This window comes from Comamonas sp. C24C (assembly GCF_053345995.1).
In genome coordinates, this window is the sequence record NZ_JBKFBC010000001.1 from 209,017 (window position 1) to 320,236 (window position 111,220).

General features: G+C 62.4%; 111 protein-coding genes (1 of these 111 cut by a window edge). 61 read left to right on the forward strand and 50 right to left on the reverse strand.

The genetic code is table 11. The features are described from left to right. The 8 genes from gspN to gspG all read right to left on the reverse strand — a co-directional run. Nucleotides 1-427: the 5' portion of a type II secretion system protein N gene (gspN, locus tag ACLBXN_RS00855; RefSeq protein ID WP_447610830.1), read on the reverse strand. The gene continues 404 nt to the left of window position 1, outside the view; 427 of the gene's 831 nt are visible here — the first part of the coding sequence; the start codon lies at nt 425-427; its stop codon lies beyond the left edge, outside the window. A gap of 9 nt (nt 428-436) precedes the next feature. Beyond that, nucleotides 437-979 (reverse strand): type II secretion system protein GspM, encoded by a 543-nt coding sequence (gspM, locus tag ACLBXN_RS00860; protein ID WP_447610831.1) that lies wholly within the window; start codon nt 977-979, stop codon nt 437-439. Beyond that, nucleotides 976-2,202 carry a type II secretion system protein GspL gene (gspL, locus tag ACLBXN_RS00865; protein WP_447610832.1) on the reverse strand — a complete coding sequence of 409 codons (1,227 nt, stop codon included), beginning with the start codon at nt 2,200-2,202 and terminating at the stop codon, nt 976-978. The genes gspM and gspL overlap by 4 nt, the downstream gene beginning before the upstream one ends. 45 nt (nt 2,203-2,247) lie before the next feature. Next, the gene (gene gspK / locus ACLBXN_RS00870) at nt 2,248-3,318 is read right to left on the reverse strand and encodes a type II secretion system minor pseudopilin GspK (RefSeq protein ID WP_447610833.1); all 1,071 of its coding nucleotides are present in this window, start codon (nt 3,316-3,318) and stop codon (nt 2,248-2,250) included. After that, nucleotides 3,315-4,007 carry a PulJ/GspJ family protein gene (locus ACLBXN_RS00875; protein ID WP_447610834.1) on the reverse strand — a complete coding sequence of 231 codons (693 nt, stop codon included), beginning with the start codon at nt 4,005-4,007 and terminating at the stop codon, nt 3,315-3,317. Before ACLBXN_RS00875 ends, gspK begins: the two co-directional genes overlap by 4 nt. A 3-nt stretch (nt 4,008-4,010) precedes the next feature. Then, entirely contained in the window at nt 4,011-4,376 is a 366-nt protein-coding gene (gspI, locus tag ACLBXN_RS00880) for a type II secretion system minor pseudopilin GspI (protein ID WP_447610835.1), read from the reverse strand. Further along, the gene (locus ACLBXN_RS00885; protein ID WP_211457800.1) at nt 4,373-4,780 is read right to left on the reverse strand and encodes a type II secretion system protein GspH; all 408 of its coding nucleotides are present in this window, start codon (nt 4,778-4,780) and stop codon (nt 4,373-4,375) included. Before ACLBXN_RS00885 ends, gspI begins: the two co-directional genes overlap by 4 nt. 232 nt (nt 4,781-5,012) lie before the next feature. Continuing rightward, nucleotides 5,013-5,465, reverse strand: coding sequence for a type II secretion system major pseudopilin GspG (gspG, locus tag ACLBXN_RS00890; RefSeq protein WP_043003586.1), 453 nt, complete (start codon nt 5,463-5,465; stop codon nt 5,013-5,015). Between the two features lie 46 nt (nt 5,466-5,511). Between gspG and ACLBXN_RS00895 the strand changes: the two genes are divergently transcribed. Continuing rightward, a complete protein-coding gene (locus ACLBXN_RS00895) occupies nt 5,512-5,982 on the forward strand; it encodes a general secretion pathway protein C (RefSeq protein WP_211457799.1) in 471 nt (156 codons plus the stop codon). Here ACLBXN_RS00895 and ACLBXN_RS00900 read toward each other — a convergent pair. The 3 genes from ACLBXN_RS00900 to ilvA form a co-directional block, all read right to left on the reverse strand. Next, nucleotides 5,975-6,538 (reverse strand): histidine phosphatase family protein, encoded by a 564-nt coding sequence (locus ACLBXN_RS00900; RefSeq protein WP_447610836.1) that lies wholly within the window; start codon nt 6,536-6,538, stop codon nt 5,975-5,977. The genes ACLBXN_RS00895 and ACLBXN_RS00900 overlap by 8 nt on opposite strands. Further along, nucleotides 6,535-7,368: an adenosylcobinamide-GDP ribazoletransferase gene (locus ACLBXN_RS00905; RefSeq protein WP_447610837.1), complete on the reverse strand. Its 834-nt coding sequence runs from the start codon at nt 7,366-7,368 to the stop codon at nt 6,535-6,537. The genes ACLBXN_RS00900 and ACLBXN_RS00905 overlap by 4 nt, the downstream gene beginning before the upstream one ends. Nucleotides 7,369-7,472: 104 nt before the next feature. Then, the gene (ilvA, locus tag ACLBXN_RS00910) at nt 7,473-9,026 is read right to left on the reverse strand and encodes a threonine ammonia-lyase, biosynthetic (protein WP_447610838.1); all 1,554 of its coding nucleotides are present in this window, start codon (nt 9,024-9,026) and stop codon (nt 7,473-7,475) included. A 383-nt stretch (nt 9,027-9,409) separates the two neighbouring features. Between ilvA and ACLBXN_RS00915 the strand changes: the two genes are divergently transcribed. Then, complete coding sequence (locus tag ACLBXN_RS00915) at nt 9,410-9,862, forward strand: OsmC family protein (RefSeq protein WP_167006541.1); 453 nt, start codon at nt 9,410-9,412, stop codon at nt 9,860-9,862. Between the two features lie 77 nt (nt 9,863-9,939). Here the strand turns inward: ACLBXN_RS00915 and coq7 are convergent, their stop codons facing one another. After that, the gene (coq7, locus tag ACLBXN_RS00920) at nt 9,940-10,557 is read right to left on the reverse strand and encodes a 2-polyprenyl-3-methyl-6-methoxy-1,4-benzoquinone monooxygenase (protein WP_167006538.1); all 618 of its coding nucleotides are present in this window, start codon (nt 10,555-10,557) and stop codon (nt 9,940-9,942) included. A 329-nt stretch (nt 10,558-10,886) separates the two neighbouring features. Between coq7 and ACLBXN_RS00925 the strand changes: the two genes are divergently transcribed. Both ACLBXN_RS00925 and ACLBXN_RS00930 read left to right on the forward strand, forming a co-directional pair. Next, on the forward strand, nt 10,887-11,939 hold the full coding sequence (locus ACLBXN_RS00925; RefSeq protein ID WP_447610839.1) for a porin: 1,053 nt from the start codon (nt 10,887-10,889) through the stop codon (nt 11,937-11,939). Between the two features lie 228 nt (nt 11,940-12,167). Then, nucleotides 12,168-13,337, forward strand: coding sequence for a porin (locus tag ACLBXN_RS00930; protein ID WP_043003580.1), 1,170 nt, complete (start codon nt 12,168-12,170; stop codon nt 13,335-13,337). A 161-nt stretch (nt 13,338-13,498) separates the two neighbouring features. Here the strand turns inward: ACLBXN_RS00930 and groL are convergent, their stop codons facing one another. Together groL and groES are read right to left on the reverse strand one after the other, a co-directional pair. After that, on the reverse strand, nt 13,499-15,142 hold the full coding sequence (gene groL / locus ACLBXN_RS00935; RefSeq protein WP_019043013.1) for a chaperonin GroEL: 1,644 nt from the start codon (nt 15,140-15,142) through the stop codon (nt 13,499-13,501). A 92-nt stretch (nt 15,143-15,234) separates the two neighbouring features. Then, on the reverse strand, nt 15,235-15,525 hold the full coding sequence (gene groES / locus ACLBXN_RS00940; protein ID WP_003058782.1) for a co-chaperone GroES: 291 nt from the start codon (nt 15,523-15,525) through the stop codon (nt 15,235-15,237). Between the two features lie 261 nt (nt 15,526-15,786). On the opposite strand from groES, the gene ACLBXN_RS00945 reads away from it, so the two are divergent. Beyond that, nucleotides 15,787-18,414, forward strand: a complete 2,628-nt coding sequence (locus tag ACLBXN_RS00945; protein WP_447610841.1) for a chemotaxis protein CheW — start codon at nt 15,787-15,789, stop codon at nt 18,412-18,414. 14 nt (nt 18,415-18,428) lie between these two features. Here ACLBXN_RS00945 and ACLBXN_RS00950 read toward each other — a convergent pair whose 3' ends face one another. The 6 genes from ACLBXN_RS00950 to ACLBXN_RS00975 all read right to left on the reverse strand — a co-directional run bounded on the left by ACLBXN_RS00950 (nt 18,429) and on the right by ACLBXN_RS00975 (nt 24,685). Then, nucleotides 18,429-18,767: an H-NS histone family protein gene (locus tag ACLBXN_RS00950; protein WP_043003578.1), complete on the reverse strand. Its 339-nt coding sequence runs from the start codon at nt 18,765-18,767 to the stop codon at nt 18,429-18,431. Between the two features lie 194 nt (nt 18,768-18,961). Further along, nucleotides 18,962-19,450: a GNAT family N-acetyltransferase gene (locus tag ACLBXN_RS00955; RefSeq protein ID WP_211457793.1), complete on the reverse strand. Its 489-nt coding sequence runs from the start codon at nt 19,448-19,450 to the stop codon at nt 18,962-18,964. Nucleotides 19,451-19,515: 65 nt separating this feature from the next. Beyond that, nucleotides 19,516-20,676 (reverse strand): bifunctional nicotinamide-nucleotide adenylyltransferase/Nudix hydroxylase, encoded by a 1,161-nt coding sequence (locus ACLBXN_RS00960; RefSeq protein WP_447610842.1) that lies wholly within the window; start codon nt 20,674-20,676, stop codon nt 19,516-19,518. 218 nt (nt 20,677-20,894) lie between these two features. Next, nucleotides 20,895-22,547 (reverse strand): NAD+ synthase, encoded by a 1,653-nt coding sequence (locus ACLBXN_RS00965; protein WP_447610843.1) that lies wholly within the window; start codon nt 22,545-22,547, stop codon nt 20,895-20,897. A 16-nt stretch (nt 22,548-22,563) separates the two neighbouring features. After that, nucleotides 22,564-23,769 (reverse strand): nicotinate phosphoribosyltransferase, encoded by a 1,206-nt coding sequence (pncB, locus tag ACLBXN_RS00970; RefSeq protein WP_447610844.1) that lies wholly within the window; start codon nt 23,767-23,769, stop codon nt 22,564-22,566. 67 nt (nt 23,770-23,836) lie between these two features. Continuing rightward, nucleotides 23,837-24,685, reverse strand: a complete 849-nt coding sequence (locus tag ACLBXN_RS00975; protein ID WP_447610845.1) for a cysteine hydrolase — start codon at nt 24,683-24,685, stop codon at nt 23,837-23,839. A gap of 122 nt (nt 24,686-24,807) precedes the next feature. Between ACLBXN_RS00975 and ACLBXN_RS00980 the strand changes: the two genes are divergently transcribed. Further along, on the forward strand, nt 24,808-25,491 hold the full coding sequence (locus ACLBXN_RS00980; RefSeq protein ID WP_447610846.1) for an NUDIX hydrolase: 684 nt from the start codon (nt 24,808-24,810) through the stop codon (nt 25,489-25,491). A 72-nt stretch (nt 25,492-25,563) separates the two neighbouring features. On the opposite strand, the gene ACLBXN_RS00985 is transcribed toward ACLBXN_RS00980, so the two are convergent. Next, the gene (locus ACLBXN_RS00985) at nt 25,564-25,737 is read right to left on the reverse strand and encodes a DUF1328 domain-containing protein (RefSeq protein ID WP_003058756.1); all 174 of its coding nucleotides are present in this window, start codon (nt 25,735-25,737) and stop codon (nt 25,564-25,566) included. A 190-nt stretch (nt 25,738-25,927) separates the two neighbouring features. Then, entirely contained in the window at nt 25,928-27,115 is a 1,188-nt protein-coding gene (gene metK / locus ACLBXN_RS00990) for a methionine adenosyltransferase (protein ID WP_003061970.1), read from the reverse strand. Between the two features lie 126 nt (nt 27,116-27,241). Between metK and ACLBXN_RS00995 the strand changes: the two genes are divergently transcribed. Further along, nucleotides 27,242-28,093 carry a lysophospholipid acyltransferase family protein gene (locus tag ACLBXN_RS00995; protein WP_447610847.1) on the forward strand — a complete coding sequence of 284 codons (852 nt, stop codon included), beginning with the start codon at nt 27,242-27,244 and terminating at the stop codon, nt 28,091-28,093. Continuing rightward, nucleotides 28,090-28,971, forward strand: coding sequence for a lysophospholipid acyltransferase family protein (locus ACLBXN_RS01000; RefSeq protein WP_447610848.1), 882 nt, complete (start codon nt 28,090-28,092; stop codon nt 28,969-28,971). The genes ACLBXN_RS00995 and ACLBXN_RS01000 overlap by 4 nt, the downstream gene beginning before the upstream one ends. 51 nt (nt 28,972-29,022) lie before the next feature. Here the strand turns inward: ACLBXN_RS01000 and ACLBXN_RS01005 are convergent, their stop codons facing one another. After that, nucleotides 29,023-29,940, reverse strand: a complete 918-nt coding sequence (locus tag ACLBXN_RS01005) for an alpha/beta fold hydrolase (protein WP_447610849.1) — start codon at nt 29,938-29,940, stop codon at nt 29,023-29,025. A 44-nt stretch (nt 29,941-29,984) separates the two neighbouring features. After that, nucleotides 29,985-30,755 carry a ribosome biogenesis GTP-binding protein YihA/YsxC gene (gene yihA / locus ACLBXN_RS01010; RefSeq protein WP_447610850.1) on the reverse strand — a complete coding sequence of 257 codons (771 nt, stop codon included), beginning with the start codon at nt 30,753-30,755 and terminating at the stop codon, nt 29,985-29,987. A gap of 77 nt (nt 30,756-30,832) precedes the next feature. Between yihA and ACLBXN_RS01015 the strand changes: the two genes are divergently transcribed. The 5 genes from ACLBXN_RS01015 to ACLBXN_RS01035 all read left to right on the forward strand — a co-directional run bounded on the left by ACLBXN_RS01015 (nt 30,833) and on the right by ACLBXN_RS01035 (nt 36,902). Further along, nucleotides 30,833-31,456, forward strand: a complete 624-nt coding sequence (locus tag ACLBXN_RS01015) for a c-type cytochrome (protein WP_019043027.1) — start codon at nt 30,833-30,835, stop codon at nt 31,454-31,456. Between the two features lie 130 nt (nt 31,457-31,586). Beyond that, nucleotides 31,587-33,764 (forward strand): cytochrome c biogenesis protein ResB, encoded by a 2,178-nt coding sequence (locus ACLBXN_RS01020; RefSeq protein ID WP_447610851.1) that lies wholly within the window; start codon nt 31,587-31,589, stop codon nt 33,762-33,764. Beyond that, the gene (gene ccsB / locus ACLBXN_RS01025) at nt 33,761-35,095 is read left to right on the forward strand and encodes a c-type cytochrome biogenesis protein CcsB (protein ID WP_447610852.1); all 1,335 of its coding nucleotides are present in this window, start codon (nt 33,761-33,763) and stop codon (nt 35,093-35,095) included. Before ACLBXN_RS01020 ends, ccsB begins: the two co-directional genes overlap by 4 nt. Before the next feature lie 194 nt (nt 35,096-35,289). Continuing rightward, nucleotides 35,290-36,282 carry a protein-methionine-sulfoxide reductase catalytic subunit MsrP gene (msrP, locus tag ACLBXN_RS01030; RefSeq protein ID WP_447610854.1) on the forward strand — a complete coding sequence of 331 codons (993 nt, stop codon included), beginning with the start codon at nt 35,290-35,292 and terminating at the stop codon, nt 36,280-36,282. After that, complete coding sequence (locus ACLBXN_RS01035) at nt 36,282-36,902, forward strand: sulfite oxidase heme-binding subunit YedZ (protein ID WP_447610855.1); 621 nt, start codon at nt 36,282-36,284, stop codon at nt 36,900-36,902. The genes msrP and ACLBXN_RS01035 overlap by 1 nt, the downstream gene beginning before the upstream one ends. On the opposite strand, the gene ACLBXN_RS01040 is transcribed toward ACLBXN_RS01035, so the two are convergent. Further along, on the reverse strand, nt 36,878-37,693 hold the full coding sequence (locus ACLBXN_RS01040) for an MBL fold metallo-hydrolase (RefSeq protein WP_447610856.1): 816 nt from the start codon (nt 37,691-37,693) through the stop codon (nt 36,878-36,880). The genes ACLBXN_RS01035 and ACLBXN_RS01040 overlap by 25 nt on opposite strands. A 74-nt stretch (nt 37,694-37,767) precedes the next feature. Next, nucleotides 37,768-38,019: an LPS translocon maturation chaperone LptM gene (gene lptM, locus ACLBXN_RS01045; RefSeq protein ID WP_343675942.1), complete on the reverse strand. Its 252-nt coding sequence runs from the start codon at nt 38,017-38,019 to the stop codon at nt 37,768-37,770. A 12-nt stretch (nt 38,020-38,031) separates the two neighbouring features. Between lptM and cyaY the strand changes: the two genes are divergently transcribed. Continuing rightward, nucleotides 38,032-38,373, forward strand: coding sequence for an iron donor protein CyaY (gene cyaY, locus ACLBXN_RS01050; protein WP_003058729.1), 342 nt, complete (start codon nt 38,032-38,034; stop codon nt 38,371-38,373). A gap of 67 nt (nt 38,374-38,440) precedes the next feature. Here cyaY and ACLBXN_RS01055 read toward each other — a convergent pair whose 3' ends face one another. Beyond that, the gene (locus ACLBXN_RS01055) at nt 38,441-40,780 is read right to left on the reverse strand and encodes a penicillin-binding protein 1A (protein ID WP_343675946.1); all 2,340 of its coding nucleotides are present in this window, start codon (nt 40,778-40,780) and stop codon (nt 38,441-38,443) included. 349 nt (nt 40,781-41,129) lie between these two features. Here ACLBXN_RS01055 and ACLBXN_RS01060 point away from each other — a divergent pair, with 349 nt between their 5' ends. From ACLBXN_RS01060 to ACLBXN_RS01105, 10 genes are all read left to right on the forward strand, one after another. Further along, nucleotides 41,130-42,212 (forward strand): pilus assembly protein PilM, encoded by a 1,083-nt coding sequence (locus ACLBXN_RS01060; protein ID WP_370527729.1) that lies wholly within the window; start codon nt 41,130-41,132, stop codon nt 42,210-42,212. Continuing rightward, nucleotides 42,209-42,820 carry a PilN domain-containing protein gene (locus ACLBXN_RS01065; RefSeq protein ID WP_447610857.1) on the forward strand — a complete coding sequence of 204 codons (612 nt, stop codon included), beginning with the start codon at nt 42,209-42,211 and terminating at the stop codon, nt 42,818-42,820. Before ACLBXN_RS01060 ends, ACLBXN_RS01065 begins: the two co-directional genes overlap by 4 nt. Next, entirely contained in the window at nt 42,820-43,500 is a 681-nt protein-coding gene (locus ACLBXN_RS01070; RefSeq protein WP_447610858.1) for a type 4a pilus biogenesis protein PilO, read from the forward strand. The genes ACLBXN_RS01065 and ACLBXN_RS01070 overlap by 1 nt, the downstream gene beginning before the upstream one ends. Then, nucleotides 43,497-44,048, forward strand: a complete 552-nt coding sequence (locus tag ACLBXN_RS01075; protein WP_211457775.1) for a pilus assembly protein PilP — start codon at nt 43,497-43,499, stop codon at nt 44,046-44,048. Before ACLBXN_RS01070 ends, ACLBXN_RS01075 begins: the two co-directional genes overlap by 4 nt. After that, nucleotides 44,045-46,159, forward strand: a complete 2,115-nt coding sequence (gene pilQ, locus ACLBXN_RS01080; protein ID WP_447610859.1) for a type IV pilus secretin PilQ — start codon at nt 44,045-44,047, stop codon at nt 46,157-46,159. Before ACLBXN_RS01075 ends, pilQ begins: the two co-directional genes overlap by 4 nt. A 114-nt stretch (nt 46,160-46,273) precedes the next feature. Next, nucleotides 46,274-46,810: a shikimate kinase gene (locus ACLBXN_RS01085; RefSeq protein ID WP_447610860.1), complete on the forward strand. Its 537-nt coding sequence runs from the start codon at nt 46,274-46,276 to the stop codon at nt 46,808-46,810. 64 nt (nt 46,811-46,874) lie between these two features. Continuing rightward, a complete protein-coding gene (gene aroB / locus ACLBXN_RS01090; RefSeq protein ID WP_447610861.1) occupies nt 46,875-47,972 on the forward strand; it encodes a 3-dehydroquinate synthase in 1,098 nt (365 codons plus the stop codon). 67 nt (nt 47,973-48,039) lie between these two features. After that, nucleotides 48,040-49,218 (forward strand): deoxyguanosinetriphosphate triphosphohydrolase, encoded by a 1,179-nt coding sequence (locus ACLBXN_RS01095; RefSeq protein WP_447610862.1) that lies wholly within the window; start codon nt 48,040-48,042, stop codon nt 49,216-49,218. Nucleotides 49,219-49,373: 155 nt separating this feature from the next. Further along, a complete protein-coding gene (locus ACLBXN_RS01100) occupies nt 49,374-49,991 on the forward strand; it encodes a DUF1415 domain-containing protein (RefSeq protein WP_447610863.1) in 618 nt (205 codons plus the stop codon). Continuing rightward, nucleotides 49,991-50,896 carry a class I SAM-dependent methyltransferase gene (locus ACLBXN_RS01105; RefSeq protein WP_447610864.1) on the forward strand — a complete coding sequence of 302 codons (906 nt, stop codon included), beginning with the start codon at nt 49,991-49,993 and terminating at the stop codon, nt 50,894-50,896. The genes ACLBXN_RS01100 and ACLBXN_RS01105 overlap by 1 nt, the downstream gene beginning before the upstream one ends. Nucleotides 50,897-50,939: 43 nt before the next feature. Here the strand turns inward: ACLBXN_RS01105 and pgi are convergent, their stop codons facing one another. Next, nucleotides 50,940-52,544, reverse strand: a complete 1,605-nt coding sequence (gene pgi, locus ACLBXN_RS01110; RefSeq protein ID WP_447610865.1) for a glucose-6-phosphate isomerase — start codon at nt 52,542-52,544, stop codon at nt 50,940-50,942. A gap of 12 nt (nt 52,545-52,556) precedes the next feature. Further along, nucleotides 52,557-53,522, reverse strand: a complete 966-nt coding sequence (gene tal / locus ACLBXN_RS01115) for a transaldolase (RefSeq protein ID WP_034409255.1) — start codon at nt 53,520-53,522, stop codon at nt 52,557-52,559. 233 nt (nt 53,523-53,755) lie between these two features. Between tal and ACLBXN_RS01120 the strand changes: the two genes are divergently transcribed. Further along, nucleotides 53,756-54,601 carry an SIS domain-containing protein gene (locus tag ACLBXN_RS01120; RefSeq protein WP_003058703.1) on the forward strand — a complete coding sequence of 282 codons (846 nt, stop codon included), beginning with the start codon at nt 53,756-53,758 and terminating at the stop codon, nt 54,599-54,601. Between the two features lie 214 nt (nt 54,602-54,815). Here the strand turns inward: ACLBXN_RS01120 and catC are convergent, their stop codons facing one another. The 10 genes from catC to ACLBXN_RS01170 form a co-directional block, all read right to left on the reverse strand. Next, nucleotides 54,816-55,100 (reverse strand): muconolactone Delta-isomerase, encoded by a 285-nt coding sequence (catC, locus tag ACLBXN_RS01125; RefSeq protein ID WP_003058701.1) that lies wholly within the window; start codon nt 55,098-55,100, stop codon nt 54,816-54,818. A 57-nt stretch (nt 55,101-55,157) separates the two neighbouring features. Then, nucleotides 55,158-56,495 carry a short-chain fatty acid transporter gene (locus tag ACLBXN_RS01130; RefSeq protein ID WP_167006440.1) on the reverse strand — a complete coding sequence of 446 codons (1,338 nt, stop codon included), beginning with the start codon at nt 56,493-56,495 and terminating at the stop codon, nt 55,158-55,160. A gap of 119 nt (nt 56,496-56,614) precedes the next feature. Then, on the reverse strand, nt 56,615-57,352 hold the full coding sequence (locus ACLBXN_RS01135) for an SDR family oxidoreductase (protein ID WP_447610866.1): 738 nt from the start codon (nt 57,350-57,352) through the stop codon (nt 56,615-56,617). 51 nt (nt 57,353-57,403) lie between these two features. Continuing rightward, on the reverse strand, nt 57,404-57,712 hold the full coding sequence (locus tag ACLBXN_RS01140) for a YciI family protein (protein WP_447610867.1): 309 nt from the start codon (nt 57,710-57,712) through the stop codon (nt 57,404-57,406). Nucleotides 57,713-57,731: 19 nt separating this feature from the next. Continuing rightward, nucleotides 57,732-58,793 (reverse strand): cyclase family protein, encoded by a 1,062-nt coding sequence (locus tag ACLBXN_RS01145; RefSeq protein WP_447610868.1) that lies wholly within the window; start codon nt 58,791-58,793, stop codon nt 57,732-57,734. A 68-nt stretch (nt 58,794-58,861) separates the two neighbouring features. Next, nucleotides 58,862-59,659: a 3-oxoadipate enol-lactonase gene (gene pcaD, locus ACLBXN_RS01150; RefSeq protein ID WP_447610869.1), complete on the reverse strand. Its 798-nt coding sequence runs from the start codon at nt 59,657-59,659 to the stop codon at nt 58,862-58,864. Nucleotides 59,660-59,834: 175 nt separating this feature from the next. Further along, a complete protein-coding gene (locus ACLBXN_RS01155; protein ID WP_447610870.1) occupies nt 59,835-60,830 on the reverse strand; it encodes a Bug family tripartite tricarboxylate transporter substrate binding protein in 996 nt (331 codons plus the stop codon). A gap of 166 nt (nt 60,831-60,996) precedes the next feature. Continuing rightward, on the reverse strand, nt 60,997-62,208 hold the full coding sequence (pcaF, locus tag ACLBXN_RS01160) for a 3-oxoadipyl-CoA thiolase (protein WP_447610871.1): 1,212 nt from the start codon (nt 62,206-62,208) through the stop codon (nt 60,997-60,999). A gap of 56 nt (nt 62,209-62,264) precedes the next feature. After that, a complete protein-coding gene (locus ACLBXN_RS01165) occupies nt 62,265-62,906 on the reverse strand; it encodes a 3-oxoacid CoA-transferase subunit B (protein WP_003058693.1) in 642 nt (213 codons plus the stop codon). Nucleotides 62,907-62,937: 31 nt separating this feature from the next. Next, nucleotides 62,938-63,639, reverse strand: coding sequence for a 3-oxoacid CoA-transferase subunit A (locus tag ACLBXN_RS01170; RefSeq protein ID WP_003058692.1), 702 nt, complete (start codon nt 63,637-63,639; stop codon nt 62,938-62,940). Between the two features lie 103 nt (nt 63,640-63,742). Between ACLBXN_RS01170 and ACLBXN_RS01175 the strand changes: the two genes are divergently transcribed. The 4 genes from ACLBXN_RS01175 to ACLBXN_RS01190 all read left to right on the forward strand — a co-directional run bounded on the left by ACLBXN_RS01175 (nt 63,743) and on the right by ACLBXN_RS01190 (nt 71,833). Beyond that, a complete protein-coding gene (locus ACLBXN_RS01175) occupies nt 63,743-64,579 on the forward strand; it encodes an IclR family transcriptional regulator (RefSeq protein ID WP_043003545.1) in 837 nt (278 codons plus the stop codon). Between the two features lie 78 nt (nt 64,580-64,657). Then, nucleotides 64,658-65,365 (forward strand): transposase, encoded by a 708-nt coding sequence (locus ACLBXN_RS01180; RefSeq protein WP_211457759.1) that lies wholly within the window; start codon nt 64,658-64,660, stop codon nt 65,363-65,365. Nucleotides 65,366-65,547: 182 nt separating this feature from the next. After that, nucleotides 65,548-70,284 carry a glutamate synthase-related protein gene (locus ACLBXN_RS01185; protein ID WP_211457758.1) on the forward strand — a complete coding sequence of 1,579 codons (4,737 nt, stop codon included), beginning with the start codon at nt 65,548-65,550 and terminating at the stop codon, nt 70,282-70,284. 73 nt (nt 70,285-70,357) lie between these two features. Continuing rightward, nucleotides 70,358-71,833 (forward strand): glutamate synthase subunit beta, encoded by a 1,476-nt coding sequence (locus ACLBXN_RS01190; RefSeq protein ID WP_407715121.1) that lies wholly within the window; start codon nt 70,358-70,360, stop codon nt 71,831-71,833. A gap of 144 nt (nt 71,834-71,977) precedes the next feature. On the opposite strand, the gene ACLBXN_RS01195 is transcribed toward ACLBXN_RS01190, so the two are convergent. Further along, complete coding sequence (locus tag ACLBXN_RS01195; protein ID WP_447610872.1) at nt 71,978-72,427, reverse strand: DUF3293 domain-containing protein; 450 nt, start codon at nt 72,425-72,427, stop codon at nt 71,978-71,980. 267 nt (nt 72,428-72,694) lie between these two features. Between ACLBXN_RS01195 and ACLBXN_RS01200 the strand changes: the two genes are divergently transcribed. The 16 genes from ACLBXN_RS01200 (at nt 72,695) to ACLBXN_RS01275 (ending at nt 85,715) form a co-directional block, all read left to right on the forward strand. Continuing rightward, a complete protein-coding gene (locus ACLBXN_RS01200; RefSeq protein ID WP_003058680.1) occupies nt 72,695-73,504 on the forward strand; it encodes an amino acid ABC transporter substrate-binding protein in 810 nt (269 codons plus the stop codon). 143 nt (nt 73,505-73,647) lie between these two features. Next, nucleotides 73,648-74,301, forward strand: a complete 654-nt coding sequence (locus ACLBXN_RS01205) for an amino acid ABC transporter permease (protein ID WP_003058677.1) — start codon at nt 73,648-73,650, stop codon at nt 74,299-74,301. Then, the gene (locus ACLBXN_RS01210) at nt 74,282-75,058 is read left to right on the forward strand and encodes an amino acid ABC transporter ATP-binding protein (protein ID WP_283245778.1); all 777 of its coding nucleotides are present in this window, start codon (nt 74,282-74,284) and stop codon (nt 75,056-75,058) included. The genes ACLBXN_RS01205 and ACLBXN_RS01210 overlap by 20 nt, the downstream gene beginning before the upstream one ends. Nucleotides 75,059-75,279: 221 nt before the next feature. Next, on the forward strand, nt 75,280-76,092 hold the full coding sequence (locus ACLBXN_RS01215) for an ABC transporter ATP-binding protein (RefSeq protein WP_043003542.1): 813 nt from the start codon (nt 75,280-75,282) through the stop codon (nt 76,090-76,092). Further along, nucleotides 76,089-76,865, forward strand: a complete 777-nt coding sequence (mlaE, locus tag ACLBXN_RS01220) for a lipid asymmetry maintenance ABC transporter permease subunit MlaE (RefSeq protein WP_003058669.1) — start codon at nt 76,089-76,091, stop codon at nt 76,863-76,865. Before ACLBXN_RS01215 ends, mlaE begins: the two co-directional genes overlap by 4 nt. Before the next feature lie 29 nt (nt 76,866-76,894). Then, a complete protein-coding gene (mlaD, locus tag ACLBXN_RS01225) occupies nt 76,895-77,404 on the forward strand; it encodes an outer membrane lipid asymmetry maintenance protein MlaD (RefSeq protein ID WP_003058666.1) in 510 nt (169 codons plus the stop codon). Further along, nucleotides 77,401-78,198, forward strand: coding sequence for an MlaA family lipoprotein (locus ACLBXN_RS01230; RefSeq protein WP_447610874.1), 798 nt, complete (start codon nt 77,401-77,403; stop codon nt 78,196-78,198). The genes mlaD and ACLBXN_RS01230 overlap by 4 nt, the downstream gene beginning before the upstream one ends. Before the next feature lie 79 nt (nt 78,199-78,277). Beyond that, on the forward strand, nt 78,278-78,907 hold the full coding sequence (locus tag ACLBXN_RS01235; protein WP_211457752.1) for an MlaC/ttg2D family ABC transporter substrate-binding protein: 630 nt from the start codon (nt 78,278-78,280) through the stop codon (nt 78,905-78,907). 19 nt (nt 78,908-78,926) lie between these two features. Then, nucleotides 78,927-79,253, forward strand: coding sequence for an STAS domain-containing protein (locus tag ACLBXN_RS01240; protein WP_447610875.1), 327 nt, complete (start codon nt 78,927-78,929; stop codon nt 79,251-79,253). A gap of 74 nt (nt 79,254-79,327) precedes the next feature. Then, nucleotides 79,328-80,263: an ABC transporter ATP-binding protein gene (locus tag ACLBXN_RS01245; RefSeq protein WP_447610876.1), complete on the forward strand. Its 936-nt coding sequence runs from the start codon at nt 79,328-79,330 to the stop codon at nt 80,261-80,263. Continuing rightward, entirely contained in the window at nt 80,260-81,015 is a 756-nt protein-coding gene (locus ACLBXN_RS01250) for an ABC transporter permease (RefSeq protein WP_003058656.1), read from the forward strand. Before ACLBXN_RS01245 ends, ACLBXN_RS01250 begins: the two co-directional genes overlap by 4 nt. Before the next feature lie 75 nt (nt 81,016-81,090). Then, nucleotides 81,091-81,333: a BolA family protein gene (locus tag ACLBXN_RS01255; protein WP_003058653.1), complete on the forward strand. Its 243-nt coding sequence runs from the start codon at nt 81,091-81,093 to the stop codon at nt 81,331-81,333. A 92-nt stretch (nt 81,334-81,425) separates the two neighbouring features. Beyond that, nucleotides 81,426-82,697, forward strand: coding sequence for a UDP-N-acetylglucosamine 1-carboxyvinyltransferase (gene murA, locus ACLBXN_RS01260; RefSeq protein ID WP_447610877.1), 1,272 nt, complete (start codon nt 81,426-81,428; stop codon nt 82,695-82,697). Then, on the forward strand, nt 82,694-83,356 hold the full coding sequence (hisG, locus tag ACLBXN_RS01265) for an ATP phosphoribosyltransferase (RefSeq protein WP_003058649.1): 663 nt from the start codon (nt 82,694-82,696) through the stop codon (nt 83,354-83,356). The genes murA and hisG overlap by 4 nt, the downstream gene beginning before the upstream one ends. A 21-nt stretch (nt 83,357-83,377) precedes the next feature. After that, nucleotides 83,378-84,694, forward strand: coding sequence for a histidinol dehydrogenase (hisD, locus tag ACLBXN_RS01270; protein ID WP_447610879.1), 1,317 nt, complete (start codon nt 83,378-83,380; stop codon nt 84,692-84,694). A gap of 199 nt (nt 84,695-84,893) precedes the next feature. Then, nucleotides 84,894-85,715 carry a hypothetical protein gene (locus ACLBXN_RS01275; RefSeq protein WP_447610881.1) on the forward strand — a complete coding sequence of 274 codons (822 nt, stop codon included), beginning with the start codon at nt 84,894-84,896 and terminating at the stop codon, nt 85,713-85,715. A 35-nt stretch (nt 85,716-85,750) separates the two neighbouring features. On the opposite strand, the gene ACLBXN_RS01280 is transcribed toward ACLBXN_RS01275, so the two are convergent. Further along, nucleotides 85,751-87,316, reverse strand: coding sequence for a serine hydrolase (locus ACLBXN_RS01280; RefSeq protein WP_447610882.1), 1,566 nt, complete (start codon nt 87,314-87,316; stop codon nt 85,751-85,753). Nucleotides 87,317-87,472: 156 nt separating this feature from the next. Between ACLBXN_RS01280 and ACLBXN_RS01285 the strand changes: the two genes are divergently transcribed. The 7 genes from ACLBXN_RS01285 to ACLBXN_RS01315 all read left to right on the forward strand — a co-directional run bounded on the left by ACLBXN_RS01285 (nt 87,473) and on the right by ACLBXN_RS01315 (nt 92,401). Beyond that, nucleotides 87,473-87,745 carry a hypothetical protein gene (locus ACLBXN_RS01285; RefSeq protein ID WP_255439189.1) on the forward strand — a complete coding sequence of 91 codons (273 nt, stop codon included), beginning with the start codon at nt 87,473-87,475 and terminating at the stop codon, nt 87,743-87,745. 5 nt (nt 87,746-87,750) lie between these two features. Then, nucleotides 87,751-88,182 carry a PIN domain-containing protein gene (locus ACLBXN_RS01290; RefSeq protein WP_232538123.1) on the forward strand — a complete coding sequence of 144 codons (432 nt, stop codon included), beginning with the start codon at nt 87,751-87,753 and terminating at the stop codon, nt 88,180-88,182. Between the two features lie 69 nt (nt 88,183-88,251). After that, nucleotides 88,252-89,370 (forward strand): histidinol-phosphate transaminase, encoded by a 1,119-nt coding sequence (gene hisC / locus ACLBXN_RS01295; RefSeq protein WP_447610883.1) that lies wholly within the window; start codon nt 88,252-88,254, stop codon nt 89,368-89,370. Next, nucleotides 89,367-89,990, forward strand: coding sequence for an imidazoleglycerol-phosphate dehydratase HisB (gene hisB, locus ACLBXN_RS01300; protein ID WP_003058637.1), 624 nt, complete (start codon nt 89,367-89,369; stop codon nt 89,988-89,990). Before hisC ends, hisB begins: the two co-directional genes overlap by 4 nt. Nucleotides 89,991-90,071: 81 nt before the next feature. Then, nucleotides 90,072-90,740, forward strand: coding sequence for an imidazole glycerol phosphate synthase subunit HisH (hisH, locus tag ACLBXN_RS01305; protein WP_447610885.1), 669 nt, complete (start codon nt 90,072-90,074; stop codon nt 90,738-90,740). Nucleotides 90,741-90,798: 58 nt separating this feature from the next. After that, nucleotides 90,799-91,542: a 1-(5-phosphoribosyl)-5-[(5-phosphoribosylamino)methylideneamino]imidazole-4-carboxamide isomerase gene (hisA, locus tag ACLBXN_RS01310; protein ID WP_003058631.1), complete on the forward strand. Its 744-nt coding sequence runs from the start codon at nt 90,799-90,801 to the stop codon at nt 91,540-91,542. Beyond that, nucleotides 91,535-92,401, forward strand: coding sequence for a D-hexose-6-phosphate mutarotase (locus ACLBXN_RS01315; RefSeq protein ID WP_447610887.1), 867 nt, complete (start codon nt 91,535-91,537; stop codon nt 92,399-92,401). The genes hisA and ACLBXN_RS01315 overlap by 8 nt, the downstream gene beginning before the upstream one ends. Nucleotides 92,402-92,535: 134 nt before the next feature. Here the strand turns inward: ACLBXN_RS01315 and ACLBXN_RS01320 are convergent, their stop codons facing one another. The 8 genes from ACLBXN_RS01320 to ACLBXN_RS01355 all read right to left on the reverse strand — a co-directional run bounded on the left by ACLBXN_RS01320 (nt 92,536) and on the right by ACLBXN_RS01355 (nt 103,860). Next, entirely contained in the window at nt 92,536-93,405 is an 870-nt protein-coding gene (locus ACLBXN_RS01320) for a hypothetical protein (RefSeq protein WP_447610888.1), read from the reverse strand. Between the two features lie 47 nt (nt 93,406-93,452). Then, complete coding sequence (locus ACLBXN_RS01325) at nt 93,453-95,087, reverse strand: DUF2334 domain-containing protein (protein ID WP_447610889.1); 1,635 nt, start codon at nt 95,085-95,087, stop codon at nt 93,453-93,455. A gap of 31 nt (nt 95,088-95,118) precedes the next feature. Beyond that, nucleotides 95,119-95,442 (reverse strand): hypothetical protein, encoded by a 324-nt coding sequence (locus ACLBXN_RS01330; protein ID WP_343676004.1) that lies wholly within the window; start codon nt 95,440-95,442, stop codon nt 95,119-95,121. A gap of 101 nt (nt 95,443-95,543) precedes the next feature. Next, the gene (locus tag ACLBXN_RS01335; RefSeq protein ID WP_447610890.1) at nt 95,544-98,294 is read right to left on the reverse strand and encodes an NfrA family protein; all 2,751 of its coding nucleotides are present in this window, start codon (nt 98,292-98,294) and stop codon (nt 95,544-95,546) included. A 10-nt stretch (nt 98,295-98,304) separates the two neighbouring features. Continuing rightward, a complete protein-coding gene (gene nfrB / locus ACLBXN_RS01340) occupies nt 98,305-100,527 on the reverse strand; it encodes a cyclic di-3',5'-guanylate-activated glycosyltransferase NfrB (protein ID WP_447610891.1) in 2,223 nt (740 codons plus the stop codon). After that, nucleotides 100,514-101,695, reverse strand: coding sequence for a non-hydrolyzing UDP-N-acetylglucosamine 2-epimerase (gene wecB / locus ACLBXN_RS01345; RefSeq protein ID WP_343676008.1), 1,182 nt, complete (start codon nt 101,693-101,695; stop codon nt 100,514-100,516). The genes nfrB and wecB overlap by 14 nt, the downstream gene beginning before the upstream one ends. 163 nt (nt 101,696-101,858) lie before the next feature. Beyond that, a complete protein-coding gene (gene glmM / locus ACLBXN_RS01350; RefSeq protein ID WP_343676528.1) occupies nt 101,859-103,193 on the reverse strand; it encodes a phosphoglucosamine mutase in 1,335 nt (444 codons plus the stop codon). Between the two features lie 226 nt (nt 103,194-103,419). Further along, on the reverse strand, nt 103,420-103,860 hold the full coding sequence (locus tag ACLBXN_RS01355) for a hypothetical protein (RefSeq protein WP_447610892.1): 441 nt from the start codon (nt 103,858-103,860) through the stop codon (nt 103,420-103,422). Nucleotides 103,861-103,937: 77 nt separating this feature from the next. On the opposite strand from ACLBXN_RS01355, the gene hisF reads away from it, so the two are divergent. From hisF to tatC, 9 genes are all read left to right on the forward strand, one after another. Then, nucleotides 103,938-104,738 carry an imidazole glycerol phosphate synthase subunit HisF gene (gene hisF, locus ACLBXN_RS01360; protein ID WP_003058607.1) on the forward strand — a complete coding sequence of 267 codons (801 nt, stop codon included), beginning with the start codon at nt 103,938-103,940 and terminating at the stop codon, nt 104,736-104,738. 69 nt (nt 104,739-104,807) lie between these two features. Beyond that, nucleotides 104,808-105,236 (forward strand): phosphoribosyl-AMP cyclohydrolase, encoded by a 429-nt coding sequence (gene hisI / locus ACLBXN_RS01365; protein WP_255538961.1) that lies wholly within the window; start codon nt 104,808-104,810, stop codon nt 105,234-105,236. A 4-nt stretch (nt 105,237-105,240) separates the two neighbouring features. Next, on the forward strand, nt 105,241-105,636 hold the full coding sequence (locus ACLBXN_RS01370; protein WP_043003521.1) for a phosphoribosyl-ATP diphosphatase: 396 nt from the start codon (nt 105,241-105,243) through the stop codon (nt 105,634-105,636). A 13-nt stretch (nt 105,637-105,649) separates the two neighbouring features. Further along, complete coding sequence (locus ACLBXN_RS01375; protein WP_309468769.1) at nt 105,650-106,048, forward strand: DUF4870 family protein; 399 nt, start codon at nt 105,650-105,652, stop codon at nt 106,046-106,048. Nucleotides 106,049-106,292: 244 nt separating this feature from the next. Then, nucleotides 106,293-107,336 carry a patatin-like phospholipase family protein gene (locus ACLBXN_RS01380; protein ID WP_447610893.1) on the forward strand — a complete coding sequence of 348 codons (1,044 nt, stop codon included), beginning with the start codon at nt 106,293-106,295 and terminating at the stop codon, nt 107,334-107,336. A gap of 98 nt (nt 107,337-107,434) precedes the next feature. Next, nucleotides 107,435-107,803, forward strand: coding sequence for a histidine triad nucleotide-binding protein (locus ACLBXN_RS01385; protein WP_343676010.1), 369 nt, complete (start codon nt 107,435-107,437; stop codon nt 107,801-107,803). 121 nt (nt 107,804-107,924) lie between these two features. Continuing rightward, on the forward strand, nt 107,925-108,161 hold the full coding sequence (tatA, locus tag ACLBXN_RS01390) for a Sec-independent protein translocase subunit TatA (protein ID WP_003058595.1): 237 nt from the start codon (nt 107,925-107,927) through the stop codon (nt 108,159-108,161). Between the two features lie 22 nt (nt 108,162-108,183). Next, nucleotides 108,184-108,705, forward strand: coding sequence for a Sec-independent protein translocase protein TatB (gene tatB, locus ACLBXN_RS01395; protein WP_003062149.1), 522 nt, complete (start codon nt 108,184-108,186; stop codon nt 108,703-108,705). 156 nt (nt 108,706-108,861) lie between these two features. Then, nucleotides 108,862-109,674, forward strand: coding sequence for a twin-arginine translocase subunit TatC (tatC, locus tag ACLBXN_RS01400; protein WP_034348270.1), 813 nt, complete (start codon nt 108,862-108,864; stop codon nt 109,672-109,674). A gap of 196 nt (nt 109,675-109,870) precedes the next feature. Here tatC and ACLBXN_RS01405 read toward each other — a convergent pair whose 3' ends face one another. After that, nucleotides 109,871-111,031 carry a trypsin-like peptidase domain-containing protein gene (locus tag ACLBXN_RS01405; protein WP_167006326.1) on the reverse strand — a complete coding sequence of 387 codons (1,161 nt, stop codon included), beginning with the start codon at nt 111,029-111,031 and terminating at the stop codon, nt 109,871-109,873. Nucleotides 111,032-111,220: the final 189 nt, after the last annotated feature.

The following is a 111,220-nucleotide window of genomic DNA, read 5'->3' on the forward strand; positions in this document are numbered from 1 at the left end:
GTTGCAGCACGCTGTCCTTGAAGCGCACCGTCATGGCGTTCCAGCCCGGCTGCAGCTGCGCCAGCATCGGGGTGCTGGTGCAGCAATCGCTTTGCAGGCTGATGCTGGCGCCGCTCAGGCTGGGGCGCAGTGTCCAGTTCAGGCGTGTGGGCAAGCTGCTCTGGTCCTGGCTGTCCTTGCCGCCGGTCAGCACCAGTCGGGCCGAGCCACGCCAGAGCGTGCCGCGCGGCTCCTGCAGCAGTACCTGGTTGGCCGTGACCGATTGCACGCCGGCCGCCAGCCAGGCCGCCGGAGCCTGGACCAGCACCGTCAGCAGAACACCCAGCAAGGCACCGCCCACTGCCCAGCGGCGCGGCGAATGCGGATCGTCCGCCTCGCGCGGTCTGCGCAGGGCTTGGCTGGCGGGGCGTGACCGGGACAGTTTCATGGCCTGGGTTCAGTTCTGCCCGCCCGCGTTGCCGGGCAGGTCGAGCAGCAGGGTGCCGCTCCAGCGGGTGATGGCCGCGTCGTCGGCGGTTTCACCGAGGATGCGGTTGAGCTTCATCTCTGCCACCGAAGCATGGCTGTTGTCGCGCACCTGGGCCAGCCATCGGGCCAGGGCCGGAGCGGCGGTCTGGGTCAGGCTGACCTGGGCGCGGTTGCCCAGCCACTGCAGCCGGGCGCTGTTGCCCAGCTCGGTCTTGAGCGACTGCTCCATCTGCGAGCGTGCATCGGCGCTATTGCCTTGCGGCTGCTGACGCAGCAGCTCGGCCTGGGCCTGCATCTGCAGCATGTTCTGCAGCTCGAGCTCCGCTGCTGCATGGCGTGCCGGGGCGGTGCGCAGGCTATGCAGCGCCGGTGCCAGCGCCACCCACCAGAGCAGGGCCAGCAGCACCACGCTGGCGGCGAGCAGCAACAGATTCTGTTCGCGCTGAGCCAGGGCGCTCCAGCGCTGGCGCAGCGGCGCCAACGCGGTTTTCAGGGCATTTTTCTGCTTCATGGCTGAGCCTTTGCAGTGAGAACCAGCTCCGCCTCTTCGCGTTGCAGCAGATAGCCGTTGGCCTGCAGACTTTGCTGCGCGTCGCTCAGCGCTTCGGGGCTCAGGTCCAGCCCTGAAATGCGCAGCTGCTTGTCCTGGTATTGCAGGCTCTTGGCGTTCTGAACGCCCTGGATGCCGGCACTGGCGGCCAGCAGTGCTTCGAGATCGCCTGCGGACAGGGCGCCGGAGTTGCTGCGCAGCAGATCCAGTTCGCGCTGCATCTGTACCGGCGCATCGATGACCACGGGCACATGCGGGAAGGCGGTCTGCAGCACCTGCTTGGCCTGCTGCTGGCGCAGTGCGATGGCGCGGTTTTCCTTGAAGGCCCAGGCGTTGAGCCCGACCAGCTGCGCGACGACTGCAATGCCTGCAGCCCAGCGGGCGGCGCGCCATTGCGGGGCTTTGGCAAAGCCGTGCCAGGCATCGAGCAGGCGCCGCTTGGCGCGGGTGCTGCCGCCCAGGTCCAGATCGAATTGGGCCAGGTCGCCGGCATAGCCATGGCTTTGCAGCAGTCGCTGGGCGGCGGTGAAGATGCTGACCGGGCGCTGTAGCGCTTCGGCATTGCGGGCCAGATGGGGCTCGGCCAGCACCGGCAGCTGCTCGGGCAGGCGCGCCAGCAGGGACTGCAGCAGGATGGGATCTGCGTGCTGAGGAAGGATTACGAGCCCCGTCTGCGCATCCAGTCCGGTGGCGCTGAGCTGGGGCTGCAGGCTGTCGCCCGACAGCAGCAGCTGCGGATTGCTGCTGGGCCACTGCTCCGGCACCAGGCGGCTGACGGCATGGCCCTGGTGTTCCAGCGCCTGCAGATGGGATTGCAGCCAGCCCTTGTCGCAGGCCGCCACCCAGCAGGTCTGGCCTGCGGCGGAGCCGGCGTCCAGTGCCAGATGCATGGTGGACGGCTCGTCGAGCAGCTTTTCCTCCAGCAGACCTTCAAGCACGGCGCGCAGGCGCTGCTGGCGCCGGCCTTGCACGTTCAGGCCCGGGGGCAGGGTGACGCTGAGCCAGGACAGCTGAGCGGCCGGGATGACGGCGGTGACCTGGGTGGTGCGGCCCGTGGCCGGCAGCAGAGACGCCGCAGCCTGGCCGCTGCGCTGAACGCTTTGACCATCATCGCTGAGGACGTAGAGATATTCCGTGGCGAAGTTGGCGGGCTTCGCCGACAGCTGTATTAGCAATGTGCTCATGAGGGAAGATGCAACATTCTATGGGGTCAGTGTGACATCGGGGTGTCAGTGTCTGGCAACTGAGGGCATCCCCCAGTCGGCATGCTCCTGCCACAAGGTGTTGACGCTCATGTCCTTGCGCTGAATCAGTGAGCGCTGGCTCAGGACGTTGTCCCCGAGGCGCAGGCGGCCACGGGCTTCGAAATAGCTGGTGGTCACGGAGTGCGTGGCACTGTTGAAGATGCCGGTCAGTCCTATGGCAGCAGCTGCAGCACTCAGGGACTTGAAAGGTGAGGCGTCGCGCAGCTGCACCAGCTGGTTGGCGCGAGCCCAGTCCAGATCCTCGGTGCTGGCCCAGATGACCTCGGCGCTGGCTGTGTTGATATTGACCAGGGTGCGCTCGGGCAGCAGCGACACATAGGGCTCGATGCGCGCGATGATGCGCGGATCGATGCCCAGCCAGCCCAGCTGCCCGACCGTGCGCGGCATCAGCGGCGCAGCCTGGCTCTTGCCGCGCATGGCTTGCTGCAGGGCCGTGGCGATCTGCATCGCGGAGCTGCCGGGCAGGCCCAGGCGCTCGAACAGGCGCAGAAAAGGCTTGAGGTTTTCCTCCTTCACGCCTGAATCGGCCCCGCTGAGCAGATTGCGCAGATTAAGGCGCGACTGCAGATCCACGATCTCGCCCGAAAGAAAGGCGTCCTGCATGTCGGCAAGACCGTCGTCCACCTGGCTGACATTGTTCTTTGCGGCCAGGAATGTGGACAGGCGCGCTTCCTGCAGCGGCACGGCCCAGGGCTCGCCAAGGTGATCGACCGGGTTGCTGCGGTTGGCACGCGAGTCCTCCTGCAGCACCACGCGCGACCAGTCCAGCGCGCCCAGCAGCAACCAGTTGGCCTGCACGCGATTGCGTTCGGCGGTCTCGATTTCCACATCGCGCCATTGCTGCCAGAGAGCGGCCGAGGCCAGGGTGGCGACCAGCACCACCGTCAGCATGGCCGCCAGCAGCGCTGCACCGCGCTGGCGTGTGCGCCTGAAACCGGCGTGCCCCAAGCCGGAAACCCCGGGCAAGGGTCGCCCCGCAGCGTGGGGGTTGTCCCCCAGGGGGGAAGGCGCAAAGCGACTCAGGGGGGATTTCATGATCGTGAGTTGGAGCGCAGCGGGTTGACCCAGTCCACGGTCATCACGCCGTTGAGCGCGCGGCCGGGCGGCAGGGTCAGCTCGATGCGTATGCCGTCGGGCACCGTGGGCAGCACGGGATTGCCGTCGCTGCCGGCGCTGCTGCCGTCATCGCCGCCCTGATCGCTGGACTGCGGGTTGGTCCAGGCGTTGCTGCGGTAGTAGTAGACACGCCAGAGATCGAGCGGTATCAGCACGGTTTCGCGGCGCATCTGGTCGCTGGAGGGGTTGCGGCCCCATTGACCAGCCTGGTTCCAGGCATCGTTCCATTCGCTGACCGTGCGTGCGGGCAGCGATTGCCAGCGCACCCATTGGGAGCGGCCGTCCACATTGCGCCGGCTCCAGGCCACGACGAGCGCCCCGTTGTCGACGGCTGCGCTGGTCTTGCGCGTCAGGCGCAGTACCTGGCCATCCCAGTCCAGCACCTGGCGTCCCTGCAGCGGCATCAGCGCGTTGAGATCGGCATTCCACTGGGCAAGCACGGTCTGCATGACGGCGTGCTGCTCGCCCTGCTCACGCGTCACCTCTTGCGCGCGCAGCATGCCGTCGATGCCGCGCCAGCTCATGATGGACAGCAGGGCCATGGCGGCCAGGGCGACCAGCAGCTCGATCAGCGTGAAACCATGGTCTTTGTTGCGCATGCTGCTCATGATTCAGTAGCGACCGACGATGGTGGAGACGCGCAGCACCGCAGCAGCCTCGGAAAACACCTGGGCATCCACGCGCCTGAAGCTGGGATTGGGCGTGGGGCGCACGCTGAGCTGTACCTGCATCTGTCGGCCGGCCTGCTGGCAGTTGAGGGTGGAGTCGCCGACTGCCGGCATCTGATTGAACAGCCGCAGTCGCACCAGCTCGTTCTGCGCGCAGAGCTGGGCCAGGATGACGTCGGACTGGCGTTGGGCGTTGCGCGTCAGTGCGCTGCTGGCCTGAAGGCCGGCCAGCAGGGTGACGCCGACAATGCCGACCGCGACCAGCACCTCGATCAGCGTGAAGCCGCGTTGTTGCAGGGCGGACTTCATGGCGCCACCTGCAGGCTTTGAATGCTGAACGGGCGCAGCCCGTCGGTGGCCAGTTGCAGCGGCGCCGAGTTGCTGCCGGGCAGCGACAGCGTGATGCTTTGCCTTGGAATCAACGGCTCCGGCCCCAGCACCACGGGCGTGGCGGGTTGCACCAGCACGGCGGTCTGCAGCCATTGCGTGGGCATCTTGACGTTGGCCGGCAGGCCTTCGAAGCGAAAGCCTTGCGGCAGCGGGCGCCAGACCACCAGCGTGCCGTTGGTGCGGGCCTGGGCGCGTGCCGACTCCAGCAATGTGGCCAGGCGCTGGGCCTCGCGCTCGAGCTGCTGCTCTCCGCTGTCGCGTATGGCCAGGCTCACGCCGGCCGTTGCCAGCGCCATGATGGAAATCACCACCAGCAACTCCAAGAGTGTGAATCCCCCCTGAAGCGCTGCGCGCCTTCCCCCCCGGGGGACGACAGCCTGTGCTGCGGGGCGGCCCTTGCTGGCTGTCCCTGTGGCTGAGCGCGCCGGCTTTACAGGCATTTGATGCATGCGGGGTTGCCGCCGGGCCGCCCCAAGGCAAACCCCGGCACCAGCCGGTCAGGGCCCCCTCTGGGGGCAGCGACCACACGCTGTGAGGGAGCGTGGGGGCTCATTGCTATTGCCAGGAGCCGATATCCGCATCCTTGCCTTCGCCGCCGGCCTTGCCGTCAGCGCCCAGGGACATGATGTCGATGGGGCCCTTCACGCCGGGGTTCAGGTATTGATAGGGATTGCCCCAGGGATCGTTGGGCAGCTTTTCCAGATAGGGCTTCCAGTTCTGCGGAGCCGGGCCTGTGGTGGGCTTGACCACCAGCGCCTGCAGACCCTGTTCGGCCGTGGGGTAGCGCTGGTTGTCCAGACGGTAGAGCTTGAGCGCCTGGTTGATATTGGCGATATCGGTCTTGGCGGCGGTTACGCGGGCATCGTCGGCACGGTCCAGCACATTGGGCACGATGAGGGCAGCCAGCACGCCAATGATGACCAGCACCACCATCAATTCGATCAGGGTAAAGCCGCGCGATGCGGCGTGGCGAATAGCAGACAGCGGATGGCGGCAGTTGGTGCTCATTGGGAACTGTAGGAAAAATGCAGTATTGCACCATCATAATCGTCGAATGCGAACGCAATCTTTCAATCCAGGTCAAGGCATCCCCATGCAGGTCAAGCTCACCACCCTGCTGCTGTGGGCGATTGCCGCTGCGGTGGTGGTGTTCTGGACACTCCGGTTCGTCGGTAGCGCCAGTGAGCAGTTACCCTCGGTCCTGCCTGCGCAGCCGGTGCAGGCCAATGCCCAGGCCATGGCCAAGGCTTTGGGGGCGGTCGCCGCGCCTGTCGCCGCCGTGGCTGCACCAGTGGCCAGCCGCTATGCGCTGCTCGGGGTTCTGGCCGGGCATGAAACCGGTGGCGGTGCCGCCGTGATTGCCGTGGAAGGCAAGGGCAGCAAGGCCGTGCGCGTGGGTGAAGCCGTGGAGGAGGGCGTGATTCTGCAATCGCTGGCGGCGCGCGAAGCGCGACTGGGTCCTGCCAACGGGCCGACCAGCACGGTGCTGCAATTGCCCAGGCCGCCCATGGCGTCATTCAACTGAGTTCAAGCCGCAGCCACTGCCCATAGGCGGGCGCCGGCAAGGTCCATTCATGGCTTTGCGGCAGCTGGCGGCCATGCTGCAGCAGCCATTGCGCGCAGCGCGCCACGCCTGCGTGGCAGATCCACACCATATGTGCGCCGTCGCCGGCGGCTGCGTCTTGCAGCGCTTCGTGGACGCGCTGCAGCATGTCTGCCAGGGATTCGCCGTCGCCGGGCGCGTGCAGCGCCAGATCCTGCGCCCAGGCGCTGATGGCGGCTTCGCCGATGTCATTCCAGCGCATGCCTTCCCAATGGCCGAAATCCATCTCCAGCAACCTGCCGTCGGGGGTGGAGACGAAATCAGGCTCCAGTGCCTGCAGATCCAACGCCAGCTGCCTGCATCTCTTTAGAGGCGAATGGCGGATCTGCAACTGGCCATGCAGGGGCTGCAGAGATGGCAGCAAGTCCTGTGTGGCCTGCCGGGTGGCTTGTGCATCGGCAGCGATATCGAGGCGGCCATAACAGCGCTCGGTGTCGATCAAGGGGCGCGCGTGGCGCACCAGCCATAGTGTTGTCATGCCTGAAGCAACTGGCGCAGGTAGATGCAGCTGGTCAGCAGCAGCGCCAGTTCATTGAGTTGCTGGCAGGCGCCCAGGCAGTCGCCCGTCATGCCGCCCAGACGCCTGCGCAGCCAGCGCTGCAGCAGCCAGGTGGTAACCAGCATGGCCGCCAGCAGGCTGGGCACAAAGCTCCAGACGCCGAGCCAGCCCAGCAGGCCCAGTGCAGGCAGGCACCAGAGGCTGCCGGTAAGCAGCCCTGGCCAGCCCAGTTGCCTGCCCGCGATATGCAGGGTCTTGCTGCTCGCGGCCAGGCCGACATGGGGCAGGCTGTGCATCAGCACCAGCGGCGCAAAGCGTGACAGTACATGAATGCAGCACACGAGTATGAGCACCGGCACCGGTCCCCAGAACGGCTGCATGACGGACAGCAGCAGGGCGATCAGCACGACCTTGGTCAGCAGGGCCATGAGCAGGGCCATCACGCCATAGGCGCCGATGCGCGAATCCTTCATGATCTCCAGCGCACGCTCGGCTGGCACCAGGCCGCCGAGCCCGTCGGCAACGTCAGCCAGGCCGTCCTCATGGAAACCGCCGGTCAGCCAGAGCGTGCCGGCGGTGCTGATGAGCGCCGCCGCCAGCGGCGACCAGGGGCTTGTCGGCAGCAGCCATAGCAGGGCGCCCAGCAGCAGCGTAGCCCACAGGCCCACCAGCCAGCCCACTCCCGGCAGATGCGCGGCGCTGGCGCGCTGCATCTCGGGGCTCCAGCCCACCCAGGCCGCCAGACGTCCAGCCACGGGGATGCGGCTGAAGAACTGGACGGCCAGCAGATAGTGGCGCAGGGCTTGCATGGTGTTTTGAATAAAAAAGGAGCTGGTTCCGCTTTTTGTTCCTTGGTTTCAGATGCATTTCTATCTGAAATCCATGTTGGAAAAGCGGTAGCAGCTCCTGTTTTTTACTTCAGGAACAACTGGTACGCAGGATTACCGGTTTCCTCGACCCAGGGATAGCCAAGGTTCTTGAGGAAGCTGTCGAACTTCTTGTGGTCCTTGGCCGGCACCTGCATGCCGACCAGGATGCGGCCGTAGTCGGCGCCCTGGTTGCGGTAGTGGAACAGCGAGATATTCCAGGTCGGCGCCATCAGGCTCAGGAACTTGAACAGCGCGCCGGGACGCTCGGGGAAGACAAAGCGCAGCAGGCGCTCGTCCTGGGCCAGCGGCGAGTGGCCGCCCACCATATGGCGCAGATGCTCCTTGGCCATCTCGTCGAAGGTCAGGTCCAGCGCCTCGAAGCCGTTCTTCTGGAAGTTCTTGCAGATCTTCTCGGACTCACCCTTGGTCGGCGTGGTCAGGCCCACAAACACATGGGCCTTGCTGTCGTGGCTGATGCGGTAGTTGAACTCGGTCACGCTGCGCGGGCCGCCGGGCAGCTTGCCCACCACCTCGCAGAAATGCTTGAAGCTGCCGCGCTCCTCGGGGATGGTGACGGCGAACAGGGCTTCGCGCTCTTCGCCGACCTCGGCACGCTCGGCCACAAAGCGCAGGCGGTCGAAGTTCATATTGGCGCCGCTCAGTATGGCGGCGTAGGTCTCGCCCTTGGTCTTGTGCCTGGCCGCGTACTGCTTGATGGCCGCCACGCCCAGGGCGCCCGATGGCTCCACGATGGAGCGGGTGTCGGTGAAGATGTCCTTGATGGCGGCGCAGACAGCATCGGTGTCCACGGTCACATAGTCATCCACCAGGCCCTGGGTGACGCGGAAGGTTTCCGCACCCACCAGCTTCACGGCCGTGCCGTCGGCGAACAGGCCCACATCGGCCAGCTCCACGCGCTCGCCCGCCTGCACGGACTGCATCATGGCGTTCGAGTCCTTGGTGTGCACGCCGATCACCTTCACCTCGGGGCGCACGGCCTTGATGTAGTTGGCAATGCCGGCAATCAGGCCGCCGCCGCCGATGGGCACGAAGATGGCATCCAGACGCTGGCTGCCCAGCTTTTGCAGCTGGCGCAGCATTTCCATGGCGATGGTGCCCTGGCCGGCAATCACATCGGGATCGTCAAAGGGGTGGACAAAGGTCAGGCCTTCGGACTTTTGCAGCTTGACGGCGTGCTTGTAGGCGTCGGAGTAACTTTCTCCGGCCAGCACCGCCTCGCCGCCCAGGGCGATCACGGCATCGATCTTCACCTGGGGCGTGGTGGTGGGCATCACGATCACGGCGCGGCAGCCCAGCTTCTTGGCGCTCATCGCCGTGCCCTGGGCATGGTTGCCCGCGCTGGCGCAGATCACGCCCTTTTGCAGCTGCTCGGCCGTCAGATTGGCCATCTTGTTATAGGCGCCGCGCAACTTGAAGCTGAACACGGGCTGCTGGTCCTCGCGCTTCAGAAGCACTTTGTTGTGCAGGCGGCGGCTGAGATTCTTGGCAATGTCCAGATCCGACTCCACGGCTACGTCATAGACGCGTGCATTGAGGATGCGAGTCAGATAATCGGCAGGGGTCAGGGCTTGGGTCATGGTGCAAATCGAAAGCAGAGCACCAGAGCCAGGGTAATCAGCCTGCCGGGTGCATGGAAGCCGACCATGATAGGCGCTTGCTTGCTGCGCTGCAGTACTCGCTCAAGAGGTGCATGCTGTTGCTCTGAGAAACCCGGGGAGCAGGCACGAAAAAAAGCCCCTAGCTCAAGAGCTAGGGGCTGAATCCACCATTAGAGGAGGTGGAGGAGACAAAGGGTGCGATACAGATCGGGATTAACCAGTAATCTGCAGTCTGCCTGCGGGTTTGACCTCACAGGTAACGCTTGGGTTGTATTGTATGAGGCTTGTGTTTTCTGTGCATCAAAAGATTCGGGTTTTTATGTATTTGATGCAAAATTGCAACAGTTTCGAGAGGAAAAACAATGGAATGCACGGTTAGTTGGACAGGCGCGGCCACTGGAACGCGCTCGGGCATGGGTTTTGTGGCAGAGACCGGCAGCGGCCATGTAGTCAATATGGATGGCGCGCCGGACGAGAAGAACCCGGCCAACGGCGGTCGCAATCAGGCTCCGCGCCCCATGGAGATGCTGCTGGCCGGCGCCGGCGGCTGCACGGCCTACGACGTGGTGCTCATCCTCAAGCGTGGCCGCCACGATGTGAAGGGGTGCAGCGTGCAGTTGACTTCCGAGCGCGCCGATGTCGACCCCAAGGTGTTCACCAAGATCCATATGCAGTTCACGGTCAGCGGCAAGAACCTGCCTGCCGGCGCCGTCGAGCGTGCCATCGCCATGAGCCACGACAAATACTGCTCGGCCACCATCATGCTGGGCAAGACCGCCGAAATCACGACGGGTTTCGACATCGTCGAAGCCTGAGCGCACTCACGATCACAAAAAACGGGCCGCTAGGGTCCGTTTTTTGTTGAACAAAGTGTCCGTCTCCGTGTGATGCGTCAGATACGGTGCGCTGTAATAGTCATGACCTTGGCCGCCACACGCATCAGCCCCTGGGCAATCGGGGGCAGTTGCATCGCACCTTCATCGATCGCTGCAGCGGCATGACGTTCCTCGTCATCCTTCATGCGCTCGACTACGGCACGCGACGCCTCGTCCTCCTCGGGCAGGCGGCCCAGATGGCTGCCCAGGTGGGCGGAGACCTGGTTTTCGGTCTCGACCACAAAACCCAGGCTGGTGGCATCGCTGATCTTGGCGGCAATCGTGCCAATGGCAAAAGCGCCCGCAAACCACAGCGGGTTCAGCAGCGAAGGCCTGCCACCCAGGGCATGCAGGCGTTCCCGGGTCCAGGCCAGGTGGTCCATTTCCTCGCGCGCGGCGTGCAGCAGATGCTCGCGCAGCTCCATGTCCTTGGTGACCATGGCCTGGGCGTTGTACAGGGCCTGGGCACAGACCTCGCCCACATGATTGACGCGCATCAAGGCTGCAGAGAGTCTGCGCTGCTCATCGCTCAAATCGGCTTCGGCAATTCCTGTAGCGGGCGAACGCTCGGAGGCAACCGGGTCGGCAAAGAGAGTGCGAAGGGCTGCATCGGCAGCGGTCAGAAACTTGTCCATGGTGAAAAGAGCTCGGTGCGGCGCCCGTGTGGCGTCAATGCACATAAGGTACACCAGAGTGATTCATCCGCAACTTGCGCTGGGGCAATGCTAGGCTGAAACCCCTAAGGGTGTGCCCGCTAGTACGGTCCGGAGTTTGTTGCGGTGGTGCAACGAAAACGCGCCGAATCGAGCAGTTTTGGGTGAATTCCTTTGCGCTGGGCTCGGGGGTCTGGTGCAATAGACCCAACTTCCCCACCAGGAGGTTGGCGCGGGAAACCGGTGGAGCTCGAGGCTCAAGTCTCTCTCCCATAGAACCGGCGCCCTTCTAAACCTTGGAGTAACTCGTAATGAAAAAATCTCTGATCGCCCTGGCAGTGCTGGCCGCTTCCGGCGCCGCAATGGCTCAATCTTCCGTGACTCTGTTCGGTATCGTTGACACTGGCGTTTCCTATGTGGACAACGCTTCCGGCAACGACGCCAAGTACGGCGTGCACAGCAGCGGTAACGCTACCAGCCGTCTGGGCCTGCGCGGTACTGAAGACCTGGGTGGCGGTCTGAAGGCTGGCTTCTGGCTGGAAGGCGAAATCTTCGGTGACGACGGCAATGCTTCCGGCTTCAACTTCAAGCGCGAATCCACAGTGCGTCTGTCCGGCAACTTCGGTGAAGTTCGCCTGGGTCGTGAAACTACCCCCACTTTCCGTGCTGGTCTGAAGTATGACCTGTTCGGCGCTACCGGTATCGGCCAAAACCTGGGCTTCAAGGCCTGGTCGACTGCTGGCGGTGCTTTCGGTGCTGACGCCAACACCATCCGTGCTAACAACATGGTGTCGTACTCTTCGCCCAACTTCAGCGGCTTCACTGCTAACGTGAGCTACGCTTTCGACGAAAAGCAAGGCGTGGGCAAGACCGGCCGTTATGCTGGTGGTAACGTTGGCTATGACAACGGCCCCCTGAGCGTGACTGCTGCTTACGGCACTCTGAACGGTGGCACTGGCGACCGTGACGAAATGTCCATCGGCGCTTCTTACAACTTCGGCGTGGCCAAGGTTGTGGGTAACGTTCAGCAAATCAAGTACAAGCCCGATGCTGGTTCCAGCGCCAAGTTCCGTAACTACCTGCTGGGCGTGTCCGCTCCCGTGGGTGGCGTGGGCGAAGTGAAGGCTCAGTACGCTTACTACGACCAACAAGGTCCTGCTAAGGCTCACCAACTGTCGCTGGGCTATGTGCACAACCTGTCCAAGCGCACTGCTCTGTACGGCACTGTTGCTTACCTGAAGAACCAAGACGGTTCCGCTATCGCTCTGGCTGCCAAGGGCGTGAGCGACACCGTGGGCCTGAAGGCTGACGGTTCCGGCCGCAACCAAGCTGGCGTGCAAGTTGGTATCCGCCACGCTTTCTAATCAATTGCTGGTGTAAGCCAGTAACTGCTTAAAAGCCAAAGGCCTGTCGAAAGACAGGCCTTTTTTGTTTTCCGGGTTAGACCTTAAAGGGTGATTGCTGAGAGGTTTGCCCCCAGAGGGAAAGGCCTGTGTTGCGCTTGTGCCAATGCTCGCGCGGTTGAGGAAAGCATTTCTAGAATGAATTTTCCACCAACTGTTTGCGAATTGAATTAAGAGAGAGGCAACACAATGGCAGCTTCATTTGTGAAAAAAACATTGGCCTTGGCTGTGCTGGGAACCATGGGAACTCTGGCATATGCACAAAGCAGCGTTCAGCTATATGGCATTGTGGATGCGGCAATTCGCCATACCAATAATGAGGGAGCGAATAAAAGCGGTCTGACCAAAATGATTGGCGGCGGCATGTCCGAAAGCCGCTGGGGTATCAATATCAAGGAAGACCTGGGCGGTGGCCTGTCGGCGATTGCCAATCTGGAAAATCGTTTCTGGACGGATTCCGGTACTCCCAGCACCGCACAGCCTTATTTCGCCCAGTCCTGGGTGGGCTTGCGCAGCACCAGCTTTGGCCAACTGACCATGGGTCGCCAGTACAACGTATTGTTCGATCTGGTCACCTCTACCTACGCATCGTTCCCATATTCCCCTTATATGGATGCCTACAAGCCTGAAATCGGCATGTCTCTGGGCGCGCGTGCAAACAATATGCTGAAGTACGTGGCCGAGTTCGGCCCTGTTCGTGCGGGCTTGCAGTACTCGTTTGACGAGAGCAACACCTTTGCGAAGAAAGGGGCTGGAGTGGATATGACTCCGGGCGGACTGGCATTGAAGACCGCAGGCGGCTATCTGCGCTATTCTGCCAACGGCATTTCTGTGGGGGGCGCTTTCCAGCGTTCGACCTTGCCGGCCGGCACCGATGTGGATGCTTGGACATTGGGCGGCTCCTATCGCACCGGACCTCTTTATCTGATGGCTGGTTATGGCCAGAACAAGGTCAAGGATAGTCTGGCGGCTGCGGGCGCAGGTGCTGCTTTTGATGCCGGCTTGCTCAACGCATATTGGACAGGTTCGTCCAATGGTGGCTTTATCGCGGGCAATGCTCCTGGCAATTTTGCCAACAAGCGTGAGATGTTCAAGGTGGGCTTTGGCTACCAAGTCACTCCGCAGCTCAATGCCGGCATGCACTACTACCATGCCAAGCAATCGGGGTCGGCGACTGGCGCCTTCAATGGCAAGGCTGACTTTATCGTTGCCGTGGCCGACTATGCCTTCTCCAAGCGTACCGATGCCTATTTCGCGGTGGACCACACCAAGACCAAGGGCGGTGCGGGCGTGATGCTTGATGCCAATGGCGCGAAAAAGCGTACCGGCATCACCATCGGTCTGCGTCATCGCTTCTGAGGCAAATCCTTGGATGCAAAAGCCAGCCGATATCGGCTGGCTTTTTTCTGCCCGGAGCCGAGCAGCTCGTGAAGCGGGACGCAAAAAGAAAAGGTCGCAGATGCGGCCTTTTCTTTTGTGCAAAACCGGATGGTGCAGACCACCCGGTAGCAGCAGAGCAATTACATGCCCATGCCGCCCATGCCACCCATGCCGCCCATGTCGGGCATGGCAGGAGCTGCATCAGCCTTGGGGGCTTCTGCGATCATGCACTCGGTGGTCAGCAGCAGGGAAGCCACGGAAGCGGCATTCTGCAGAGCAGTGCGAGTCACCTTGGTGGGATCCAGGATACCCATTTCCAGCATGTCGCCGTAGCTGTCGTTGGCAGCGTTGAAGCCGTAGTTGCCGGAGCCGTTCAGCACGGCGTTCACGACCACCGAAGGCTCGCCACCGGCGTTGGCCACGATTTCGCGCAGAGGGGCTTCGATAGCCTTGAGCACCAGCTTGATGCCGGCGTCTTGTTCGGCATTGCCGGTAGCCAGGGCGCCAACGGCTTGCTTGGCGCGCAGCAGGGCCACGCCACCGCCGGCCACGATGCCTTCTTCCACAGCAGCGCGGGTAGCGTGCAGGGCGTCTTCCACGCGGGCCTTCTTTTCCTTCATTTCGACTTCGGTGGCAGCGCCAACCTTGATCACGGCAACACCGCCGGCCAGCTTGGCCACGCGCTCTTGCAGCTTTTCACGGTCATAGTCGCTGGTCGCTTCTTCGATCTGAGCGCGGATTTGCTTGACGCGGGCTTCGATTTCAGCGGCTTGGCCAGCACCGTCGATGATGGTGGTGTTTTCCTTGCCGATTTCGACGCGTTGGGCTTGGCCCAGGTCTTCCAGGGTCACCTTTTCCAGCGACAGGCCCACTTCTTCAGCGATGACCTTGCCGCCAGTCAGGATGGCGATGTCTTCCAGCATGGCCTTGCGGCGGTCGCCGAAGCCAGGTGCCTTCACAGCCACAACCTTCAGGATGCCGCGGATGGTGTTGACCACCAGAGTCGCCAGGGCTTCGCCTTCAACGTCTTCGGCAATGATCAGCAGAGGACGGCCGGCCTTGGCCACAGCTTCCAGTGTGGGCAGCAGGTCACGGATGTTGCTGATCTTCTTGTCGAACAGCAGCACGAAGGGGTTGTCCAGAACAGCGGCTTGCTTTTCGGGATTGTTGATGAAGTAGGGCGACAGGTAACCACGGTCGAACTGCATGCCTTCGACGACGTCGAGTTCGTTGTCCAGCGACTTGCCTTCTTCAACCGTGATCACGCCTTCCTTGCCGACCTTGTCCATCGCGTCGGCAATAATCTTGCCCACGGATTCGTCGGAGTTGGCAGAGATCGAGCCGACTTGGGCGATTTCCTTGGAGGTGGTGGTGGCCTTGGATTGCTTCTTCAGCTCTTCCACCAGGGCGGCGACAGCCTTGTCGATGCCGCGCTTCAGGTCCATGGGGTTCAGGCCGGAAGCCACGTACTTGGAGCCTTCGCGCACGATGGCCTGGGCCAGCACGGTAGCGGTGGTCGTACCGTCACCAGCGATGTCGTTGGTCTTGGAGGCCACTTCCTTCACGAGCTGGGCGCCCATGTTCTGCAGCTTGTCCTTGAGCTCGATTTCCTTGGCCACGGACACGCCGTCCTTGGTCACAGTGGGGGCGCCGAAGGAGCGCTCCAGCACCACATTGCGACCCTTGGGGCCCAGGGTAACCTTGACTGCGTTAGCCAGGATGTTCACGCCTTCAACCATGCGTGCACGTGCTTCACCGCCGAAAACTACGTCTTTTGCTGCCATTTTTGGCTCCTAAAGAATGGGGTTCAAATGTTCTGCCAGCGCTTATCAATCAATCGCCAGCAGCTATGAATAGGGGAGGTGTTCGGGAAGGATTACTTCTCGACGACTGCGAACAGGTCGTCTTCCTTCATGACCAGCAGCTCGTCGCCGTGGATCTTCACGGTTTGGCCAGAGTACTTGCCGAACAGAACGCGGTCGCCGACCTTCACGTTCAGGGCGATCAGTTCGCCCTTGTCATTGCGCTTGCCGGGACCCACAGCCAGCACTTCGCCCTGGTCAGGCTTCTCGGTGGCAGCATCAGGGAGCACGATGCCCGAGGCTGTCTTGGTTTCGTTTTCGAGGCGCTTGACAATCACGCGATCGTGCAGGGGACGCAGGTTCATACCAACTCCTAAATACATCAACAAAGTTGAAACAAGACTTGCCAGCCATCCTGGCCGACATTCGGAATATCTAGGGTCAAGCTGTTAGCACTCAACCCCATCGAGTGCTAATAATAAGGCAATTTCCCGAGCTTTCAAGACCTCCCCCCAGCCGATCAGAGGGCAAATTGCTCAACGAGCAGGGTTTGTTCTGGGTCATGTGTAACGTGTTTTTACAAATAGGCCTGGCTTTTGCTCTGCCAGAACATGCCTCTAGAAACCATGACTGCCCCGGCGCAGCGCGCCCAGGATCTGCTGCAGACAGACGTCTTCATTCCTCATATGCGCCAAGTCGGGCGCTGCGAGAGTTCGCTCAGAGAGCTGAATCTGATGTGGCGGCTCATAGAGTCCTCCGCCAAGATGAATTGCCCTCAGGAAGCTCAGGCCTTGTTGCCCATGATGGCCGCCACGCGTGGCGGCTTCGAGCGGCTGGAGCAGGATCTGGTGCGCTCCATGGTCATGCAGGCGGTGGCTGGAGTGACGGCAGGGCTGTCCAGTCAGGCACAGCATCTGATCGATACCCTGGTGCGCAATCTCTACGAGCGCACGGCCGATGTGGGGTTTCTGGCGACCGATGCCGTGCTGTGCGGTTTCATGGCTGGGCTGGATGGCGATGAGGCAGCCATTACCCAGCGTCTGCAGGCGTACCGGAGTAAATACACGGTCTATGCGGACATTCTGCTGCTGGATGCCGAAGGCCGGGTGCGAGCGAGTGCGCGCGAGAGGAGTCAGGCCACAGATCAGCCATGCCGGGATGCGCTGATTGCCCGTGCGCTGCAAAGCCCGGGCTTTGTGCAGAGCTTTGGTGCCACCGACCTGCTGCCGGGCCATGACAGCGGCCTGATCTATGCGCATCGCATGCTGGACCCCATCAACCGGCAAGCCATGGGCGTGCTGTGCCTGTGCTTCGACTTCGACGGTGAGATGCAAGGCATCTGGAGCGGACGCGACCAGGTCGACGGCAGTGGCGCACCAGAGGCGCAGACCAGCATCGCCCTGCTGCTGGATGAGCAGGGTCAGGTGCTGGCCAGCAGCGATCTGCACTGGATTGGTGTGGGCGCGAATGTGCAGCCTCACCGTGATGGTGCGAGCGTGCTGCATGTGCATGGGGGGCGCACCTATCTGGTGCAGTCTGCGGCATCGGCAGGCTATCAAGGCTATATGGGCCCCAAGGGCTGGCGAGCGCAGATCATGACACCGCTGGAGCTGGCCTTCGGTCTTCAATCGCAAGCGGGTCTGGATGGGCTGGATGCCGCGGTGGCTCAGGGTCTGCTGACACATGCACACCGTTTCTGCCCGCCCCTGCACGCCATCCACAGCGCGGCGGACACCATACGCCGTGTGGTCTGGAACGGGCGGGTGATGACTGCAGGCAAGCAGATGGACAACACGCGGCTGCAAGCCGTGCTGGAGCAGATTGGCGAGACGGGGGCGCGGACGAACGAGGTCTTCTCCCAATCCATTGATGCGCTCTATGGCACGGTGCTCAATACCGCACTGCGGGACAACAGCCTGCTGACGAGTCTGCTGGTGGAACTGCTGGATCGCAATCTCTACGAGCGCGCCAACGACTGCCGCTGGTGGGCATTGACGCCGCAGCTGTCCGATTTGCTGGAAGCCCTGGCCCAGGGGGAGAAGGCGGGGGATCTGGTGAGCGAGGTGTGCGGGTTGCTCACCGGCATTCACGATCTCTATACCGTCTACCAGCAAATCATGGTCTATGACGCCCGCGGCAAAGTCGTGGCCGTCAGCCATAGAGGGCAGGCAGAGAGCCACGAGCTGCTGGGCAGCCATATAGAGGCGGACAGCCTGCATCAGGTCCTGGCGCTGGCAGGGACCCAGGCCTATCACGTGTCTCCATGGAGGCCCTGTGTGCAGCACGAGGATGATGGCCCGACCTATATCTATCACGCGGCCATACGCAACGTCGACGGGATGGTGCTGGGCGGGATTGGCCTGGTGTTTCATGCACAGCGTGAGTTCAAGGCCATGCTGGAAGGCGTGACTGGCGTGCAGGCAGGAGGCGCAACCAGCAGGCAGGTGGCTTACCTGAACCGATCGGGCATGGTCATGTCCTCCTCGGATGTGCAGCTGCAGCCGGGCATGCGGCTGGATCTGCCACCGCAGATGCTGGCCTTGGCCCCAGGCCAGAGCTTGGCCCGTGCCATGGTGTACCAAGGTCAGTACTGCGTGGTGGCGATCACGGCGGGCAGCGGCTACCGGGAGTTCAAACGCAGCGACGGCTATCGCGAAGAGGTGCTTGCGCTGTCCGTGCAGGCTTTTGGTGCCGTGCAGGACGATGCCCAGGCGGCTGTCGGTCGCCGCAATACCAGGGTGCAAGGCCTGGCTGCGGCCAGTCAGGGCAGCGCATTGGGCATGGAGATGGCGACTTTTTTTGTGGGGCGCAGCGTGCTTGCCGTCGATGCGGCCTGCGTGCTCGAGGCCCAGAGTGCCTCGGCCATCGCCCCCGTTTCAGCCGGTCGCTTGCCGCACTGCGTGGGAACGCTGGCGCGGCGCAGCCAGGGAGTCGTGGCCGGCTATGTCTGGGTCTTTGATCTGGGAGCACTGCTCTTTGGCCAGCCCGTGACCAGGACGGCGCAAAGCCAGGTGATCGTGCTGGAGCACCAGGGGCTCAAGCTGGGCGTGCTGGTCAGCGATCTCGAAGGCGTGGTGCGCTTCGAGAGCGGGCAGTTGCGACTGGCTCCTGCAATGGCGGGTGCGGCAGATCAGCTGGTGGATCGCTTGATCCGTGCCAATGACGGAGATCTGCTCATCCAGTGCCTGAACGTGACAGCCTTGGTGCGCATGCTCAAGGCGCCGCTGCCGACGGAGCAGGCTGCTGGGGGCTGAACGGGCCAGGCCGCTTACTGAACCGGGAACGGGTTCTTTTCGTCGCGAGGGGCGCTGAAGTCCACGGTAGGCGTGGTCTTGATTTCGTACTGGCTGCGGTCCTTGCCTTCGATCCACTTCGGAGGCTTGCCGCGGCCGGTCCAGGTCGCGCCGCTTTCGGGGTCGTAGTACCTGGCCTCGACCTTTTTCTTTTCTTCAGGCTTCCAGGGGAAGACTTGCTGAGAGGTAAAGCCGAAGGTGGCGATCAGTTGCTTGACGGTGGCCAGGGCTTCCTTGGCTTCGGTGCTGCGCGCTTCTTCGATGCGCTTGTCCAGCGCACTTTTCTGAGCGATGAGTTCTTGATAGCTTGGCATTCTGGATTCCAGAGATAGTGTGAAAGGTCAGCACTGATTGCCGCCTTTGTTATTGTTTTGCAAAACCATTCATTTTGGCGCAAGCGCGAACGCGCCGCATTGTTGATGTTGCGTACACTCAATCTGAAAAGGGGTGCGCATCATTTTGAAGGTCTACACACATCACTCTGGATGATCCGGCCTGCAGCTCAGTCCTATTTGTCGCCAGCAGCCATGGCCTGCAGGGCCGAGCCGCTCATGCGATAGCGGATCCACTCGGTCTGCGGCAGGGCTCCCAGGCTGTCATAGAACTTGATGGAGGGCGTGTTCCAGTCCAGGCAACTCCATTCAAAGCGGCCGCAGTCCTTTTCCATGGCAACTCGGGCCAGATGCTGGAGCAGGGCCTTGCCGGCGCCGTGGCCACGTGCGTCAGGCGTGATGTACAGGTCTTCCAGGTACAGGCCGTGCTGGCCCTGCCAGGTGGAATAGTTGAAGAAGTACACGGCAAAGCCCACGGGCTGGCCGTCAATCTCGCAGATCAGGCCGAAGACGGCTGGGTTGGCGCAGAACAGCGTGCGACGCACATGGTCGGGCGTGGCCTTGACCTCATGCTCGGCCTTTTCATAAATGGCGAGTTCGCGCACAAAGTGCAAGATCAGGTCGATGTCTTGCTCGGTGGCGGGGCGGATATGGAGCTGGCTCATTAAATATCAGGGAAAAGTGGCTCCAGCGCTTGATGGTAAAGCGCTTGCAGCTATGGTTTTGTGTATCAGGCGACCTGGAGCTCGGGCTCGCTCTGAGCCAGAGTCACGGGCAGGAACTGGCACAGGATCTGGAAATGATCCTCGAAGAACTCGGCCTCCATGCGGGGCAGATCGGCAATCGGCACCCAGCGGGCCAGGGCGGCGTCGTCCGCGCCCTGTACCGGAGGCAGGCTGGGCTGCACGCCCAGATCCAGATAGTGCACATGGGTAATGGTACGCCCGCGCAGGCTGCGGTCCGGGTGATCGAAGACCTGCACGGCCTGCAGGGCCGCCAGCAGGTCGGCCTCGCTGATGGAGGAGCAGGTTTCTTCACGCAGCTCGCGCATGCAGGATTGCCAGAGGCTGTCACGTTGCTCCAGAAAGCCGCCGGGCAGCGCCCACAGGCCCTGGCCCGGAGCATGGCCGCGCTGGATCAGCAGCACCTGATCCTGGCCTTTGGCACGGCAGCGCAGCAGCGCATCCACGGTGACGAACACCGGTGCATAAGGCGCCTTGGCCCAGGCCCGCTTGTAGTCCTGCAACATATGCCATTCTTTTTGCAGGCGCAGATACAGCGGTGTCTGGGCCCAGCGGCGCAAAAAGTCCAGCGTGCTCTCGGGCATCTGGGAGGAAAGCCTGGCGAGAGCCGCATCCATGGTTTCGGGCGAGGCGTCGCCTTCACCGAAGAAGATTTCGCGCAGCGGCGTGGCGTCAAACTGGCCCAGGCGCGGCAGGCTGATCAGCTCCCAGCCCGGAAAGCGCGCCAGATAGCTGCTGCTGGAGTCCTTGAAATGTCCGACCAGTGCCACGCTCGCGCCTTCGGGCACATGGGCTTGCACGGCTTCGCGCACGGCATGCACCCACAGCGGCTCGTTGTAATAGTCGCGCACGGGAACGCAGCGTACGCGCTCGGCATCCTCTTTCGATAGCGCATTGCGCAGCATCTGCGCGCGCTCCTGCCAGCTGAACGGGTTTTTGGGGTTGGGTGCCTGCCAGGCGCTGCCCAGCACCACCACGACCTGGCGAGCCCGCTCCAGTGCGGCGTGCAGCAAGGCCATATGGCCGTTGTGCAGAGGCTGGAAGCGGCCGATCAGCACGGCAGTATGCAGGGGCACCGAGGTGGGCAGGGTCTCGGGTGCGGCGGCGATGACACGCTTGCTGGAGGTGTTGGGACTGGCTTGAGGCATGAGAGCGAAACCCGTACAGAAATCGGCGCCCGCAAGGGCAAATATAGATAAAAAAGCGCCAAACGCTTACTGGGTAAGCGAAGTTAGCTCACATTTTTAATGTTTAATCAGGCCCGGTACGGCCAAAGTCGGCATTCGAGACAGGCCGCCAAGCGCTTGGCCGCACCCAAGGTGCTGCAAGGCGTTGTCAGCTTGTCTCAAGCAGATGCCGGGCATTGCTATTCGTAGTGTGCCGCAATCGGCATCTGCCGGCCCGTGCCAAAGGCCCGTGGGCGTACTCTAAGCATGGGCGGAGCCTGGCGGCGCTTGTATTCGCTGCGGAACACCAGCTTCTGCACGCGGGCAATGGTCTCGGGGCCGCCGGCTTCTGTGCGCAGCCTGTCCACAAAGGCTGCAGCCTGCGCATATTCCTTGCTGGACAGGTGCTGGCCCTCGATATGCCATTTGAGAATCTCGTCGAGCACGGCATAGGGCGGCAGGCTGTCCTCGTCCTTCTGGCCGGGAGCCAGTTCGGCCGAAGGCGGCTTGTCGATGATGGCCTGCGGGATCAGCTCGCGGCCCGCATGGCGGTTGATATGGCGTGACAGCTCGAAGACCTCGGTCTTGTACAGATCTCCGAGCAAGCCCAGACCGCCGTTGGTGTCGCCATACAGGGTGCAGTAGCCCACCGAGACTTCGGATTTGTTGCCCGTGGTCAGCAGCAGATGGCCGAAGGCATTGGAAAACTCCATCAGCGTGGTGCCGCGAGCGCGGGCCTGCAGATTCTCCAGCGCCAGGCCCTTGAGCGGTTCGCCAAAGCTGGCCTCGAACTGGCGTGCATAGGTGGTGACCAGCTCCTTGATCGGATGCTCGTAGAGTCTGATGCCCAGATTGCGGCACAGCAGCACGGAGTCGTCGACCGAGCCGGCAGAGGAGTAGCTCGACGGCATGGTGATGCCGACCACATTCTCCGCTCCCAGGGCATCGACGGCCAGGGCCAGCGTCAATGCCGAATCGATGCCGCCCGAGCTGCCCACCACCACCTGCTGGAAGCCGCAGCGGCGCGCATAGTCGCGCAGGCCCAGCACGATCTGCTGGCGGTAGAACTCCATGGTGGCCAGGCCTTGCGCATTCAGCTCCAGCGTGTAGACATCTTCCTCGAAGCGCCTGGCTTCGAAGACCAGTCCTGCCTCGGGCTCCACGGCAAACGATGCGCCGTCAAACACGATCTGATCCTGGCCGCCGATCTGGTTGATGTAGAGGATGGCCAGCTTGTGGCGTGCCGCCGCCTGGGTGAAGACCTCGTGGCGCTGCTCGCGCTTGCCCAGGTGGCTGGGGCTGGCGTTGATGCTGATGACCAGATCGGGGGCCGCATCGCCCATGCGTACAAAGGGGTTGGTGGCGTAGTCGGCACCCTGGTCGTTCCAGCCGTCCTCGCAGACCAGAAAGCCCACCTGGCAGTTGCCCACGCGCAGCACCTTGGCCGTGTCGGCTCCGGGCTCGAAGTGGCGGCGCTCGTCGAAGATGTTGTAGGTGGGCAGCAGTTGCTTGTCGTACTGCAGGCGAATCTGTCCGTTCTTGAGCACCAGCAGGCTGTTGTGCAGCGGTTTGCCGGGGCCATCGTGGCGCGTGGGTGCGCCCACGACCCAGTGCAGATCGGGAAACTGGCGCGTGGCCTGCAGCAGCTCCTGCAGACCAGCGTCCAGCCTTTGCAGAAAGCTGGGCTCGTCCAGCAGGTCGCCTGGGTAGTAGCCGCACAGCGACAGCTCGGAAAACACCACCAGGTCGGCCTGCTCGGCCGCGGCCCTGGTTGCGGCCTCTCTCATGCGGCGGATATTGCCGCTGATGTCGCCCACCATGTAGTTAAGCTGGGCGAGGGTGACTTTCAGCATGGTTGCCTCCGAAGATTCAGGCTGCCTTGGCAGCAGGCTCAGGGATGTTGAAGACCTGGCGCAGATAGGCCAGATAGGTCTCGTCGTTGCACAGCGTCTTGCCGGGCGAGTCCGAAATCTTGGCCACGGGCTGGCCGTTGGCATGGGTCAGCTTCATCACGATGTTGATCGTGGTCAGTCCCATGTCATTGGTCAATCGCGTGCCTATGCCGAAGCCGCACTGGATGCGATCGGCAAAGCGGTGATAGAGCGCCAGGGCCGTGTCCAGATCCAGTCCGTCCGAGAACACCAGACGCTTGCTCTGCGGGGGAATGCGCAGCTGGTCATAGTGGGCAATGGCCTTCTCGCCCCATTCGAACGGATCGCCGGAGTCGTGACGCAGGCCGTCGAACAGCTTGGCGAAGTACATGTCGAAGTCGGCCAGAAAGGCGTCCATGCCCACGGTATCGGTCAGGGCGATACCGAGGTCGCCGCGGTATTCCTGCACCCAGTCCTCGAGAGCGGCTACCTGGAAGTCGCGCAGGCGCACGCCCAGAGCCTGATAGGTCTGCAGATACTCATGGGCCATGGTGCCAATGGGCACCAGGTTCAGGTCGCGCGCCAGCAGCACATTGGAGGTGCCCTTGAACCACTGCGCGGTCTCCTTGGCAAAGGCCTGCACCACCTCGCGCTGCCAGGCTCCCGAGAAGCGGCGGCGCACGCCGAAGTCAAACAGCTCGAAGGGGTTGTGCAGCTTGGCCTCGACAGCCAAGTGCTTGAGCTGGGCCAGCTTGACCTGCAGGCGCTTGCGGCCTTCGACCAGGGCGGCCTCGGCATCGAAGCGGCGGAAGTACAGTTCGTTGACGATGGCCAGCACATAGATCTCGAAGCCCATCACATGAACTTGCGGGCCCTTGGCGACGATATGGAGCCGGTCGCCCTCGGCCCAGGCGCGGATGAAGGCACGCTGGAACTGGAAGATGCGCAGAAAGTCGATGAAGTCGCTCTTCATGAAGCGCAGACCTGCCAGATAGTCCAGCTCGCCCTGGTCAAAGCGCAGACTGCACAGGGCGTCCAGCTCGCGCTCCACCTCGGGCAGCAGCTCGGCCAGCGGGAAGGCCGTGGGCGTGCGGCAGACAAATTCGTACTCGGCCTCGGTCTGGGGGTGGCGGTGCAGCATGGCCTGCCACATCGTGAATTTGTAGAGGTCGGTGTCCAGCAGGCTGGTGATGATGGGCTTCATGCCGTTCTTCTTTTCAAAAATATGAGCTGCTAGCGCTTTATCCATGGGCGCTAGAGGCTGATTTGTCTCATAAGCCAAAGCTGGCGCTGGTTTCGCAGCGTACACCGGTTGCACGCATGCGTTGCAGGAAGTCGCGGTGCGCGGCCTCGAATCCGGTGACGGGGCTCATGCAGTCCGTCAGCAGCACGATGCGCGAGTAATCGCTGCTGCCCCAGTTCTCCACGATGTGCTCGGTGGTGGCGCGCACGCAGTGGCTGCTGGCTTCGCCCGCGATCACCAGGGTGCTGCTCTGGCGCAGCTGGGCCAGCAAGGCAGTGTTGAGCCCGGTTTCGCTGTCCTGCGGATCGGGCACCTCGGCGCGAATGGCGCTGTAGTGCTCGGTCCAGGGGTTCATGCCTTTGAAGATATGGCGGATGGCACGGTGCTGCAGCTCCTGCCACTGGCGGCAGGCCGCGAGCACGCAGGCATGCACGCCATGGCCCCAGCTGCCGATCTCGCAGTGCGGCGGCCAGACCATCAGGGTGTAGCTGCCTTGGGCCTCCAGCTGATCCAGGTATTGCAGCGTGCGTTCGCGTTCGGCAGCGTTGCGCGGTGCATAGTCGCCGGTACGGACCTGCGCTGCCGTGATCGGGGTGAATGGCAGGACGGCACGGCCATCGCGCTGCTGCCAGAAGGCGGGATGGGCAATGTCATAAGCCTGGTGCGAGTCCAGAGTGATGGTGACCTGGCCCAGCTTGTCTCCCTGGGCTGCGATCCAGCTGCTCAGGCGCTGCATATCGGCATGAGCACCCGTCACCGGAAGGCTGGGTGCTATCAGCTGATGAGTGTCTGGTGAGCGGGGGCACCAGTCGGCAGGTAGATCGCAGAAGTCGTTTTGCGGGTCAATGATGAGCAGCTGGGTTTGTGGATGACTCATGGTGTTCAGCTTTCCTGCGAGATGCAATGTCTGCAGTCTAGAGTACTTAAAATATTTTTGCAACTAAGTATTTTTGAGCTCGTATGAAATAATCAGACAATAAAAACGAAGTTGGTAAAAAAATGGATCAAAGCGATGAGCGCAGGGAAGCGGTGCAGGTCAGTGTGGATGTGGTGCTGCTGACCCTGGTGGAGCAGCAGCTGCATGCCGTGCTGCTGCGTCGTCAGGCTGCGCCTTTTGCCGGGGTATGGGCCTTGCCAGGCGGCTTCATTCATACCGATGAGGATGCGGACGCCAAGGCCAGTGCGGCGCGCGTGCTCAGAACCAAGGTGGGCATAGAAGGTGCCTATCTTGAGCAGCTGGCTACTTTCAGCGGCCCGGCACGCGATCCGCGCGGCTGGTCGGTGGCAATCGCCTATTGCGCTCTGCTGCCCGTTCAGAACCTGCCGCCCGATCGCGCCGACATCAGCGTGGTGCCGCTCTCGGCCCTGCCGCAGCTGCCGTTCGATCACCGGGCCATTCTGGATGCTGCCCTGGAGCGAGTGCGCAGCAAAAGCCTGTATTCCTCCTTGCCTGTTCACCTGTGCGGCGAAACCTTCACGCTGCCGCAACTGCAGCAGGTCTATGAAAACATTCTGGGCGAGCCGCTGAACAAGGTCAGCTTCAGGCGCAAGATGGATGAGATGGACTGGCTGGAGCCCGTGCCTGGGGCCATGCAGGGTGGCGGAGCGCATCGGCCCGCACAGCTTTACCGGGCCAAGCCCGGCTTCAGCCAGACGCTGGCGCTGACTGCCCGGGGGCTTTGAGTCCGTTCCACATGAAAAAATGCCTGCGCAAGGCAGGCATTCGGGTTGGTGTTTCGGGTCCGGCGGTGTCGACTAGCTGACTGCGCCAATGCCCAGCAGGGCCAGGACCACGAAGATCACGGCAACGGCAATGAAAATAAAGAACAGGATCTTGGCTATGCCGGCTGCACCTGCGGCTACGCCGGTGAAGCCGAAAACACCGGCCACCAGGGAAATGATGGCAAAAATAATGGCCCACTTGAGCATCGGAACTCCTTTGTCTGAAGCGATGTTTCAAGCCTAAGTCGCCAGGCGCATGCTCGCGGTGCTCATTTGGGGGAAATCCTTGTCGGCTTGATCCGACAACAAAAAAGCCACCGCAATGGTTCGCGGTGGCTTCTTGACGAGGCTGGGGGCAGGCCCTCGGATCCTCAGACCCGTTTTGCGGGGGGGCGAATCACTTCAGGCCGGCAGCGGCACGCAGCAAAGCTGCCTTGTCGGTGCGTTCCCAGGTGAACTCGGGCTCTTCGCGGCCGAAGTGACCATAAGCCGCAGTCTTGCTGTAGATGGGGCGCAGCAGATCCAGCATCTGGATGATGCCCTTGGGGCGCAGGTCGAAATGTGCGGCCACCAGCTTGGCGATTTCCGCATCGGGAATCACGCCTGTGCCTTCGGTGTACACGGTGATGTTCATGGGGCGGGCCACGCCGATGGCGTAGGCAACCTGCACCTGGCACTGGCGCGCCAGACCGGCAGCCACCACGTTCTTGGCCACATAGCGGGCGGCATAGGCAGCCGAGCGGTCCACCTTGGTTGGATCCTTGCCGGAGAACGCACCGCCGCCGTGGGGGCAGGCACCGCCGTAGGTGTCCACAATGATCTTGCGACCGGTCAGGCCACAGTCGCCCTGAGGTCCGCCCACGACGAAGCGGCCGGTGGGGTTGATCAGGTACTTGGTGTCCAGCAGCCACTCGGAGGGTAGCACGGGCTTGATGATCTCTTCGATGATGGCTTCGGTGAACGATGCCTTCATTTTGGTTGCCGTTTCCGACTGATCGGGGCTGTGCTGTGTGGACAGCACCACGGTGTCGATGCTGTGGGGCTTGCCGTCCACATAGCGCAGGGTCACCTGGCTCTTGGCGTCCGGGCGCAGGAAAGGCAGACGGCCATCCTTGCGCAGCTGGGCCTGGCGTTCCATCAGACGGTGCGCGTAATAGATGGGCGCGGGCATCAGCTCGGGCGTTTCGTCGCAGGCGTAGCCGAACATCAGGCCCTGGTCGCCAGCACCGGTATTCAGCTCGTCATCGCTGGCCTTGTCCACGCCCTGGGCGATGTCCTGGCTTTGCTTGTCGTAGGCGACGAGCACCGAGCAACCCTTGTAGTCGATGCCGTATTCGGTGTTGTCGTAGCCGATGCGCTTGATGGTGTCGCGTGCGACCTGGATGTAGTCCACATTCGCACCGGTGGTGATTTCACCGGCTAATACCACCAGACCGGTGTTGGTCAGTGTCTCGGCAGCCACGCGGCTGTGCGGGTCTTGGGTGAAAATAGCGTCCAGAATCGCGTCAGAGATCTGGTCGGCAACCTTGTCGGGGTGGCCTTCAGAAACCGATTCCGAGGTAAACAGAAAATCGCTGTTCGCCATTGATATAACTCCTTGTTGCTTGGGCAATTGCGTTGCCCGAGCTTCGAAGTCTGGCGAACGCTTTAGCAGTTTTGTTTTTACGTCGCCCTGCAAGTTGCTCTTTAACTCAGCGACCCCGCTATTCTAATGCCTTCCCTGTTTCGACTGTTTGCTGCACTGCCTTTATGGCTATTGCATGGCCTTGGCGCTGCCATGGGATGGGTGACCTGGGCGCTATCTCCCACCTATCGGCGCCGATTTGCAGCCAATGCCGCACAGGCCGGCTATGCCTTTGCGCAGGTCAGGGCTGCGGTGGGACACGCGGGGCGCATGGTGTTCGAGATGCCGCGCATCTGGCTGGGTCAGTTGCCGGAATGCGACATCGTCAACGAAGCCGTGGTCGAGCAGGCCTATGCGCGTGGCAAGGGCATTGTGTTTCTCACGCCACATCTGGGCTGCTTCGAGATGTCGGTGCAGGCCGCAGCGCGGCGCTGGTCGGACCGGCATGGCGCAATCACCGTGCTCTACCGCCCCGCACGCCAGGGCTGGCTGGCCGAAATTCTGGAAACCGCGCGCAATCGTCCCGGCGTCCAGGCCGTTCCCACCACCTTGGCGGGCGTGCGTCAGATGATCAAGGCCCTGCGCCAGGGCGCTGCCGTGGGTTTGCTGCCCGATCAGGTTCCGCCCAACGGGCTGGGCATCTGGTCGCCTTTTTTCGGCCGCGATGCGTATACGATGACATTGGCAGCGCGACTGGTGCTGCAAACCGGGGCCACGGTCATCGTGGCTCGGTGCGAGCGAAAGTCCTGGGGGCGGGGCTATACGCTGTATCTAGAGGAATTGCCTGTGCCCGAATCTCAATCGCTGGAAGCCACCGTGGCGCTGATCAACCGCGCCATGGAAACCACCATCCGTCAGTCTCCGCATCAATACCTGTGGGGCTACGGCCGCTACAAGCAGCCGCGTGAAGACAAGCAAATCTCGGGGGAGAAGGCATGAGTGCCAGCAAGATCGCCATCGGCTGCATGCATGTGCTGGCCAAGCTGCCGCTGCCCCTGCTGCGCGGGCTGGGCAAGGTTGTGGGTCGTGTGCTGTTTGTGGTGGCGGGCCAGCGTCGGCGCATCGCACTGCGCAACTTCGAACTGTGCTTTCCCGATGTGCCTGAGGCACAGCGCAAAGCCTGGGCGAAGGAGTCTTTTGAAGTCTTTTGCCAGACCTTTCTCGACAGAAGCTGGCTGTGGTTCGGCGCCGAGGAGCTGGTGCGCAGCCGCGTTAAGCTGGTCGGGGCCACGCATGAGCTGGAGGGCGATACGCCCACCATCGTCTTCGCGCCGCATTTCTACAGCATGGATGCCGGTGGCCTGGCCCTGCCGCTCAATACCGAGCGCGAGTTCACCTCCATCTTCGCCACCAATCCCGATCCGGACCTGGATCGCTGGTTCATGAATGGCCGCCAGCGCTTCGGCAATGTGAAGATGCTCAACCGTGCAGATGGCGTCAAACCCATCATCCAGTGCCTGCGCAAGGGCGGGCTGCTGTATCTGCTGCCCGACATGGACTATGGCAAGAACGACTCGGTGTTCGTGCCCTTTTTCGCGGTGCAGGACACGGCCACCATTCCCTCGCTTTCGCGCTTTGCGCGCCTGGGCAAGGCCAAGGTGGTGGCGCTTTACAACCGCATGACGCCTGAGGGCTATGTGGCAGAGCTGACGCCGGCCTGGGAGAATTTCCCGACGGACGACCATGTGGCCGATACCGCCCGCATGAACCGTGAGCTGCAGGCAGCCATCATGACCATGGTCCCGCAGTATTACTGGGTGCACAAACGCTTCAAGACGCGCCCGGACGGCGAGCCATCGCTGTACTCCGGGAAATAGGCGTCAGATCGTTCTCCATGCCATGATGGCTGGGCGCCAGAAGCTTCTTTTTCAGGAGCGCACTGGCGTCTGAAGAAACTCGGTCAGGGCGCGCTGCACAGCCTCGGGCCTCTCATGGACCACCCAGTGGCTGCAGCCCCGGAGGTGCTCTATCTCCAGCTGCGGCACCCATCGCTCCAGCCCATGCAGCAAAGCGGGTTGCAGTGCCAGGTCGTTGTCGCCCCAGAGAATGCGCACCGGCACAGGAATGTGCAGCATTTCATCGGGCAGGCTGAGTTCGCGAATGTCCTGCAGTTCATCGGCGCTGCCGCCGGGGCGGGGCGGCACCAGCGGGCTGGCCGCGTAGAACATGCAGGCTCCGTGCACGCCCAGATCCCAATGCTCGCGGTATTGCTGCTTGCGCTCGGGCGTCAGCCATGCTGGCGTGCTGCCGTCGGGGTTCTGAAAGAATCCCAGCATGCGCTGCCAGCCGTTTTCGGCCAGCAGCTCGGGCGCATCGGGCCGGCGCAGAAAATGCATGTACTGGCTGGCGGACTGCTGCACCGGGTTGGACTGCAGCTCCCGCAAGAAGCTGCCCGGATGCGGGGAGTTGAGTATCAGCAGCCGCTCGAGCTGCTGCGGGTAGCGGTTGGCCAGGCCCCAGGCCACGGCGCCGCCCCAGTCATGGGCAATCACGCAGGCAGCGCGCTTGTCGGCGCTTTCCAGCGCAATCAGGGCGGCCAGATCCTCCACCAGGTATTTGGCGCGGTAGTCGCTGATGGCCGTGGGCTGGCTGGAGCGGCCATAACCGCGCAGATTGGGGGCCACGCAGCGATAGCGGCTGCCGAATTGCGCAAGCAGCGCATCCCAGATGAAGGCGCCTTCGGGAAAGCCGTGCAGAAACAGCAACAGGGGCTGACCCGGTTCGCCGCTGGTACGGCATTCCAGTTCAACCCCTGTGGACAGGGTATGCGTGCAAGTCATGACCATGAAGCTCTCCTTTTTGTAGCTTCTGGCGCTTGCAAGATAAGCGCCTATGGCTGATTTTGCGCAGGCGTCCCGTCAGCGGGCGTCGCTTGGGTGACGGGAGCAGCCTGGGGCATTCCCGCCTGGGGCAAACCTGCCTGGGGCAATCCCTCGGGGTGGCACCAGTGCCACAGCAACTGGGCCACATCGTCCACGCCCTGCTTTTTGAGGGCGGAGAACAGGCGCACCTCGCCACCGCCCGCATTGAGCTTGGTGATGGACAGGATCTTGGCCTGCTCGGCGCGGGTCAGCTTGTCGGCCTTGGTCAGCACGATGAGGAACTTCAGGCCTTGCTCCACGCGCGGACGGATGGCGTCCAGCAGGGCTTCGTCGAGTTCGGTCAGGCCCAGGCGCGGGTCGCACAGCAGCACCACGGCGGAGAGGCTTTCGCGGCTCATCAGATAGTTGAGCATGACGCGCTGCCAGCGCTCCTTGTCGGTGCGGGAGACGGCCGCGTAACCATAGCCGGGCAAGTCGGCCAGCACGGCATCGGTCACGCCCTGCTTGCCCAGCGAAAACAGGTTGATGTGCTGGGTGCGGCCGGGCTTCTTGGAGGCGAAGGCCAACTGCTTTTGCTGGGTCAGGGTATTGATGGCGGTGGACTTGCCAGCATTGGAGCGACCGACGAAGGCGATCTCGGGAACCTCGACCTTGGGCAGCTGATTGAGCTGGGCTGCGGTCGTAAAAAAGCGTGCGGTGTGCATCCAGCCCATCGCAAGCTTGCTGTCGATCAAAGAAAGTGTTTTTCCGGCAGTGGTATCCGGGGAAGCATGGGTCATGACGGTAACTATTTCAGGGAGGCCCATTGTAGAATTTGACGGATTCGCGCTCTCAACAATAGACCCAGCCCCTTGATATGAAGTTGCTTGCCTCTTTGCTGACTGCTGCCATTTTCGCAGCACCTGCCTTCCCCGCATTTTCAGCGGGAGAAACACCTGTCAAGGCGGATGCTGCCAAAGGGCAAGCCAGTTATGGGGCGGTTTGCGTCGCCTGTCATGCCGCAGACGGCAATTCCACCATTCCTCTGCAGCCCAAGCTGGCAGGCCAGCACCCCGAGTATCTGGTCAAGCAGCTGCGCGAGTTCAAGGACGGCAAGCGCAACGACCCGGTGATGAAGGGCTTTGCCTCCACGCTCAGCGATGGCGATATGCAGAATATCGCGGCCTGGCTGCATACCCAGGCGCCCAAGAACGGCTTCTCCAAGGACAAGGACTCCATCGCCCTGGGTGAGCGCATTTTCCGCGGCGGCATTCAGGAGCGCCAGATTGCCGCCTGTGCGGGTTGCCACAGCCCCAATGGCTCCGGCATTCCGGCCCAGTACCCGCGTCTGTCGGGTCAGCATGCTGAATATACCGTGAAGTCGTTGACGGACTTTCGCGACGGCAAGCGCAGCAATAGCATTCCCATGGCCCAGGTTGCTGCCAAGCTTAATGATCGCGAAATCAAGGCCGTGGCAGACTATATAGCTGGCTTGCGTTAAAAATCCTTTTCACCAGATGCGCGGGTGACTCCGGGAACTTTCAGGCATCTGGCACCCCCCAAGTCAGGCGGGCCCATCGGCTAGTTCAGCAGATGGCCCGCCTTTTTGCGTTCGGCTCTATCTCATCCCCATGTCAGACCTTCCACTTCGCGATCGTGACTCCTCTCGCTCACAGGCAGTGCGCGCGACTCTGGAGTTGCTGGCCTCCATGCGCTTTGCGATTTCACTGCTCACGGTGATCTGCATCGCATCGGTCATCGGCACGGTGCTCAAGCAACATGAACCGCTGGTCAACTATGTCAACCAGTTCGGCCCCTTCTGGGCGCAGCTGTTTTTGGCGCTCAAGCTCAATGCGGTCTACAGCGCCTGGTGGTTTTTGCTGATTCTGACGTTTCTGGTCATCAGCACCTCGCTGTGCGTGAGCCGCCATGCCCCCAAATATCTGGCCGATATCCGCAATTACAAGGAAAACCTCCGCGAACAAAGCCTCAAGGCATTCCACCATCGCGCCGAGGCCGATGTGGCGGGCAGCACCGAAGAGGCGGCCAAGCGCCTCGGTCAGCAACTGGTATCTGGCGGCTGGAAGGTCAAGCTGCAGCAGCGCGACACAGCGGCCGGGCCCGGCACCGGCTGGATGCTGGCTGCCAAGGCCGGTGCGGCCAACAAGCTGGGCTATATCGCCGCGCATTGCGCAATCGTGCTGATCTGTATCGGCGGGCTGTTTGACGGCGACCTCATTGTGCGGGCTCAGATGCTGCTGGGCGGCAAAACACCTTACACCGGCGGCGGCATGATCTCGGATGTGGCGCCCGAGCACCGTCTGTCCATCAAGAATCCGACCTTCCGTGGCAACCTCATGGTCTCCGAAGGCACGCAGTCCGGCACGGCCATCCTGAATCAATCGGACGGCATCTTGCTGCAAGATCTGCCATTTTCGGTGGAATTGAAGAAATTCATCGTGGAGTACTACTCCACCGGCATGCCCAAGCTGTTTGCCAGCGAGATCGTGATTCATGACCGCGCCACCGGCGAGAAGCTGGAAAAGCGCGTGGAGGTGAACCATCCGGCCAGCTACAAGGGCATCGAGATCTACCAGAGCAGCTTCGATGACGGCGGCTCCAGCGTCAAGCTGCATGCAGTGCCAATGGATGGCGTCTCCCAGCCCTTCGACGTGGAGGGCGTGATCGGCAACTCCACCGAGTTCGTGCGCAAGCTGGCCGATGGCCAGCAGGACAAGGTGACGCTGGAGTACACGGCGCTGCGCACCATCAATGTGGAGAACTTCGGCGGCCAGGACAAGGGCGCGGGCACCGATGTGCGCAAGGTCGATCTGAGACAGGCCATTGATGAGCGCCTGGGTGCAGCCCACAAGACCACGGACAAGAAGGATTTGCGCAATATCGGCCCCAGCGTGGGCTACAAGCTGCGCGATGCCTCGGGTCAGGCGCGCGAGTTCCAGAATTACATGCTGCCCGTGGACACGGGCGACGGCCAGCCCGTATTCCTGCTTGGCGTGCGTGAGAACCAGGCCGACCAGATGCGCTATCTGCGCGTGCCTGCCGACCCTGAGGGCACGATGAACACCTTCATGCAGCTGCGCCAGGCCATGCAGAGCAAGACCCAGGCCGAGAAGGCGGCGCGCGCCTATGTGCAGCGGGCGGTCGATGTCTCCAAGCCCGAACTGGCCGAGCCGCTGACGCAGTCCGCGCTCAAGGCGCTGGAGCTGTTCGCCGGTCAGGACAGCAAGCTCAAGGCTCCCGACGGCCGTCAGCTCGGTGGCCTGCAGGCGATATCGGGCTTCATGGACAGCAACGTGCCCGAGGCCGAGCGCGAGCGCGCCGGCGAGGTGCTGGTGCGGATTCTGAACGGCGTGCTGTTCGAGCTGGCCCAGCAGGTGCGCCAGCAGGCAGGGCTTAAGCCTTTCGAGAACGACGAGAAGACCCAGGCCTTCATGACGCAATCGGTGTTCTCGCTCAGCGATGCGCAGTTCTACCCGGCGCCCGTGGTCTTCATGCTGCAGGACTTCAAGCAGGTCCAGGCCAGCGTGTTCCAGGTGGCACGCGCTCCTGGTAAAAACATTGTTTACCTGGGTTGCCTCTTCCTGATCATCGGCGTTTTTGCCATGCTGTACGTGCGTGACCGCCGCATCTGGATCTGGCTGACCCCTGCGAATGGTGGCAGCCATGCGAACATGGCCTTGTCCACCAACCGCAAGACCATGGATGGCGACCGCGAGTTCGCCATGCTGGCCGACAAGCTGATCGGGGCCAAGCCCTTACAAAAGAAGACTCCCGGAGGTTCTGTATGAACACCGCAACCACGACATTGACTTTGAATGAAGGCTATTTCGCCCGCCGCAACTGGTTTGACTGGTTGTTTGCGGTCGTGGTGGCCGTGGGCCTGGGCTATGCGCTTCAGCGCTATGCCGCCTATATGGATGTGTATGAGAAGGGCATTTTGCTGGCGACCATCCCTGCCATGATCTGGCTGGGCTGGTTCTGGCGCCCGCTGGCGGTGCTGATGCTGAGCGTGGCGGGCTGCTCGCTCCTGGCCATCGGCCTGTACCAGGGAGCGGATGGCGGCGAGCTGGCGCGCTCGGAGTCTGTCTTCGGCCTGAAGTACTTCCTCTCCAGCCAGTCCGCCATCCTGTGGATGAGCATGGTGTTCTTCATCAGCACGGCTTTCTACTGGATCGGCGTGTTCGCCAAGGGCGAGCGCTCGGTCATGTCGCTGCTGGGTTCGCGCCTGGCCTGGCTGGCCGTTGCGATGGCGCTGATCGGCACCATGGTGCGCTGGTACGAGAGCTATCTGCTGGGCCCGGACATCGGCCATATCCCCGTCAGCAATCTCTACGAAGTGTTCGTCATGTTCTGCTGGATGACGGCCATCTTCTATCTGTACTACGAGCAGCATTACGACACGCGCGCCCTGGGCGGCTTTGTGATGCTGGTGGTCAGCGCGGCCGTGGGCTTTCTGCTCTGGTACACGCTGGTGCGCCAGGCCCATGAGATTCAGCCCCTGGTGCCTGCCCTCAAGAGCTGGTGGATGAAGCTGCATGTGCCCGCCAACTTCATCGGCTACGGCACGTTTGCGCTGTCGGCCATGGTGGCGTTCGCCTATCTGATCAAGCAGCAGGCCACCGAGACCAAGTGGTACAAGCTTGCGCCGCTGTGGCTGTTGGGCGTGGTCCTGTGCTTCGAGCCCATCGTCTTTCGCAAGGGCGCGACCGAGAACGGCGGCAGCTACTGGATGGTGTACTTCGGCATTTCGGCCCTGATCGTGGCCGGCATCCTGCTCTCGCGCAAGCGCATTGCGGCCCGTCTGCCCTCGTTCGAGATTCTGGACGACGTGATGTACAAGGCCATCGCCGTAGGCTTTGCCTTCTTCACCATCGCCACCGTGCTCGGTGCACTCTGGGCGGCCGAGGCCTGGGGCGGCTACTGGAGCTGGGACCCCAAGGAAACCTGGGCGCTGATCGTCTGGCTCAACTATGCGGCCTGGCTGCATATGCGCCTGATGAAGGGCCTGCGCGGCACGGTGTCCGCCTGGTGGGCGCTGGCGGGTCTGGCCGTCACCACCTTTGCCTTCCTGGGCGTGAACATGTTTCTGTCGGGCCTGCACAGCTACGGAGAACTGTAGGCCTCTCATCAGGCACTCCAAAAAACAGGAGCTGCTTGCGCTGATTGAATAAGGATTTCAGGTTGAAAACAGTCTGAAACCATTGAGCATCAAGCGCAAGCAGCTCCTTTTTTATTCAGAAGTTCGGAGGAACTTTGCTGACGCACGGGGCTTCCAAATCGCACTACTCTTGATCGTCGTTTGGGAGCATTCCTATGCTGATACGTCACCGCAACCAAGGCTTTGAACATCCACTGGGCAGCGAGATCACGCCTCGGACCCAATACCTGCAGCGCCGGGACTTTCTGCAGACCCTGGCCATGGGCGCTGCGGGCGCGACCCTGGCAGGCTGGGCCGGCCGTGATGCGCTGGCTGCGGCCGATCGCGTGCATCTACCCGCCCTGAAGGGCGTGGCCAGCAAGGTGGTCGGGGCCATGACCGTGGAGGCGACCACCAGCTATCAGGACGTGACCAGCTACAACAACTACTACGAGTTTGGTCTGGACAAGGACGAGCCGGCACGCAATGCGCACACGCTCAAGACCCGGCCCTGGACGGTACGCATCGAAGGTCTGGTGCAGAAGCCGCAGACCCTGGACATCGACAGCCTGCTCAAGCTCGCGCCCATGGAAGAGCGCATCTACCGCCTGCGCTGCGTGGAGGGCTGGTCCATGGTCATCCCCTGGGTCGGCTACTCGCTGTCCGAGCTGCTCAGGAAAGTGCAGCCGCTCTCCGGCGCCAGGTATGTGGAATTCGTCACCCTGGCCGACAAGGCCCAGATGCCAGGACTCAGAAGCGGTGTGCTGGACTGGCCCTATACCGAAGGCTTGCGGCTGGATGAGGCCATGCACCCGTTGACGCTGCTGGCCTTCGGCATGTACGGCGAGGTCCTGCCCAACCAGAATGGTGCGCCGCTGCGCCTGGTCGTGCCCTGGAAATATGGTTTCAAGAGCGCCAAGTCACTGGTGGCAATCCGCCTGACCGACAAGGAGCCCGGCACAGCCTGGAACAAGGCGGCACGCAACGAGTACGGCTTTTATTCGAATGTGAATCCCGAGGTCGATCATCCGCGCTGGAGCCAGGCCACCGAGCGGCGCATCGGCGAGGGCGGGCTGTTCGCCAAGCGACGCAAGACCTTGCTGTTCAACGGCTATGGCGATCAGGTGGCGTCGCTGTATGCGGGCATGGATCTGAAGAAGTTCTACTGATGCAGGCCTGGTTGCTCAAGCCCTGGGCCAAGCCACTGGTCTTCACGCTGTGCCTGCTGCCTTGCGCATGGCTGTTCTATGCGGCGTTCACCGACGGGCTGGGGGCCAATCCGGCCGAAGCCCTGCTGCGCAGCACGGGCGACTGGACTCTGCGTTTTCTCTGCATCGTGCTGGTGGTGACACCGCTGCGCCAGATCAGCGGCTGGAATCTGCTGGTGCGTTACCGGCGCATGCTGGGTCTGTATGTATTCTTCTACGCCTGTCTGCACCTGCTTTGCTATGCCTGGTTCGACATGGGGCTGGACTGGGGCGATATCGTGGCCGATATCCCCAAGCGCCCGTTTATCCTGGTGGGTTTCAGTACCTGGCTGCTGCTGCTGGTGCTGGCGGTCACCTCGCCAAAGTTCATACTCAGGGCCCTGGGCGGCAAGCGCTGGCAGTGGCTGCACCGCGCAGTCTATGTGGCGGTGCCGCTGGCCTTGCTGCATTTCTTCTGGATGCGTGCCGGCAAGAACAATTTTGCAGAGGTGGCGGTCTATGCCGCCATTCTCGGAGCCTTGCTGGGCTGGCGAGTGGTGCGCGCTCTCAGGAGCCGTCAGCCGGCTGCGGTACGCAGCTGACGGGAGACCGGGTCGATCTGCGCCGAAGGAAGCCGGTAGGCATCCTGCTCGAACAGGTCGATGCCGCATTGCAGGCCTTCGAGCCAATTGAACAGATCGCCGATCGCCTGCTTGCCCATGATGGGAGCGCCATGCTGGGGCACGATCATGTCGATATGGAGCTGGCGCGCCATCTGCACCCACAGCCGCAAAATCTTGTTGGAGACCATGTAGCGACGGTGAAAGCCTTCCATGCGTGCAATATGCGGGCCGAGGTCGGTAACGGGCTTCTGGGCTTCTGCGCCGGTGGTCAGGGATACGCCGAGGTCGCCCGTGAACAGAATCTTGCTGATCGGGTCGTAGAAGTGGAAGTTGCCCTCGGCATGCAGGAAGTGCGCGGGCAGCAGCACCAGTTCGCTATGGCCCAAGGGCAGGCGCCCGCCCGCATCGGGCACGCCGATGACGCGATTTTCAGTCTTGCCCACCTTGGTGAAGTGCGGTGCAAAGCGCTCCCAGATGCGCGAGATGACCAGTTGCGCGCGCGTGCTGCTCATCCAGCGGTCCAGCGAGGCAATGATGTCCGGGTCGGCATGCGAGGCAATCAGATAGGCGAGCTTTTGCGGCGGGAAATGCCGCGACATGCCCATGAACAGCTCGTTGAAAGCCAGGTTGCCGCCGGGATCGATGATGGCTCCCGTGCCGTGGTCCACAATCAGGAACTGATTGGCCTGAATGGCCTGACCGTCCTCCTCGATGAGGTCGGTGAACATCAGGCAGATGTGGTTTTTGTCGCGATAGAGCTCAATGGACATGACGGTTTGTCAAAAGACAAGATGCCGTCACTCTAGAGAGTAAGCCTGGGCGACATGTTGATGTGCATCAAGCCTCAGGGCTTGGCATCGGTCTGGCCCGTCTCGCCGGCCTCGATCGGCGGCTTGGTTGGGTCTGCGGGTGTTGCCGTGGTGGAGGGCTTGCTGGAAATGCCCAGCGTTTCGGGCAGCGTGGCACGGCCCTGGGCGGCAGGATCGGTGGGCAGATAGAGCGGGCCTTTTTGTCCACAGGCCGAAAGTGCTGCGAGGGACGCCGCACAAGCCGCAAGGGCAATGCTCCTGACTAGAATTTGGTTGGCTTTCAACATGGGCAAATTGTAATGACTGACCTTGAATATCTGGACCGCGCCGACCAACTTCTGCTGGCTGTGGAGAAATGCTGCGACCGCATTGATGACGAAACCGATGCCGACCTTGATGCCCAGCGCGTGGGGGGCATGGTGACACTGGTATTTGCCAATCGCAGCCAGATTGTCATCAACCAGCAAAAGCCCCTGCATGAAATCTGGCTGGCGGCCAAGGCTGGCGGCTTTCACTATCGCTTTGACGAAGACAAGAAGGTCTGGCTGGACACCAAGGGTGCTGGCGAGTTCTTTGCCAACCTGACGCAATACGCGAGCGAGCAGTCTGGCATGGCGCTGGAGTTCAAGGCTCTGGCCTGAGCATTCAGGGCGCTGGCATAAAAAAAGCCTGCCTCGATGAGAGGCAGGCTTTTTGCTTTGCGAGTGCTTAGTTTCTGAACAGGTCCAGAATGCGGCTGCGCTCTTCCGCAGCCGGTGGCTGGGTGGCACCCGGGCCGGCATTGCCACCCGCATTCGGGTCGGAGGCGCCTTCCATGCCGAGGCTGGAGACGCCGCCGTTGCGGGCGTTTTCTTCGTAGTACCAGTCGCCGCCCATATTGACCACGCCAGGCGGTGCCTGCACTTCGGCCACAGGCACGCCCTTGAGCGCGTGCTGCATGAAATTGATCCAGATGGGCAGGCTCAGGCCGCCACCGGTTTCACGCGAGCCCAGATTGCGCGGTGTGTCGTAGCCGATCCAGGAGACCGCTGCAAGGCTGGGCTGGTAGCCGGCAAACCAGGCATCCACCGAGTCATTGGTGGTGCCGGTCTTGCCATACAGGTCGGGGCGCTTGAGTGTGGCCTGCGCACGTGCAGCTGTGCCCACGCGTGCCACATCATTGAGCAGGGTGCCGGTGAGGAAGGCGTTGCGCTCGGGAATGGCCTGGGGCAGTTCCTTCACTGCCGGAGGGGTGAACTCGGAGAGGATGCGGCCCTTGTGGTCGGTCACGCGGGCGATCAGCCAGGGGTTGATGCGATGGCCGCCGTTGGCAAACACCGAGTAGGCGCCTGCCATCTGAAGCGGCGTGACCGAGCCGGCGCCCAGGGCCATGGTCAGGTAGGCGGGCTGTTTGGCGGCTTCAAAGCCGAAGCGCGTGGCCCATTCCTGCCCGGTCTTGGGGCCGATGGCCTGCAGCAATCGGATGGAGATCATGTTCTTGGACTTGTTCAAGCCCGTGCGCATGGTCATGGGGCCGTCGTAGCGGCCGTCGTAGTTCTTGGGCTCCCAGGGCTGGCCACCGGTGGTTGCTGCACTGAAGAAGATCGGTGCGTCATTGATCATGGTGGAAGGCGAGAACCCGTGCTCCAGCGCCGCCGAGTAGATGAAGGGCTTGAAGCTGGAGCCAGGCTGGCGCCAGGCCTGGGTCACGTGGTTGAACTTGTTCTTTTCGAAGTCGAATCCACCGATCAGCGCGCGGATGGCGCCGGTTTGCGTGGACATGGCGACAAAAGCACCTTCGACCTCGGGCAACTGGGTGATTTCCCAGGCTCCCTTGGCGTTCTTGACGGCGCGGATCACGGCACCGGGGCGGATCTTGATGTTGGGCGGTGCCTTGGGGCTGAGGCCGGACTCGGCGGGCTTGAGGTTGTCGCCGGTGATTTCGAAATGAGTGCCGTCCGCACGGGCCGCGACAATCTTGCGCGGCGAGGCTTCCAGCACCACGGCCGCAACCACGTCGCCGTTGTCGGGGTGGTTGGCAAGGGCGTCGTCGATGGCGTCTTCCAGCTCCTGCGCATTGCTGGGCAGGGTGATGAACTTCTCGGGGCCGCGGTACTTCTGGCGGCGTTCGTAGTTCATGATGCCTTCGCGCAAAGCCTTGTAGGCGGCCTCTTGTTCGCCGGCATTGAGGGTGGTGTAGACGTTCAGGCCGCGGGTGTAGGCGTCGTTGCCATACTGGGCAAAGATCAACTGGCGGGCCATTTCAGCCACGTACTCCGCGTGTACGCGGGTGGAGTTGGCCGCCGTACGCAGCTTGAGTGGCTCTTCGCGAGCCTGCTTGGCCTGCTCTGCAGTGATGAAGCCGTTTTCCTCCATGCGCTCGATGATGTAGAGCTGACGGATGCGGGCGCGCTTGGGGTTGCTGATCGGGTTGTAGGCCGAGGGGGCCTTGGGCAGGCCGGCCAGCATGGCGGCTTCGGCCACCGTGATGTCCTTGAGCGGATGGCCGAAATAGGCTTCGCAGGCTGCTGCAAAGCCATAGGCTCGGTTGCCCAGGAAAATCTGGTTCATGTAGATCTCGAGGATCTGCTCCTTGGTGAGCAGATGCTCAAGCTTGAAGGTCAGCAGGATTTCGTAGATCTTGCGGGTATAGGTCTTCTCGGAGGAGAGGTAGACATTGCGCGCCACCTGCATGGTGATGGTGGAGGCGCCCTGGCTCTTGACCTTGCCCAGGTTGGCCAGCGCGGCACGCAGCATGCCCTTGTAGTCCACGCCGCCATGCTCGAAGAAGCGGGTGTCCTCGATGGCCAGCACCGCATCCGTCATGACCTTGGGGATCTCGTTGATGGGCGTCAGGGTGCGGCGTTCTTCGCCGAATTCACCCAGCAGAGCCCCTTCGCTGGAATACACCCGCAGCGGTAGCTTGGGGCGGTAGTCTGCGAGCTCGGAGACATCGGGGAGGTTGGGGTAAGCCATGGCCAGCGCCACGGCCACGGCCAGCAAAGCGGCCAGGGCAGCGGCGACGGCAAGTCCGATCAGCCAGAAAATGGAGCGCAGCAGCCAGTGCATGCGTTTCTTGGGAGCTTGGGAGCCAGGAGCTGGGGCCTGGTGGGCAGAATGTTCTGATGGCGGCATTTCGCAGTATTGACAAGGGGTAGGGCATTATAGAAATGCCTCCCGGAAAAGCATCTCGGCGGCTGGTTGGGGGCCGCACTTTGGTCGAATCCTAAATCACAGGGTAAGCACCACTCTGGGCAAGGGGTGGCTTTCCTGCTGTTTGACGTTACACAAGTTTGTCTTTTTTTGGCCACGAAATATGGTGCAAAGCGCTGCAGCAAAGCATGTGCTGCTATAGCTTGCTGCTAGGATTCCAGGGTATTGCTGGCTTTTGTTTCCATTCTTACAAACCTGGGGGGGCATGTTGATTGCTCTGAGTTCTTTATTCAGCCGTCAGCCTGCACCTTTGCTTGGCATTGATGTCAGCTCCTCCAGCGTGAAGCTGGTCGAACTGGCCAAAAGCAAATCCGGCGAGTGGCAATTGGAGCGTTGTGCGATCGAGCCTCTTGAAAAAGGCTGGATCACCGACGGCAATATTGAAAAATTCGATGAAGTGGCAGAGGCGGTACGCCGCCTGGTCAAGAAAAGCGGAACGCGTACCAAGCAGGTTGCCATGGCGCTGCCAGCCGCAGCCGTGATCACCAAGAAGATCACCTTGCCGTCCGGTTTGACCGAGCTGGAGATGGAAGTTCAGGTCGAGTCCGAAGCCAACCAGTACATTCCGTTCTCGCTCGACGAGGTGAGCCTGGATTTCTGCGTCGTTGGTCCTTCGCTGGTATCGCCCGGCGATGTGGATGTGCTGATCGCGGCATCGCGCAAGGAAAAAGTGCAGGACCGCCAGGGCCTGGCCGAGGCGGCCGGTCTCAAGCCCATCGTCATCGATATCGAGCCCTATGCCGCGCGCATGGCGGCAACGCGTCTGGTGTCGCGTCTGCCCAATGCGGGGCGTGACGCCGTTGTCGCACTATTCGAGGTGGGGGCCATGACCACCAGCATGCAGGTGCTTCGCAATGATGAAGTGCTGTATGAGCGTGACCAGGCTTTTGGCGGCGCGCAGCTGACGCAGCTGATTGCACGCCAGTACGGCTTCTCTCCGGAAGAAGCAGAAGCCAAGAAGCGCAGCGGTGAATTGCCTGACGACTATGCGGCAGGTGTGCTCAAGCCCTTTGTGCAAAGCCTGACCCAGGAAGTGGCGCGTGCGCTGCAGTTCTTCTTCACTAGCACTCCCTACAACCGCGTCGACCATATTTTGCTGGCAGGCGGGTCCTCGTCCTTGCCGGGGCTGGTGGAAGCCGTCAGCCAGCAGACGGGTTGTGCATGCAGTCTTGCCAATCCCTTCGATGGCATGGAAATTGGCAGCGGTGTGCGTCTGAAAAAGATGGCGCGTGAAGCGCCGTCCTATCTGACCTCTTGCGGTCTGGCCATGCGGAGGTTTCAAGAGTGATTTTGATTAACCTTTTACCGCACCGCGAGGCAGCCAAGAAGCGCCGCAAAGAGGCGTTCCAGGTCAATATGGTGCTGGCCGCGCTGGCTGGACTGCTGATCACCGCGCTGATCTACTGGTACTTCCAGATGATGATCGAAGGCCAGCAGAACAAGAACAATTTGCTGCGTTCCGAAATCAAGGTTCTGGAGACACAGATCAAGGAGATCGAAGGGCTGGAGGCAGAAATCACGGCTTTGCGTGCACGTCAGAAGGCCGTGGAGGATTTGCAGTCCGACCGCAATCTGCCTGTCTACATGCTCAACGAGCTGGTCAAGCAGCTGCCTGAGGGTGTCTACATCAGCAGTATCAAGCAGGATGGCCTGTCGGTGACCATGCAGGGCACCGCACAGTCGAACGAGCGTATCTCCGAGATGCTGCGCAATCTGACCGATGGCTCGCCCTGGTTCTCCAAGCCAGAACTGATGGAGATCGTGGCCAAGACCGTTGATGTGACCGCCAAGGACAAGCGCCGTGCGGCTGCGTTCACCTTGCGCTTCAATCTGACCCGGGCCAGCGATGCAGAGAAAAATCTGCTTGCTGCAAGCCCCTCCGTGAAGGCGCAGTGATGGCAAAGACCAAGAAATCTCTGGATATCGATTTCGCGGCGCTGCAGGAAAAAATTCAGCGCCAATTCCGGAATCTGGATCCCAACGACCCTTCGGTCTGGCCGGCGCTGCCCAAGGCATTGCTTTTTGTCGCCGTTGCAGTCGCTATGGCAGCCTTGCTGTGGTTTGTCGTCCTGAAAGACTATGAAGCTGAGCTTGATACAGAGCGTGCTACCGAGGTGACCTTGCGTGAGGACTATTCCAAGAAGATGGTCAAGGCGGTGAGTCTCGATGGCCTGAAGAAGCAGCGCGAGCAGGTGCAGCAGTATGTGACGCAGCTGGAGAAGCAATTGCCCAGCAAGGCGGAAATGGCAGCCTTGCTTTCCGATATCAACCAGGCTGGCCTGGGACGCAGCCTGCAGTTTGAAGTATTCCGTCCCGGTGCCATGGTGACCAAGGAGTACTACGCCGAGCTGCCGATTGCCCTGAAAGTCACGGGTCGTTACCACGACATCGGTGCTTTTGCCTCGGATATCGCTTTTCTGTCCCGTATTGTGACTTTGAACAATCTGTCGATCGCTCCTGGCGCCGGCGGCAAGGATACGGATGTGCTGTCCATGGATGCCACGGCGCGTACCTTCCGGTACCTGGATGCGGACGAAGTCAAGGCGCAGCGTGACGCAGCCAAGGGGAAGAAATGAGCAAGGCATTCTTGAGCCCTATCTGCTTGCTCCTGATGGGCAGTGCCTTGCTGGCAGGTTGTACTTCTTCCGAAGAGGATCAACTGCGTGAATGGATGGCGCAGGAGCGCGCCAATGCCAAGCCTCGCGTGACGCCGCTGGAGGAGCCCAAGCCATTCAAGCCACAGGCATATACAGGGGCTGACGGTATGGACCCCTTCAACCCTCTCAAGTTGATTCAGGTTTTGCGCAAGGAATCGGCGCAATCCAATATCAGCACGGCCTTGCTGACACCGGAATTGAGCCGTCGCAAGGAACCGCTGGAGGCTGAGCCGCTGGACACCATGACCATGGTGGGCAGCTTGGACAAGAAGAATGTGCCCACGGCCCTGGTCAGAGTTGGTGGCCTGCTCTATCAGGTACGTGTCGGTAACTATCTGGGGCAGAACTACGGAAAGATCACCCGGATAACGGAAAACTCCATCCAGCTCAGAGAGATTGTCCAGGATGGCGGTGGTGACTGGATTGAAAGAACAAGCACTTTGGAGTTGCAGGAGGTTGGCAAATGATGGGTATTAACCGCAGCACTATGGCGAAGGCCCGTTGGGGTCTGACCCTGAGCAGCCTTTTGCTTTCTTCGGCAGCTTGGGCACAGGCGCGCATCGAGACGGTGACCGGTGCTTTGCAGTCAGGCTCCGAAGTCATCCGTGTCGAGATGTCCGAGCCGCTGGCCGCTGATCCGACCGGATTTGTCGTGCAATCTCCGGCGCGTATTGCGCTGGACTTTCCGGGCGTGAGCAACGGCTCGGGCAAGTCCCTGCTGGAGTTCAACCAGGGCAATCTGCGCTCGGCGAATCTGGTGGAGGCATCGGGCCGCTCGCGTCTGGTACTGAACCTGAAGACGGCCACCACCTACCGCCTGCAGCGCCAGGGAAACTCTCTGCTGATCCTGCTTGATCCCGCCGGTGCTGCGGCAACTGCCACGGCTGCAGCGCCTGCCATGGCTCCGGTATTCGAGAGCAAGACAGCTTCCTCCGATGCCGCACCGATTCGTGGCATCGACTTTCGCCGCGGCAGTGATGGCTCCGGCCGGATTGTGGTCAGCCTTGGCAGCAGCCAGGTTGGGGTGGATCTGCGCCAGGAGGGCAAGGGCCTGACGGTGGACTTCCTGCGTACAGCCCTGCCTGAGAATCTGCGCAAAAAGCTGGATGTGGGAGATTTCGGCACGCCGGTGCAGACGATCTCGACCACCCAGCAAGGCGATCGGGTGCGCATGCGTATCGACCCCGTCGGCGACTGGGAACATAGTGCCTACCAGAGCGACAATCAGTTCGTGGTGGAAGTGCGCCAGAAAAAGGTCGACACCAGCAAGCTGACCCAGGGCCCGGGCTACAGCGGTGAAAAACTGTCACTCAATTTTCAGAATATTGAAGTGCGTTCCCTGCTGCAGGTCATCGCGGATTTCACCAACTTCAATATTGTCACCTCGGATACGGTCACCGGTGCTTTGACGCTACGCCTGAAGGATGTCCCTTGGGACCAGGCGCTGCAGATCATCATGGATGCCAAGGGGCTGGGCATGCGCAAGTCCGGCTCGGTGCTCTGGATCGCTCCCAAGGACGAGATCGACGCACGTACCAAGCGTGACTATGAGGCTGCCATGGAGATTCAGAAGCTGGAGCCTCTGCGCACGCAAGGCTTCCAGCTCAACTATGCAAAAGCCGCAGATATCCTGCAGCAGATCACGACTTCGACAGGTGGTGGTGGTACGGGTGGTACCGGATCCAGCACGCGCTTTCTGTCATCGCGCGGTTCCGCTATTTCCGAGCCCCGTACCAATCAGCTGTTTGTGACCGACACGCCGACCAAGCTCGAGGAGATGAAGGCTTTGCTGGCGACCTTGGATGTGCCCGTGCGTCAGGTCATGATCGAGGCTCGCATTGTCGAGGCGCGCGACACCTTTGGGCGTTCGCTGGGCGTGAAGTTTGGTGGAGGGGCCGTTGGTAGCAATGCTTCCATGACATCGTCCCAGTTTCTGCCGGATAGCAGTTCGGGAACGAGCTCCAAGTTTCCGAGTGGCAATTTTGTCAATTTACCGGCCAGTATCTCAGGGATCAACACTGTAGGGCAGGTCGCATTTTCCGTCTTCAATAGCTCGATGACGCGTTTTCTGTCGCTGGAGCTGTCCGCTCTCGAAGCTGAAGGCGACGGCAAGATCATTTCCAACCCTCGTCTGGTGACGGCGGACCAGAACAAGGCCTTGATCGAGCAAGGCACGGAATATCCATATTCCGTCACTGCACCGAATGGAGCCACGACGATTTCGTTCAAGAAGGCGGTGCTGAAGCTGGAAGTGACTCCACAGATCACTCCTGAAGGCGACATCATTCTGGATCTGGATGTGAACAAGGACAGCCGTGGCGAGACCACGACTCAGGGCGTGGCCATCGATACCAAGCACATCAAGACCCAGGTGCTGGTCGAAAATGGGGGCACCGTGGTGATCGGCGGCATCTTTGAAATGGAGGAGACTAACCAGCTCAACAAGGTGCCGTTGTTCGGCGATCTGCCGGTCTTGGGGCATTTGTTCCGCAGCAACACCAAGGCTTCGAGCAAGCGCGAAATGCTGGTTTTCATCACTCCCAAGATGCTCAACCAGGCGCGCAGCAGCAGCAAATAGCCGTTATCAGTTTTGACATAGGGCCCGCATGAATGAATGCGGGCCTTTTTGTTTGTAATATCTGCGGGCTGCGAGAATCACGGACTGGCCGGATTGGCGGATGACGGTAACGCGATGACTGTTACAAATAAATTTCATATTGCTCTTGTGGGATTGCCGGGCTGCGGCAAATCCACCATCGGACGCTATCTGGCCAAGCGCTGGTCCATGCCTTTTGTGGACGTGGATACGGCCATTGAGGAGCATATCGGCTGCACGATTCGCGAATTCTTTGCCAAGGAAGGCGAGCCCAGGTTCCGGGATGTTGAGCAGGAGGTGCTGGCAGTGCTGCTTGCGCGCCCCGAGAAAACAGTGGTTGCCACAGGTGGAGGTGCCGTGCTGAAGGCTGAGAACCGGCAGGAGCTGGCAGAGCATGCCCAGGTGGTCTATCTGAGCGCGTCGCCGCACGAAATTGCCAAGCGTCTGCAGCGAGACACGCAGCGTCCCCTGTTGCAGGTGGACAATCCCTTGCAGCGCTTGCTGGATCTGCATGCCGTAAGGGACCCGTTCTACAAGGAGGTGGCGGACTTTGTGGTGGCGGGAAGCGGCCTGTCCGCTGCGCAGGTGGCCCAGCGAGTGGCCATGCAGATCGAACTTGGTCAGCATTCGTGATGAGGCTGAAACGCCGGTTGGCCAATACGCTGTATGCCGTGCCTGCCATGCATTTTGAGAGAGGTTGAACGTGGAAATAGTGCGTATTGATCTGGGAGAGCGCAGCTATCCCATCGTGATTGCAGAGGGCCAGCTTGCCCTGAGCTCCACGTGGCAGTCCTTGCCCAAGGCGGCGTCGGCGTTGATCGTGACGAATGATGTGGTGGCTCCGCTGTATCTGTTGGCACTCAAGCAGGCTTTGAGCAGCCAATACGCCCAGGTTCATGAGGTGGTGCTGCCCGATGGCGAAGCGCACAAGGACTGGCAGACGCTGAACCTGATTTTCGACGCCCTGCTGCAACACGGCTGCGACCGCAAGACGGTGCTGTTTGCACTGGGTGGCGGGGTGGTGGGGGATATGACGGGTTTTGCTGCCGCCAGCTACATGCGCGGCGTGCCTTTTGTGCAGGTGCCGACCACGCTGCTGTCCCAGGTCGACTCCTCGGTGGGGGGCAAGACCGCCATCAACCACCCGCTGGGCAAGAACATGATTGGGGCCTTTTACCAGCCGCAGCTGGTGCTTTGCGATCTGGCCACGCTGGATACCCTGGCTGAGCGCGAACTGAGTGCAGGTCTGGGTGAGATCATCAAATATGGCCCGATTGCCGATATGCAGTTCTTTGACTGGCTCGAGCAGAACATGGACGGCCTGCTGCGCCGTGACCGCGGCCTGCTTGCCCATGCCGTCAAGCGCAGCGTGGAGATCAAGGCCTGGGTGGTGGGCCAGGACGAGAAGGAGTCCGGTCTGCGCGCGATTCTCAATTTTGGCCACACCTTCGGTCATGCGATCGAGGCCGGCATGGGCTATGGCAACTGGCTGCACGGAGAGGGCGTGGCAGCCGGCATGGTGATGGCGGCAGAGCTCTCCCAGCGTCTCGGTATGGTGGATGCGGGCTTTGTGACTCGCCTGCGCACCTTGATCGGGCGTGCGGGTTTGCCGGTGCGCGGAGCGGTCATCGATGCCCGCGACAACGCCGGCCGATATCTGGAACTGATGCGGGTCGACAAGAAATCCGAAGCCGGTGAAATCCGCTTTGTGCTGATCGATGGCCCCGGCAAGGCTGTGATGCGCTCTGCTCCAGATGCGCTGGTGCGCGAAGTGATAGACAGCTGCTGCGCTTGACGGGTTAGGGGAGAGGGCTTGGCCCTAGCTGTTAGAGTCGTTGCATCGAGTTGTTGAGGCGATTTGCATGACTGCTCTGGCTCCCTATGCCTGCCATCCCCAGCAAAGCCGTGGACGTCGCTTTGCCGAACCCCATGCCCCCACGCGCAGCGATTTTCAGCGCGACCGGGACCGCATTGTTCACTCCTCGGCCTTCAGGCGACTGGTCTACAAGACTCAGGTCTTTGTCAACCATGAGGGTGATCTGTTTCGCACCCGGCTCACGCATTCTCTGGAGGTGGCTCAACTGGGGCGCTCCATCGCACGTTCTTTGCACCTGGACGAAGACCTGGTTGAAGCCATCTGTCTGGCGCATGACCTGGGGCATACGCCGTTTGGACATGCGGGGCAGGATGCGCTCAACGAGTGCATGAAGCCTCATGGCGGCTTTGAACACAATCTGCAAAGTCTGCGGGTGGTCGACAGGCTGGAGGAGCGCTATCCGGCCTTTGACGGCCTGAACCTGACTTTTGAGACGCGAGAAGGCATTCTCAAGCACTGTTCGCGCGGCAATGCGCAGATATTGAATGCGCGCGAGTCTGGCGGGGTAGCTCAGCGCTTTCTGGACGGAACCCAGCCTTCTCTGGAGGCCCAGCTATGCAATCTGGCCGACGCGATTGCCTATAACGCCCATGATGTCGACGATGGCGTTCGGTCAGGCTTGATCACCATGGCCCAGTTGCGCGATGCCGTGCCTTTGTTTGCTCGCTACCATGCGGCCACTTTGGCGCAGTGGCCCGATCTGGCAGTGCCGGATGCCCAGCGCAAGCTGCTCTATGAAAGCATTCGCCGCATGCTCAGCGATCAGGTCTATGACGTTATCCATCACTCATCGGCCAGCCTCGAGGATGCGGGTGTGCGCTCGGTGCAGCAGGTGCGCCAGCATGGGCAGACGCTGATAGGCTTCAGTCCGGAGATGAAGACACAGTCCCTGGTGCTCAAGCAGTTTCTGTTCCATCAGCTCTATCGGCACCCTCAAGTCATGCAGACCATGAACAGTGCCCAGCAAGTTGTGAAAGAGCTGTTTGCCGCTTATATGCTGGAGCCCGAGCGCATGAAACCGCGCTTTGTCCAGCGCGCCCACCTTGCCGATACCCTGCATGAGCGTGCGCGCGTGGTGGCCGACTTTGTTGCGGGCATGACGGATCGCTATGCGGCGCACCAGCATGAGCGCATCACCGGGATGAGACTGCTGGCAGAGGCCTGAAGGATGCTCGTCAACGGTCTTGCGGTCGTTGGCGAGCATGGCCCAGGCCGGATCGCTAAAATATCGGCTCTGTGTATCTAGAGCCGGAATATTTCCCGCCCAGTGCGCATTCTTTGGGGGCGACAGCCCCCGTTTGCATTTGGAAGGGCCTTGTCATGACCGAAACTTCAACCGTCGCCGATCAGGCCTTCCCGCCAGAGCTTGTGATTGCGGATACCGTGCGCTGGCTGGAAAAGGCGGTCATCGGCCTCAATCTTTGCCCCTTCGCCAAAGGCGTGCATGTCAAAGCCCAGATCCACTATGTCGTCAGCGATGCAAGCGATGCGCAGGGCGTGGCTGATGCCCTGCATCGCGAGCTCGAGGCACTGGCTGAAGCCAATGCGGAAAAACGCGATACCACGCTGCTGATCCTGCCCCATGCCTTGCAGGATTTCCTGGACTTCAATGACTTTCTCGAAGTGGCCGATGCCATGGTCGAGGAGTTGGATCTGGGCGGCATCCTGCAGGTTGCCTCGTTTCATCCGCAGTTCCAGTTTGAGGGCACGGATGTGGATGACGTCACCAACTGCACCAACCGCTCTCCCTACCCCATCCTGCATTTGCTGCGTGAAGACAGCATCGACAAGGCGGTGGAAGTGTTTCCGGAAGCCGAAACGATTTACGAGCGCAATATGGAAACGCTGGAAAAGATCGGCATCGAAGGCTGGCTGGATCTGGATGTCGGGGCTCGCTGCCCGGTGACCGGCCATGGTGAGACAAAGGCTGAGAAGTGATGGTCAAGACCGAAAAAAGGCAGAGCCTGCAAAGGCCCGCCCAAGCAGGGGCACAAGATATTGCCGAGCAACTGGGGCTCAAGCCCGGCCAGAGCATAGAGCTGCTCAAGGCCCTGCATATCCTCACGCGCGAGGGCAAGCTCAACCAGGATTCGCGCCGCAAGCTCAAGCAGGTCTATCACCTCTATCAGTTCATCGAGCCTCTGCTGACGGAACTGTCCGGAAATGGACAGGCTGTGACGCTGGCCGACCATGGCGCAGGCAAGTCCTATCTGGGCTTTATTCTTTACGACCTGTATTTCAAGGCCCTGGATCAGGGACGGATTTACGGTATCGAGACGCGTGCGCCCTTGGTCGAGGCCTCTCAGAAGCTGGCGACGGAGCTGGGCTTTGAGCGCATGGAGTTTCTCAATATGTCGGTGGCAGAGTCCACACGAGCAGACTTCATGCCCGCACAGTTCGATGTGGTCACGGCCTTGCATGCCTGCGATACGGCGACCGATGATGCGATCGCCTTCGGACTGGAAAAGCAGGCCAGGGCCATGGTGCTAGTGCCTTGCTGCCAGGCAGAAGTGGCCGCATGTCTGCGCCAGACCAAGGCCGTGAGCCTGGCGCGCACTCCGCTGGCCGAGCTGTGGCGCCACCCGATTCACACGCGCGAGATGGGCAGCCAGATTACCAATGTGCTGCGCTGTCTGTATCTGGAGGCTTGCGGCTACCAGGTCACGGTCACCGAGCTGGTGGGCTGGGAGCACAGCATGAAGAACGAGCTGATTGTGGCTCGTTACACGGGGCAGAAAAAGCGCAGTGCGGCGCAACGTCTGCGCCAGTTGCTCGCGGAATTCGGGCTGGAAGGTCTGGCCGGCGTGCGCTATCCCCATTTGCCGCAAACCAGCGCAGTCTGAGCAGCCTCAAAGCATGGCCCTGTCGGGCCTCTGCTTTTGAGGCTCAGCGACTTTGCGTCAGGCGCTTCATCAGTTCCTGGGTCGATACGTCCACTCCAGCCCAGTCATTGTGGCTCTGGCGGGCATGCAGCTGCTTGGCCAGATTCTTGCCCAGCTCCACGCCCCACTGGTCGAAGCTGTTGATGTCCCAGATGGCGCCCGAGACAAAAATGCGATGTTCATACAGTGCAATCAAGGCGCCCAGAGAGGCGGGGTCCAGTCTCTCCAGCATCAGAAAGCTGCTGGGGCGATTGCCGTCGCAGTGCTTTTCCTGGCCTTCGCCGCAGCGCCCCACCATCAGCGCCTGGGCCTGGGCAATCGCGTTGACCACCAGGCTTTGATGGTGCTCGCCCAGATATTTGCCGCCGTCGCGCAGGGCGATGAACTCGACCGGTATGACATCCGGTCCCTGATGCAGCATCTGGAAAAAAGCATGCTGCCCATTGGTGCCGGGCTCGCCCCAGATCACCGGTGCTGTGGGAGCTGAGAGCCGAGTGCCATTTTTGCTGATGCTTTTGCCATTGCTCTCCATCTCCAGCTGCTGCAGATAGGCTGTCAGGCGGCGCAGGCCATGGCTGTAAGGCGCAATGCAGCGGCTGGTGAAGTGGCAGAAATTGCGATACCAGACGTCCAGCAGGCCCAGGCGCACCGGGAGATTGTTCTCCAGAGGCTCAGTGAAAAAGTGGGCGTCCATCGCATGCGCACCGCCCAGTAGCGCTCTGAATTGTTCCAAGCCTATGGCGATGGCAATGGGCAGCCCGATGGCAGACCACAGCGAAAAGCGTCCGCCCACCCAGTCCCAGAAACCCAGTGTGCGCTGTATGCCGAACTCTGCGGCCGCCTGTGTATTGGTGGTCAGGGCCACAAAGTGGCGGTCGATCGAGCATGGGGCCTGCGGATCTTCGCTGCCGCCATGATCGAGAAACCACTGTCTGGCCGAGCGTGCATTCAGCATGGTCTCGGCCGTGGTGAAGGATTTGGAGGCAATCAGGAACAGCGTGCTTTCCGGTTTGACCCGGCGCAGCACATGTCCCAGTTCGTGGCCATCCACATTGGAGACAAAGTGAAAGTTCTTGTCCTTGTCTATCCAGTCCTCAAGGGCATTGACCACGACTTCCGGACCCAGGTGCGAGCCGCCGATGCCGATATTGACGATATCGGTGATCTGCTGGTTGCCCTTGATCTGATCGGCCAGGGTGAGCATTCGGTTCAGCGTGTCGTGCACGTCATGCAGAGCCGAGTGCATGTCCTGGGGCCAGGACCCAAGCACGGGGCTCTGGGCGAGCTGCCCGCCGTCTGCAGGAGTGCGCAGCAGCCAGTGCATCGCGCTGCGCTGCTCGCTGGTATTGATGGCGGCGCCGGCCAGCATGGCGTCGCGCTTGTCTGTGAGCCGGCTCTCGACGGCAAGCTGCCTCAGCAAGGCTTCGGTCTCGCTAGTCCAGAGGTTTTTCGACAGATCGGCGAAGACATGTGGCGCCTGCATGCTCAGGGCGTCAAGACGTTGTGGGTCTTGTGCAAAGGCCTGGCGCAGATCCAGATGCTGGATCTGCGACCGGTAATGGGTTTGCAAAGCCTGCCAGGCAGGCAGCTCATGACAAAGAGGCGTCAAAGGAAATTCCAGTCAATCTGCAGCCGCTTGCTGCATCAATGCTTCCAGCTTCAGGGTGTCTGCGGTGAAGGCGCGAATGCCCTCGGCCAGCTTTTCCGTGGCCATGGCATCTTCGTTCAGCGCAAAGCGAAACGAGGCCTGGTCGTACAGAACGCGTTCCTGCGGCTGGGCTCTGGCCTTGTCCGGGTCCAGGGCGCGAGTCAAAGGCATGGCATCGTCCTGCTGTGCGCGGAGCTGGGCCAGCAGCTCAGGTGCAATGGTAAGCAGATCGCAGCCCGCCAGAGCCAGAATCTGACCGGTATTACGAAAGCTTGCACCCATGACCTCGGTGGAAACATCGAAGTGCTTGTAGTAGTCGTAAATTTTCTGAACCGAGCGCACGCCCGGATCATTGGCGCCGGCCATGGCGGCCTCATCCCACTGCGCGCCGGCCTGCTTTTTGTACCAGTCGTAGATGCGGCCCACAAAGGGCGAGATCAGCTGGACCTTGGCCTGGCCGCAGGCAACGGCTTGGCAGAAGGAGAACAGCAGCGTCAGATTGGTGTGAATGCCGCGCTGCTCGAGAATGCGGGCCGCTTCAATCCCTTCCCAGGTGGCGGCGATCTTGATGAGCACGCGCTCGGTGTGGATGCCTGCGGCCTGATACAGCTCGATCAGTCGCTCGGCGCGCGTGACCGTAGCCACGGTGTCGAAAGACAGGCGGGCATCGACTTCGGTGGAAACACGGCCGGGTATGGTGTTCAGAATCTCGCAGCCGAAGCGCACCAGCGTCCGGTCCATGATTTCGTCCAGCCCTCTGTCTTTGAATTGCGCCACGGTGGCGCGCATCAGGGGCGCATATTCGGTCTTTTGAACCGCTTTGAGAATCAGGGATGGATTGGTGGTGGCATCTTGCGGTTGAAACTGCGCCAGTTGATGAAAATCACCGGTGTCCGCGACCACGGTTGTGAATTGCTTGAGCGCCTCCAACTGATTCATGTCCATCCTTTGCTGTATTTCAAACTAACCAGCAAGTGTAGAGCGTGAATCCCTGATTGAAAACGAGCCTGCCGACACTCTGTTTGATGATGTATCAAGGCAAACCCTGCTGAATATCTGCGCTTGCCTATTTATTTGCGGAAATATTCAAGTTTTGCAGCCGGTGAGGCGCTTCGGTCTTATGCTCGCCCTTTTACGCACGCATTTATTGCCTCCACCTCATCCGCGCCAATATGCTCGATCGCATTACCGCCTCCCTTCCGTCCCTGGCGCCTGCAGAGCAGCGTGTTGCACGCTTGGTACTGGCCGATCCGCGGGCCTTCGCTCATCTGCCGGTGCGAGAGCTGGCAGTGCGGGCGCATGTCAGCAAACCCACGGTGGTGCGCTTTTGCCGCAGCATGGGCTACGACGGTCTGGCGGACTTCAAGCTCAAACTTGCGGGCAGCGTCAGCGAGGGCGTACCGTTCATCCATCGCAGTGTGGATAGCGATGACAAGACCAGCGATGTCATGGTCAAGGTGGTGGACAACGCGGTTGCCGCTTTTCTGCAGTATCGCAATGCGGCCAGCACGGCGGCCATAGAGCAGGCTGCGCAGGCGATTGCCGCGACCTGGCAGACCGGCAAGCGCATCGAGTTTTACGGCGCCGGCAATTCGGGCATCGTGGCGCTGGATGCCCAGCACAAGTTTTTCCGCCTCGGTGTGACCAGTCTGGCCACCAGCGATGGCCATATGCAGGTCATGAGCGCCACCTTGCTGGGTCCGGGCGATTGCGTGGTCATCATCTCGAACTCCGGGCGCACACGAGATCTGATGGATGCGGCGGATATCGCCCGCAAGAACGGGGCCACCACGATTGCCATCACCGCCAGCGGCTCCCCTCTGGCCTCGGCCTGCCAGGTGCATCTGGCGGCCGATCATCCCGAAGGCTACGACCGCTACAGCCCCATGGTGTCGCGGCTGCTGCACCTGCTCATCATCGACGTGCTAGCGACCTGCGTGGCACTGCGCATCGGGCCTGCGCTGCAGCCGGCGCTGGAGCAGATGAAGAACAATCTGCGCGCCAAGCGCTATACCTGAAGGCCTGTAAGGACGCGGCCCCGGGCAGGCAGCAGCGAAGGCGCGAAAGCTCTTTTTATAGGAGCTTCTGTCGCTTGATTGATAAAGATTTCAGAGATAAAACATATTGAAACTCTTTGTGAGCAGGCGGTAATAGCTATCAAAAACAAAGCCCATGCGGCCAGGAGCTGCATGGGCTTTGTGATGGGCGGGCGCTTGCCCGCCGCTGTCGTGCTTACTCCTGCACGATGGAAGAGGGGTGGTTGGCCAGGGGCTTGACCTTGATCTGCATATAAGGGAACAGCGGCAGGCCGCTGAGCAGGCCGTGCAGTTCGTCATTGCTCTGGACGTCGAAGATGCTGACGTTGGCGTATTCGCCCACCACGCGCCAGATATGGCGCCACTTGCCTTCGCGCTGCAGCTTTTGCGAGTATTCCTTCTCGTCTTGCTTGATCTGCGCGACCAGGGCAGGGTCCAGCGAGTGAGGGATCTGGACAATCATTTCGACCATGTACAGCATGGGTTCTCCTAGGTGAGGATGTGAACGGAAAAACGGAAAAAGAGCGCCGGCGCCCGGTTACAGATGTGGCCAGATCAGCATGGTGCTCGCGTAGATCACGCCGACCAGCATCATGGAGACCACGGTATAACCCATGATGTCCTTGAGCTTGAGCTTGGACAAGGCCAGGGCCGGCAGGATCCAGAAGGGCTGGACCAGGTCGTTCCAGCCATTGCCCAGCATCACCGACATGGCGGTCTGGGCCTGAGAGGCGCCCAGGGTCTTGGCCGCGTCGATCATGAACGGGCCCTGCAGCACCCAGTGGCCGCCGCCCGAGGGCGCGAAGAAGTTGATCACAAAGGAGCTGACCAGCCCCCACAGCGGCAGCGTGTGCTCGCTGGCGATGCTCACGAAGATGTGGGCGATGGATTCCACCAGGCCCGAGCCATGCATGATGGCCATGATGCCTGCGTAGAAGGGGAACTGAAGGATGATGCCGCCGATGGTCTTGACGCCTTCATTGACCTTTTCCACGTAGAGCATGGGCGTCCTGAGCAGCAGCACGCCCAGGAACAGGATGAAGAAGTTGATCATGTTCAGGTCGAGGTTGCCGCCCTTGACAAAGTGCAGCACCACATACGCCATGCCGCACAGGCCGATCAGCAGATTGAGCACGCGGCTGTTGTTCAGGCGGTAGGCCAGGGTCTTCTGGTCGCCCAGCAGGTCGTGGCCTGCGCCGCCCTTGCCTTCGTCGGCGGCCACGGCAGGGTCCAGCTCCACGATCTTCTCGCCGGCCTTGGGGTGCATGGCGGCGTTGAGCAGCGGCAGGGCGATGAGCACGGCCAGACTGGTCAGCAGCATGGGTGCGGAGAAGATGGTCTGCGTCAGCGGGATCAGGCCCATGCTGCTCTCGAAGGTGTGGCCCTTGGTCGAGATCAGCACCGGAATCGTGGCCGAGAAGCCCAGGCTGTACATGGTGAAGCCGGTATAGGCCGAGGCGATGATCAGCGGATAGTGAACGCCCTTGACCTTGAGCGCCAGCTTGCGCGCCATGATGCCGCCGATCACCAGGCCGAAGCCCCAGTTCAGGTAGCTGCCCACGCAGCCCACGATGGTGGCCACGATGATGGCCTGGCGCGGTGTGTGCACGTGGCTGGCGATGCGGTCCAGGAAGCGGTTGACCAGGGGCGCGGCCGCCAGCACATAGCCCATGACCAGGATCACGGCCATCTGCGTGGTGAAGGCCAGCAGGCTCCAGAAGCCCTTGCCCCAGTCCTCGACCACGAGGTTGACGGGCCGGCTTTCCACGGCAAAGGCCAGGACCATGGTCAACAGGGTCAGCAGGATGGCAAAGACGAAGGGGTCGGGCAGATACTTGCGCATCAGCTCGGTGAAGAATGCGGTGATTTTCGACATGAACGCCGGTCTCCGATGTTGTCTGGATTTGGGGAGAAAAGCTGCCGTGCCGCAGCGGTTGCGGCGCGGGATAGGTTGGGCGCGCGGCCAGGCAGGCCGCGAAGCGGCTCAGGGCCTGATCAGACCGAGGCTACGCCGACGGTCATGCCGCCGCAGACGTAGAGCACCTGTCCGGTCACAAAGCCGCTGCGCTCGTCGAGCATGTAGGACACGGCATGGGCCACGTCATCAGGCGTGCCCACGCGCTTGACGGGTACGGACTGGATGATCTTCTGCGTGCGCGGTGCATCGGGCGGGTTGGCCTTGTCGAACAGCTCCGTGCGGATGGGGCCGGGGCCGATGGCGTTGGCCGTGATGCCCCACTGTCCCAGCTCCAGAGCCCAGACGCGAGTCATGCCGATCAGGCCGGCCTTGGTGGCAGCGTAGGCGGTGCGCAGGTCCTTGCCCAGCGCGGCGCGCGAGGACATGTTGACGATGCGCCCGAAGCCCGCCTCCTTCATGCCGGGCAGCAGGGCTTGCATGCACTGGAAGGCGCAGCGCAGGTTCAGCGAGACGGCTAGGTCGAACTCGGCCAGGGTCTGGGACGCGGCGTCATTGGGCACGACCACGCCGACGTTGTTGACCAGGCGCGTGATGGGGCCGCCTTCCAGGGCCAGACGCAACGCGCGGGCCGTGTCCTCGGCATTGCTGAGGTCGGCCTGGATGCCGCCGGGAACGTGATCGACCACGCGGTCGATGATGATGGGCTCGTAGCCGTCGGCACGGCAGCGCTCGGCGGCGGCAGCGCCGATGCCGGCACCGCCGCCGGTGATCAGCACGCGGGGACGGACGGGAAGGGAAGCGTTCTGGGAAGACATGGCAATACTTTCGGACGGAATGCGGGAAAGGGCTGGGCTGCCGGACGGGGGCTAGGCCGCCGCAGGCAGGTGGCTGGCGCCGGCCACATAGGCTTTGCGCCAGCGGGTGATGGACACGCGCTCGAACAGGCCGGCGGTGAAGAAGGGGTCGGACTCTATGAAGGACTGGGCTGCTTCGCGCGTGTCCAGTTCCAGCACGTACAGGCCGCCGCCGAGGTCACTGCCGTCGTCGGCCAGCTTGGCGCCGCAGGCCAGCAGCAGGTGCTTGTGGGTGTCCAGGAAGCCCAGGTGCGCGGGGCGATGGGCCTGGCGCACGGCCTGGTGACCGGGCTTGTCGAAGGTTTCGATGATGAAGGGCATAAAGGCTCCGGTGTTGGGCTCAGACCGTGGCGACAGGCGTGACCGGCGAGGCGATGGCGCCCGGCAGGTTCAGTGGCGGTGCCGTGAGCAGGAAGCGGTGGCGGCCGTGCTCGCGCAGCCAGTGCGCCAGCGGCGTCAGGTGCCACAACTCGCCCAGGTGCACGCCCAGCTTGAACAGGCAATGCTCGTGCAGGGGCAGGGCCGCGCAGCAGGCAGCGCCGGGGCGCGCGGGGAAGGCCTCGACTGCGTAGTTGTCGGTGGCGATGGCGGCTATCTGGCTGTCGGTGATCCACTGCAGCAGGCGCGCATCGCGCCCGTCAAGCACGGCGCAGGCGTGTTCCAGCACCTCGGGGTCGGGGGTTTTGTGCATGTCCAGCACGCGCTGGGCAAAACCGGTGTGCAGGCACAGCATGTCGCCGGGCTCGATCTGCACACCGTCGGCGGCGATGACCTGCATCAGCTGCTCGTAGCCGACCACGGTGCGTGCGTCGCCGAAATGGGCACGCAGGTCCACCATCACCCCGCGGCCCTGCACGCCGTTGCGGGCCATGCCTTCGATGCCCAGGGCCTTGGCGCAGCTGGTGCTGGCGCTGTCGTCCAGGCGCGCGGGAATGCCGGTGCCGCTCAGCTCGGCCGGGCCCACGATGTCGATACCTGCGGCAAAGCCGTTGTAGTACAGGGGCTCAGGCAGGCCGTCGCCGTTGGCATCGAACAGGGCGCCCACGTGGGCCAGACCGTCCCACTGCGTGGAGTACTGCAGCGACAGGATGACCATGTCGTCCGAGAGCACGTCGGTGCGGCCCGGCTCCAGTTCCTGCAGCAGGCAGTTGAAATTGACGCGACCCTTGCGCTGCAGCGGACGCAGCACCGGGGGCTTGCGGTTGGGATTGAGGGCGCTGCCGCCCGGGTAGTCCAGGGGCAGGCTCAGCGCAAAGCGTTGGCCGGTCTGCACTTCGGCCACGCCTTGGCGGACTTTCTCGGGGGTCAGCAGGTTCAGGCGGCCAAGCTGGTCGTCTTCACCGAAATCGCCCCAGGTCGAGCCTTCGGGGCGGTGTCTCCAGCGGCGGGAGGGAGTGGGCATGGCGGTCTCCGTATCACAGGCCGTGGCGGCCGCTGCCGGATGCGGGCAGCCGGTCGTCGCGGCGTCGGTCAGTGCTGGCGTGCAAAGCCGGCAAGGGCTTGTTCGAAGGCCTCGGGCGCCTCCAGGTTGGACAGGTGCGAGGCCTGCAGCTCGACCAGCTGCGAGCCCGCAATGGCGGCCTGCATGGCCTGCGCATCGGCCACCGTGGTCACGGGGTCGTGAGCGCCGGCCAGCAGCAGCGTGGGCGTGGCGATGGCGGCAATCGCAGCGCGCAGGTCTTCGCGGGCCAGTGCTTCGCAGCAGCTGGCATAGCCTTCGGGCGCGATGCTGGCGATCCAGCTCTGGGCGCGTTGCACCACGGCGGGCTGGGCAGCCGCAAAACCGGGCGTGAACCAGCGGCCGGGCGACGATTCGGCCAGGGCCTGCATGCCGGCTGCGCCGCTGGCGCGCACCTGGGCGGCTCGCTCCAGCCAGGCAGACTCCACGCCGATCCTGGCGGCGCTGTTGGCCACGGTGAGGCTGCGCAGGCGCTGGCCGGCATTGACGCCCAGCCACAGGCCGGTCAGGCCGCCCATGGAGATGCCGCAGAAATGCGCCTGCTGCACCTGCAGCGCGTCGAGGATGGCCAGCACATCGCGGCCCAACTGGTCAAAGCTGTAGGGGCCGTCATTGCAGACGCTGGCACCATGGCCGCGCGTGTCGTAGCGCAGCACGCGAAATTCGCTGCGCAGGGCCGCTGCCTGTGCATCCCACATCTCCAGCGTGGTGCCCAGGGAGTTGGACAGCACGAGCACGGGGGCGTCGTCAGGGCCTTGCAGATCAATGCGGAAATCGCCAGTGGCGGTGGAGAGCAGGGAGGTGGTCATACAGACTCGCAGACGATGAGTGAAGTAGAGCGCGCAGCAGCGCATGAAACTGGCGTGGATCAAGCCAGGGACAGCGAGCAAGGGCCGCCCCGCAGCGCGGGCTGTGTTCCCCTCCCGAAGGAGAGGGCGCCGTGCCACGGAGGAAGCCGCGCAGCGGCTCAGTGGGTGTTTGATCTCAAACGCTGGCGCCGGAGTCCTTGACGACCTTGCCCCACTTCTTGGTTTCGGCGTCGATGAACTTGGCAAAGCCATCCTGGGTGTCGATCACGACTTCGCCGCCCTGGTCGTTGATCTTCTTGATCACGGCGGGGTCCTTGAGCACCTTGGCAATGGCGGCATGCAGTTTTTGCTGGATGTCGGTCGGTGTCTTGGCAGGCACGAAGAGACCGAACCAGGAGGTTGCCTCGTAGCCGGGCACGCCGGCTTCAGCCACCGTGGGCACATCGGGCAGCTCGGGCGAGCGCTTGGCCGTGGTCACGGCGATGGGGCGCAGCTTGCCCGAGCGCACATGCTGGATGGCCGATGGCATGTTGTCGAACATGATGGCGATCTGGTTGCCCAGCAGATCGGTGATGGCCGGCGCGCTGCCCTTGTAGGGCACATGCACCATGTCCAGACGGGTCATGGACTTGAACAGCTCGCCCGACAGATGGATGGAGCTGCCCGAGCCCGAGGAGCCGAAGTTCAGCTTGCCGGGATTGGCCTTGGCATAGGCCATCATTTCCTTGACCGTCTTGAAGGGCTGGCTGGGGTGGGCGACCAGCAGATTGGGCACATTGGCAACCCGGGTCAGAGGGGCGAAGTCCTTGACCGGGTCGAAGGGCATCTTCTTGTACAGGGCTTCGTTGATGGCGTGCGTGCCCACCGTGCCCATGAACAGGGTGTAGCCGTCGCCGGCTGCGCGTGCAGCGGCCTGACCGCCGATATTGCCGCCTGCGCCGGGACGGTTGTCGATGATGATGCTCTGGCCCAGTTCGGTGCTCAGGGCCTGGCCCACCACGCGCGCCAGGATGTCGGTCGTGCCGCCGGCCGAGAAGGGCACGATCATGGTGATGGGCTTGCTGGGATAGGGCGTCTGGGCCATGGCGGGAGCAGTGCCCAGAGCGAACAGGGCGGTTGCTGCCAGGGTCTGCAGGCTGCGGCGGCGCGATAGGGAAAGGGAATAGGACATCTAGGTCTCCGGAAAAAGGCAAGACACCGCCGGCCAGTGGCCGGGGCGCGGGCTGCCGCGGTGGCGCAGCTCCGAAAAGAGCTGCACTCCGGCGGTCGTTGTTTTGGTGTGAGAGGCAAGGGTGCGGCAGCAGGCCGGGCTTGGCCGGTCCCTGCCGCATTCGGGATCAGACGCGTTCGAGCACCACGGCAATGCCCTGACCCACGCCGATGCACATGGTGCACAGCGCGTAGCGGCCGCCCAGGGTATGGAGCTGGTTCACGGCCGTGGTGGCCAGGCGGGCACCCGATGCGCCCAGGGGGTGACCCAGGGCGATGGCGCCGCCCCACTGGTTGACGCGGCGGTCGTCATCGGCAATGCCAAGGTCGCGCAGCACGGCCAGGCCTTGTGCGGCAAAGGCTTCGTTGAGCTCGATGACATCCATCTGGTCAAGAGTCAGGCCGGTCTGGGCCAGCACTTTGCGCACTGCGGGAGCGGGGCCGAAGCCCATGATGCGCGGCGCGACGCCGGCCACGGCCATGCCGACCACACGGGCGCGCGGCACCAGGCCATACTGACTGGCTGCTTCCTCGTTGGCCAGCAGCAGGGCGCAGGCGCCGTCGTTGATGCCGCTGGCGTTGCCGGCCGTGACCGTGCCATCGGGGCGTACCACGCCCTTGAGCTTGGCCAGTGCCTCGATGGTGGTGGCGCGGGGGTGCTCGTCCTGGCTCACGACAATGGGGTCGCCCTTCTTCTGGGCGATGGAGACGGGCACGATCTCGCGTGCCAGATGCCCGGCAGCAATGGCGGCCGCCGCCTTTTCCTGGCTGGCCAGGGCCATGCGGTCCTGGGCTTCGCGCTCGATCCTGAAGTCGTCGGCCACGTTTTCGGCAGTCTCGGGCATGGAGTCCACGCCGAACTGGGCTTTCATCAGCTTGTTGACGAAGCGCCAGCCGATGGTGGTGTCGTAGACGGCATTGTTGCGGCTGAAGGCGGATTCGGCCTTGGGCATGACGAAGGGCGCGCGGCTCATGCTTTCCACGCCGCCGGCAATCATCAGGCGGGCTTCACCGGACTTGATGGCACGCGCGGCCGTGCCGACAGCGTCCAGGCCCGAGCCGCACAGGCGGTTGATGGTGGCGCCGGGCACATCGATGGGCAGGCCGGCCAGCAGCGCCGACATGCGGGCCACGTTGCGGTTGTCCTCGCCGGCCTGATTGGCACAGCCATAGAGCACATCGGCCACGGCGGTCCAGTCCACATTGGGGTTGCGCTGCATCAGCGCCTTGATGGGCAGGGCGCCCAGATCATCGGTGCGCACGCTGGACAGCGCGCCGCCGTAGCGACCGAAGGGGGTGCGGATGGCGTCGCAGATAAAGGCTTGGTTCTGGTTGCTCATGGCATGTCTCCGTTATGAAAATTGAGCTTCTGGTGCAGACGGGATTGGCCTGAAATTCAGGCCGCGATGGGCAGGCCCACGATGCGTTCGAGTTCGGCGTGCTCCAGGCCTTCGACCTTGTCGATCAGGCGCAGCCCTTCGGGTGTACATGCCAGGGTGCACAGATCGGTATAGATGCGCTTGACGCAGCCCAGGCCGGTCAGCGGGTAGCTGCACTGGGCCACGACCTTGCTCTCGCCCTTTTTGGTGAGCAGATCCATCATCACCCAGGTCTGCTTGGCGCCAATGGCCAGATCCATGGCTCCGCCCACGGCAGGAATGGCGCCGGGCTCGCCGGTGCTCCAGTTGGCCAGGTCGCCCGTGGCTGAAACCTGGAAGGCTCCGAGCACGCAGATGTCCAGATGGCCGCCGCGCATCATGGCGAAGCTGTCGGCGTGGTGGAAATAGCTGCCGCCGGGCAGCAGGGTCACGGGCTGCTTGCCGGCATTGGTCAGGTCGTAGTCTTCGGAGCCGGCCGCCGGTGCCGGGCCCATGCCCAGAATGCCGTTCTCGCTTTGCAGAACAATTTCGCGTCCTGCAGGGATGTGGTTGGCCACCAGGGTGGGCTGGCCTATGCCCAGATTCACATAGGCACCGTCATGAATGTCCTGGGCCACCCGCAGTGCCAGTTCGTCCTTGCTTCGTTTTTGATAGCTCACGCTTGTATCTCCTTGCTGGACCTTGGCTGGCTCAGGCCGCCTTCTTGAAGCCGCCGGCCTGGGTGGCCACGCGCTCGATCTTCACCACCTGGCTCACATAGATGCCCGGGGTGACCACGGATTCGGGGTCAAGCTGGCCGAGTTCCACGATGTCATGCACGGTGGCCACGGTGAACTTGGCGGCAGAGGCCATCACGGGGCCGAAGTTGCGTGCCGACATGCGGTAGGTCAGATTGCCCCAGCGGTCGCCTTTTTCCGCCTTGATCAGGGCCACATCGCCATGGATCGGGTACTCCAGCACATAGTGCTTGCCGTTGATCTCGCGCGTTTCCTTGCCTTTTGCGAGCTCGGTGCCATAGGCCGTGGGGCAGAAGAAGGCACCTATGCCTGCGGCGGCGGCGCGCATGCGCTCTGCCAGATTGCCCTGGGCCACAAGTTCGAGCTCGATCTTGCCGCTGCGGTACAGCTCGTCGAAGACCCAGCTGTCCACCTGGCGCGGGAAGCTGCAGATGATCTTGCGTACCTGGCCGGTCTTGAGCAGGGCGGCCAGGCCGGTGTCGCCATTGCCGGCGTTGTTGTTGACCACGGTGAGCTCGCGTGCACCCTGGGCGATCAGGCCGTCGATCAGCTCGCCGGGGATGCCCGAGGTGCCGAAGCCGCCGATGAGCACGGTGGAGCCGTCTTGAATGCCGGACAGGGCCTGAGCGACCGAGTCGGCGATCTTGTTGATCATGGGTGTCTCCAATTTTCTCTACAAAGACTTGCGCTATTGGCGCTAAAATGTTCGCATATAGAACATTTGTTCGCTAAAAGAATTGTAGGAAAGGATGAAGAAAATGGAGACTGTAAAAACCACATCAGGGAAAACCCCTGGGGAGGCCGATACGGCCCCGCTCAAGCCCGGTGACAGCTATGTGCAGTCCTTTGCCCGGGGGTTGGAAGTCATACGCTCGTTCAGTGCCAGGGCGCCGGAGCAGACGCTCAGCGAGGTGGCAGCGACCACGGGTCTGACACGTGCCGGTGCCAGGCGCATCCTGCTGACGCTGCAGACGCTGGGCTATGTGCGCAGCGACGGCAAGTACTACGCACTCACTCCGCGCATCCTGGATCTGGGCTTTGCCTATCTGAGCTCCACGCCGCTGTGGAATCTGGCCGAACCGGCCATGGAGGCGCTGGTGGACGAGGTCAAGGAGTCATGCTCGGCCGCTGTGCTCGAAGGTCTGGACGTGGTCTATGTGCTGCGCGTGCACACGCACAAGATCATGAGTACCAATCTGGGTGTGGGTTCGCGACTGCCTGCTTTCTGGACATCCATGGGGCGGGTGCTGCTGGCGGCGCTGCCCCCCGATGAACTGCGGGCGCTGATGGCCCGGCGCGAGCAGCGCGCCTTCACGCGCCACACACTGACCGGCGACGACGAGTTGTATGCCGAGATTGCCCGCGTGCGCGAGCAGGGCTGGGCCCTGCTCAACCAGGAGTTGGAGGAGGGCCTGATCTCGATTGCCGCTCCCATACGCAATGCGCGCGGCCAGACGGTGGCGGCGCTCAACATCAGTGGTCAGGCCAACCGCACCAGCGAGCAGATGATGCGCGAGCGGCTGCTGCCGCAACTGCTGGCCGCTACGCGCCACATCAGCCAGTTGCTGAGCGCTTCGGGCCGCATGCATCTGTGATGAGGAGGCGTCGGCCCTGGCGCGACGCTTCATAATGACCGAAACGCCTTCCCTGTCGCCCCTGTCCAAGTCCGCTCCATGGCCCGTCTTCCCCGTCTCACGCTGGCAAACATGCCGCACCACATCATCCAGCGTGGCAACAACAGCGGCGAGATCTTCGTGGACGCGCAGGATCGTCTGGTCATGCTGGATCTGATGCGCGAGATGGCGCGGCGCTTCGAGGTCGATGTGCATGCCTATGTGCTCATGCCCAATCACTTCCATCTGCTGCTGACGCCCAGGACGGAGCAGGGCGTGCCTCAGTTCATGCAGGCCGTGGGGCGCAGCTATGTGCGTTACTTCAACAATCGGCACGGGCGTACCGGCACCCTCTGGGAGGGGCGCTACCGCTGCACCGTGCTGCAGGCCGAGCAATGGTTGATGGCCACCATGGTCTCCATGGATCTCAACCCCGTGCGCGACGGGCTGGTGCAGCGCGCGGTGGACTGGCCCTGGTCCAGCTATGCGCACAACGCAGGCCTGCAAAGCGATGCGCTCATCAGCCCGCACGCGCTTTTCTGGGCTCTGGGCAACACGCCCTTTGCCAGAGATGCTGCTTATGTCAGGGCCGTGGAGGCCGGTCTGGATGCCGATACCCAGGCACAGATCAGCCATGCCGCACTGCGTGGCTGGGCCCTGGGCGAGCCTGATTTCATTGAAAATTTGCAACAAAAAACCGAGAGGCGCGTGAAGCGGCAGAAGGCCGGCAGGCCTTCTGCACGCACAGCTTCGGTGCACGAGGAGTAGGGAGTTTTTCCAACTCCTTGTTTTTATTGGATTGCTTCTCTCTGTTTTTATATGTCCCCAATTAAATGCAAATAAAAAAAGTTGGGAATTAATTGGAATCTGACCCCAATTAATACTTATTGCATAACTTCATGTCATGTCGTAATCTTGCGTTCCCCGCGATTGATATAAGAGGATTCCCCATGACGACTGCTGCCGAGATCAAGTATCTCCAGGACCACGGTCTGTACTCCAAGAGCAACGAACACGATGCCTGCGGTCTGGGCTTTGTGGCCCATATCAAGGGTCAGAAGCGCCATGACATCGTGCTGGGGGCATTGAAGATCCTCGAGAACATCGACCATCGCGGTGCCGTGGGTGCTGACCCTCTGATGGGTGACGGCGCCGGTATCCTGATCCAGATTCCCGATCAGCTCTACCGCGAAGAAATGGCCAAGCAGGGCGTGGCTCTGCCTCCTGCTGGCGAATATGGCGTGGGCATGATCTTCCTGCCCAAGGAACATGCTTCGCGCCTGGCTTGCGAGCAGGAGATGGAGCGCGCCATCAAGGCCGAAGGCCAGGTGCTGCTGGGCTGGCGCGATGTGCCGGTGAACCGCGACATGCCCATGTCGCCCACCGTGCAGGAAAAGGAACCCATCCTGCGCCAGGTTTTCATCGGCCGTGGTGCCGATGTCATCGTGCAGGACGCGCTGGAACGCAAGCTGTACGTGATCCGCAAGACGGCCTCGGCCGCCATCCAGAACCTGGGCCTCAAGCACAGCAAGGAATACTACGTTCCCAGCATGAGCAGCCGCACCGTGGTCTACAAGGGCCTGCTGCTGGCCGATCAGGTGGGCGTTTACTACCGCGATCTGGCCGACGAGCGTTGCGTCTCGGCCATCGGTCTGGTGCACCAGCGTTTCTCCACCAACACCTTCCCCGAGTGGCCTCTGGCTCACCCCTACCGCTATGTGGCCCACAACGGTGAAATCAACACCGTGCGCGGCAACTACAACTGGATGCTGGCACGCGAAGGCGTGATGGCCTCTCCCGTGCTGGGCGAAGACCTGCAGAAGCTCTATCCCATCAGCTTTGCCGGCCAGTCCGACACTGCCACCTTCGACAACTGCCTGGAACTGCTGACCATGGCCGGCTACCCCATCAGCCAGGCCGTGATGATGATGATTCCCGAGCCCTGGGAGCAGCACGAAGCCATGGACGAGCGCCGCCGCGCCTTCTATGAATACCACGCTGCGATGATCGAGCCCTGGGACGGCCCCGCCTCCATCGTGTTCACTGATGGTCGCCAGATCGGCGCCACGCTGGACCGCAACGGTCTGCGCCCCTCGCGCTACTGCATCACCGACGACGATATGGTGATCCTGGCTTCCGAAGCCGGCGTGCTGCCCGTGCCCGATAGCAAGATCGTGCGCAAGTGGCGCCTGCAGCCCGGCAAGATGCTGCTGATCGACCTGGAGCAGGGTCGCATGATCGAAGACGAAGAGCTCAAGGCCAACGTCGTCAACACCAAGCCTTACAAGCAGTGGATCGAGAACCTGCGCATCAAGCTCGATGAGGTGGAAATCCCCGCCGACTTCAAGGCACCCGCAGCCAAGACCGAGCTGTCCCTGCTGGACCGCCAGCAAGCCTTCGGCTTCACGCAGGAAGACATCAAGTTCCTGCTGACTCCCATGGCCGAAAAGGGTGAGGAAGGCATTGGCTCCATGGGCAACGACAGCCCGCTGGCCGTGCTGTCCGACAAGAACAAGCCGCTGTACAACTACTTCCGTCAGATGTTCGCCCAGGTGACGAACCCCCCCATCGACCCGATCCGCGAAGCGATCGTGATGTCGCTGGTGTCGTTCGTGGGTCCCAAGCCCAACCTGCTGGACATCAACCAGGTCAACCCGCCCATGCGCCTGGAGCTGCAGCAGCCCGTGCTCGACTTCGAAGGCATGGCCAGACTGCGTGATATCGAGAAGCGCACCAACGGCAAGTTCAAGAGCTCGACGATCGACATCACCTACCCGCTGTCCTGGGGCAAGCAGGGCGTGGAAGCCAAGCTGGCCTCGCTGTGCGCCCACGCCGTGGACGAGATCAAGGGCGGTGCCAACATCCTGATCATCAGCGACCGCAACATGAGCGCCACGCAAGTGGCCATCCCTGCGCTGCTGGCGCTGTCCGCCATCCACCAGCATCTGGTGCGCGAAGGTCTGCGCACCACCGCCGGTCTGGTAGTGGAAACCGGCACGGCCCGCGAAGTGCATCACTTCGCCGTGCTGGCCGGCTACGGTGCGGAAGCCGTGCATCCCTATCTGGCGATGGAGACCCTGGTCGACATCTTCAGCCGCGAAGCTGCGCCCATCACTGCCGACAAGGCCATCTATCACTATGTGAAGGCCATCGGCAAGGGGCTGTCCAAGATCATGTCCAAGATGGGCGTGTCCACCTATATGTCCTACTGCGGCGCCCAGCTGTTCGAAGCCGTGGGCCTGAACAGCGAGACCGTGGACAAGTACTTCACGGGCACGGCCAGCCGTGTGGAAGGTATCGGTGTCTTCGAGATTGCCGAGGAAACCATCCGCAACCACGAAGCTGCCTTCAGCGACGACCCCGTGCTGGAAACCATGCTGGATGCCGGCGGCGAGTACGCCTGGCGTGCCCGTGGCGAGGAGCATATGTGGACGCCTGACGTGATCGCCAAGCTGCAGCACTCCACACGTGCCAACAACTTCAGCACCTACAAGGAATACGCCCAGCTGATCAACGACCAGACCAAGCGCCACATGACGCTGCGCGGCCTGTTCGAGTTCAAGTTCGACCCCGCCAAGGCGATTCCCGTGGACCAGGTCGAGTCGGCCAAGGAAATCGTGAAGCGCTTTGCCACGGGTGCCATGTCGCTGGGCTCCATCTCCACCGAAGCCCATGCCACGCTGGCCGTGGCCATGAACCGCATCGGCGGCAAGAGCAACACCGGCGAAGGCGGCGAAGATCCCAAGCGCTATCGCAACGAGCTCAAGGGCATCCCCATCAGCAAGGGCGAAACCCTGGCTTCCATCATCGGCAAGGACAAGGTCGAGTCCGATATCGAACTGCAGGCCGGCGACTCGCTGCGCTCCAAGATCAAGCAGGTCGCGTCCGGTCGTTTCGGCGTGACTGCCGAATATCTGGCCTCTTCGGACCAGATCCAGATCAAGATGGCTCAGGGCGCCAAGCCCGGTGAAGGCGGTCAGTTGCCCGGCGGCAAGGTCTCCGACTACATCGGTGCACTGCGTCACTCGGTGCCCGGTGTGGGCCTGATCTCGCCTCCTCCCCACCATGACATCTACTCGATCGAAGACCTGGCACAGCTGATCCACGATCTGAAGAACGTGGCTCCGCACGCCAGCATCAGCACCAAGCTGGTGTCCGAAGTCGGTGTGGGCACGATCGCTGCAGGCGTGACCAAGTGCAAGAGCGATCACTTGGTGATCGCAGGGCACGACGGCGGCACCGGTGCCTCGCCCTGGTCCTCCATCAAGCATGCTGGCGGTCCCTGGGAAATCGGCCTGGCCGAGACCCAGCAGACCCTGGTGCTGAACCGTCTGCGCGGCCGTGTGCGTGTGCAGGCCGACGGCCAGATGAAGACCGGTCGCGACGTGATCATCGGCGCTCTTCTGGGTGCCGACGAGTTCGGCTTTGCCACGGCTCCGCTGGTGGTGGAAGGCTGCATCATGATGCGCAAGTGCCACCTCAACACCTGCCCCGTGGGCGTGGCCACGCAAGACCCCGTGCTGCGTGCCAAGTTCACCGGCAAGCCTGAGCATGTGGTGAACTATTTCTTCTTCATCGCCGAAGAAGTGCGCCAGATCATGGCCCAGCTGGGTATCGCCAAGTTCGACGACCTGATCGGCCGCTCCGATCTGCTCGACACCCGCAAGGGCATCGAGCACTGGAAGGCTCAGGGTCTGGACTTCAGCCGTCTGTTCGCCCAGCCCGAAGTGCCTGCCGACGTGGCCCGCTACCACGTGGACAGCCAGGATCACCTGCTGGACAAGGCGCTGGACGTCAAGCTCATCGAGCGCTGCAAGCCCGCCATCGAAAACGGCGAGAAGGTGCGCATCATGGAAGTGGCGCGCAACGTCAACCGCTCCGTCGGTGCCATGCTCTCGGGTGTGGTGACCAAGCATCACGCCGAAGGCCTGCCAGACGACACCATCCGTATCCACTTCGAAGGTACGGGCGGCCAGTCCTTCGGTGCCTTCCTGTGCAACGGCATCACGCTGAACCTCAGCGGCGAAGCCAATGACTACACCGGCAAGGGTCTGTCCGGCGGCCGAGTGGTGGTGCATCCCAGCCATGAGTTCCGTGGCTCCACCACCACCAACACCATCGTGGGCAACACCGTGATGTTCGGCGCCACCAGCGGTGAAGCCTTCTTCAGCGGCGTGGCAGGCGAGCGCTTTGCCGTGCGTCTGTCCGGCGCCACGGCGGTGGTCGAAGGCGTGGGTGACCACGGCTGCGAATACATGACCGGCGGTACCGTGGTCGTGCTGGGCAAGACCGGTCGCAACTTCGCGGCCGGCATGAGCGGCGGCGTGGCCTATGTCTACGACGAGGACGGCAAGTTTGCCGAGCGTTGCAACACCGCTTCGGTGAAGCTGGAGAAGGTGCTGCCGCACGACGAGTTTGTCTCGCGTGTCGATCCCGGCATCTGGCACCGCGGCCAGAGCGACGATCAGCAACTGCGCAATATGGTGGAGGCTCACAGCCGCTGGACGGGTTCCAAGCGTGCCCGTGATCTGCTGGACAACTGGGCCGCAGCGCGTGCCAAGTTTGTCAAGGTGTTCCCGACCGAGTACCAGCGTGCACTCGGCGAGATCTTTGAACGCAAACAGAAGGAAAAGCAAGCTGCGAAAGCGCCAGCAGCTCCTCAAAAAGAAGCAGTAGCCGCCAAGTAAACACGGCTCGAAGCGGTGGCGGCCAGGCGGCCACCGCACTGCAAGCGAACACAGATTTCAAGGATTAAAGATCATGGGAAAGACCACCGGCTTCATGGAATACGAGCGCATCGAAGAGGGCTATGCCCCCGTTGCGGAACGTCTCAAGCACTACAAGGAATTCGTCATCGGCCTGACGACCGATCAGGCCAAGGTGCAGGCTGCACGCTGCATGGACTGCGGCACGCCGTTCTGCAACAACGGCTGCCCGGTCAACAACATCATTCCGGACTTCAACGACCTCGTGTACCAGGGTGACTGGAAGAACGCCATCACCACGCTGCACAGCACCAACAACTTCCCCGAGTTCACGGGCCGCATCTGCCCCGCGCCCTGCGAAGCTGCCTGTGTGGCCAATATCAATGGCGACGCCATCGGCATCAAGTCCATCGAGCACTCCATCATCGACCGTGCCTGGAGCGAAGGCTGGGTCAAGCCCCTGCCTGCCAAGCATAAGACCGGCAAGAAGGTGGCCGTGGTCGGTGCCGGCCCTGCAGGCATGGCGGCGGCCCAGCAACTGGTGCGCGCCGGCCACGACGTGACCCTGTTCGAGAAGAACGACCGCGTGGGCGGCCTGCTGCGCTACGGCATTCCCGACTTCAAGCTGGACAAGGGTCTGATCGACCGCCGTGTCGAGCAGATGGTGGCCGAAGGCCTGAAGATCCGCACCGGCGTGCTGATCGCCGGCAAGGACGGTCTGGGCAAGGATTCCAAGGTCACCAACTGGGCCAAGGAAACCATCAGCCCCGAGCAGCTCAATGCCGAGTTCGATGCCGTGCTGCTGACCGGCGGCTCCGAGCAGTCGCGTGATCTGCCCGTGCCCGGCCGCGATCTGGAAGGCGTGCACTTCGCGATGGAGTTCCTGCCCCAGCAGAACAAGGTCAACGCGGGCGACAAGCTCAAGGGCCAGATCCGTGCCGACGGCAAGCATGTCATCGTCATCGGCGGTGGCGACACCGGCTCCGACTGCGTGGGCACCTCCAACCGCCATGGCGCCAAGAGCGTGACCCAGTTCGAGGTCATGCCCATGCCGCCCGAGCAGGAGAACAAGCCCCTGGTCTGGCCTTACTGGCCGATCAAGCTGCGTACCTCGTCCAGTCACGACGAAGGCGTGGTGCGTGAGTTCGCGATCTCGACCAAGGAATTCGGCGGCGAAAAGGGCAAGGTCAAGAGCCTGACCACCGTCCAGGTCGAGTTCAAGGACGGCAAGCTGAGCGAAGTGCCCGGCACGGAAAAGGTCTGGCCTGCCGATCTGGTGCTGCTGGCCATGGGCTTTGTGAACCCGGTTGCCACCGTGCTCGAAGCCTTTGGCGTCGACAAGGATGCACGCGGCAACGCCAAGGCCAGCACCGACTTCATCGGCGGCTATGCCACCAGCGTGCCCAAGGTGTTCGCCGCCGGCGACATCCGTCGCGGCCAGTCGCTGGTCGTGTGGGCGATTCGCGAAGGCCGCCAGGCGGCCCGTGCCGTGGACGAGTTCCTGATGGGCGCCAGCGAACTGCCTCGCTGATCATTCACAGCGGGTCATCACACAAAAGGCATTCCCCGGAATGCCTTTTGTTTTTGATAGCTACAAGCGCTTGCCTTTAATGGAATTCAGATAGATTTCTATAGGTTTTTGATTGCTGTAAAGCGCAATGCGCTATCAAAAAAGTCAGCGCAGCCACAGAAGCCGGGGGCGGGCGTCGGCATCGCTCCACAGCACGGCGTTCTGCTGCCAGTGCCGGCCCCATTGGAGGGCCGTGTCGGCATCCATGCCCCAGATCAGCACGCTGTCTTCCGCAGGCCAATGGCCGAGCGGGTCCTGGCCGCAGCCGTCCAGATACTGCCAGCCTTCACTGTCCAGCGCCAGGCGCAGGGCGCGCATGCGGCGGGCGTTCTCCGCCGGCTCCAGAATCTGTCCCCAGGGATTGCAGGCCGTGAGATAGCAGGCGGCCTGGATGGGCTGCCGTCCCAGTTGTTGCCCGAGCCAGTCGTTGTGTTCACCTGCGCGTAGCGTCTGTGCGACAGCGCCCCGGGCGGCATCGACCTGATAGAGCGCGCTGCGATAGGCCTGCTGCAGGGCGGCGGGGAGCTGGCTGGTGTCGGGTGACGGTGGTGGCATGGTGTGGAGTTTGGCAAGCTTGCACATGATGAGGACTTGCGCAGACAGGAATGCAACAACGGTCTGCCCTCTGAGGAAACCGTCATGCCTGAACCTGTTTTGCGTAAGTCGTGATGGTTTTGCGACCGGCGAGTGACGTTCTGTCCCGTCTGCGCGACAATAGCGGATTCGGCGCTGGCGGCAGCCCGGCTTCGGAGCGGCTGCGGTGGCCCCGGACGGGAGACAAAGCCTGCTGTCTCCGCTTTTTCCACTTCAAATTTTGACGCCATGAAAAAACGTACCCTGCTGGCCTCGGTGGCCCTGACTGCAATTTTGGCTGCCTGCGGCAAGAACGAGCCCGCAAGCAACACCGCTGCAGCTCCTGCGCCCGCTCCTGCTGCGGTTGCCGCCAAGCTGGTGGTGGGCCTGGACGACAACTTCCCGCCCATGGGTTTCCGTGACGAAAAGAACGAGCTGGTCGGTTTCGATATCGACATGGCCCGTGAAGTGGCCAAGCGCGCCAATATCGAAGTGCAATTCAAGCCCATCGACTGGAATGCCAAGGAAGCCGAGCTGCTGGGCAAGCGCGTGGACGCGCTGTGGAACGGCCTGACCATTCTGGAAGAGCGCAAGGAAAAGATCCTGTTCTCCGATCCCTACATGGTGAACAAGCAGATCATCATCGTGAAGGCCGGCTCGCCCATCAAGGGCAAGGCTGACATGGTCGGCAAGGTCGTGGGTGCCCAGGAAGGCTCCAGCGCCGTGACCGCTCTGACCAAGGACAAGGAACTGTCGGACAAGTTCAAGGAAACCAAGCTCTTCGGCGACAACATCGCTGCCATGATGGACCTGGAAGCTGGCCGTCTGGACGTGGTGGTGGTGGATGAGGTGGTGGGTCGCTACTACGTCAACAAGAAGCCCGACAACTACGTGGTGCTGGCCGAGGACTTCGGTACCGAAGACTACGGTGTGGGCTTCCGCAAGGACGACGAAGCCACTCGCAACAAGGTCAACGACGTGCTGACCGAAATGAAGAAGGACGGCAAGGCTGCTGAAATCGCCCAGAAGTGGTTCGGCGCCGACGTCATCAAGCACTAATCCCTTTTTGATGTACTGCACCGGCAATGCTTGGCATTGCCGGTTTTTTTTGCGACGACAATGCGTGCAAACACTTCCTCCTGCGCACGCCCGTGCCTGTGGCGGGCTTTCGATAGCTGCAGCGCCACACTGAAGGCCATTTGATGGACTATGTAATCTCGCTCCTGGGGCCCATGTCGGCTGGTGCCCTTGTCACACTCAAGCTGTTCTTCATCACGCTGGCGCTGTCCATTCCCATGGGCTTGGCGCTGGCGCTGATGCGCATCTCCAGCATCAAGCCGCTGAGCAGCGCCGTGGGCGCCTATATCTGGCTGATGCGCGGCACGCCGCTGATGCTTCAGCTGCTGTTCGTGTACTTCGCGCTGCCCTTTGTGCCCTACATCGGTGTGCGCCTGCCCGACTTTCCTGCCGCCGTGGTGGCGTTTGCGCTGAACTACGCGGCCTACTTCGCGGAGATCTTCCGCGCCGGCATCAAGTCTGTGGACCGTGGCCAGTACGAAGGTGCCAAGGTGCTGGGCATGACTTATGCACAGACCATGCGCCGCATCGTGCTGCCCCAGATGTGGGCCCGTATCCTGCCGCCCGTCAGCAACGAGACCATTACCCTGGTCAAGGACACTTCGCTGATCTATGTGCTGGCACTCAACGATCTGCTGCGCGTGGCGCGCGGCGTGGTGCAGCGCGACTTCAGCTTCACGCCCTTCATCGTGGCTGCGGCCTTCTATCTCATCATGACCCTGGTGCTGACCTGGGGCTTCCAATATCTTGAGAAAAAATATGCCAAGTACGACGCCTGACGTGATGATTTCCGCCCAGGGCATCCACAAGGCCTTTGGCAACAACGAAGTGCTGCGCGGCGTCTCCCTGGACTTGCTGCGCGGCGAGGTGGTGGCCGTGATCGGCCCGTCCGGCTCGGGCAAGAGCACCTTTTTGCGCTGCCTCAATCACCTGGAGACGATTGACCGAGGCACCATCAGCATCGAAGGTGCGGTGCTGGCGCGCTCCGAGGGTGAGGCCAGGGCGCAGTACGTGAGCGAGGCCGAGATCCGCAAGATCGGCCGCAAGATGGGCATGGTGTTCCAGTCCTTCAATCTGTTTCCCCACCTCACGGTGCTGGAAAACATCATTGAGGCGCCCGTCATCGTCAAGGGCATGAAGCGCGAAGACATCATCCCCAAGGCCGAGGCTCTGCTGGCCAAGGTGGGTCTGGCGGCCAAGCGCGATGCCTATCCCAACCATCTCTCCGGCGGTCAGAAGCAGCGCGTGGCAATTGCACGTGCGCTGGCCATGGAGCCGGACATTCTGCTGTTCGACGAGCCCACTTCGGCGCTGGACCCCGAGCTCACCGGCGAGGTGCTGCGCACCATGCGCGAGCTGGCCGAGGAGCACATGACCATGCTGGTCGTGACCCACGAGATGGGTTTTGCACGCGAGGTGGCCAACCGCGTCATCTTCATGGACGGCGGCTACATCGTCGAGCAAGGTCCGTCCGAGGCGTTTTTTGCGGCGCCCCAGCATGAGCGCACCAAGGCGTTTCTGCAGAATATGTTGTAAATAAGTCGCAGCTGTCGATGCGGTTTCATATCGCAAAAAAGGCAGTTTGCGCATACATCGCAAGCACTGGCAGCTCCTGAAACAGGAGTGAAGACTCCATGATCCAGGCCAAGGCTTGAAGAAACATTCACGAATGTATGTTTACTTGGGGCTAACCCGAGCTTTTTGCCGTGCTTGTCGGCACAATACCAGTTTGCTTTCTCTTGAGCGGCTATTCACGCATGTCACCCAACGCACCCTTTGTGGAACTGCGCAATGTCACCTTTGGCTATGGTGACCGCGTCATCCTGCGCGATCTGTCCCTGCAAGTGCCGCGCGGCAAGGTCACGGCGCTGATGGGCGCATCGGGTGGCGGCAAGACCACGGTGCTGCGTCTGATCGGCGGGCAGAACCACGCCCAGCAGGGCCAGGTGCTGTTTGACGGCCAGGACGTGACCACCATGAATGCGCAGCAGCTCTATGCCGCGCGTCGCCGCATGGGCATGCTGTTTCAGTTCGGTGCGCTGTTCACCGACATGAGCGTGTTCGACAATGTGGCCTTTCCGCTGCGCGAGCACACCGATCTGCCCGAAGAGCTGATTCGCGACATCGTGCTCATGAAGCTGCATGCCGTGGGCCTGCGCGGCGCGCGCGATCTGATGCCGTCCCAGGTCTCGGGCGGCATGGCCCGCCGCGTGGCGCTGGCCCGTGCGATTGCACTGGACCCCGAACTCATCATGTACGACGAGCCTTTTGCGGGCCTGGATCCTATTTCGCTGGGCACTTCGGCGCAGCTGATTCGCCAGCTCAACGATGCCATGGGCCTGACTTCGATTCTGGTATCCCACGATCTGGAAGAAACCTTCCGTGTGGCCGACCATGTGGTGATTCTGGGGGCCGGCAGCGTTGCCGCCCAGGGCACGCCCGAAGAGGTGCGCGCCAGCAGCGATCCGCTGGTGCAGCAATTCATCCATGCCAGACCCACGGGCCCTGTGCCGTTCCACTACCCCGGCGTCAGTGCCGACGAGGACTTCGGCAGCAGGAGGCGCGCATGAACTTTCTCGCACGCATTGGCCTGGCAGTGCGCTGCCAGCTGGTCAACATGGGAATCGGTGCGCGCCTGCTGTGGCGTTTGCTGGGCTTGATGGGGCCGGCGCTCAGGCGTCCGCGCCTGATCGGCGACCAGATTCACTTTCTGGGCAATTATTCGCTGGCCATCATCGGTGTTTCCGGACTGTTCGTGGGCTTTGTGCTGGGTCTGCAGGGCTATTACATCCTGCAGCGCTATGGCTCGGCCGAGGCGCTGGGCATGATGGTGGCCCTGAGCCTGCTGCGCGAGCTGGGGCCCGTGGTCACGGCTCTGCTGTTTGCGGGCCGTGCCGGCACGGCCCTGACGGCCGAAATCGGCCTGATGAAAGCCGGTGAGCAGCTGTCGGCCATGGAGATGATGGCGGTCGACCCCGTCAAACGCATTCTGGCGCCGCGCTTCTGGGCCGGGCTGATCACCATGCCCTTGCTGGCAGCGGTCTTCAGCGCCGTCGGCGTGCTGGGCGGCTGGCTGGTGGGCGTGGTGATGATCGGCGTCGACAGCGGTGCCTTCTGGGGCCAGATGCAGCAGGGCGTGGACTGGTGGAGCGATCTGGGCAACGGCGTGCTCAAGAGCTTTGTCTTCGGCCTGGCCGTGACCTTTGTGGCCCTGCTCCAAGGCTATGCGGCCAAGCCCACGCCCGAAGGGGTTTCCCGGGCCACCACCCGTACCGTGGTCGTGGCTTCGCTAGCGGTTCTGGGTCTGGACTTCCTGCTCACCGCAACCATGTTCAGCATTTGAGGCTGCACAGCAGATAGAGGTAAAAAATCATGCAGCAAAAGAAAAGTGATGTCTGGGTCGGCCTGTTTGTGCTGATCGGTGCTCTGGCCCTGGTGTTCCTGGCCTTGCAGTCGGCCAATCTGTTGAGCCTGAATTTCCAGAAGACCTATGCGATCACGGCGCGTTTTGACAATATCGGCGGGCTCAAGCCCAAGGCCGCGGTCAAGAGCGCCGGCGTGGTTGTGGGCCGTATCGAGTCCATCACCTTCAACGACCAGACCTTTCAGGCCGACGTGGCCATGAGCATGGAAAACCGCTATGCCTTTCCCAAGGACAGCTCGCTGAAAATTCTGACAAGCGGTCTGCTGGGCGATCAGTACATTGGTATCGAAGCGGGTGCCAGCGAAGAAAACCTCAAGGCCGGTGACCGCGTGACGGCCACCCAGTCTGCCGTGGTGCTGGAGAATCTGATCGGTCAGTTCCTCTACAGCAAGGCCGAGCAGGGCGGTGATTCCGGTGCTGGCGCAGCCAACGGAGCCAACGGGGGAGCGAAAGAATGATGACTACAACAAGCCCACAAACGAAACTGGCGTCGAACAAGACTCGGGCGCTCAAGCATGCAGCGCTGACAGCTGGCGTGTGCGCAGCGGCACTGCTGTCCGGCTGCGCGACCACCACAGGCTCCGGCAACCCGGCCGACCCGCTGGAGTCCATGAACCGCAGCATCTATTCCTTCAACGAAGGAGTGGACGAAGCTGTCTTCAAGCCCGTGGCCACGGCCTATCAGAACGTGACGCCACGTGTGGCCGGCCAGGGCGTGACCAACTTCTTCGACAACCTCGGCGATGCCTGGTCCTTCGTCAACAACGTGCTGCAGGGCCAGGGCCAGGGTGCCTACAACTCCATGGTTCGCTTCAGCGTGAACACGGTGCTGGGCATAGGCGGCCTGTTCGATGTTGCCAGCGAGGCAGGCATCGAGCGCCGCAAGCAGGACTTCGGCCAGACGCTGGGCCGCTGGGGCCTGCCGACGGGGCCGTATCTGGTGCTGCCCTTCTGGGGCCCTTCCACGGTGCGTGACTCGGCCGGTCTGGCGGTCGACGCCTTCGGCTATCCCGCCAACACCATGGACGATGTGCGCTGGCGCAACAGCCTGTTCGGCCTGCGCATGGTCAACAACCGGGCCAATTTGCTCAAGGCCGGCGATGTGCTGGACTCCGTTGCGCTCGACAAATACAGCCTGGTGCGCGATGTCTATCTGCGCTCACGCATTGGCGGCGCGGCGTCCGGCGGCGATGGTCGTCTCGAAAACTATGATGACGACAACGCCGGCAAGCTGCCTCCCGAAGGGCAGTGAGCCGGTAGAGCTTGGTTACAAACATGATGCACAGGCTGCGCGAGTGCGGTGACACTTGCGGGCCTAGGAGAAAAACGCAATGAAGATTACTCGTCGCATGTGGGGCATGGCAGCAGGTGCCATGCTCGCCCTGAATCTGGGTTTGCCTGCCCAGGCCGCTGAGGAGGCGCCCGATGCCCTGGTCAAGCGCGTCTCTGCCGATGTGCTGGAGACCATCAAGAAGGATGCCTCGCTGCGCAACGGCGACTCCAGCAAGATCAATGCGCTGGTCAACGAGAAGGTCATGCCCTATGTGGACTTTCGCCGCATGACATCGGCTGCCGTCGGTCCGGCCTGGCGCCAGGCCACGCCAGAGCAACGCCAGAAGCTGCAGGACGAGTTCAAGGCCCTGCTGATTCGCACCTATGCGGGAGCCTTGTCCCAGGTCGGCGATCAGACCATTACCGTCAGGCCTGTGCGCATGGCTGCCGGTGACACCGATGTGCTGGTCCGTACCCAGGTCAACGGCCGTGGCGATCCCGTGCAGCTGGATTTCCGTCTGGAAAAGCAGGCTACGGGCTGGAAGCTCTACAACTTCAACGTGCTCGGCGTGTGGCTGGTGGAGACCTACCGCAACCAGTTTGCCCAGGAAATCAATGCCAACGGCATCGACGGCCTGATCAAGACCCTGGCCTCGCGCAGCTCCATGCCGGCCACGGCCACCAAGTAAGCAAAGCGCTTCAGACGTCATGGCCCGCTCAGCTAGCAACCCTCTGCAACTGCCCAAGGAACTGACCTATCGTCAGGGACGCGACTGTCTGCTGCGCCTGCGCCCGCTGGTCACCGGCCATGCGGATGCCCGGGTGGTGGTGGATGCCAGCGCCGTCAAGGTCTTCGACTCGGCGGCCCTGGCCGTGTTGCTGGCCTGCCGGCGCGCTGCGCAGGAGGCGGGCAAGCAGCTCATCGTCGAAGGTCTGCCCAAGGGGTTGCAATCCATGGCCGCGCTGTATGGCGTGGACGGTTTGCTGATGCCCGCTCCTGTGCCCGATGCGGCCGCCACCGCTCAGCAGGGCTAGGCTGACAAATCACTGTGTCCGGCTAAGCCCCGCCAAGGCAGAGGCTGTGGGCAAGCCCTAGAATCATGGGCTCCATGTCCGCAGTCTCATTCCAATCCGTCTCCAAGACCTACCGCACCCCCAAGGGGGATTTCCAGGCCCTCAAATCGGTGAGCCTGGATATCGAGGAAGGTGAATTCTTCGGTCTGCTCGGCCCCAACGGTGCCGGCAAGACCACGATGATCAGCATCCTCGCCGGACTGGCGCAAGCCACAGGCGGGCGCGTGCTGGTGCAGGGCAGCGATGTGCAGGCCGATTACGCCGATGCACGCCGCAAGCTGGGCATCGTGCCGCAGGAGCTGGTGTTCGACCCCTTCTTCAATGTGCGCGAGGCCTTGAAGTTCCAGTCTGGATACTTCGGCGTCAAGAGCAACGACGACTGGATCGACGAGCTGCTCGACAGCCTGGGCCTGACGGACAAGGCCCACAACAATATGCGTCAGCTCTCGGGCGGCATGAAGCGCCGCGTGCTGGTGGCCCAGGCCCTGGTGCACAAGCCGCCCATCATCGTGCTGGACGAACCCACGGCCGGCGTGGACGTGGAGCTGCGCCAGACGCTGTGGCATTTCATTGCCAAGCTCAACAAGCAGGGCCATACGGTGCTGCTGACCACTCACTATCTGGAAGAGGCCGAGGCACTGTGCAGCCGCGTGGCCATGCTCAAGCGCGGCGAGATCATCAAGCTCTCGCCCATGAGCGAGCTGCTCAAGTCGGCTTCCAGCAATGTGTTGCAGTTCAAGACCGATAGCGCCTTGCCCCAGGCCGTGGCCGACAGGGCGCGGATCACTGGTCGAATCGTGCAGATTCCCGCAGCCCATGCCAGCGATGTGGAGCAACTGCTGGCCGCCTTGCGCGAGGCGGGCGTGACCCCCGAGGATGTGGAGATCCGCCGTGCGGATCTGGAAGATGTGTTCATCCACATCATGAATGAAGGCTCCAGGACACAGGCTCCTGCAGGAGGTGTCCAATGAACGGCTGGCAGACCCTGCTCAAGAAGGAAGTGCTGCGCTTCTGGAAGGTGAGCTTTCAGACCGTGGCCGCACCGGTGCTCACGGCCGTGCTGTATCTGCTGGTCTTCGGCCATGTGCTTGAAGGCCGGGTCATGGTCTATGACCGCATCCCCTACACCGCGTTTCTGATTCCTGGTCTGGTGATGATGAGCATGTTGCAAAACGCGTTTGCCAACAGCTCGTCCAGCCTGGTGCAGAGCAAGATCATGGGCTCGCTGGTATTCGTGCTGCTCACGCCACTGTCGCATTGGGCCTGGTTCAGCGCCTATGTGGGCGCGGCGATTCTGCGCGGCCTGCTGGTGGGGCTGGGCGTGTTTGTGGTCACCTTGTTCTTTGCGGTGCCCGACTTTGCCGCGCCGCTGTGGATTCTGGTGTTCGGCTTTCTGGGCTGCGCCCTGATGGGTACGCTGGGCCTGATCGCCGGCCTCTGGGCTGAGAAGTTCGACCAGATGGCGGCCTTCCAGAACTTTCTGATCATGCCCCTGACTTTTCTGTCCGGCGTGTTCTATTCCGTGCACTCGCTGCCCGGCTTCTGGCAGGCGGTCAGCCATGTCAATCCGTTCTTCTACATGATCGACGGCTTCCGCTATGGCTTCTTCGGCCAGAGCGATGTCTCGCCGTGGCTCAGCTTTGCCATCGTGGGCGCTGCCTGGCTGGCCGTGAGCGCGCTGGCCGTGCACCTGCTGCGCATCGGCTACAAGATTCGTAACTGATTTTTAGAATTGACGCAGGGCTGCTTGCGAGACAATGACCGGTTTCGCCAGCTTTTGCGCATAAAGGTTCCCCCCATGACTGCAGACCAACTCAAAGACCTGATCGCCGCCGGCCTGCCCTGCGAGCATATTGCGCTGGAAGGCGATGGCCGACATTGGTTTGCCACCATCGTGTCTGCGCAGTTCGAAGGCCAGCGTCTGCTGGGTCGTCAGCGCCTGGTTTATGCCACGCTGGGCAATCGCATGGCCACCGATGAAGTCCATGCTCTGTCCATGAAGACCTATACCCCGGCAGAATGGACGGCTGCCCAGGCCTGAGGCGGCTTGCAAAGCAAGATTGATAGCTGTCAGCGCTTGATACATAAGCGCTGAGTGCATTTTTTACCTATAAACATTCAAGGCTTGAAGCCATGGACAAACTCAAGATCCACGGTGGTCGTCCCCTCAAGGGCGAAGTAATCATTTCCGGCGCCAAAAACGCCGCTCTGCCTGAAATGTGTGCCGCACTGCTCACCGCCGAGCCCGTGCATCTGCACAATGTGCCGCGTCTGCATGATGTGGCCACCATGCGCAAGCTGCTGGCCAATATGGGCGTGCAGACCGAGACCCATGGCGAACGCGGCGGCATGAGCTTTGTGGCTCCCGACAGCCTGACACCTGAAGCGCCTTACGAGCTGGTCAAGACCATGCGCGCCTCGGTACTGGCCCTGGGTCCGCTGCTGGCCCGCTTCGGCCATGCCAAGGTGTCGCTGCCCGGCGGTTGCGCGATCGGCTCGCGCCCCGTGGATCAGCACATCAAGGGCCTGCAGGCCATGGGTGCCATCATCACCGTGGAAAACGGCTATATGCAGGCCAGCCTTCCCGAGGGCCGCAAGCGTCTGAAGGGTGCACGCATCACCACCGACATGGTGACCGTGACCGGTACCGAGAACTTCCTGATGGCCGCCACGCTGGCCGAAGGCGAGACGGTTCTGGAAAATGCCGCCATGGAGCCCGAAATCACCGATCTGGCCGAGATGCTGATCAAGATGGGCGCGCGGATCACCGGCCACGGCACCAGCCATATCGTGATTCAGGGCGTGGACAAGCTGCATGGCTGCGAGCACCAGGTGGTGGCCGACCGTATCGAGGCCGGCACCTTCCTCTGCGCCGTGGCGGCCACCGGCGGCGAAGCCTGGCTGCACCACGCACGCGCCGACCATCTGGGCGCCGTGATCGACAAGCTCAAGGATGCGGGCGTGAGCGTGGACTGCGTGGATGGCGGCCTGAAGGTGGCGTCCTCCGGCAAGCTCAAGGCTCAGGGCTTCCGTACCACCGAATATCCGGGCTTTCCCACCGATATGCAGGCCCAGTTCATGGCGCTGAATCTGGTGGCCGAAGGCACCAGCATGGTGACCGAGACCATCTTCGAGAACCGCTTCATGCATGTCAACGAGATGGTGCGCCTGGGCGCGCGCATCACCACCGACGGCCGCGTGGCGACCATCGAAGGCGGCAAGCGCCTGTCCGGCGCCACCGTGATGGCGACCGACCTGCGCGCTTCGGCCAGCCTGGTGATTGCCGGTCTGGTGGCCGAGGGCGAGACCATCGTCGATCGCATCTACCACCTGGATCGTGGCTACGACCGCATGGAAGACAAGCTGCGCGCCCTGGGCGCCAATATCGAGAGAATTTCCGCATGAGCACCGCAACGCCTGTGACCATTGCCCTGTCCAAGGGCCGCATTTTTGAAGAAACCGTGCCCCTGCTGGCCGCTGCCGGCATCGAGGTGACCGAGGATGTGGAAAAGTCGCGCAAGCTGATTTTCGACACCAACCGCTCCGATGTGCGCGTGGTGCTGGTGCGTGCTTCGGACGTGCCTGTCTATGTGCAATACGGCGGCGCGGATCTGGGTGTCTCGGGCCTGGATTCGCTGATCGAGCATGGCGGCCAGGGCCTGTACCAGCCGCTGGACCTGCAGATTGCCAAGTGCCGCGTCAGCGTGGCCGTGCGCAACGGCTTCGACTACCAGCTGGCCGTCAAGCAGGGCGCGCGTCTGCGCATCGCCACCAAGTACCCCGAGATCGCCCGTAACTTCTTTGCCAAGAAGGGCGTGCACGTGGACATGGTCAAGCTCTATGGCTCCATGGAGCTGGCTCCGTTGACCGGCATGGCCGATGCCATCGTCGACCTGGTGTCCACCGGTAACACGCTCAAGGCCAATGATCTGGTCGAGGTCGAGCCCATCATGGACATCAGCTCGCGTCTGGTCGTCAACCAGGCTTCGCTCAAGCTCAAACAGGCTCCGCTGCGCCACATCATCGATGCGTTTGCGCAGGCCGTTGCCGCCAAGAACAACTGATTTTCCCCACTGGTGAATACTATGGAACTCGTAGCTGCCCCCGCCCGTCTGTCAACCGCTGATGCCCAGTTCGAGCATGATTTCGCGCAGCGTCTGCATTGGTCGGCGGACACGGATGCAGCCATCGAGCAGCGGGTCGCCGACATCCTGGCCGATGTCCAGGCCCGCGGCGACGACGCCGTGCTGGAATACACGGCACGCTTTGACGGCCTGCAGGCCGATTCCATGGCGGCGCTGGAGCTGACCAAGCAGGAGCTGAAAGCCGCTTTCGACAGCCTGCCTGCTGCCGAGCGCGAAGCGCTGGAGTCGGCGGCACGCCGCGTGCGCAGCTACCACGAGGCGCAGAAGAAGGCCAATGGCGAGAGCTGGAGCTACCGCGACGAGGACGGCACGCTGCTGGGCCAGAAGGTCACGCCGCTGGATCGCGTGGGCATCTACGTGCCCGGCGGCAAGGCGGCCTATCCTTCGAGCGTGCTGATGAACGCCATTCCCGCCCATGTGGCCGGTGTGCAGGACATCATCATGGTCGTGCCGACGCCCCAGGGCCAGAAGAACCCGCTGGTGCTGGCTGCTGCCTATGTGGCGGGTGTGCACCGCGCCTTCACCGTCGGTGGCGCCCAGGCCGTGGCGGCGCTGGCCTACGGCACGGCCACCGTGCCCAAGGTGGACAAGATCACCGGCCCCGGCAATGCCTATGTGGCCAGCGCCAAGAAGCGCGTGTTCGGTATCGTGGGCATTGACATGATTGCAGGTCCTTCGGAAATCCTGGTGCTGGCCGACGGCACGACCCCGCCCGACTGGGTGGCCATGGATCTGTTTAGCCAGGCCGAGCACGACGAGCTGGCCCAGTCCATCCTGCTGTGCCCCGATGCGGCCTATCTCGATGCCGTCCAGGCCGCGATCGACCGCCTGCTGCCCGAGATGCCGCGCAAGGCCATCATTGCCAAGAGCCTGAGCGACCGTGGCGCGCTGATTTTGACCAAGGACATGGAAGAGGCTTGCGCGATCAGCAACCGCATTGCGCCCGAGCACCTGGAAGTCTCCAGCCGCGACCCGCATCGCTGGGAGCCTCTGCTCAGGCACGCCGGCGCCATCTTCCTGGGCGCATATACGTCGGAGAGCCTGGGCGACTACTGCGCCGGCCCGAATCACGTGCTGCCCACCAGCGGCACGGCACGCTTTTCCTCGCCTCTGGGGGTGTATGACTTCCAGAAGCGCAGCTCCATCATCGAAGTCAGCGAGGCTGGTGCCCAGATCCTGGGCAAGACCGCTGCCGTGCTGGCCTATGGCGAAGGTCTGCAGGGTCACGCCCGTGCAGCCGAAATGCGTCTGAAGTAAATCGGCGAGCGCTTGTCCCTTGAAGCCGTGGCCAGCCCACGGCTTTTTTCATTGCCGGGCAGGTCGGTATGCCCCCCGTTCCGGGGCAAATCATCTCCAGATGTTTCATGGTGCAGGAAAGCGCGGGTTTGCTGTGACACTCGGCGGGCTGCGTGGCAGCGCAGCATTCAATAGCCAATCACAACAAGGGAGCGTGAAGATGAATCAGGTCATGAGTTCCTGGCCGCAACGCGGCTGGCGGCTGCTGGGCGGACTGCTGCTGGTCGCGGGGCTGGCCGCCTGCGGTGCACCGCCTTCGGCCCAGCTCGCAGAGAGCGCGGCGACAGCGCCGCGCACGCCCAGGGTCGAGTCCACGCTGGGCACGCAATGGGGCGAAGGGCGGGAATCGGTCACACGCACCGTGGAAGCTGCGCGCCTGGACCCCGAGCGCCCGCGCACCGTGGCGCAGCTGCTCTACTCCGATGAGGCCAGCATCCGCCGTGCCCTGGGCAGCAGCATGGATCAGCAGCTCAGCGTGCAGCTGGCCGACGGTGATGTGGAGTGGGTGGTGCAGGACGGGCAAGGCCGGCCGCTGCCCATCTACAGCATGCGCGGCGCCCAGGGCTATCAGCTGGCTGGCCGCCATGGCGAGCGCTACGAATTGGTCTACAGCAACCGCAGCCAGCGGCACTATGAGGTTGTGGTCACGGTGGACGGTCTGGATGTGCTCACCGGCCAGAGCGGCAGCGTGCGCAATGCCGGTTATCTGCTGCGCCCCGGCGAGACCCTGCGCATTGAGGGTTTTCGCAAGAGTCAGCGCGAAGTGGCAACCTTTCGTTTTGCCAGCAAGGAGCGCGCCTATGCCGGCAATACCCCGGCGGGCGATGCCCGCAACGTGGGGGTGATTGGAGCGGCCCTGTTTGAAGTCCGGCTGCAGGGGGCTGATGCTGCTCGGCCTGCGCCAGAACCCCGTGGTGCGGCCGAGCCTGCAGCCTTTCCCGCCGACGGCAGATATGCACCGCCGCCGCAGTATCGGCGCTGAAGTCGGGAAGCTGCCGCCTGTTGCCGCAGCGTTTCTCAGGCCTGCCTGCTGAACAGGCCGAGTCCGTCGTCGTCATAGAACTCCAGCCAGAGGCTCTGGGCCGGCGCCGCGTCGGCGGCCTCGAAAACCGCCAGCGAAATGCTGTGCGGGGCGGCGCTTTCGTTGCCCGGAACGAAGCAGAACTGGCTGCCGTTCCAGTGCTGCAGCACATAGGTCTGGGCCTGGGGGCCGATGCTCAGCTGCAGGCGGTTGTCGACGAGGCTGACCTGCACCGGTCCATGGTAGGCGTTGCCATAGCTTCCGGCATAGCGCTGCAGCACACCCGGAGGCTGGGGTGTAGATGGGGGCTTCTGGCCCAGCAGGGAGCCCGTGGGCGCCATCAGCGGAGCAATTTTCTCGCTGTACAGCGACCACCAGTCCTGCGTGAGGCTGCCGGTTTCCATCAGGTCCACGAACTGGCGGCACAGGGTTTCGGGAACGCCGATGGGAATGCCGTTGGTGAGCACGATGACGGCGGCGTCCAGAGAGGGTATGAGCATGAAGCAGGTGGCGGCGCCCAGCATGAAGGCACCCGAATGGCTGAGGAATGCCAGTCCCCCATCGGTCGCCCCGACATTGAAGCCAAAGCCGTAATGTCCGCCCGGAGCCTGGGCTTTCCATGTGGCTTGCAGGGCTGATGCGGCGACCAGCTCCTGCCCTTGCCAGCGCCCTTGAGCCAGCAGCAGGGACAGCCAGCGCGCCATGTCGTTGACGCTGGAGCTGGCGCCGCCGGCCGGGGACTGCGGGTCTGCATTGCGCGGTGTGCTGCGCTGCCAGCTGCCGTCATCGGCGCGCACATGCGGGCTGGCACGATTGGTTTGCTGCATGAATTCGGCATAGACCGATGTGGTGCGCGTCATGCCCAGTGGCGCATACAGGGACTGGCGTGACAGATCAGCCCAGTCCGTGTTGGCCGCGCCTGCGACGCCCACGGCAGCGGCAGTCAGGCCGGCATTGGTGTAGGCGTATTCGCTGCGCAGCGGCTTGACGGGCAGCAGGCGCAGTCGCTCCAGCACCACCTGCTGGCCGTTGCCCAGCTCCTCGAGCTTGTCGCCCGCATGGTCGGGCAGGCCGCTGCGGTGGGCGAACAGATCGCCCACGGTCAGCACCGCGCTGCTGCCCGGATTGCGCAGCGCAAACCAGGGCAGCAAGTCCTGCATGCGGCTGTCCCAGGAGACCCGTCCCTGGCCGACCTGGCGCGCCACCACGGTGGCTGCCAGGGACTTGGACACCGAGGCCAGCTGGAACACGGTGTCGGCATTCACGGCCGCACTGCCGCCGGTCTCGCAAAGCCCCAAGCCTTGGGCGGCCAGCGTTTGCGTGCCTTGCACCACGGCCCAGGCCATGCCCGGAACACCGCTGACGCGGCGCAGCGTTGCAGCCAGCTCGGGCAGCCTTCGGGCTGCCTCTGCTGCGCTCAGGCCTTTCGCTGCTGCATCGTCTCCGCCGCAGCCCGCCAGAGCCAGCCCGGAGCCGGCCGCGATGCCCAGGCCGGCTCCGGCGCGGACCGTACGATCGAGCATCTGACGTCTGGTCCATGCAGTCCTGGATGGCTGGCTCATGATTTCTCCTCCCGGTTGTTGGGTCTGCGCTTGCACAGGGCTGCCGCAGGCTGGCTAGCCGCTTTTTTTCCGCAGTATGGATTCCGGCAGGCAATTCTGGCAATTTGAATTTCACACGAATTTCGTGTTGCACGAAATTCGTGTACCATGCGAGGCATGAAGAACGTCACCATCACTGTCGAAGACAGCGTGCTTGACTGGGCACGCATCGAAGCGGCCAGGCGCGGCAGCAGCGTCTCGCGCATGCTGGGTGACTTCATGGCCGAGCTGATGCAGCGCGAGGATGCTTACGAGCGAGCCTATCTGGCCTGGCGCACGGATGAGCGCACCTGGCAAGCTGCCGGCCAGTCGGCGAAATCCCTGGCGCGCAGTGCCAGCAGCAAACGGGCTGCAGCGCACAGCAATGCCGAAGCCGAGGTGGTCAAGTGAACCCCGTGTTTGTCGATACTTCGGTGTTGATTGCCGCGGAAGATGCGGCCGGCGGTGCGCTGTATGCGGCCACGCTGGAATGGCTGGATCTGCTGTGGCGCAGCCGCAGCGGCCGCACCAGCAATCAGGCATTGGTGGAGTTCTATGACCAGGCGACCACGGCCGCCCTGCCTCTGCCTCAGGGCGATGCCCGCGCCGCCATCCGCCGCTACCAGACCTGGACGCCCTGGAAGACCGACGCCGCCACGCTGGAGACGGCCTGGGCCGTACAGGCCCGCCATGCACTGGACTTTGGCGACTGCCTGGCCGTGGCCTGCGCCCAGCACAGCGGCTGCAACCAGATGCTGAGTCTGCATCTGCCCCACGGGGCGGAGTTTGGCGGCGTAACCGTGGTGCACCCGCTGGAGCAAGCCGCCACGCAGAATCTTGAGGCTTGAGCGCCACAATCGCAGCGATTGGTATCGACTGCATTGGCCAACGCAAGCCTCGTGTGAAGGAGTGAACCCATGACTGCTCAAGACATCCAGACCAAAGCCCTGCAACGCATCCGCGCCGATGTGCGCGCCATGCAGGGCTACCATGTGCAGCCTGCGCAAGGCCTGCTCAAGATGGACACGATGGAGAACCCATACCGTCTGCCGCCCGAGCTGCAGCAGAAGCTGGGTGAGCATCTGGGCGCGCTGGAAATCAACCGCTACCCCGGCGAGCGCCAGGAAGTGCTCAAGCAGATGCTGGCCGACTACGCCGGCGCCCCCGCCGGCACCTCGGTGCTGCTGGGCAATGGCTCGGACGAGATCATCACTCTGCTGGCGCTGGCCACGGCCCAGCCTTGCAACAATGCCCGCGCCAAGATGCTGGCACCCATGCCGGGTTTTGTGATGTATCCGCTGTCTGCCAAGCTGCAGGGGCTGGATTTCGTGGGCGTGAATCTGACGTCCGACTTCGATCTGGATGTGCCGGCCATGCAGGCCGCCATCGCCGAGCACCAGCCTGCCATCACCTATATCGCCTATCCCAACAATCCCACGGCCACGCTGTGGGCCGAGGACAAGGTGCAGGCCGTGATCGATGCCGTGGCCGAGATCGGTGGTCTGGTCGTGATGGACGAGGCCTACCAGCCCTTCGCCAGCCGCAGCTGGATCACCCGCATGAAGGCCGATCCTGCGCGCAATGCCCATGTGCTGTTGATGCGCACGCTGTCCAAGTTCGGTCTGGCCGGTGCGCGTCTGGGCTATCTGATCGGCCCTTCGGCCATCGTCAACGAGATCGACAAGGTGCGCCCGCCCTACAACATCAGCGTGCTCAACTGCGAGACGGCGATCTTTGCGTTGCAGCACGAGTCCCTGTATGCCGAGCAGGCCGCTGCCATCCGCGCCGAACGCCAGCCGCTGATCGATGCCCTGGTAGCGCTGGACGGCGTGGAAAAAGTCTGGCCCTCCGAAGCCAATATGGTGCTGCTGCGCGTGCGCGACGCCGGCAAGGCCCAGATCGAGATGAAACAGCGCGGCGTGCTGGTCAAGAACGTATCGGCCATGCATCCCCTGCTGCACAACTGCCTGCGCCTGACCGTGGGTACCCGCGAAGAAAACGCCCAGATGCTGGCGGCCCTGAAAGAAAGCCTATGAGCAATATCGTCCCCTCCATCGCCCAGAACCTGCCGCGCATTGCCGAAGTGCAGCGCAACACGGCAGAGACCCGCGTCGCCGTGCGCGTCAACCTCGACGGCACGGGCAAGGCCAGCCTGAACTCCGGCATCGGTTTTCTCGACCACATGCTGGACCAGATCGCGCGCCACGGCCTGATCGACATGGACATCGAATGCGCGGGTGATCTGCACATCGACGGCCACCACACCGTGGAAGACATCGGCATCACCCTGGGCCAGGCCTTCGCCAAGGCCATCGGCGACAAGAAAGGCATTCGCCGCTACGGCCATGCCTATGTGCCGCTGGACGAAGCCCTGAGCCGCGTCGTCATCGACTTCTCGGGCCGCCCCGGTCTGCACATGGATGTGAAGTTCACCGCCGGCAGCATCGGTCAGCTCGATACGCAGCTGGTCTTCGAATTCTTCCAGGGCTTTGTCAACCACGCCGGCGTGACGCTGCACATCGACAACCTGAAGGGCTTCAATGCCCACCACCAATGCGAAACCATCTTCAAGGCCTTTGCGCGCGCCATGCGCTTTGCGCTGGAGCATGATGAGCGCATGGCCGGCGTGATTCCCTCGACCAAGGGTGCTCTGTAATCAGGAGCTTGATGCGCCTGTTCACACTGCATTTCAAAGCTCTTTGTCTGTAAAAACCAATTTCCATAAGCGGTAGCTGCTATGAGTTTGAAGAACAACACCGTGGCCGTGGTCGATTACGGCATGGGCAATCTGCGCTCGGTCTCGCAGGCGGTGCGCACGGCTGCGGCCGATACCGGCTGGGAAGTGGTCGTCACGGCCGATCCCGAGGTGGTTCACGCCGCCAACCGCGTGGTCCTGCCCGGTCAGGGCGCCATGCCCGACTGCATGCGCGAGCTGCGCGAATCGGGCCTGCAGCAGGCCGTGCTCGATGCTGCTGTCAACAAGCCGCTGTTCGGCGTCTGCGTGGGCATGCAGATGCTGCTCGACCACAGCGATGAAGGCGATGTGCCGGGTCTGGGGCTGATTCCCGGCAATGTGCGCAAGTTCGACCTGGAAGGCAGGACGCAAGCCGACGGCAGCCGCTTCAAGGTGCCGCAGATGGGCTGGAACCAGGTGCAGCAGACGCAGCAGGGCGGCAAGCCCCATGCGCTGTGGGCCGGCATTCCGGACGGCAGCTTCTACTACTTTGTGCACAGCTTTTATGCACTGGTGCAACAAAGCACGCATTGCGCGGCCGAGACCGATTACGGCGGCCTCTTTGCATGTGCCGTCGCACGCGATAATATTTTCGCAACCCAGTTCCACCCCGAGAAAAGCTCGGACCAGGGACTGGCGCTGTTCCGCAACTTCCTGGGCTGGAAGCCCTGAAGTTTTTCTTTGTGCACTGGCCATTTCTGACGGCCAAACTTGCTAGCAGATCACCATCATGTTGCTCATCCCCGCTATCGACCTCAAGGACGGCCACTGCGTTCGCCTGATTCAGGGTGATATGGACCAGTCCACCACTTTCGGTGAAGACCCCGCAGCCATGGCCGCCAAATGGCTGGATGCTGGCGCCCGTCGCCTGCACCTGGTGGACCTGAACGGCGCCTTTGCGGGTCAGCCCAAGAACCTGTCGGCCATCAAGAGCATCCTCAAGGAAGTCGATGGCGAGATTCCCGTTCAGCTGGGCGGTGGCATCCGTGACCTGGACACCATCGAGCGCTACATCGATCTGGGCATCGAGTACCTGATCATCGGCACCGCTGCCGTGAAGAACCCCGGTTTCCTGCAGGATGCCTGCAGTGCCTTTCCCGGCCACATCATCGTGGGCCTGGACGCCAAGGACGGCAAGGTGGCCATCGATGGCTGGAGCAAGCTCACCGGCCAGGACGTGATCGAAACCGCCAAGCGCTTCGAGGACTGGGGTGTGGAATCCATCATCTACACCGACATCGGTCGTGACGGCATGCTCAGCGGCATCAATATCGACGCCACCGTCAAGCTGGCCCAGTCGCTGAAGATTCCGGTCATCGCCTCGGGCGGTCTGGCCGGCATGGCCGACATCGAAGCGCTGTGCAAGGTGCAGGACGAAGGCGTGGAAGGCGTGATCTGCGGCCGCGCCATCTATACCGGCGACCTGGACTTCGCCGCAGGCCAGGAGCGTGCGGACGAGCTCACGGGTGAGTGATTTGACGTTTCAGGCCCAGGCCCTGGACTGGAAAGGGCTTCCCGCGATTGCCCTGAAGCTGGGCCAGGGGGATTCGGTGCTCATCTGCCTGCAGGGCGCCCAGGTGCTGTCCTGGGTCGGCCTGGGGCAGGAGCGCCTGTTCCTCAGTTCCCGCGCATCCCATGACGGCAAGAGCGCCATTCGCGGCGGCATTCCGGTCTGCTTTCCCCAGTTCAATCAACGCGGCCCCCTGGTCAAGCATGGCTTTGCGCGCATCAGCCACTGGCAGGCCGATGCCGCGCAGCCATCGGGCGAGGATGGTGCGCAAATCTCCCTGCACCTGACGGACAGCGAAGCCACGCGCGCCGTCTGGCCGCATGCCTTTGAAGCCGTGCTCACGGTCGAGCTCAGGCCTGGCATGTTGCGCGTGGAGCTGGCTGTGCATAACCGTGGCCGGCAGGACCTGTCCTTTACCGCCGCCTTGCACGGCTATCTGCGCGTGGCCCAGGTCGAGCAGGCCAGCCTGCACGGCCTTGAAGGGCTGAGCTACTGGGACGCGGCTGCGGCCTTGCCGGACACCCATTTCACGCAGACGGGTTGCGTAGCCTTCGGAGCGGAAACCGATCGCGTCTATCCCCGTGCGGCGGCAGCCCTGCAGCTGCAAAGCTCGGGCCAGCCCTGGCTGCAGCTTGCCCAGGATATGCCCTGGAGCGAAACCGTGGTCTGGAATCCAGGCCCCGCACTGTGCGCCACGCTCAAGGACATGGAAGCCGACAGCTGGCAGCAGATGCTGTGCGTGGAGGCTGCGGCCATTGATGCGCCTGTGGTGCTTGCAGCCGACCAGCGCTGGCAGGCTGCACAGACCTTCGAATGCTTTTGAAGCACTGAACAGGCAGGGGCGATGCCGCCCCGAGCCTTGATCGGTCCGTGTGCGCAGACCTGCAGGCCGCCCGCCTGTTCAATCCTGTCGCCGGCTCCATGGGCCCAAGCCGCGGTAGCAGGGCGGAGGTCGACTCAGCGGGGTTTGTTGCCCAGGGCATCCGCCAAGGCATCGACCAGAGGCGGGTTCAGATAATGCGGGCCGTCGAAGGCGAAGACCGTCCAGCCTTGGTAGGCCGCCAGCTGCGGCAGAAACTCCTCTGCCATGGCGCTGCGAAAGCCGCCGCCCGGCGCAGGCCGGAATGCCTCGGCAATCACGCGCACACGTGCATGTCCCAGATGGGCCGTCAGCATTTGCAGATATTCGCGCGCCACGGAAGGCGTGCGCGCGTGCACGCCGACGCCGTCCTGGAAGAACACGCCCACGTCTTCCGGTATCCAGCGCATGATCCAGTCCACCAGCGCCTGAGGCCCCATATTGGCACTGTCATAGGCGCTGATCCACAGCGGACGCGGCAGTTTGTTGAGCACCTCGGTGAGCTGACTGGGCGCTGCCCAGGTGGGGTCGACTTCGACCGGGAAGTACCAGCCGGCAACCCGCAGCGGCAGCACTGCGATGGCCGCCTTCAGGGCATAGGACTGCATTGCCAGGTCCGCGAGGCTGGCGCGCGCCCTGGTCTCGTCATGCATGCCGGCCAGGCCGAGAATCAGCTCCTGCGCCCAGGGTTCGGCAGCAATGCGCTCCCAGTCCGGCAGGTTGCGGCTCATCGCTGGTAGATAGGTGCCGGGCACCAGGCTCAGATGGTCCACGGCCGTCCATTGCACCAGTAGGCGTCGGATGCCCAGGCGCTGCCATGCGCCTTGAGGGCGCAGCGTGGCGGCACTGGGCTGCCAGACCATGCCAGGCAGGCGCAGGCCGGGCTTGGCCTGCGCCTCGGGCAGACCACAGGCCAGCGCCCAGGCCAGGCCCAGGGCCTCGCGTCTGCTGCATCGTTGCATCGTCATATCGATGGGGTGGAGCGCTTTCTCCCTGCGGAGAAAGCGCTTTTCCTTCAAGGCAGCTGACTGGGAACCGTCCAGGTGAAGCCCAGATTGGAGATGCCGCTGACCAGGCTCTTGAAGTCCGCCAGACCAGGGGTTCCAACCTGCGGCTCCAGCCAGAACGGATGGAAGAAGAACGAGGCATAGCCGTCACGCACCGTCTTCACATACTGGGCATTGGTGAGAATGTCCTGCCATGTGTAGTTGTAAGACGAGGTCGGATCGATCTGGGAGATGTCGTATTCGATATTTCCCAGGCTTTCCGGCAGCACCTTCTGGCCGTAGTAGTCGGTCTTGATGGGGTAGGGGAAGATCTGGCCCAAGGAAAAATCCTTTTCCACCGATGCGTTGAAATTGGGCTTGTCAGCCGTGAAGTACACGACGCGCTGATAGGTCTTGGCAAAGACCTGCGTACTGGCCTTGGATGCCAGCGCCGAGCCATGGTAGTGCGGAGTCTCCCAGGCTGTCGGGCGATAGCCGTTGAGATTCAGCTCCAGCAGGCCGGCCCGGTAGCGCCCCAATGCCCAGGCGGTCGAGTCTTCCGGAACAGGCTTGTTGTTGACGATGTCCCAGAACTCGTAGTCATCGCCACTCACGGCCGTATAGCGGTTGCGCACATTGCTGTACTGGTGCGTATAGCCATGCATCACGACTTCGCCGCCGCGCGCCAGCGCATAGTTGAGCGCGGTCTTCAGGTTCGTGGCCTGCGACATGGGCACCTGCATCGGCACTCCCGAGTTGTAGACGCCTAGAGGATCCTTGTAGTACGGAATGGTCGCAATCGAAAACGGTATCCGCAGCTGGTAGAGATAGTCCGTCAGCGATTTCATTGCCGTCACGCTGACCAGTGCGCTCACGTCTTCAAGCCGGACCATGGCCTTGTGGCTTTCGGCATGGTTCACTCCCAGCATGTCGTGCAGGATGTCGGTGAGCACCAGATAGCGGTCACGTGGCCCGATATAGCTGAACGGCAGATCGGCCACATACCAGAAGTTGCCCGACTTCACTATATAGGGTGCCTGCTCGCCAGTCTTGGGGTTGGACATGGAGACTAGGTTCTGCGCCTTGGTGGTGTCGGTGATGGCCGTCAGCCCGACATCGGGATCCGCATTCACGGCGCCGGTGCTGCTGTCGTATGCGTAGTATTTGACAAAGGGCAGGCTCTTGTAGGTGATGGTGTCAAAGAACCCCGGCGTGGTGTTGCTGGAGGTCGGCGCGGCATTGAGGCCTCGCAATGCCGTCAGGTTGAAGCCATAGCGTGACTGGAAGCCGTAGGTCGGGTCCCAGGCAAACTGCCAGAGGTTGTACTTGAACCAGACGATGGTCTTGCTCGAGCTGGCGGCATCGGCCATGAAGGCGGCGGGAACCGGGTTGTCGTAGTACGAGCCGAGGTAGAACGTGGCGTCGTAGCCGCTGAGCTGGCCTGCCGTGTAGTTCTGCACCGGGACCATATCGACCTTGCTGTCGAAATGTCCGAGCAGATTGCGCAGCATGATGGCATAGCCGAATCCGAGCTTGGTATAGGCCGTATTGGGCGGCGCGTCATAGAGGATCAGCGTGCGCGGGCCTGTTTGCGCAAAAGCGCCAGGGCTCGCAAAGAGCATGGCGAGCAGCCATGCCCCGAGAATGCGTCCTAGGGTTTTCATGAGACTCTCCTGAGATCTTTACACGATGGGTCTATTGCTGCTGGCCACGGAATGGACCGCCCGGACTGGGCTTGTCCTTCGGTGGACTGCCGGGGGACGGGTTGCCGGGTTTGACCGGCAGCACATCCAGCGTGTCATCCCGTGTGAAATCCTTCTTGAAATGTCCTTTGTGGTGGTGCGCACGTTCGTTGCGCTTGCGCTCTTCGGGGGCTGAGCCCACATCCATGCGGATCTGGGTGCTTCCAGGTGGCAGCGGGGGCGGCATGACGTTGGAGGCCTGGGACCAGCTGGCCCAGCTCAGCAGCGCCAGCGCGAGCAGCGCGCGCATGGCCTGCCTTTGATCGAGGGAGTGCATGAGAGTCTCCTTTCTGGGGGCAGAAAGAAAAAGTGTCAAAGAACACCATCTCCACAAACTCTAGAAATGGCGATGGGTTCCGGCCTTGCAGGCGTGCCGTCTCAAAATACCAAGGCAGCACGTAGAAACACGCCTTTCCCTCGTTCGTCCCCGGCAAGCCGGGCGCGATACTGCAGGGAGAGGTCGAGGTAGGAGCGAGGAGCATGGTCACGGTCCTCGCGGAACCAGAAACGCATGTTCACACCAACGCCAGCGCCTACTGAGCTTTGCTTGCCCGAGGCTGTGCGTTCAGAGTTGTAATCAGCGCCCAGGACTGCGTGCGGAAACAGCACCAGTCTCGAGTCGCCCCCCCCCATACGGAAACTGCGCCCTGCTTGGGCTTCGAACGTCGCGTAGTTTTGCTTGCGATGAATAAAACGGCCCACTTCGGTGTACACATTGACGGTGTTCCAGCTGGGCACATCGACGCGCAGGTCGGTGCCCATGCCGCCCGAATACCCCATGCGCAGCAACCAGTCGTTGCTGGACAGCGAGCCGATGCGCACGCGCCGTTCGACTGCGAGGATGAGGTTGTGATCGCTCAGCGGTTTGGCACGAACGCCGAGGGCGCCCTGGGTGGTTTCGCCGCCGGTGGGTACATCGTGGCGGCTGTAGACGGTTTGCGCTGCGCCGCCGTACAGCTCCCAGAAGCGGCCGTCGCCGAACTTCTGCGGGCGCCAGTACACCTCGCTGACGAGCTGTGCCACGTCGCCATACAGGCCAGGCTGGGCACCGGCTGCACCCAGGGAAATGCCGCGATAGCCCAGCAAGGTGTTGACACCCCAGGAGCGGTCCCGGTCGGAGATTTCGCGCCGCGTTTCATATTGCTGCTGCGGCGTCATGTCCAGCCTGCCTTCATGGACCGCGCTGATCGCCTGTTTGAAGTAGCCTATGGACTGCTCGTTCTCGGCCAGCCTGCTGGCGGTGTAGGCGCCATCGCGCAGCGCCGTGTCCGGCAGGCGGTCCTGGTCCCGTGCGCGGTTGAAGATGGACAGGGCACTGCGATCATCGCCCACGCGGATGGCCATATAGGCCAGATTTGGATCGGCGCTCTGCTGCAGCTCGGGCTCCGAGGTGGCCTGGGCAAAACGTGCTGCAGCCTCTTCGCGTCGTCCCAGTTGCAGCAGCAGATCCACCTCGCTGGACAGAGACAGGCCGCCTATTTGCAAGGCTGTCTGTGCATCGGCATTGGCCGCCTCGGTCATGCCCTGCTCGCGACGCAGACGGCTGCGCAGGGCCAGCACTTCGACGGCATCGGGTTGCAACTGCAGGGTTTGATCGGCTTCTTCAAGCGCCTGCGCCTTCTGGCCTGCAGCCAGCAGGGCCTGCAGGCGCAGCTGGCGATAGGGCAGATGCCTGGGGTTGAGTTCTATGGCGGCAGCGGCCTTGTCTGCCGCCAGCACATATTGCCCATCGCCGTAGGCCTGATAGGCCTCCTGGGCGACCTTGTAGGCAGGGTTCGGCGCTTCCTGTCCGGGCCAGATTTCGCAGCCGGGCACATCGCCGGCGCTGAAGCAGTTGACCAGGGGCAAGGGCAGCTCATAGCCGCGTGAAAGGGTTGAGGAGCGCAGGGCCTTGAGCTGCTCGCGGCGGCTGCTGACATCGGCATTGCTGTCCGTCTCCAGCGCTTGCAGCAGCCGCTGGGCTCGTTCTGTCTGGCCGGCAGCCAACGCTGCATCCAGGGCAATCACGCCGTAGTTCTGCCGCTCCGACCGCGACAGATGGGGGGCGGCAAGCGCTGCGTCGAAGGCCTGTTCGGAGGCCATGCCGCGACCTTGGACATGCAGGGCCACGCCCTGCAGCACCTGCAGTGCCGGATCATGCTGCAGCGCCAGTCCTTGCTCCGCCACGCGCTGTGCCTGGGCGGCCTGCCCATCCTGAAGCAGCAGGCCCAGCCATTGCAGGCGCGGCGCCAGCGCCTGCGGTGCCAGACGCACGCTGGACTCGGCGTGGCGCAGGGCCTTGGCCATGTCGCCTTGCTCGCGGGCCTGCAAGGCTTGCTCGAAAGGGCGCAGGGCCTGGCGCTGGCGTATGGAGGTACGCAGCATCTGCCAATCGGCGTCCGACTGCAGCTGTTTCACATTGTCCAGTCTTGCTGCACGTGCCTCGGCCTCGTCGAAGCGTCCGTTCTCCACCAGCAGATAGACCAGCAGACGCTGGTAGTCCAGACGCGCCGGGGCCGCCGCTACGGCTTGCCTGGCCAGAGACAGGGCAGCGGCGAAGTCGCGTCGCTCGGTGGCGGCATAGGCCTGGCTGGCCTTGGCGTAGCCCGGGGGCATGGCCGGTGGCGCCGGGTTCTTGCGCGGGCGCTGCGGGGTGTCCACAGCCGGTGCTGCAGCCTTCGCAGGCTGCGCTGTCGTGGCTGCGGCAGGCGCTGCAGCGCTGGGCGCCTTGGGCACTTCCTGGGTCAGGGGGGCCGGTACGGCCTGAGGTTCGGGCTGTCTGGCCGGTACGGCGCCCTGGTGCATATCGCGCAGGGCCTGGGCCAGACGCGCATCACCGGGGTGACGCTGAAGCTGGGCCTTCAATACGGCTTCGGCCTGCGCGGGTTGGCCAAAGCGGCGATGGGCTGCAGCCAGCTGCAGGGCGATCTCGGTGTTCTCCGGTGCCAGGCGCTGAGCCTGCTGCAGCTCGGAGATGGCGCGCTGGCCATCGCCGCGCGCCATGGCCTCATACGCCTTGTCGATCCGGGGATAGACCTGAAAGCGCTGTCTGGGGCTGATATCCGGACCTAGATCCACCACCTGCGCCACTCCATCGTAAGGGGTGGCACATGCAAGGGAAAGAACCAGAATGGGGCGAGAAAGCTTCATAAATGGGTACCTAGGCAGCAACGGAGACGATCGGGGCGGCATCAAGGCGGCGCAGAAGCTGCGCCATGGTGACCTGCAACTGTTGTTGCAGGCGCAGAGCTTCATCCAGCGTGGCCTGGGTCAACGCCCCCTGGTTCACAAGGAAGATGCCCAGGCTGTCATCGCTTTGCTCATGCCTGAGCAGCAAGGCATTCAGCACGGCCGTATCGATGCGGCCCAGGGCTTGCAGCACTTCGCCCAGCATCAGCTGTCGCGATACATAGAATTTCCACAGCTCTTTCGCCTGTTCCGGGGAGACGCGCTTGCGTTCCACGGCCCAGGCAAGCAGTTCGCGAGCCGGCTCCCCATGCTGTCTTGCATACAGACGCCGCAGCTCGACCGTGACCTCTCCCTTAGGGGCAATGAGGTAGCGCACAGGCCTCTCGAGCTTGCGCTCCAGGGCTGCGTGCGAGACCGGGTCTATGACCGACTCGCTGGCCAGGACCAGCGTCTTTCCCTCTTCGCGCAGCGGCACCACGCTGTAATGCAGTGCCAGATGCGCCGGCAGCAGCGCCGCGATCTCGTCGGGGATCAGGCGCTCTCCCAGGAACTCCCAGGAAACGCCGGCCTGCTGGGCCACTGCGGCGGCCAGCTGTGCGGTGCTGATCAGGTCCTTGTGTACCAGCGCACTGCCCAGACGCAGGCCCGGAGTGGGGCGTACCAGGGCCTCCTGCAACTGGCTCTCGGTCAAGGCGCCTTGGGCGATCAGTATCTGCCCCAGGGGCTGGCGCAGTCGGGGTCCCTCTCCCAGCATGGGAAAGTCATGGTCGGTCTTGGCCCAGGCCATGCGCCGGATATCCTTGGCCTGCAGCGCCTGGGCGATGGCCCGCCAGTTGGCCAGAAAGTTCACCAGATTGCCCCACAGCAGGCGCGGAAGCGACATCAATCCCTGGACGATGCCGTAGTAGCTGGTGACGAAGAACATGCGCTGGGCAATGCGGTTGAGCATCAGCACGAAGTTCGCAGCCAGCAGAGCGTACAGCCACCAGTCACCCTGGAAGATGGAGAGAAACCGGTAGCTGTCCGGCACCAGGCGCTGGTAGAGCCAGATGGCAATCAGCTGCATCGCCAGCAGCATGGCCAGGAAGCTGGCGAAATTGGTCAGAGCGCCCTTGCGGTCACGCCAGAGAAAATAGTTCAGCACGCCGCTATTGGTCCAGCGCAGGGTCTTGAAGCCCTGGATCACGATGCCGGTGATCCAGCGGGACTTCTGTCGCACCGCCGCATTCAGCGTATCGGGGAAGAACTCCCGCACGCAGATGACGCTGGCTTCGCGCGCGCTGCGCCCGGGTCGGCGTGGCTGGTCGGGATCGGTGGGCTGGTCCGCATCGTGCACGGGAAAGCGCACGAAGATCTCGCGCATGCCCAGCTGCTTGAGCCGGAAGCCGATGTCGTAGTCCTCGGTCAGGCTCTGGGTGTCGAAGGCCACGCCGTCACCGAGCTCCAGCAGCGCCGTGATGGCGCGGCGGCTGAAGCAGGTGCCGACGCCGGCGCTGGGCACCTGGCCCACCATGGCCTCGCGCACCACGATGTCCTTGGCATGCAGCTCGGCAAACTCGTCCAGGTAATGCCCGCCGGTGAATTCGCGCAGCGGTCGCTCCAGAGGGTAGACCGGCAACTGGATCAGATCCTTGCGATCCACAAGGAAATTGAACAGCCTCAGCTCCAGCCTGGACAGCACGTCTTCCGAGTCATGCAGGATAAAGCCCGCAAACTCGATGCCCGAGCGCTGCTCGAACTGGAAGATGGCATCAAGCACATTGTTGAGGCAGTCGGCCTTGCTGGTCGGCCCGGGGCGGGCGCAGACCACGCTGTGCACATTCGGGAAATGGGCTCTGACCTGCTCCACATCGGCATGGGTCTGGGGATCGTTGGGGTAGGTGCCGATGAAGATATGGTAGTTCTCGTAGTCCAGCGTGGTGGCTGCCAGCTGCGCCATCTTGCCGATCACGCCATGCTCCTGCCAGGCGGGCACCATGATGGCGAGCGGCTTCTCGTCCACGCCCATCAGGGCCTTGTAATTCATATGCTCATGGCGCGAGTACACGGTCAGTGCACGCCAGGTGCGTCGCCCCCAGTAAAAGAGGTCGATGAACAGGTCGTCCAGTCCGCTGATGAAGATCACTACCGCAATGACGATGGCGATGCTCTTGAGGACATAGAGGTATCCGGTGAACAGGTCAAGCCAGGACATGGGGCGTCCTTTCCCTGGCTTGCTGTGCCAGACCTGCATGCCCGGGCCTGAGCATCTGCTGCAGTCTTTTTTCGGTGCGCTGCGCGGCAGTCCCGTCGCCGAACGGGTTGGAGCTGGCCTGCATGTGGCGATAGGCGGCATCGTCATGCATCAGCTGGCGCACGGACTGCACGATCTTGCTCCTGTCTGCGCCCACCAGGGCGGCGCAGCCGGCTTCCAGCACTTCGGGGCGCTCGGTTTCGTCGCGCAACACCAGTACCGGCACCTTGAAGGTGGGTGCCTCCTCCTGCAGCCCGCCGGAATCGGTCAGCACCAGCCAGGCATCGGCCAGGGCCTGCTGCATGGCCAGATAGTCCAGAGGCTCCGTCAGCTTGATATTGGGCAGTCCGCCCAGCAGCCGATGGACGGGCTCCTTGACCACCGGATTGAGGTGGACCGGGAACAGCACCGGCACCTGGGGAAACTCGCGCGCAATATCGGCAATGGCTTCGCACACATGGTCCACATCGGGGCCCCAGTTCTCACGCCGGTGCATGGTGACCAGGATATGGCCTCGGCCCTGCATGCGGCGATGGATGTGGTGATGCTGGCTGGCCCATAGCTGGGCATCGACGACGGTGTTGCCCGTCATCTCGATATTTTCCGTGGCCACGTTTTCGCGCTCCAGCGCCTGCTGGGCTCTGAGCGTGGGGGCCAGATGCAGGCTGGCAATGCGCCCTATCATCTGCCGCAGACCTTCCTCGGGAAAAGGGCGATGCAGGTTGTAGGTGCGTAGGCCGGCCTCGACATGGACGACTGGCACCTTGCAGTAGAAGCCGGCCAATGCCCCCTGGAAAGCACTCTCGGTGTCGCCCTGCACGATCACCGCCTCGCAGGCCGTTTCCATCAGCACGGACTCCAGTTGCGTGCGGCAGCCGGTGGCGAACTCCAGCAGCGAACTGCCCTGTCTTTGCAGCACATGGTCGGGCTGGATATGGAAGCAGTCCAGCATCTGAGCGGCCATATCGCCGTGCTGGCCGGTGTGCAGCCAGATGGGCCTGGCCCATTGCGACTGCTTCAAGGCGTGGTAGACGGGGGCCAGCTTGATGATTTCAGGCCTGGTCCCGGACACGATGAGCAACTGTGCGATATCTGGCTGTGCGCGAAGAGTCCCGGAGTCCTGATTCATGGTGTTCTCCCTTTGAGTCAATCGGTAACAGACGTTTTCCATTCGTACCTGCTCAAAAATCATCTTTCACGCGCTGCTTTGGGTATGTCAGCCAGTTCCTCGTGCTGGCAGCGATCGGATCCGGCTTTCTCTATGGCATGAGCGAAGCCGTCGCGTCGGCCAACTAACCATCCCTGGCTGCGGAGACCAGTCGTTCGGCGCAGCGGCTGGCCTGATCGCCATCCTGGGCTTCCACCATCACATGCAGCACCGGCTCCGTGCCGCTGTGCCGCACCAGCACCCGTCCGGTGGAGCCCAGCTCCGCCTCGACCTGCGCCTGCACCCGTGCCAGCAAGGCATTGCTGCGCCAATCGCGCTCTGGCGGCAGGTGCACATTGAGCAAGGCCTGGGGATAGAGCTGCACCGGCAACAGCCATTGCGACAGCGTTCGGCCGGTGCGCACGCAGGCCTGCAAAATCTGCAGCGCGTTGACCAGACCGTCGCCCGTGCTGTGCCGGTCCAGGATCAGCAGATGGCCAGAACCCTCGCCGCCGAAGGTCCAGCCGCGGCGGCTGAGCTCCTCGAGCACGTAGCGGTCACCGACCTTGGTACGCATGAAATCCACATCCAGCAGACCGAAGGCCTGCTCCACGGCCATATTCGTCATCAGCGTGCCGACGGCGCCCGCAATGCTCTCGTCATGCTCCAGACGATCCGCGACGACCAGGTACAGCAATTCGTCTCCGTTGTAGAGCCGCCCGGCCGCATCCACGACCAGCAGGCGATCGGCATCGCCATCCAGAGCGATGCCGAAATCCGCACCGCAACCCGAGACGGTGGTGGCCAGAAGTTCAGGGTGAGCGGCTCCGGCGCCCTGGTTGATATTCAGACCATCGGGAGCGCAGCCGATGGCCACCACCTCGGCGCCGAGTTCATGAAAGACCATGGGCGCAATCTGATAGGCCGCGCCATGGCCTGCATCGACCACGATCTTCAGTCCGCGCAAGGTGAACGCATGGTCGCAGGTGCTCTTGCAGAACTCGATGTAGCGGCCGGCGGCGTCATCGAGGACCTGCGTTTTTCCGAGCGCGATCGCCGAGACCCAGTGCGGCTCGTCGAGCAGCATTTGCTCGACGGCCACTTCCCAGACATAGGGCAGCTTGGTGCCTTTGGCACTGAAGAACTTGATGCCGTTGTCTTCGAAGGTGTTGTGGCTGGCGCTGATCACCACCCCCAGACTGGCCCGCAAGGCGCGTGTGAGGTAGGCCACGCCCGGTGTGGGCAGCGTGCCGACCAGCATCACATTCACACCCGCGGAATTGAAGCCCGACACCAGCGCGCTTTCGAGCATATGGCCTGAGATGCGCGTGTCCTTGCCAATCAGCACGGTCGGGCGCTCTTCACTGCGGTGAAGCATCCGTCCGACCACATGGGCCAGGTGCAAGGCGAAGTCCGGCGTAATCGGGAAGTACCCAGCCCGCCCACGAATTCCGTCGGTACCGAAATATTGGCGTCTCATATCCATGATGATCACCTGCGCTTGAGTACGGTCATCGAGCGGGATGGCATTCCGATTCCGCCCATTGATTCAGAGGAATGTGGATTTGAAAATACTAAAACTATTGATTTATTTTTTTTCATAGTTTCACTAATAAAAACAATCCAAACAAGAACGCCGCGTAAAAAATAACATCTTTTTACGTTATGTATATCTGGAAGCTAAATTGGTTTTCTATTTACATGATTCAGGGTATGCACGTCAGGGCCGAAAAATGGCTTGCAATAAAGCCAGGCTTGGCTTGGAGAGGGTTTTCGAAGTCCTGACTGATGCGGTTTCCTGCCGCATGGCTGCCGTCCATGGTCGGTAACAGGGTTTCTGTTATCGGGCTGGCCGGACATGGACGATGGCCCCGTGCTTGGCAGTTAATAAGTGCTGGAGTGCTGGTTTCGATAAGAAACAAAAGCTGAAAGTCCTGAATTTCGAAGCCGGCTCTGGGTTTTCTGTTACTCAATTGGAAGCAGCAGGAATCGGTGAATCCCAATGCCCCTGGCCGGTTTCTGAACCTGCGTGTTTCCAATCGTTCAGAAAATGGCCTGTGATCGGGCGGCGATGCAATGGTGCCGGCCCGCTTTCCGGCCCGGACGGTTTGCGCGGTGTGCAATGCCTGCACGGCAGGGCTGCGCAAGGGGATGGATGTCCAGGGCGGAGGCGGGGCCGTGGTATCTTTGGCCCCCTTGTTCCTAGATATTCCGAGACTTGTCCATGCTTGCCAAACGCATCATTCCCTGCCTTGACGTGACCGGCGGCCGCGTGGTCAAGGGCGTCAATTTTCTGGAGCTGCGTGATGCGGGCGACCCGGTGGAGATTGCCGCGCGCTACAACGCCCAGGGTGCGGACGAGCTGACTTTCCTGGACATCACGGCCACCAGCGATGGCCGTGACCTGATCCTGCCCATCATTGAGGCCGTGGCTTCGCAGGTCTTCATTCCGCTGACCGTGGGCGGTGGCGTGCGCAGCGTGGAAGATGTGCGCCGCCTGCTCAATGCCGGAGCCGACAAGACCAGTTTCAACTCCGCCGCCATCGCCAACCCGGACACCATCAATGCCTGCAGCGACAAGTACGGCGCGCAATGCATCGTGGTGGCCATCGACGCCAAGCGCCGCACGCCCGAGGACGAGCAGCGCATCGGCCCTGGCGGCACGCCCATGGGGCCGGGCTGGGATGTGTACAGCCATGGCGGGCGCAAGAATGTGGGGCTGGATGTGGTGCGCTGGGCCGAGGAGATGGCCAGGCGCGGTGCCGGCGAGATCCTGCTGACCAGCATGGACAAGGACGGCACCAAGAGCGGCTTCGATCTGAAGCTCACGCGTGCCGTGGCCGATGCCGTGGCCGTGCCTGTGATCGCCTCGGGCGGTGTCGGCAATCTGGAAGATCTGGCCGATGGCGTGACCATTGGCGGCGCCGATGCCGTGCTGGCCGCCAGCATCTTCCACTACGGCGAGTACACCGTGCAGCAGGCCAAGGAATGCATGCGCGCACGCGGCATTCCTGTGCGTCTATAAGATTATTTTGAGAGCGGCTTGCGCAGGGTACAAGCGGCTTTCCATATGTTTTGTGGTTGAAATCGGCTGCTGGCCTGCGCTGGCAGCTATACAAAACAAAGGTCTGCAATGAGCTGGCTCGATCAAGTCAAATGGGATGCGCAGGGGCTGGTGCCCGTGATTGCGCAGGAGCAAAGCAGCGGCGACGTGGTCATGTTCGCCTGGATGAACCGCGAGGCACTGGAGAAGACTGCCGAGCTGGGGCGTGCCGTGTACTTCAGCCGCTCGCGCAACAAGCTGTGGTTCAAGGGCGAGGAGTCCGGCCATGTGCAGACCGTGCACGAGATGCGCATCGACTGCGACAACGACGTGGTTTTGCTCAAGATCACGCAAGAGGGGCATGATCCCGGTATCGCCTGCCATACCGGTCGCCACTCCTGCTTCTACAGCGTGTTCAAGGACGGACAGTGGCTTGCTGTCGATCCGGTCTTGAAAGATCCTGCTTCCATCTATAAATAAAGTCATGTCTGAACAAAACACCGCGTCGGTCGAGGGCGCACTGGCCCGTCTGGCCGCCGTGATCGAAAGCCGCAAGGTCGCCAACGGTGGCGACCCCGAAAAAAGCTATGTTGCGCGCCTGCTGCACAAGGGGCCCGACGCCTTTCTGAAGAAGATCGGCGAAGAGGCCACCGAAGTCGTGATGGCCGCCAAGGATGTCGATCATGGCGCGGACAAGGGCAAGCTCCTCTATGAAGTGGCGGATCTGTGGTTTCACTCCATGATTGCGCTGTCGCACTACGGCCTGACACCCGCAGAGGTGGTGGCCGAGCTGGAGCGCCGCGAGGGCACCAGCGGTCTGGAGGAAAAAGCCCTGCGCAAGGCCCAGGAACGCGCTGCTCAGGAAGGGGCGGCCAAGTAATAAGGAAGCACGAATGAATGACGATCGCGACATCATCGATGTAGGCCCCGGCGGCTCTGCCGAGGTCGAGGGCCTGAAGGCCTGGGGCTGGGTCAGCTATCTGCTGCACCTGATCGTGGCCGTGGCCGCGGTGCTGCCGGGCGCGCAGGTCAGCGTGCTGCTGTTGCTGATTGCGGTTGTCATCGATCTGGTCAAGCGCGACGATGCGCGCGGCACCTGGCAGGAGAGCCATTTTTCCTGGCGCCTGCGCAGCGTGCTCTGGGCCATCGTGCTCTATGCGGTGACCTTCCCGTTCTTCCTGCTGGGCCTGCTGATCTTCAACCCGGCCTGGGTGCTGATCTCCATCTGGTTCCTCTACCGCATCGTCAGCGGCATGATCGCCATGAACAAGAATCGCGCGATCCAGCCCTGAGCAGAACTTGCCAGACACCCAAGCCCCCGCTTTAAGGCCGGGGCTTTTTTGTTTTTGCAAGCGGTTTTGCTGCACTGCAACAGATTCGGGTCGACAGGCTGACACGGGTGCCGGGCCTGTGCAATGCTCGCGGTGCTGGATAAGCTGCGGAAATTGCGCAGATTCGCTGGATATGTCCACTGTGCGTTCGTAGCGACGGCTCCAAGCCCCTTACCTGGTTCCTCAACCTTCACAGGATCGTGCCATGGCTGCAGAGACTTCCCACACCCTCAATCTGGCCCTGCAGGGCGGGGGATCGCATGGCGCGCTGACCTGGGGCGTGCTGGATGCATTGCTCGACGACGACGGCCTGATCTTCGAAGGCATCAGCGGCACCAGTGCCGGTGCCATGAATGCCGTGGCGCTGGCCCATGGCTTCGCGCAGGCGGCCGCGCAGGAAAAGAATCTGGACGACGCCCGTTACCTCGGGCGTCAGCTGGCGCGCCAGTCTCTGCGCGAGCTGTGGGAGGGCGTGGGCACCATGGGCAGCGTGGGCAAGATGTTCTGGGCCGCACCGCTGCCGGGCAGCAAGCAGTTCATGGGGGTGCTCAACCAGTTTCTGTCGCCCTATCAGACCAATCCGCTCAATATCAACCCGCTGCGGCAGCTGCTCACACGGGTGGTGGATTTCGAGACGCTGGCCCATCCCGCTCATCCAAGCGTGGTGCCAAAGCTCTTCATCTGCGCCACCAACGTGCGCACGGGCGGCGGCAAGATCTTCAAGGGCGAGCAGGTGACGGCAGACGCCATCATGGCCTCGGCCTGCCTGCCGCAGCTGTTCAAGGCGGTGGAGATTGACGGAGAGTGTTACTGGGATGGTGGGTTCTCTGGAAATCCGGCCCTGTATCCGCTGATCTACGAGACCCGGAGCCGGGACATCCTGCTGGTGCAGATCAATCCCAAGGAGTCCGATGTCTCGCCCGATACGGCCCGCGAGATCATGGACCGCATGAACGAGATCACCTTCAACGCCAGCTTGCTGGCCGAGCTGCGGGCCATCGAGTTCGTGGTCAAGCTGCTGGAGCAAAAGCGTCTGGACCCGGAGCGCTACAAGCATGTGCTGATGCACCGCATCGATGGCGGCTCGGTGCTCAAACCCTTTGGCGCCTCGAGCAAGGTGCGCGCAGACATGGGCATGGTGCGCAAACTGTTCGAGCTGGGTCGCGAGCGCGGCCAGCAATGGCTGCAGCTCAACCGCGAGCACCTTGGCATCAAGCAGACGCTGCGATTCAACGAGAATAGGGGATAGCCTCCTCAGGGGGCGACGCCGTTGCCTGCTTCCTGGCCTCCTGGGCCATGGGCAGGGCAGGGCGTTCGGAGTACTGAACCGTAGAGATACCAGAGACCATGCACGACCACGATTACGACGCCAATTGCATTTTCTGCCGCATCGCCAAGGGGGAGATTCCTTCGCGCAAGGTCTATGAAGACGAGGAGCTGTTCGCCTTCCATGACATCCACCCCGGTGCGCCCGTGCACTTCCTGGTGATTCCCAAGAAGCACATCCCCTCCATGGCCCAGGTCGGCGCCGAAGATGCGCCCCTGCTGGGCCGCATGATGGCGCTGGCTCCCAAACTGGCGCTGGAGCAGGGCTGCAATCCTTATCCCGATGGCGGCTTCCGCATCGTGGTCAACACCGGCAGCGAAGGCGGCCAGGAAGTGCACCATCTGCACCTGCACGTCATGGGCGGTCCGCGCCCCTGGCTCAAGGGCTGATCAGGCGGCGCAGCGGGCCTGCACGCGGCGATAGAGCTGTGCGCTGCAGGCTTTTTGGGTGATTGATTCGTATCTGTCACAAGCCCCGTCTAAAATGGTTTGCAATTTCTAGGAGATTCTCATGGGCTCGTTTTCTATCTGGCACTGGGCGATCGTGCTGCTCATCGTGGTTCTGGTGTTCGGCACCAAGAAGCTCAAGAACATCGGCTCCGACCTGGGCGGCGCCGTCAAGGGCTTCAAGGACGGCATGAAGGACGGCGCGACTGATGCCGACGCCAACGCTGCGACCGGCCAAGTGGCCAACCAGCAGGCTGCCGAAAAGGCCACCATCGACGTGGAAGCCAAGCAAAAGAGCTGATCGCGGCAGGACTGACATTTAGATGTTTGATATTGGCCTGTCCAAAATGGCGCTGATCGGTGCCGTGGCCCTGGTGGTCATCGGTCCCGAAAAGCTGCCGCGCGTGGCCCGCATGGTGGGCACCTTGCTTGGCAGGGCACAGCGCTATGTGTCCGACGTCAAGGCCGAGGTCAACCGCTCCATGGAGCTCGATGAGCTGCGCAAGATGAAGGACACGGTCGAGACCGCCGCGCGGGATGTGGAGTCCAGCATGCGCAATCAGGCCTCCGATCTTGAAAAGGACTGGAGCGATGCGACCAAGGACCTGCGCGACGACTCGAACATGACTTCGGCTTCGTCCTTCGGCTCCTATGACGCAGAAGGTGGCTACACCGGTCTGGATACGCACAGCAGCGTGGTGCCCAGCTACCGCCATCCTCGCAAGAACTGGCGCGTCAAGCGCGGTGCCGTGCCCCAGTGGTACAAGGCCCGTGCCGGGGTACGCAGCAAGGTCCAGTCGGGTGCGGCACGCGTGGCGCGCTTTCGCCCCAAGAAGTTCCATTGAACATGCAGCTCAGCAGCCTGCCGGCCGCAAGGTCGGCCATGGCCGGTCCCAGTGGGCCGGCTTGGCTGCCCGCATGTCGCTCTTTGCCCGTGATTCACGGGCGTTGTTGTTTCTCAAGCGTGTGGAGCCGATCGGGCTCCGACGCGGTTTTGCACCATGTCCGAACCCTCTAAAGAAGACGAACTCGCCGGCACGGAGCAGCCGTTTGTCCAGCACCTGATGGAGCTGCGTGATCGCCTGCTCTACAGCCTGTATGGCGTTTTGATCGGCGTCGGTCTGCTGATGTTCTGGCCGGGTCCCGACGGCCTGATCGACTTCATCGCCCTGCCCATCAAGGAGCACATGCCGCCCGGCGCCAAGCTGATTGCGGTGGGCGTTTTTTCGCCCTTCTTCGTGCCGCTCAAGGTGTTGATGATGGTGGCCGTGCTGCTGGCGCTGCCCTGGATCATGTACCAGATCTGGGCCTTTGTGGCGCCGGGTCTGTACAGCCACGAGAAGAAGTTCGCCCTGCCGCTGATCATGTTCGGCAGCCTGCTGGCCTATGCCGGCATTGCCTTCGTACAGTTCTTTGTGCTGGGCAATATGTTCAAGTTCATCCAGCACTTCACGCCCGCCAGCGTGGCGGCCACGCCCGACATTGCCTCGTATGTGGAAGCGATCCTCTCGCTCTACATAGCATTTGCGGCGGCCTTCCAGGTGCCCATCGTGGTGATGCTGCTGGTGCGCTTTGGTCTGGTGGAGATCGAGAAGCTCAAGGCCTTCCGCGGCTATTTCGTGGTGCTGGCCTTCGTGATTGCTGCCGTCATCACGCCGCCCGATGTGATCTCTCAGCTGGCCCTGGCCTTGCCCATGTGCCTGCTCTACGAGATCGGCATTCTGGGGGCCGGCTGGTTCAGCCGGGTATCGCGTGCGCCCGATGCCGAGGAGGGTACGGGCACGGAAGTGGAGAAATCCACGGACGGTCACTGATCTTCGTCTCCGACTCCCAGCAAAGCCCTTGAAGTGATTCAAGGGCTTTTGTTTTGATAGCTTCCAGCGCTTTATCTGCAAGCGTTTGAGCCGTATTTCCTGATGATCTGTGATGGCTCGCTGCAGCCTGCAACAGGCCGCAATATGAAAAAAGCCAGCGACTGGCGCTGGCTGGTGTGGTTAGCGGCAGCGTCCGTCAACGGCGGGGGCGGCTTTGCTGCTGCAGGGTGCTGGCTGCAGGGCGGGCGCCCGGAGTGATGTTCAGCACCACTTCGCTGTCGCCGCGGCGCACATCGAACTTGGCGGCTTCGCCGGGCTTGAGCGAGGCCACGGCCGTCAGCAGCTCGGAGACATTGCGGGTCGCGGTCTCGCCCACCTTGACGATCACGTCGCCAGGGCGCATGCCGGCCTGGGCGGCGGGGCCGGCCTGCAGCACGCCGGTGATGATGACGCCGGCATCGGCCTTGACGCCAAAGGTCTCGGCCAGCTCGGGCGAGAGTTCGTTGGGCTCCACGCCGATCCAGCCGCGTGTGACCTTGCCGTCCTTGACGATGCCGTCCAGCACCATCTTGGCCGTGGAGACGGGAATCGCGAAACCGATGCCCATGCTGCCACCCGAGCGCGAGTAGATGGCCGTGTTGATGCCCAGCAGATTGCCGTTGGCATCCACCAGGGCGCCGCCGGAGTTGCCCGGGTTGATGGCGGCATCGGTCTGGATGAAGTTCTCGAAGGTGTTGATGCCCAGCTGGCTGCGGCCCAGGGCGCTGACGATGCCGCTGGTCACGGTCTGGCCCACACCGAAGGGGTTGCCGATGGCCAGCACGCGGTCACCCACGGCGACCTGGTCGGAGTTGCCCAGCACGATGACGGGCAGCTTGTCGAGCTCGACCTTGAGAATGGCCAGATCGGTCTCGGGGTCCGTGCCAATGACCTTGGCCTTGGCCTGGCGGCTATCGGTCAGCGTGACCTCGATATCGTCGGCGCCTTCCACCACATGGTTGTTGGTAAGGATGTAGCCATCTTGACTGATGATGACGCCGCTGCCCAAACCAGATTGCTCCTGCGGGCCCTGATCGCCAAAGAAGAACTGGAACCAGGGATCGTTGGCGCGTGGGTGGCGGACCGCCTTGCTCGTGTTGATGCTGACCACGGCGGGCGAGGCCTTGCGTGCGGCTGGCGCAAAGCTGCCCGGGGCGACTTCACCCGCCGGGGCAGAGGGAGCCTGCAGCAGCGAAACCCCGGCATTGCTGCGAATGTTTCCGCGCTGAAGCCAAGTGGGCTGTAGGGTAGCCACTACAAAATAGATAGCCACCAGCACGGTGACGACCTGCGAAAACAGCAACCAGGTGCGTTTCATGTAATGCGTATAGGTAGTGAGGAGAACAAGCCCACATTGTGAAGCATGGCTGCACCGGGCGTCGAAGCGAACATTTGCTTGCGCGCAATTGCATAACGCAAAGCTTTGCAGATTGCAGGAGCGATGGCTATAGGACTGCAGGCTTCTAAAGTTTTGCGCGGCCAGAAACCATGAGTGAAAACCCTAGAA

Coding starts and splice junctions, on each gene's coding strand:
- gspM (WP_447610831.1), bottom strand. CDS start 979: ATGAAGCAGAAAAATGCCCTGAAAACCGCGTTGGCGCCGCTGCGCCAG.
- gspL (WP_447610832.1), bottom strand. CDS start 2,202: ATGAGCACATTGCTAATACAGCTGTCGGCGAAGCCCGCCAACTTCGCC.
- gspK (WP_447610833.1), bottom strand. CDS start 3,318: ATGAAATCCCCCCTGAGTCGCTTTGCGCCTTCCCCCCTGGGGGACAAC.
- ACLBXN_RS00875 (WP_447610834.1), bottom strand. CDS start 4,007: ATGAGCAGCATGCGCAACAAAGACCATGGTTTCACGCTGATCGAGCTG.
- gspI (WP_447610835.1), bottom strand. CDS start 4,376: ATGAAGTCCGCCCTGCAACAACGCGGCTTCACGCTGATCGAGGTGCTG.
- gspG (WP_043003586.1), bottom strand. CDS start 5,465: ATGAGCACCAACTGCCGCCATCCGCTGTCTGCTATTCGCCACGCCGCA.
- ACLBXN_RS00895 (WP_211457799.1), top strand. CDS start 5,512: ATGCGAACGCAATCTTTCAATCCAGGTCAAGGCATCCCCATGCAGGTC.
- ACLBXN_RS00900 (WP_447610836.1), bottom strand. CDS start 6,538: ATGACAACACTATGGCTGGTGCGCCACGCGCGCCCCTTGATCGACACC.
- ACLBXN_RS00905 (WP_447610837.1), bottom strand. CDS start 7,368: ATGCAAGCCCTGCGCCACTATCTGCTGGCCGTCCAGTTCTTCAGCCGC.
- ilvA (WP_447610838.1), bottom strand. CDS start 9,026: ATGACCCAAGCCCTGACCCCTGCCGATTATCTGACTCGCATCCTCAAT.
- ACLBXN_RS00915 (WP_167006541.1), top strand. CDS start 9,410: ATGGAATGCACGGTTAGTTGGACAGGCGCGGCCACTGGAACGCGCTCG.
- coq7 (WP_167006538.1), bottom strand. CDS start 10,557: ATGGACAAGTTTCTGACCGCTGCCGATGCAGCCCTTCGCACTCTCTTT.
- ACLBXN_RS00925 (WP_447610839.1), top strand. CDS start 10,887: ATGAAAAAATCTCTGATCGCCCTGGCAGTGCTGGCCGCTTCCGGCGCC.
- ACLBXN_RS00930 (WP_043003580.1), top strand. CDS start 12,168: ATGGCAGCTTCATTTGTGAAAAAAACATTGGCCTTGGCTGTGCTGGGA.
- groL (WP_019043013.1), bottom strand. CDS start 15,142: ATGGCAGCAAAAGACGTAGTTTTCGGCGGTGAAGCACGTGCACGCATG.
- groES (WP_003058782.1), bottom strand. CDS start 15,525: ATGAACCTGCGTCCCCTGCACGATCGCGTGATTGTCAAGCGCCTCGAA.
- ACLBXN_RS00945 (WP_447610841.1), top strand. CDS start 15,787: ATGACTGCCCCGGCGCAGCGCGCCCAGGATCTGCTGCAGACAGACGTC.
- ACLBXN_RS00950 (WP_043003578.1), bottom strand. CDS start 18,767: ATGCCAAGCTATCAAGAACTCATCGCTCAGAAAAGTGCGCTGGACAAG.
- ACLBXN_RS00955 (WP_211457793.1), bottom strand. CDS start 19,450: ATGAGCCAGCTCCATATCCGCCCCGCCACCGAGCAAGACATCGACCTG.
- ACLBXN_RS00960 (WP_447610842.1), bottom strand. CDS start 20,676: ATGCCTCAAGCCAGTCCCAACACCTCCAGCAAGCGTGTCATCGCCGCC.
- ACLBXN_RS00965 (WP_447610843.1), bottom strand. CDS start 22,547: ATGCTGAAAGTCACCCTCGCCCAGCTTAACTACATGGTGGGCGACATC.
- pncB (WP_447610844.1), bottom strand. CDS start 23,769: ATGAAGCCCATCATCACCAGCCTGCTGGACACCGACCTCTACAAATTC.
- ACLBXN_RS00975 (WP_447610845.1), bottom strand. CDS start 24,685: ATGAGTCATCCACAAACCCAGCTGCTCATCATTGACCCGCAAAACGAC.
- ACLBXN_RS00980 (WP_447610846.1), top strand. CDS start 24,808: ATGGATCAAAGCGATGAGCGCAGGGAAGCGGTGCAGGTCAGTGTGGAT.
- ACLBXN_RS00985 (WP_003058756.1), bottom strand. CDS start 25,737: ATGCTCAAGTGGGCCATTATTTTTGCCATCATTTCCCTGGTGGCCGGT.
- metK (WP_003061970.1), bottom strand. CDS start 27,115: ATGGCGAACAGCGATTTTCTGTTTACCTCGGAATCGGTTTCTGAAGGC.
- ACLBXN_RS00995 (WP_447610847.1), top strand. CDS start 27,242: ATGCCTTCCCTGTTTCGACTGTTTGCTGCACTGCCTTTATGGCTATTG.
- ACLBXN_RS01000 (WP_447610848.1), top strand. CDS start 28,090: ATGAGTGCCAGCAAGATCGCCATCGGCTGCATGCATGTGCTGGCCAAG.
- ACLBXN_RS01005 (WP_447610849.1), bottom strand. CDS start 29,940: ATGGTCATGACTTGCACGCATACCCTGTCCACAGGGGTTGAACTGGAA.
- yihA (WP_447610850.1), bottom strand. CDS start 30,755: ATGACCCATGCTTCCCCGGATACCACTGCCGGAAAAACACTTTCTTTG.
- ACLBXN_RS01015 (WP_019043027.1), top strand. CDS start 30,833: ATGAAGTTGCTTGCCTCTTTGCTGACTGCTGCCATTTTCGCAGCACCT.
- ACLBXN_RS01020 (WP_447610851.1), top strand. CDS start 31,587: ATGTCAGACCTTCCACTTCGCGATCGTGACTCCTCTCGCTCACAGGCA.
- ccsB (WP_447610852.1), top strand. CDS start 33,761: ATGAACACCGCAACCACGACATTGACTTTGAATGAAGGCTATTTCGCC.
- msrP (WP_447610854.1), top strand. CDS start 35,290: ATGCTGATACGTCACCGCAACCAAGGCTTTGAACATCCACTGGGCAGC.
- ACLBXN_RS01035 (WP_447610855.1), top strand. CDS start 36,282: ATGCAGGCCTGGTTGCTCAAGCCCTGGGCCAAGCCACTGGTCTTCACG.
- ACLBXN_RS01040 (WP_447610856.1), bottom strand. CDS start 37,693: ATGTCCATTGAGCTCTATCGCGACAAAAACCACATCTGCCTGATGTTC.
- lptM (WP_343675942.1), bottom strand. CDS start 38,019: ATGTTGAAAGCCAACCAAATTCTAGTCAGGAGCATTGCCCTTGCGGCT.
- cyaY (WP_003058729.1), top strand. CDS start 38,032: ATGACTGACCTTGAATATCTGGACCGCGCCGACCAACTTCTGCTGGCT.
- ACLBXN_RS01055 (WP_343675946.1), bottom strand. CDS start 40,780: ATGCACTGGCTGCTGCGCTCCATTTTCTGGCTGATCGGACTTGCCGTC.
- ACLBXN_RS01060 (WP_370527729.1), top strand. CDS start 41,130: ATGTTGATTGCTCTGAGTTCTTTATTCAGCCGTCAGCCTGCACCTTTG.
- ACLBXN_RS01070 (WP_447610858.1), top strand. CDS start 42,820: ATGGCAAAGACCAAGAAATCTCTGGATATCGATTTCGCGGCGCTGCAG.
- ACLBXN_RS01075 (WP_211457775.1), top strand. CDS start 43,497: ATGAGCAAGGCATTCTTGAGCCCTATCTGCTTGCTCCTGATGGGCAGT.
- pilQ (WP_447610859.1), top strand. CDS start 44,045: ATGATGGGTATTAACCGCAGCACTATGGCGAAGGCCCGTTGGGGTCTG.
- ACLBXN_RS01085 (WP_447610860.1), top strand. CDS start 46,274: ATGACTGTTACAAATAAATTTCATATTGCTCTTGTGGGATTGCCGGGC.
- ACLBXN_RS01095 (WP_447610862.1), top strand. CDS start 48,040: ATGACTGCTCTGGCTCCCTATGCCTGCCATCCCCAGCAAAGCCGTGGA.
- ACLBXN_RS01100 (WP_447610863.1), top strand. CDS start 49,374: ATGACCGAAACTTCAACCGTCGCCGATCAGGCCTTCCCGCCAGAGCTT.
- ACLBXN_RS01105 (WP_447610864.1), top strand. CDS start 49,991: ATGGTCAAGACCGAAAAAAGGCAGAGCCTGCAAAGGCCCGCCCAAGCA.
- tal (WP_034409255.1), bottom strand. CDS start 53,522: ATGAATCAGTTGGAGGCGCTCAAGCAATTCACAACCGTGGTCGCGGAC.
- ACLBXN_RS01120 (WP_003058703.1), top strand. CDS start 53,756: ATGCTCGATCGCATTACCGCCTCCCTTCCGTCCCTGGCGCCTGCAGAG.
- catC (WP_003058701.1), bottom strand. CDS start 55,100: ATGCTGTACATGGTCGAAATGATTGTCCAGATCCCTCACTCGCTGGAC.
- ACLBXN_RS01130 (WP_167006440.1), bottom strand. CDS start 56,495: ATGTCGAAAATCACCGCATTCTTCACCGAGCTGATGCGCAAGTATCTG.
- ACLBXN_RS01135 (WP_447610866.1), bottom strand. CDS start 57,352: ATGTCTTCCCAGAACGCTTCCCTTCCCGTCCGTCCCCGCGTGCTGATC.
- ACLBXN_RS01140 (WP_447610867.1), bottom strand. CDS start 57,712: ATGCCCTTCATCATCGAAACCTTCGACAAGCCCGGTCACCAGGCCGTG.
- ACLBXN_RS01145 (WP_447610868.1), bottom strand. CDS start 58,793: ATGCCCACTCCCTCCCGCCGCTGGAGACACCGCCCCGAAGGCTCGACC.
- pcaD (WP_447610869.1), bottom strand. CDS start 59,659: ATGACCACCTCCCTGCTCTCCACCGCCACTGGCGATTTCCGCATTGAT.
- ACLBXN_RS01155 (WP_447610870.1), bottom strand. CDS start 60,830: ATGTCCTATTCCCTTTCCCTATCGCGCCGCCGCAGCCTGCAGACCCTG.
- pcaF (WP_447610871.1), bottom strand. CDS start 62,208: ATGAGCAACCAGAACCAAGCCTTTATCTGCGACGCCATCCGCACCCCC.
- ACLBXN_RS01170 (WP_003058692.1), bottom strand. CDS start 63,639: ATGATCAACAAGATCGCCGACTCGGTCGCTCAGGCCCTGTCCGGCATT.
- ACLBXN_RS01175 (WP_043003545.1), top strand. CDS start 63,743: ATGGAGACTGTAAAAACCACATCAGGGAAAACCCCTGGGGAGGCCGAT.
- ACLBXN_RS01180 (WP_211457759.1), top strand. CDS start 64,658: ATGGCCCGTCTTCCCCGTCTCACGCTGGCAAACATGCCGCACCACATC.
- ACLBXN_RS01185 (WP_211457758.1), top strand. CDS start 65,548: ATGACGACTGCTGCCGAGATCAAGTATCTCCAGGACCACGGTCTGTAC.
- ACLBXN_RS01190 (WP_407715121.1), top strand. CDS start 70,358: ATGGGAAAGACCACCGGCTTCATGGAATACGAGCGCATCGAAGAGGGC.
- ACLBXN_RS01195 (WP_447610872.1), bottom strand. CDS start 72,427: ATGCCACCACCGTCACCCGACACCAGCCAGCTCCCCGCCGCCCTGCAG.
- ACLBXN_RS01200 (WP_003058680.1), top strand. CDS start 72,695: ATGAAAAAACGTACCCTGCTGGCCTCGGTGGCCCTGACTGCAATTTTG.
- ACLBXN_RS01205 (WP_003058677.1), top strand. CDS start 73,648: ATGGACTATGTAATCTCGCTCCTGGGGCCCATGTCGGCTGGTGCCCTT.
- ACLBXN_RS01210 (WP_283245778.1), top strand. CDS start 74,282: ATGCCAAGTACGACGCCTGACGTGATGATTTCCGCCCAGGGCATCCAC.
- ACLBXN_RS01215 (WP_043003542.1), top strand. CDS start 75,280: ATGTCACCCAACGCACCCTTTGTGGAACTGCGCAATGTCACCTTTGGC.
- mlaE (WP_003058669.1), top strand. CDS start 76,089: ATGAACTTTCTCGCACGCATTGGCCTGGCAGTGCGCTGCCAGCTGGTC.
- mlaD (WP_003058666.1), top strand. CDS start 76,895: ATGCAGCAAAAGAAAAGTGATGTCTGGGTCGGCCTGTTTGTGCTGATC.
- ACLBXN_RS01230 (WP_447610874.1), top strand. CDS start 77,401: ATGATGACTACAACAAGCCCACAAACGAAACTGGCGTCGAACAAGACT.
- ACLBXN_RS01235 (WP_211457752.1), top strand. CDS start 78,278: ATGAAGATTACTCGTCGCATGTGGGGCATGGCAGCAGGTGCCATGCTC.
- ACLBXN_RS01240 (WP_447610875.1), top strand. CDS start 78,927: ATGGCCCGCTCAGCTAGCAACCCTCTGCAACTGCCCAAGGAACTGACC.
- ACLBXN_RS01245 (WP_447610876.1), top strand. CDS start 79,328: ATGTCCGCAGTCTCATTCCAATCCGTCTCCAAGACCTACCGCACCCCC.
- ACLBXN_RS01250 (WP_003058656.1), top strand. CDS start 80,260: ATGAACGGCTGGCAGACCCTGCTCAAGAAGGAAGTGCTGCGCTTCTGG.
- ACLBXN_RS01255 (WP_003058653.1), top strand. CDS start 81,091: ATGACTGCAGACCAACTCAAAGACCTGATCGCCGCCGGCCTGCCCTGC.
- murA (WP_447610877.1), top strand. CDS start 81,426: ATGGACAAACTCAAGATCCACGGTGGTCGTCCCCTCAAGGGCGAAGTA.
- hisG (WP_003058649.1), top strand. CDS start 82,694: ATGAGCACCGCAACGCCTGTGACCATTGCCCTGTCCAAGGGCCGCATT.
- hisD (WP_447610879.1), top strand. CDS start 83,378: ATGGAACTCGTAGCTGCCCCCGCCCGTCTGTCAACCGCTGATGCCCAG.
- ACLBXN_RS01275 (WP_447610881.1), top strand. CDS start 84,894: ATGAATCAGGTCATGAGTTCCTGGCCGCAACGCGGCTGGCGGCTGCTG.
- ACLBXN_RS01280 (WP_447610882.1), bottom strand. CDS start 87,316: ATGAGCCAGCCATCCAGGACTGCATGGACCAGACGTCAGATGCTCGAT.
- ACLBXN_RS01285 (WP_255439189.1), top strand. CDS start 87,473: ATGAAGAACGTCACCATCACTGTCGAAGACAGCGTGCTTGACTGGGCA.
- hisC (WP_447610883.1), top strand. CDS start 88,252: ATGACTGCTCAAGACATCCAGACCAAAGCCCTGCAACGCATCCGCGCC.
- hisB (WP_003058637.1), top strand. CDS start 89,367: ATGAGCAATATCGTCCCCTCCATCGCCCAGAACCTGCCGCGCATTGCC.
- hisH (WP_447610885.1), top strand. CDS start 90,072: ATGAGTTTGAAGAACAACACCGTGGCCGTGGTCGATTACGGCATGGGC.
- hisA (WP_003058631.1), top strand. CDS start 90,799: ATGTTGCTCATCCCCGCTATCGACCTCAAGGACGGCCACTGCGTTCGC.
- ACLBXN_RS01320 (WP_447610888.1), bottom strand. CDS start 93,405: ATGACGATGCAACGATGCAGCAGACGCGAGGCCCTGGGCCTGGCCTGG.
- ACLBXN_RS01325 (WP_447610889.1), bottom strand. CDS start 95,087: ATGAAAACCCTAGGACGCATTCTCGGGGCATGGCTGCTCGCCATGCTC.
- ACLBXN_RS01330 (WP_343676004.1), bottom strand. CDS start 95,442: ATGCACTCCCTCGATCAAAGGCAGGCCATGCGCGCGCTGCTCGCGCTG.
- ACLBXN_RS01335 (WP_447610890.1), bottom strand. CDS start 98,294: ATGAAGCTTTCTCGCCCCATTCTGGTTCTTTCCCTTGCATGTGCCACC.
- nfrB (WP_447610891.1), bottom strand. CDS start 100,527: ATGTCCTGGCTTGACCTGTTCACCGGATACCTCTATGTCCTCAAGAGC.
- wecB (WP_343676008.1), bottom strand. CDS start 101,695: ATGAATCAGGACTCCGGGACTCTTCGCGCACAGCCAGATATCGCACAG.
- glmM (WP_343676528.1), bottom strand. CDS start 103,193: ATGAGACGCCAATATTTCGGTACCGACGGAATTCGTGGGCGGGCTGGG.
- hisF (WP_003058607.1), top strand. CDS start 103,938: ATGCTTGCCAAACGCATCATTCCCTGCCTTGACGTGACCGGCGGCCGC.
- ACLBXN_RS01370 (WP_043003521.1), top strand. CDS start 105,241: ATGTCTGAACAAAACACCGCGTCGGTCGAGGGCGCACTGGCCCGTCTG.
- ACLBXN_RS01375 (WP_309468769.1), top strand. CDS start 105,650: ATGAATGACGATCGCGACATCATCGATGTAGGCCCCGGCGGCTCTGCC.
- ACLBXN_RS01380 (WP_447610893.1), top strand. CDS start 106,293: ATGGCTGCAGAGACTTCCCACACCCTCAATCTGGCCCTGCAGGGCGGG.
- ACLBXN_RS01385 (WP_343676010.1), top strand. CDS start 107,435: ATGCACGACCACGATTACGACGCCAATTGCATTTTCTGCCGCATCGCC.
- tatA (WP_003058595.1), top strand. CDS start 107,925: ATGGGCTCGTTTTCTATCTGGCACTGGGCGATCGTGCTGCTCATCGTG.
- tatB (WP_003062149.1), top strand. CDS start 108,184: ATGTTTGATATTGGCCTGTCCAAAATGGCGCTGATCGGTGCCGTGGCC.
- tatC (WP_034348270.1), top strand. CDS start 108,862: ATGTCCGAACCCTCTAAAGAAGACGAACTCGCCGGCACGGAGCAGCCG.
- ACLBXN_RS01405 (WP_167006326.1), bottom strand. CDS start 111,031: ATGAAACGCACCTGGTTGCTGTTTTCGCAGGTCGTCACCGTGCTGGTG.